Origin of the sequence: Chryseobacterium sp. WX (assembly GCF_029542485.1) — a bacterium.
In the GTDB taxonomy this organism is placed as follows: domain Bacteria; phylum Bacteroidota; class Bacteroidia; order Flavobacteriales; family Weeksellaceae; genus Chryseobacterium; species Chryseobacterium cucumeris.
Window position 1 is genome coordinate 4,150,593 of the sequence record NZ_CP120710.1, and the last position, 115,343, is coordinate 4,265,935.

The 115,343-nt window shown below is 35.9% G+C and carries 102 protein-coding genes, 3 tRNA genes and 3 rRNA genes (2 of these 108 cut by a window edge); 45 read left to right on the top strand and 63 right to left on the bottom strand.

What is annotated here, in order from left to right; all coding sequences use genetic code 11:
• From sprA to PZ898_RS18835, 9 genes are all read left to right on the top strand, one after another.
• Positions 1-2,372 carry the final stretch of a cell surface protein SprA gene (gene sprA / locus PZ898_RS18795; RefSeq protein ID WP_277695611.1) on the top strand. 4,663 nt of this gene lie to the left of the window's left edge, so 2,372 of the gene's 7,035 nt are visible here — the last part of the coding sequence; its start codon lies off the left edge, out of view; the stop codon is at positions 2,370-2,372.
• Positions 2,373-2,477: 105 nt separating this feature from the next.
• Positions 2,478-2,855 carry a glycine cleavage system protein GcvH gene (gcvH, locus tag PZ898_RS18800; protein WP_047098621.1) on the top strand — a complete coding sequence of 126 codons (378 nt, stop codon included), beginning with the start codon at positions 2,478-2,480 and terminating at the stop codon, positions 2,853-2,855.
• Entirely contained in the window at positions 2,830-3,207 is a 378-nt protein-coding gene (locus PZ898_RS18805; RefSeq protein WP_123279544.1) for a VanZ family protein, read from the top strand. The genes gcvH and PZ898_RS18805 overlap by 26 nt, the downstream gene beginning before the upstream one ends.
• A 1,296-nt stretch (positions 3,208-4,503) precedes the next feature.
• A 16S ribosomal RNA gene (locus PZ898_RS18810) occupies positions 4,504-6,020 on the top strand.
• 220 nt (positions 6,021-6,240) lie between these two features.
• Positions 6,241-6,314 (top strand) — tRNA-Ile (locus PZ898_RS18815).
• A gap of 87 nt (positions 6,315-6,401) precedes the next feature.
• Positions 6,402-6,475: transfer RNA gene (locus PZ898_RS18820), tRNA-Ala, on the top strand.
• Between the two features lie 153 nt (positions 6,476-6,628).
• Positions 6,629-9,383: ribosomal RNA gene (locus PZ898_RS18825) — 23S ribosomal RNA — on the top strand.
• 160 nt (positions 9,384-9,543) lie between these two features.
• A 5S ribosomal RNA gene (gene rrf, locus PZ898_RS18830) occupies positions 9,544-9,651 on the top strand.
• The 16S, 23S and 5S rRNA genes sit together here with 2 tRNA genes alongside, the layout of an rRNA operon.
• A 1,554-nt stretch (positions 9,652-11,205) precedes the next feature.
• Positions 11,206-11,403: a hypothetical protein gene (locus PZ898_RS18835; RefSeq protein WP_062675641.1), complete on the top strand. Its 198-nt coding sequence runs from the start codon at positions 11,206-11,208 to the stop codon at positions 11,401-11,403.
• An 81-nt stretch (positions 11,404-11,484) separates the two neighbouring features.
• On the opposite strand, the gene PZ898_RS18840 is transcribed toward PZ898_RS18835, so the two are convergent.
• Positions 11,485-13,113, bottom strand: a complete 1,629-nt coding sequence (locus tag PZ898_RS18840; protein ID WP_062675640.1) for a carboxyl transferase domain-containing protein — start codon at positions 13,111-13,113, stop codon at positions 11,485-11,487.
• Between the two features lie 383 nt (positions 13,114-13,496).
• Between PZ898_RS18840 and PZ898_RS18845 the strand changes: the two genes are divergently transcribed.
• From PZ898_RS18845 to PZ898_RS18855, 3 genes are read left to right on the top strand one after another with little or no spacing between them, the layout of a single operon-like run.
• The gene (locus PZ898_RS18845; RefSeq protein ID WP_062675639.1) at positions 13,497-14,375 is read left to right on the top strand and encodes an EamA family transporter; all 879 of its coding nucleotides are present in this window, start codon (positions 13,497-13,499) and stop codon (positions 14,373-14,375) included.
• A 13-nt stretch (positions 14,376-14,388) separates the two neighbouring features.
• The gene (locus PZ898_RS18850; protein ID WP_034693290.1) at positions 14,389-15,471 is read left to right on the top strand and encodes a PorV/PorQ family protein; all 1,083 of its coding nucleotides are present in this window, start codon (positions 14,389-14,391) and stop codon (positions 15,469-15,471) included.
• Between the two features lie 10 nt (positions 15,472-15,481).
• A complete protein-coding gene (locus tag PZ898_RS18855; protein WP_277693952.1) occupies positions 15,482-16,225 on the top strand; it encodes a hypothetical protein in 744 nt (247 codons plus the stop codon).
• Between the two features lie 394 nt (positions 16,226-16,619).
• Here the strand turns inward: PZ898_RS18855 and uvrC are convergent, their stop codons facing one another.
• Entirely contained in the window at positions 16,620-18,413 is a 1,794-nt protein-coding gene (gene uvrC / locus PZ898_RS18860) for an excinuclease ABC subunit UvrC (RefSeq protein ID WP_062675637.1), read from the bottom strand.
• An 86-nt stretch (positions 18,414-18,499) separates the two neighbouring features.
• Positions 18,500-19,261 carry a hypothetical protein gene (locus PZ898_RS18865; protein WP_117753117.1) on the bottom strand — a complete coding sequence of 254 codons (762 nt, stop codon included), beginning with the start codon at positions 19,259-19,261 and terminating at the stop codon, positions 18,500-18,502.
• 130 nt (positions 19,262-19,391) lie between these two features.
• Here PZ898_RS18865 and hutH point away from each other — a divergent pair, with 130 nt between their 5' ends.
• From hutH to PZ898_RS18885, 4 genes are all read left to right on the top strand, one after another.
• Complete coding sequence (gene hutH, locus PZ898_RS18870) at positions 19,392-20,885, top strand: histidine ammonia-lyase (protein ID WP_277693953.1); 1,494 nt, start codon at positions 19,392-19,394, stop codon at positions 20,883-20,885.
• A gap of 3 nt (positions 20,886-20,888) precedes the next feature.
• Complete coding sequence (locus PZ898_RS18875; RefSeq protein ID WP_277693954.1) at positions 20,889-21,338, top strand: DUF2059 domain-containing protein; 450 nt, start codon at positions 20,889-20,891, stop codon at positions 21,336-21,338.
• A gap of 125 nt (positions 21,339-21,463) precedes the next feature.
• Complete coding sequence (locus tag PZ898_RS18880; protein WP_277693955.1) at positions 21,464-21,910, top strand: GNAT family N-acetyltransferase; 447 nt, start codon at positions 21,464-21,466, stop codon at positions 21,908-21,910.
• A gap of 91 nt (positions 21,911-22,001) precedes the next feature.
• Positions 22,002-23,483, top strand: coding sequence for a S8 family serine peptidase (locus PZ898_RS18885; RefSeq protein WP_277693956.1), 1,482 nt, complete (start codon positions 22,002-22,004; stop codon positions 23,481-23,483).
• An 83-nt stretch (positions 23,484-23,566) separates the two neighbouring features.
• On the opposite strand, the gene PZ898_RS18890 is transcribed toward PZ898_RS18885, so the two are convergent.
• The 3 genes from PZ898_RS18890 to PZ898_RS18900 all read right to left on the bottom strand — a co-directional run bounded on the left by PZ898_RS18890 (position 23,567) and on the right by PZ898_RS18900 (position 26,198).
• Positions 23,567-24,730: a carboxypeptidase-like regulatory domain-containing protein gene (locus PZ898_RS18890; RefSeq protein ID WP_277693957.1), complete on the bottom strand. Its 1,164-nt coding sequence runs from the start codon at positions 24,728-24,730 to the stop codon at positions 23,567-23,569.
• Between the two features lie 45 nt (positions 24,731-24,775).
• The gene (ygiD, locus tag PZ898_RS18895; protein ID WP_277693958.1) at positions 24,776-25,603 is read right to left on the bottom strand and encodes a 4,5-DOPA dioxygenase extradiol; all 828 of its coding nucleotides are present in this window, start codon (positions 25,601-25,603) and stop codon (positions 24,776-24,778) included.
• A gap of 82 nt (positions 25,604-25,685) precedes the next feature.
• The gene (locus PZ898_RS18900) at positions 25,686-26,198 is read right to left on the bottom strand and encodes a YceI family protein (RefSeq protein WP_062675631.1); all 513 of its coding nucleotides are present in this window, start codon (positions 26,196-26,198) and stop codon (positions 25,686-25,688) included.
• A 331-nt stretch (positions 26,199-26,529) separates the two neighbouring features.
• Here PZ898_RS18900 and PZ898_RS18905 point away from each other — a divergent pair, with 331 nt between their 5' ends.
• Positions 26,530-28,668 (top strand): DPP IV N-terminal domain-containing protein, encoded by a 2,139-nt coding sequence (locus tag PZ898_RS18905; RefSeq protein ID WP_123280035.1) that lies wholly within the window; start codon positions 26,530-26,532, stop codon positions 28,666-28,668.
• 384 nt (positions 28,669-29,052) lie between these two features.
• Complete coding sequence (locus PZ898_RS18910) at positions 29,053-30,078, top strand: LLM class flavin-dependent oxidoreductase (RefSeq protein WP_277693959.1); 1,026 nt, start codon at positions 29,053-29,055, stop codon at positions 30,076-30,078.
• 75 nt (positions 30,079-30,153) lie between these two features.
• Here PZ898_RS18910 and PZ898_RS18915 read toward each other — a convergent pair whose 3' ends face one another.
• The 3 genes from PZ898_RS18915 to PZ898_RS18925 form a co-directional block, all read right to left on the bottom strand.
• On the bottom strand, positions 30,154-33,189 hold the full coding sequence (locus PZ898_RS18915) for an SMC family ATPase (protein ID WP_277693960.1): 3,036 nt from the start codon (positions 33,187-33,189) through the stop codon (positions 30,154-30,156).
• 3 nt (positions 33,190-33,192) lie between these two features.
• Positions 33,193-34,398: an exonuclease subunit SbcD gene (gene sbcD / locus PZ898_RS18920; protein WP_277693961.1), complete on the bottom strand. Its 1,206-nt coding sequence runs from the start codon at positions 34,396-34,398 to the stop codon at positions 33,193-33,195.
• Positions 34,399-34,542: 144 nt separating this feature from the next.
• Complete coding sequence (locus PZ898_RS18925) at positions 34,543-34,695, bottom strand: hypothetical protein (RefSeq protein ID WP_002983641.1); 153 nt, start codon at positions 34,693-34,695, stop codon at positions 34,543-34,545.
• Between the two features lie 120 nt (positions 34,696-34,815).
• On the opposite strand from PZ898_RS18925, the gene PZ898_RS18930 reads away from it, so the two are divergent.
• A complete protein-coding gene (locus PZ898_RS18930; RefSeq protein WP_062675625.1) occupies positions 34,816-35,061 on the top strand; it encodes a VF530 family protein in 246 nt (81 codons plus the stop codon).
• 171 nt (positions 35,062-35,232) lie between these two features.
• Positions 35,233-35,733, top strand: a complete 501-nt coding sequence (locus PZ898_RS18935; protein WP_277693962.1) for a peptidylprolyl isomerase — start codon at positions 35,233-35,235, stop codon at positions 35,731-35,733.
• A 207-nt stretch (positions 35,734-35,940) separates the two neighbouring features.
• Here the strand turns inward: PZ898_RS18935 and PZ898_RS18940 are convergent, their stop codons facing one another.
• On the bottom strand, positions 35,941-36,318 hold the full coding sequence (locus tag PZ898_RS18940; RefSeq protein WP_062675623.1) for a YchJ family protein: 378 nt from the start codon (positions 36,316-36,318) through the stop codon (positions 35,941-35,943).
• Between the two features lie 174 nt (positions 36,319-36,492).
• Positions 36,493-38,634, bottom strand: coding sequence for a M3 family metallopeptidase (locus PZ898_RS18945; protein WP_277693963.1), 2,142 nt, complete (start codon positions 38,632-38,634; stop codon positions 36,493-36,495).
• A gap of 185 nt (positions 38,635-38,819) precedes the next feature.
• On the opposite strand from PZ898_RS18945, the gene PZ898_RS18950 reads away from it, so the two are divergent.
• Positions 38,820-39,647, top strand: a complete 828-nt coding sequence (locus PZ898_RS18950) for a DUF2807 domain-containing protein (protein ID WP_062675621.1) — start codon at positions 38,820-38,822, stop codon at positions 39,645-39,647.
• A 1-nt stretch (position 39,648) separates the two neighbouring features.
• On the opposite strand, the gene PZ898_RS18955 is transcribed toward PZ898_RS18950, so the two are convergent.
• The 5 genes from PZ898_RS18955 to PZ898_RS18975 form a co-directional block, all read right to left on the bottom strand.
• Positions 39,649-41,538, bottom strand: coding sequence for a monovalent cation:proton antiporter-2 (CPA2) family protein (locus PZ898_RS18955; RefSeq protein ID WP_062675620.1), 1,890 nt, complete (start codon positions 41,536-41,538; stop codon positions 39,649-39,651).
• Between the two features lie 3 nt (positions 41,539-41,541).
• Positions 41,542-42,063 (bottom strand): NAD(P)H-dependent oxidoreductase, encoded by a 522-nt coding sequence (locus tag PZ898_RS18960; protein WP_110011719.1) that lies wholly within the window; start codon positions 42,061-42,063, stop codon positions 41,542-41,544.
• 194 nt (positions 42,064-42,257) lie between these two features.
• The gene (locus PZ898_RS18965; protein WP_277693964.1) at positions 42,258-43,070 is read right to left on the bottom strand and encodes a TPM domain-containing protein; all 813 of its coding nucleotides are present in this window, start codon (positions 43,068-43,070) and stop codon (positions 42,258-42,260) included.
• Positions 43,051-43,479 carry a TPM domain-containing protein gene (locus PZ898_RS18970; protein WP_227942397.1) on the bottom strand — a complete coding sequence of 143 codons (429 nt, stop codon included), beginning with the start codon at positions 43,477-43,479 and terminating at the stop codon, positions 43,051-43,053. Before PZ898_RS18970 ends, PZ898_RS18965 begins: the two co-directional genes overlap by 20 nt.
• A gap of 2 nt (positions 43,480-43,481) precedes the next feature.
• A complete protein-coding gene (locus tag PZ898_RS18975; protein WP_034693337.1) occupies positions 43,482-44,087 on the bottom strand; it encodes a LemA family protein in 606 nt (201 codons plus the stop codon).
• A 73-nt stretch (positions 44,088-44,160) separates the two neighbouring features.
• On the opposite strand from PZ898_RS18975, the gene PZ898_RS18980 reads away from it, so the two are divergent.
• Together PZ898_RS18980 and PZ898_RS18985 are read left to right on the top strand one after the other, a co-directional pair.
• Positions 44,161-44,658 carry a dihydrofolate reductase gene (locus PZ898_RS18980; protein ID WP_216445399.1) on the top strand — a complete coding sequence of 166 codons (498 nt, stop codon included), beginning with the start codon at positions 44,161-44,163 and terminating at the stop codon, positions 44,656-44,658.
• A 147-nt stretch (positions 44,659-44,805) separates the two neighbouring features.
• On the top strand, positions 44,806-45,375 hold the full coding sequence (locus PZ898_RS18985; RefSeq protein ID WP_034693340.1) for a membrane protein: 570 nt from the start codon (positions 44,806-44,808) through the stop codon (positions 45,373-45,375).
• A gap of 63 nt (positions 45,376-45,438) precedes the next feature.
• Here the strand turns inward: PZ898_RS18985 and PZ898_RS18990 are convergent, their stop codons facing one another.
• The 3 genes from PZ898_RS18990 to PZ898_RS19000 form a co-directional block, all read right to left on the bottom strand.
• Entirely contained in the window at positions 45,439-46,071 is a 633-nt protein-coding gene (locus tag PZ898_RS18990; protein ID WP_216445398.1) for a trimeric intracellular cation channel family protein, read from the bottom strand.
• A 110-nt stretch (positions 46,072-46,181) separates the two neighbouring features.
• Positions 46,182-46,646, bottom strand: coding sequence for a pantetheine-phosphate adenylyltransferase (gene coaD / locus PZ898_RS18995; protein WP_034693345.1), 465 nt, complete (start codon positions 46,644-46,646; stop codon positions 46,182-46,184).
• Between the two features lie 89 nt (positions 46,647-46,735).
• Complete coding sequence (locus PZ898_RS19000) at positions 46,736-47,719, bottom strand: D-alanine--D-alanine ligase (protein ID WP_062675673.1); 984 nt, start codon at positions 47,717-47,719, stop codon at positions 46,736-46,738.
• A gap of 156 nt (positions 47,720-47,875) precedes the next feature.
• Here PZ898_RS19000 and PZ898_RS19005 point away from each other — a divergent pair, with 156 nt between their 5' ends.
• The 5 genes from PZ898_RS19005 (at position 47,876) to murI (ending at position 53,186) form a co-directional block, all read left to right on the top strand.
• Positions 47,876-48,970, top strand: a complete 1,095-nt coding sequence (locus PZ898_RS19005) for a PASTA domain-containing protein (RefSeq protein ID WP_123278984.1) — start codon at positions 47,876-47,878, stop codon at positions 48,968-48,970.
• 73 nt (positions 48,971-49,043) lie between these two features.
• Positions 49,044-50,117: an RluA family pseudouridine synthase gene (locus PZ898_RS19010; RefSeq protein WP_174525208.1), complete on the top strand. Its 1,074-nt coding sequence runs from the start codon at positions 49,044-49,046 to the stop codon at positions 50,115-50,117.
• 51 nt (positions 50,118-50,168) lie between these two features.
• The gene (locus PZ898_RS19015) at positions 50,169-51,119 is read left to right on the top strand and encodes a PorP/SprF family type IX secretion system membrane protein (RefSeq protein WP_047428474.1); all 951 of its coding nucleotides are present in this window, start codon (positions 50,169-50,171) and stop codon (positions 51,117-51,119) included.
• Positions 51,120-51,170: 51 nt separating this feature from the next.
• Complete coding sequence (hemW, locus tag PZ898_RS19020; protein ID WP_082798833.1) at positions 51,171-52,295, top strand: radical SAM family heme chaperone HemW; 1,125 nt, start codon at positions 51,171-51,173, stop codon at positions 52,293-52,295.
• Positions 52,296-52,355: 60 nt separating this feature from the next.
• Positions 52,356-53,186, top strand: coding sequence for a glutamate racemase (gene murI / locus PZ898_RS19025; protein ID WP_062675613.1), 831 nt, complete (start codon positions 52,356-52,358; stop codon positions 53,184-53,186).
• Positions 53,187-53,263: 77 nt separating this feature from the next.
• On the opposite strand, the gene PZ898_RS19030 is transcribed toward murI, so the two are convergent.
• A complete protein-coding gene (locus tag PZ898_RS19030) occupies positions 53,264-53,863 on the bottom strand; it encodes a nitroreductase family protein (RefSeq protein WP_202843725.1) in 600 nt (199 codons plus the stop codon).
• Between the two features lie 84 nt (positions 53,864-53,947).
• On the opposite strand from PZ898_RS19030, the gene PZ898_RS19035 reads away from it, so the two are divergent.
• Complete coding sequence (locus PZ898_RS19035; RefSeq protein ID WP_034693356.1) at positions 53,948-54,295, top strand: helix-turn-helix domain-containing protein; 348 nt, start codon at positions 53,948-53,950, stop codon at positions 54,293-54,295.
• Here the strand turns inward: PZ898_RS19035 and PZ898_RS19040 are convergent.
• Positions 54,292-54,864 carry an RsmD family RNA methyltransferase gene (locus PZ898_RS19040; RefSeq protein WP_277693965.1) on the bottom strand — a complete coding sequence of 191 codons (573 nt, stop codon included), beginning with the start codon at positions 54,862-54,864 and terminating at the stop codon, positions 54,292-54,294. The two genes, PZ898_RS19035 and PZ898_RS19040, sit on opposite strands and share 4 nt — an antisense overlap.
• A 116-nt stretch (positions 54,865-54,980) precedes the next feature.
• On the opposite strand from PZ898_RS19040, the gene PZ898_RS19045 reads away from it, so the two are divergent.
• Entirely contained in the window at positions 54,981-56,213 is a 1,233-nt protein-coding gene (locus PZ898_RS19045) for a porin family protein (RefSeq protein WP_062675610.1), read from the top strand.
• Positions 56,214-56,265: 52 nt separating this feature from the next.
• Here PZ898_RS19045 and PZ898_RS19050 read toward each other — a convergent pair whose 3' ends face one another.
• From PZ898_RS19050 to PZ898_RS19065, 4 genes are all read right to left on the bottom strand, one after another.
• Complete coding sequence (locus tag PZ898_RS19050; protein ID WP_120233354.1) at positions 56,266-56,982, bottom strand: DUF3822 family protein; 717 nt, start codon at positions 56,980-56,982, stop codon at positions 56,266-56,268.
• A gap of 18 nt (positions 56,983-57,000) precedes the next feature.
• Complete coding sequence (locus PZ898_RS19055) at positions 57,001-57,495, bottom strand: Smr/MutS family protein (RefSeq protein WP_123278981.1); 495 nt, start codon at positions 57,493-57,495, stop codon at positions 57,001-57,003.
• Between the two features lie 125 nt (positions 57,496-57,620).
• Positions 57,621-58,118, bottom strand: a complete 498-nt coding sequence (locus PZ898_RS19060; RefSeq protein WP_120233356.1) for a metallophosphoesterase family protein — start codon at positions 58,116-58,118, stop codon at positions 57,621-57,623.
• Between the two features lie 58 nt (positions 58,119-58,176).
• Positions 58,177-58,644: a hypothetical protein gene (locus PZ898_RS19065; RefSeq protein ID WP_123278980.1), complete on the bottom strand. Its 468-nt coding sequence runs from the start codon at positions 58,642-58,644 to the stop codon at positions 58,177-58,179.
• Between the two features lie 89 nt (positions 58,645-58,733).
• Between PZ898_RS19065 and PZ898_RS19070 the strand changes: the two genes are divergently transcribed.
• Positions 58,734-60,278 carry a serine hydrolase gene (locus tag PZ898_RS19070; RefSeq protein WP_120233358.1) on the top strand — a complete coding sequence of 515 codons (1,545 nt, stop codon included), beginning with the start codon at positions 58,734-58,736 and terminating at the stop codon, positions 60,276-60,278.
• Positions 60,279-60,602: 324 nt separating this feature from the next.
• On the opposite strand, the gene PZ898_RS19075 is transcribed toward PZ898_RS19070, so the two are convergent.
• Positions 60,603-61,496, bottom strand: a complete 894-nt coding sequence (locus PZ898_RS19075; protein ID WP_277693966.1) for an archaemetzincin — start codon at positions 61,494-61,496, stop codon at positions 60,603-60,605.
• A complete protein-coding gene (locus PZ898_RS19080) occupies positions 61,477-61,953 on the bottom strand; it encodes a histidine phosphatase family protein (RefSeq protein WP_103234333.1) in 477 nt (158 codons plus the stop codon). The genes PZ898_RS19075 and PZ898_RS19080 overlap by 20 nt, the downstream gene beginning before the upstream one ends.
• A gap of 115 nt (positions 61,954-62,068) precedes the next feature.
• On the opposite strand from PZ898_RS19080, the gene ruvX reads away from it, so the two are divergent.
• From ruvX to PZ898_RS19105, 5 genes are all read left to right on the top strand, one after another.
• The gene (gene ruvX / locus PZ898_RS19085; RefSeq protein WP_062675601.1) at positions 62,069-62,485 is read left to right on the top strand and encodes a Holliday junction resolvase RuvX; all 417 of its coding nucleotides are present in this window, start codon (positions 62,069-62,071) and stop codon (positions 62,483-62,485) included.
• Positions 62,482-63,054, top strand: a complete 573-nt coding sequence (gene def / locus PZ898_RS19090) for a peptide deformylase (RefSeq protein WP_034693378.1) — start codon at positions 62,482-62,484, stop codon at positions 63,052-63,054. The genes ruvX and def overlap by 4 nt, the downstream gene beginning before the upstream one ends.
• Before the next feature lie 74 nt (positions 63,055-63,128).
• A complete protein-coding gene (locus PZ898_RS19095; protein ID WP_277693968.1) occupies positions 63,129-63,686 on the top strand; it encodes a DUF5606 domain-containing protein in 558 nt (185 codons plus the stop codon).
• Between the two features lie 236 nt (positions 63,687-63,922).
• Positions 63,923-64,690 (top strand): nucleoside triphosphate pyrophosphohydrolase, encoded by a 768-nt coding sequence (gene mazG, locus PZ898_RS19100; protein ID WP_277693969.1) that lies wholly within the window; start codon positions 63,923-63,925, stop codon positions 64,688-64,690.
• Positions 64,691-64,747: 57 nt separating this feature from the next.
• Positions 64,748-65,620, top strand: coding sequence for an SdiA-regulated domain-containing protein (locus tag PZ898_RS19105; RefSeq protein ID WP_277693970.1), 873 nt, complete (start codon positions 64,748-64,750; stop codon positions 65,618-65,620).
• 95 nt (positions 65,621-65,715) lie between these two features.
• Here the strand turns inward: PZ898_RS19105 and PZ898_RS19110 are convergent, their stop codons facing one another.
• Positions 65,716-66,438 carry a hypothetical protein gene (locus PZ898_RS19110; protein WP_277693971.1) on the bottom strand — a complete coding sequence of 241 codons (723 nt, stop codon included), beginning with the start codon at positions 66,436-66,438 and terminating at the stop codon, positions 65,716-65,718.
• A 314-nt stretch (positions 66,439-66,752) separates the two neighbouring features.
• The gene (locus PZ898_RS19115; protein ID WP_277693972.1) at positions 66,753-70,469 is read right to left on the bottom strand and encodes a metallophosphoesterase; all 3,717 of its coding nucleotides are present in this window, start codon (positions 70,467-70,469) and stop codon (positions 66,753-66,755) included.
• Between the two features lie 26 nt (positions 70,470-70,495).
• Between PZ898_RS19115 and PZ898_RS19120 the strand changes: the two genes are divergently transcribed.
• The 3 genes from PZ898_RS19120 to PZ898_RS19130 are packed head-to-tail and all read left to right on the top strand — an operon-like array spanning position 70,496 to position 73,158.
• Positions 70,496-71,671, top strand: coding sequence for a Pycsar system effector family protein (locus tag PZ898_RS19120; RefSeq protein WP_277693973.1), 1,176 nt, complete (start codon positions 70,496-70,498; stop codon positions 71,669-71,671).
• Positions 71,672-71,721: 50 nt separating this feature from the next.
• Complete coding sequence (locus PZ898_RS19125; RefSeq protein ID WP_277693974.1) at positions 71,722-72,612, top strand: bestrophin family ion channel; 891 nt, start codon at positions 71,722-71,724, stop codon at positions 72,610-72,612.
• Between the two features lie 27 nt (positions 72,613-72,639).
• Entirely contained in the window at positions 72,640-73,158 is a 519-nt protein-coding gene (locus PZ898_RS19130) for a hypothetical protein (protein ID WP_277693975.1), read from the top strand.
• A 26-nt stretch (positions 73,159-73,184) separates the two neighbouring features.
• Here the strand turns inward: PZ898_RS19130 and PZ898_RS19135 are convergent, their stop codons facing one another.
• The 18 genes from PZ898_RS19135 to PZ898_RS19220 form a co-directional block, all read right to left on the bottom strand.
• Positions 73,185-75,497 (bottom strand): GAF domain-containing protein, encoded by a 2,313-nt coding sequence (locus PZ898_RS19135; protein ID WP_277693976.1) that lies wholly within the window; start codon positions 75,495-75,497, stop codon positions 73,185-73,187.
• Positions 75,498-75,760: 263 nt separating this feature from the next.
• Positions 75,761-77,140 (bottom strand): NADH-quinone oxidoreductase subunit N, encoded by a 1,380-nt coding sequence (locus tag PZ898_RS19140; RefSeq protein ID WP_216445386.1) that lies wholly within the window; start codon positions 77,138-77,140, stop codon positions 75,761-75,763.
• Between the two features lie 16 nt (positions 77,141-77,156).
• Complete coding sequence (locus PZ898_RS19145) at positions 77,157-78,650, bottom strand: NADH-quinone oxidoreductase subunit M (RefSeq protein ID WP_277693977.1); 1,494 nt, start codon at positions 78,648-78,650, stop codon at positions 77,157-77,159.
• Between the two features lie 2 nt (positions 78,651-78,652).
• On the bottom strand, positions 78,653-80,566 hold the full coding sequence (gene nuoL, locus PZ898_RS19150) for an NADH-quinone oxidoreductase subunit L (RefSeq protein WP_120233372.1): 1,914 nt from the start codon (positions 80,564-80,566) through the stop codon (positions 78,653-78,655).
• Between the two features lie 2 nt (positions 80,567-80,568).
• Complete coding sequence (gene nuoK, locus PZ898_RS19155; protein WP_002983557.1) at positions 80,569-80,898, bottom strand: NADH-quinone oxidoreductase subunit NuoK; 330 nt, start codon at positions 80,896-80,898, stop codon at positions 80,569-80,571.
• 4 nt (positions 80,899-80,902) lie between these two features.
• Positions 80,903-81,400: an NADH-quinone oxidoreductase subunit J gene (locus PZ898_RS19160; protein ID WP_202843683.1), complete on the bottom strand. Its 498-nt coding sequence runs from the start codon at positions 81,398-81,400 to the stop codon at positions 80,903-80,905.
• Entirely contained in the window at positions 81,400-81,957 is a 558-nt protein-coding gene (locus PZ898_RS19165; RefSeq protein ID WP_040996950.1) for an NADH-quinone oxidoreductase subunit I, read from the bottom strand. The genes PZ898_RS19160 and PZ898_RS19165 overlap by 1 nt, the downstream gene beginning before the upstream one ends.
• 124 nt (positions 81,958-82,081) lie before the next feature.
• On the bottom strand, positions 82,082-83,146 hold the full coding sequence (gene nuoH / locus PZ898_RS19170) for an NADH-quinone oxidoreductase subunit NuoH (protein WP_062675588.1): 1,065 nt from the start codon (positions 83,144-83,146) through the stop codon (positions 82,082-82,084).
• Between the two features lie 89 nt (positions 83,147-83,235).
• Entirely contained in the window at positions 83,236-84,234 is a 999-nt protein-coding gene (locus tag PZ898_RS19175) for a 2Fe-2S iron-sulfur cluster-binding protein (protein WP_062675587.1), read from the bottom strand.
• Positions 84,235-84,275: 41 nt separating this feature from the next.
• Positions 84,276-85,187, bottom strand: a complete 912-nt coding sequence (locus PZ898_RS19180; protein ID WP_117753116.1) for a hypothetical protein — start codon at positions 85,185-85,187, stop codon at positions 84,276-84,278.
• A gap of 7 nt (positions 85,188-85,194) precedes the next feature.
• On the bottom strand, positions 85,195-86,553 hold the full coding sequence (nuoF, locus tag PZ898_RS19185; protein ID WP_277693978.1) for an NADH-quinone oxidoreductase subunit NuoF: 1,359 nt from the start codon (positions 86,551-86,553) through the stop codon (positions 85,195-85,197).
• A gap of 107 nt (positions 86,554-86,660) precedes the next feature.
• Positions 86,661-87,170, bottom strand: a complete 510-nt coding sequence (locus tag PZ898_RS19190; RefSeq protein WP_062675585.1) for an NAD(P)H-dependent oxidoreductase subunit E — start codon at positions 87,168-87,170, stop codon at positions 86,661-86,663.
• 104 nt (positions 87,171-87,274) lie between these two features.
• Positions 87,275-88,498, bottom strand: a complete 1,224-nt coding sequence (gene nuoD, locus PZ898_RS19195; RefSeq protein ID WP_002983543.1) for an NADH dehydrogenase (quinone) subunit D — start codon at positions 88,496-88,498, stop codon at positions 87,275-87,277.
• A 75-nt stretch (positions 88,499-88,573) separates the two neighbouring features.
• A complete protein-coding gene (locus PZ898_RS19200) occupies positions 88,574-89,068 on the bottom strand; it encodes an NADH-quinone oxidoreductase subunit C (protein WP_062675584.1) in 495 nt (164 codons plus the stop codon).
• A gap of 6 nt (positions 89,069-89,074) precedes the next feature.
• A complete protein-coding gene (locus PZ898_RS19205) occupies positions 89,075-89,635 on the bottom strand; it encodes an NADH-quinone oxidoreductase subunit B (protein ID WP_002983540.1) in 561 nt (186 codons plus the stop codon).
• Positions 89,636-89,729: 94 nt separating this feature from the next.
• Positions 89,730-90,101: an NADH-quinone oxidoreductase subunit A gene (locus PZ898_RS19210; protein ID WP_034693436.1), complete on the bottom strand. Its 372-nt coding sequence runs from the start codon at positions 90,099-90,101 to the stop codon at positions 89,730-89,732.
• Positions 90,102-90,374: 273 nt separating this feature from the next.
• A complete protein-coding gene (locus PZ898_RS19215) occupies positions 90,375-90,551 on the bottom strand; it encodes a hypothetical protein (RefSeq protein ID WP_167348785.1) in 177 nt (58 codons plus the stop codon).
• A gap of 51 nt (positions 90,552-90,602) precedes the next feature.
• Positions 90,603-91,730: a GNAT family N-acetyltransferase gene (locus tag PZ898_RS19220; RefSeq protein ID WP_277693979.1), complete on the bottom strand. Its 1,128-nt coding sequence runs from the start codon at positions 91,728-91,730 to the stop codon at positions 90,603-90,605.
• Positions 91,731-91,834: 104 nt separating this feature from the next.
• Here PZ898_RS19220 and PZ898_RS19225 point away from each other — a divergent pair, with 104 nt between their 5' ends.
• On the top strand, positions 91,835-92,545 hold the full coding sequence (locus PZ898_RS19225) for a zinc metallopeptidase (RefSeq protein WP_174525207.1): 711 nt from the start codon (positions 91,835-91,837) through the stop codon (positions 92,543-92,545).
• On the opposite strand, the gene PZ898_RS19230 is transcribed toward PZ898_RS19225, so the two are convergent.
• From PZ898_RS19230 to rbfA, 9 genes are all read right to left on the bottom strand, one after another.
• Complete coding sequence (locus PZ898_RS19230; protein ID WP_062675582.1) at positions 92,542-93,147, bottom strand: YigZ family protein; 606 nt, start codon at positions 93,145-93,147, stop codon at positions 92,542-92,544. The two genes, PZ898_RS19225 and PZ898_RS19230, sit on opposite strands and share 4 nt — an antisense overlap.
• A gap of 114 nt (positions 93,148-93,261) precedes the next feature.
• Positions 93,262-93,435: a hypothetical protein gene (locus PZ898_RS19235; protein ID WP_157885786.1), complete on the bottom strand. Its 174-nt coding sequence runs from the start codon at positions 93,433-93,435 to the stop codon at positions 93,262-93,264.
• 28 nt (positions 93,436-93,463) lie between these two features.
• Positions 93,464-93,628 carry a hypothetical protein gene (locus tag PZ898_RS19240; RefSeq protein WP_167348784.1) on the bottom strand — a complete coding sequence of 55 codons (165 nt, stop codon included), beginning with the start codon at positions 93,626-93,628 and terminating at the stop codon, positions 93,464-93,466.
• A 63-nt stretch (positions 93,629-93,691) separates the two neighbouring features.
• The gene (ribD, locus tag PZ898_RS19245; protein WP_277693980.1) at positions 93,692-94,717 is read right to left on the bottom strand and encodes a bifunctional diaminohydroxyphosphoribosylaminopyrimidine deaminase/5-amino-6-(5-phosphoribosylamino)uracil reductase RibD; all 1,026 of its coding nucleotides are present in this window, start codon (positions 94,715-94,717) and stop codon (positions 93,692-93,694) included.
• Between the two features lie 63 nt (positions 94,718-94,780).
• Positions 94,781-96,580 (bottom strand): DUF349 domain-containing protein, encoded by a 1,800-nt coding sequence (locus PZ898_RS19250; RefSeq protein WP_062675580.1) that lies wholly within the window; start codon positions 96,578-96,580, stop codon positions 94,781-94,783.
• A gap of 74 nt (positions 96,581-96,654) precedes the next feature.
• Positions 96,655-97,392, bottom strand: a complete 738-nt coding sequence (locus PZ898_RS19255) for a shikimate dehydrogenase (protein WP_123278971.1) — start codon at positions 97,390-97,392, stop codon at positions 96,655-96,657.
• A 61-nt stretch (positions 97,393-97,453) separates the two neighbouring features.
• Complete coding sequence (locus PZ898_RS19260; RefSeq protein WP_277693981.1) at positions 97,454-99,247, bottom strand: endonuclease; 1,794 nt, start codon at positions 99,245-99,247, stop codon at positions 97,454-97,456.
• A 79-nt stretch (positions 99,248-99,326) separates the two neighbouring features.
• A complete protein-coding gene (locus tag PZ898_RS19265) occupies positions 99,327-100,532 on the bottom strand; it encodes an ABC transporter permease (RefSeq protein ID WP_034693452.1) in 1,206 nt (401 codons plus the stop codon).
• A gap of 3 nt (positions 100,533-100,535) precedes the next feature.
• On the bottom strand, positions 100,536-100,895 hold the full coding sequence (gene rbfA, locus PZ898_RS19270; RefSeq protein ID WP_034693455.1) for a 30S ribosome-binding factor RbfA: 360 nt from the start codon (positions 100,893-100,895) through the stop codon (positions 100,536-100,538).
• A 93-nt stretch (positions 100,896-100,988) separates the two neighbouring features.
• Here rbfA and mce point away from each other — a divergent pair, with 93 nt between their 5' ends.
• From mce to PZ898_RS19285, 3 genes are all read left to right on the top strand, one after another.
• On the top strand, positions 100,989-101,387 hold the full coding sequence (gene mce, locus PZ898_RS19275) for a methylmalonyl-CoA epimerase (protein ID WP_110009625.1): 399 nt from the start codon (positions 100,989-100,991) through the stop codon (positions 101,385-101,387).
• 62 nt (positions 101,388-101,449) lie between these two features.
• Positions 101,450-101,523: transfer RNA gene (locus tag PZ898_RS19280), tRNA-Ile, on the top strand.
• A 196-nt stretch (positions 101,524-101,719) separates the two neighbouring features.
• Positions 101,720-102,943 carry a site-specific integrase gene (locus PZ898_RS19285; protein ID WP_089856736.1) on the top strand — a complete coding sequence of 408 codons (1,224 nt, stop codon included), beginning with the start codon at positions 101,720-101,722 and terminating at the stop codon, positions 102,941-102,943.
• A gap of 30 nt (positions 102,944-102,973) precedes the next feature.
• On the opposite strand, the gene PZ898_RS19290 is transcribed toward PZ898_RS19285, so the two are convergent.
• Positions 102,974-104,437 (bottom strand): hypothetical protein, encoded by a 1,464-nt coding sequence (locus tag PZ898_RS19290; RefSeq protein WP_139164607.1) that lies wholly within the window; start codon positions 104,435-104,437, stop codon positions 102,974-102,976.
• 127 nt (positions 104,438-104,564) lie between these two features.
• Between PZ898_RS19290 and PZ898_RS19295 the strand changes: the two genes are divergently transcribed.
• Positions 104,565-105,563 carry an AAA family ATPase gene (locus PZ898_RS19295; RefSeq protein WP_277693982.1) on the top strand — a complete coding sequence of 333 codons (999 nt, stop codon included), beginning with the start codon at positions 104,565-104,567 and terminating at the stop codon, positions 105,561-105,563.
• On the top strand, positions 105,541-106,740 hold the full coding sequence (locus tag PZ898_RS19300; protein ID WP_277693983.1) for a DUF3871 family protein: 1,200 nt from the start codon (positions 105,541-105,543) through the stop codon (positions 106,738-106,740). Before PZ898_RS19295 ends, PZ898_RS19300 begins: the two co-directional genes overlap by 23 nt.
• Before the next feature lie 36 nt (positions 106,741-106,776).
• Here PZ898_RS19300 and PZ898_RS19305 read toward each other — a convergent pair whose 3' ends face one another.
• The 6 genes from PZ898_RS19305 to PZ898_RS19330 form a co-directional block, all read right to left on the bottom strand.
• Positions 106,777-108,210 (bottom strand): hypothetical protein, encoded by a 1,434-nt coding sequence (locus PZ898_RS19305; RefSeq protein WP_277693984.1) that lies wholly within the window; start codon positions 108,208-108,210, stop codon positions 106,777-106,779.
• 109 nt (positions 108,211-108,319) lie between these two features.
• A complete protein-coding gene (locus PZ898_RS19310; protein WP_277693985.1) occupies positions 108,320-109,597 on the bottom strand; it encodes a hypothetical protein in 1,278 nt (425 codons plus the stop codon).
• A gap of 1 nt (position 109,598) precedes the next feature.
• Entirely contained in the window at positions 109,599-111,581 is a 1,983-nt protein-coding gene (locus PZ898_RS19315; protein WP_277693986.1) for a DUF3732 domain-containing protein, read from the bottom strand.
• On the bottom strand, positions 111,581-112,099 hold the full coding sequence (locus PZ898_RS19320) for a three component ABC system middle component (RefSeq protein ID WP_277693987.1): 519 nt from the start codon (positions 112,097-112,099) through the stop codon (positions 111,581-111,583). The genes PZ898_RS19315 and PZ898_RS19320 overlap by 1 nt, the downstream gene beginning before the upstream one ends.
• Complete coding sequence (locus PZ898_RS19325; protein ID WP_115982354.1) at positions 112,083-113,315, bottom strand: ABC-three component system protein; 1,233 nt, start codon at positions 113,313-113,315, stop codon at positions 112,083-112,085. Before PZ898_RS19325 ends, PZ898_RS19320 begins: the two co-directional genes overlap by 17 nt.
• 321 nt (positions 113,316-113,636) lie before the next feature.
• Positions 113,637-115,343 carry the 3' portion of an AAA family ATPase gene (locus PZ898_RS19330; RefSeq protein ID WP_277693988.1) on the bottom strand. It continues 366 nt past the right edge of the window, so the window shows 1,707 of its 2,073 coding nt (coding positions 367-2,073); the start codon falls outside the window, past its right edge — the gene reads right to left on this strand; its stop codon occupies positions 113,637-113,639.

Consider the following 115,343-nt stretch of genomic DNA (forward strand, 5'->3'; position numbering starts at 1 on the left):
AGTTGAAAAAAGTAGCGAGAACCTATACTCAACAGAGAAGTATAGGAGTCGTTAACATGCATAAAGAAAGAGTAAATCCAAATAAAAAGCCTAAGTTTTATGATATTGAAAACGTATCAGTAACTGCTGTTTATAACGATGACTATTTCAGAGATATCTATACCAAGAGAAATTACAGACAGTATCTGAGAGGGTATATTGATTATAACTACACCTTTAAACCGTGGGTACTTAAGCCTTTCAACAAAATGATCAGTGATACGGCGAAATCGACAAAGTATCTGAGATGGGTAAAAGAATTCAATATTAACCCTATTCCTACAAGAATCTCTTTCAGAACTGAAATCGACAGAAACTACAACGAGCTTGAGTTCAGAAATGTGGAAGCCATCCTGAACGGAGACATGAATAATAATTTTGATGCTATCAGAAACAGAAACTTTTTCTTTGGTTGGCAGTATGGATTAGGATTCAATTTCACAAAATCATTGAAACTGGAGATCAATTCTGCAACCAGAACGTTGAATGATAATCTGGATGTAAATTCAATGGACAGCAAATCGATTTTTGGAAATGTATTCAGAGCCGGAAGACCGGTATTGTATAATCACAGAGCACAGTTAAACTATAAGCTACCATTCCAATATTTGCCTTATCTGGATTTCATTGATGCGGAAGTAGGATATGGATTTACTTATAACTGGGCGGCAAGATCTACTTCATTGACTGGATTTGTTGATCCTAACAACGATAATAAAACAACAAGTTTAGGATCCGTTGGGCAAAATACCAATGTGATTCAGGCAACAGCTTCTGCGGATCTTCCGAAGTTCTTTGGCCAGTTTAATTATTTCAAAAATATTAATGCCAAACTTCAGAAACGCAGACAGGAGATGGACTCTCTGAATAATGTATATTCGAAACAATGGGAGAAAAACAGATACCGATATAAGAAATATAAATTTAAGAATAAGCTTACTCCACTTCAAAGCGCTGCATTCTTCTTAACTTCTTTCAAACAGCTAAACGTAAGTTATAACGAAACGAATGGAACAGTACTTCCGGGACTAATATCAGCTCCAAACTGGTATGGATCTGGACAGACACTGGGTGGCCCAACTCTAGGATTCCTTTTAGGATCACAGGCTGACATCAGAAGAACAGTAATGGAAAACGGATGGGTTAGTGATTCTAAATACATGACAGATCCTTATGTAAGAATGTCGACCAAAGAATTGAGAGCCGACCTACAGTTGATGCCAATGAACGATTTAAGAGTAGATCTTAATGTGTTGCATACCTTTAACAGTAACTTCTCCCATACAGGATTCAACTATACCAATGGTGGAGTTCCTGATACAGATTTTACATTTGCCAGCGAAATGACAACGTATTCCAATACAACAACGCTTCTCAGTACGTCATTTAAAGATGGACAGGCCGTTTACCAGGCAATCAGAGAAAATGCAAGAGCGCTTTCTCAACAGCTGGGAGGTCCCGGAGCAGTATTGGATAATAACGGCTTTGCCCAACACTATAGCATTGGAAATGCTTATGTATTGATCCCTGCATTTAGAGCAGCGATGGAAGGAAAATCTGTGACACCTATGGGTAATCCTAAAAAAGCAGGATTCCCATTGCCAAACTGGAGAATTACCTATTCCGGGTTAAAGAATATCCCGATGATCAGCGGACAGTTCTCGAAGTTTGATATCTTACATGCCTATACCGCCACTTATACAGCGACAGGTATTCAAAGCAATGTAGATTATCATGGCAACCCGAATGGATACTATCAGGTTGTAGATAACGCAGGTAATATAGACAAAAATGGTGGTGATAAAATTAACCCATATACATTCGCACAGGTGGGATATGTAGAATCTTTCTCACCACTTATCGGAGTAGATGTTACCATGAGAAACAATATGCAGTTCGGAATACAGTACAACAGAACCAGAATGATGGTACTGGGATTAGTCAACCAGACGCTTACCGAAGATGCCAATACAGAATATGTAGTAAGACTTGGTTATATTGTACGAAACTTCAGATTGGGAACAGCTAATATCAGAGGTCGAGGAACAAGAGGAAAAGGAAGTGACCTTAACATCAGAGGAGATATTTCATTAAGAGACAGTAAAACATCTATTATGAATATTCTGTTAAATGATGCCCAGGTTACAGGAGGACAGAGACTCATGAACATTAAACTTTCCGCAGATTACAATGTTTCCGAGAATCTGAATCTGAGAGTATTCTACGAACAGATGACCTCAAAATACAAGATCTCCACAGCATTCCCGCTGTCTACGATCAGAGCAGGTATTTCAGCCACATTTACATTCGGTGAATCCGGAGGTGGATTCTAAAAATAATACAAACATAAAAGTCCTTCATTTGAAGGACTTTTTTTATATCCAATATTTGAAGCTACTATATTTTTGAATACATTTGTACAAAATAAAAATTTAAAAATGAACACACCATCAGAATTAAAGTACACGAAAGATCACGAATGGATCAAGATCGAAGGTAACGTTGCTACAATCGGTATTACAGACTTCGCACAGGGAGAACTTGGAGACATCGTTTACGTTGATGTAGATACTGTAGATGATGATCTTAATGGAGGAGACGTTTTCGGAAGTGTAGAAGCAGTAAAAACTGTTTCAGACCTGTTCTTACCTATCTCAGGAAAGGTTATTGAGTTTAATTCAGAATTAGAAGATCAGCCTGAACTGTTAAATACAGATCCTTATGGAGACGGATGGATCATCAAATTGGAAATTGCTGATGGAGCAGATCAGTCAGAGTTACTTTCTGCAGATGATTACAAAGCGATCATTGGATAAGATTTCAAAAATATTTAGTAAGATACTGCCCATTTATTGGGCATTTCTTACTTATATGCTTCTCAAGCCGGGAGAAGAAAACCATGAATATTGGTTCATGTTCAGCGGTATCGACAAGGTTTTGCATGTAAGCATATTCGCAGCACTGGGTTTCTCTTTCATTGCTGCTTTTCCCAAAATAAAATTCTCATACTTTATCCAGATCATCCTTCTCTATGCTTTCCTTACAGAAATCCTGCAGGAAGAAATGGGATTGGGAAGATCGATGGAAACTTTGGATATCGTAGCAGATACGATCGGATGTCTGTTAGGATATTATACCTATAAGTTATTAATCAAGCGTTTCTTTTAACACGCCTTTCAAATCATCACGATTTTATATCTATTTTTTATTCTCTCTTCACCAGTACATTTAAGCTTTTCACTCTCCAACCCTCAAACCCTCCAACTCTCCAATTTTTTCAGGAGCTATTTCCTGCTATCCATTCCTACTCCTCGCGCCCGTGCACTCCAACGCTGTCACCCTGAGCGAAGCCGAAGGGCTCCACACCTAAAACCCACCCTCCAACCCAAGCTGCGGGGTAACCATTGCTATCAGGGCTAGGGTAGGAGTCGTTAATGATAAGTTAATAATGAATGGTGAATGATGAATGATGAGGTTCTGGTTATTGAGTTTCGAGGTTCGGGTTTCCAGATATAAAAGGAATATTGGTTTGAATTTTCATATTGCAGAATTCTATGTAAACATATTATTGAGTATAAATCCCTATTCCCATTGTATCATTCCGCAGGAATCCAAATTCTTTACAAGAGCGCTTGTAAGTTGGCAGGATAATATCTGAGGTCTTTTAGCAGTTAGTATTAGCCATGTCATGCTGAGCTGAGTCGAAGCATTATAATTAATTACGGGTACAGGAGTTAAATCTTATTGTTCTATATAATATATAAATATACTCTTTAGTCTTCGTCGAGGAAAGTCAGCTCTCTAGTCTAGTCTCTCTATTATATAATATATACTTTATTTGATCATAGCCACCCAAAACCCCGAATCTCACATTCCCTCTTCACACACAGATCCCCCCAACCTCCAACCCACTTACTCTCCAACCACTCCTCCAAACAAATGTTTAAAATTTTTCTCTCTGCCTTCCAGCTGATTAGGATAAAAACCTATCCGAATATGAAATTTATGTTAAATAAACTTGTTTTGCGTTGTATGAAGTTACTATCTTTGCCCCACTGAAAAACGAAAGACATTCAGTAGCGCAGAAGCGCCTTTAGATGGGCAGAAACGATATTACTTCCAAAAAGAGACGGACGAAAAAAACTTTAAAACTTTTTGAAAAAAAAGTTGTCAGTTTAAAAAGAGTTTGTATCTTTGCAGTCCCAATTAGAGGGAGCGCAGGAGTAGAGGGATTGAGGTTTTGAGAAGAGTTAAGGTTACTTAAAAAAACTTTAAAATTTTCTTCAAAAACATTTGGTCATTAAAAAATAAAGTTTTACTTTTGCACTCGCAAATACGGAGCGACACTGACAGAGAGATTGCTTCGTTGAAAAGCGAAAGATATAAAGATCATTGACATACAATATAACAACCAAGTAAGGAAAAACTAAAGCGTTAAAAACTTTGAGTGAGTCAGACAAACATACAATGGAGAGTTTGATCCTGGCTCAGGATGAACGCTAGCGGGAGGCCTAACACATGCAAGCCGAGCGGTAGAGATCTTTCGGGATCTTGAGAGCGGCGTACGGGTGCGGAACACGTGTGCAACCTGCCTTTATCTGGGGGATAGCCTTTCGAAAGGAAGATTAATACCCCATAATATACTGAATGGCATCATTCGGTATTGAAAACTCCGGTGGATAGAGATGGGCACGCGCAAGATTAGATAGTTGGTGAGGTAACGGCTCACCAAGTCTACGATCTTTAGGGGGCCTGAGAGGGTGATCCCCCACACTGGTACTGAGACACGGACCAGACTCCTACGGGAGGCAGCAGTGAGGAATATTGGACAATGGGTGAGAGCCTGATCCAGCCATCCCGCGTGAAGGACGACGGCCCTATGGGTTGTAAACTTCTTTTGTATAGGGATAAACCTACCCTCGTGAGGGTAGCTGAAGGTACTATACGAATAAGCACCGGCTAACTCCGTGCCAGCAGCCGCGGTAATACGGAGGGTGCAAGCGTTATCCGGATTTATTGGGTTTAAAGGGTCCGTAGGCGGATCTGTAAGTCAGTGGTGAAATCTCACAGCTTAACTGTGAAACTGCCATTGATACTGCAGGTCTTGAGTGTTGTTGAAGTAGCTGGAATAAGTAGTGTAGCGGTGAAATGCATAGATATTACTTAGAACACCAATTGCGAAGGCAGGTTACTAAGCAACAACTGACGCTGATGGACGAAAGCGTGGGGAGCGAACAGGATTAGATACCCTGGTAGTCCACGCCGTAAACGATGCTAACTCGTTTTTGGAATGTAAGTTTCAGAGACTAAGCGAAAGTGATAAGTTAGCCACCTGGGGAGTACGAACGCAAGTTTGAAACTCAAAGGAATTGACGGGGGCCCGCACAAGCGGTGGATTATGTGGTTTAATTCGATGATACGCGAGGAACCTTACCAAGGCTTAAATGGGAAATGACAGGTTTAGAAATAGACTTTTCTTCGGACATTTTTCAAGGTGCTGCATGGTTGTCGTCAGCTCGTGCCGTGAGGTGTTAGGTTAAGTCCTGCAACGAGCGCAACCCCTGTCACTAGTTGCCATCATTAAGTTGGGGACTCTAGTGAGACTGCCTACGCAAGTAGAGAGGAAGGTGGGGATGACGTCAAATCATCACGGCCCTTACGCCTTGGGCCACACACGTAATACAATGGCCGGTACAGAGGGCAGCTACACTGCGAAGTGATGCAAATCTCGAAAGCCGGTCTCAGTTCGGATTGGAGTCTGCAACTCGACTCTATGAAGCTGGAATCGCTAGTAATCGCGCATCAGCCATGGCGCGGTGAATACGTTCCCGGGCCTTGTACACACCGCCCGTCAAGCCATGGAAGTCTGGGGTACCTGAAGTCGGTGACCGTAACAGGAGCTGCCTAGGGTAAAACAGGTAACTAGGGCTAAGTCGTAACAAGGTAGCCGTACCGGAAGGTGCGGCTGGAACATCTCATTTTAGAGCGTCTTAGGACGTTAAACAAAATCAGTATCGTAAGATACAAAATACTTACTTAAAGCATAGCTTTAGTTTTTTGTTTGGTTGATATATAAAAATACAAAACCCACTAGAAATTAGTAAAGGGATTGAGAGAGGCAAAGAAGATAAAAGCAGAGAGAGAAAGACGAAGAAATTAGTCTGTTATCTATCAGTCTATCATCTTTTACGTCTAAAAGACAGTCTCGTAGCTCAGCTGGTTAGAGCGCTACACTGATAATGTAGAGGTCGGCAGTTCGAGCCTGCCCGAGACTACTAATTGAAAGACAGGAAGAGATCAGCTATTAGACATCAGACATTTAGGTCTGAGATCTGGAATCTGATATCTAAAGTCTACTAGAGGGGGAATTAGCTCAGCTGGCTAGAGCGCCTGCCTTGCACGCAGGAGGTCAAGGGTTCGACTCCCTTATTCTCCACAGTTTTGGAAGACTGATTTAAAAGTTACGAATGGAGCCAAAAACAACATTTGTTCATCAGTTTGAAAGAAAGAAATTAAGATCATTGACATTAACGGTAAAGACATCACAAAGAGAAAACCGAGCGCATAAAGCGCTTGAGTAACCAATAGGAAAGAAATCGTTAAGGGCGTATGGCGGATGCCTAGGCTTTCAGAGGCGACGAAGGACGTGGTAAGCTGCGAAAAGCTGCGGGGATTGGCACACACGAATTGATCCGCAGATATCCGAATGGGGCAACCCGGCATATTGAAGATATGTCACCTCGCAAGAGGAGCAAACCCGGAGAACTGAAACATCTAAGTACCCGGAGGAAAAGAAATCGAAGAGATTCCGTAAGTAGTGGCGAGCGAAAGCGGATTAGCCCAAAAGTCTTTTTATGTTTAGAGGAATGTTCTGGAAAGAACAATCATAGAAGGTGATAATCCTGTACTCGAAAGGCATATAGAGATGATAAATGAGTAGGGCGGGACACGTGAAATCCTGTCTGAATATGGGGGGACCATCCTCCAAGGCTAAATACTCCTGAAAGACCGATAGTGAACAAGTACTGTGAAGGAAAGGTGAAAAGCACTTCGAATAGAAGGGTGAAATAGAACCTGAAACCGTACGCCTACAAGCGGTCGGAGCAGCGTAATGCTGTGACGGCGTGCCTTTTGCATAATGAGCCTACGAGTTAATTTTACTAGCGAGGTTAAGGTATTAAGTACCGGAGCCGGAGCGAAAGCGAGTCTGAATAGGGCGCATAGTTAGTAGGATTAGACGCGAAACCTTGTGATCTACCCATGGGCAGGTTGAAGCTCTGGTAACACAGAGTGGAGGACCGAACCGGTTGACGTTGAAAAGTCTTCGGATGACCTGTGGGTAGGGGTGAAAGGCCAATCAAACTGGGAGATAGCTCGTACTCTCCGAAATGCATTTAGGTGCAGCGTCGTATATAAGTTTATTAGAGGTAGAGCTACTGATTGGATGCGGGGGTTTCATCGCCTACCAATTCCTGACAAACTCCGAATGCTAATAAATGTTCTACGGCAGTGAGGGCATGGGTGCTAAGGTCCATGTCCGAGAGGGAAAGAACCCAGACCAACAGCTAAGGTCCCAAAATATATGTTAAGTTGAAGCAACGCGGTTGGACTGCATTGACAGCTAGGATGTTGGCTTGGAAGCAGCCATTCATTTAAAGAGTGCGTAACAGCTCACTAGTCGAGCGGTCCGGCATGGATAATAATCGGGCATAAACATATTACCGAAGCTATGGATTTATATTTTAGATATATCTGGTAGGAGAGCATTCTATTTGCGCCGAAGCAGTACTGTGAGGTATTGTGGAGCGGATAGAAAAGAAAATGTAGGCATAAGTAACGATAAAGCAGGCGAGAAACCTGCTCACCGAAAGACCAAGGCTTCCTCAGCCATGCTAATCAGCTGAGGGTTAGTCGGGACCTAACGCGAACCCGAAAGGGGTAGTGGATGGACAATGGGTTAATATTCCCATACTTGCTCACAATAAAAGGGGACGGTTGGATGTAGCTGCTGGAGACTGACGGAATAGTCAAGGCCTAGCCTTCGGGCGAAGCTGCTGTAGTGTAATCTGATCCAAGAAAAGCCGAAGTGAAGCAACCCGTACCAAAACCGACACAGGTGGTCGAGGAGAGAATCCTAAGGTGCTCGAGTGAGTCGTGGCTAAGGAACTAGGCAAAATAGTCTCGTAACTTCGGAAGAAGAGACGCCAACAGCAATGTTGGCCGCAGTGAAGAGGCCCAGGCGACTGTTTATCAAAAACACAGGACTCTGCTAAATCGAAAGATGCTGTATAGGGTCTGACACCTGCCCGGTGCTGGAAGGTTAAGGAAGGTGCTTAGCGTAAGCGAAGGCATTAACTGAAGCCCCAGTAAACGGCGGCCGTAACTATAACGGTCCTAAGGTAGCGAAATTCCTTGTCGGGTAAGTTCCGACCTGCACGAATGGTGTAACGATCTGGGCACTGTCTCAGCCACGAGCTCGGTGAAATTGTAGTATCGGTGAAGATGCCGATTACCCGCAATGGGACGAAAAGACCCTGTGAACCTTTACTATAACTTCGTATTGACTTTGAGTAAGTAATGTGTAGGATAGGTGGGAGGCTTTGAAGCAGGCACGCTAGTGTTTGTGGAGCCGACGTTGAAATACCACCCTTTACTTACTTGGAGCCTAACTTCTTTTAGAAGGACATTGCGTGGTGGGTAGTTTGACTGGGGTGGTCGCCTCCAAAAGAGTAACGGAGGCTTTCAAAGGTACCCTCAGCACGCTTGGTAACCGTGCGTAGAGTGTAATGGCATAAGGGTGCTTGACTGTGAGACCTACAAGTCGATCAGGTGCGAAAGCAGGACATAGTGATCCGGTGGTTCCGTATGGAAGGGCCATCGCTCATAGGATAAAAGGTACTCCGGGGATAACAGGCTAGTCTCCCCCAAGAGCTCACATCGACGGGGAGGTTCGGCACCTCGATGTCGGCTCGTCACATCCTGGGGCTGGAGAAGGTCCCAAGGGTTGGGCTGTTCGCCCATTAAAGTGGCACGCGAGCTGGGTTCAGAACGTCGTGAGACAGTTCGGTCTCTATCTATTGCGGGCGTTAGATGTTTGAGAGGGCTTGATTCTAGTACGAGAGGACCGAATTGAACAAACCTCTGGTGTATCAGTTGTACCGCCAGGTGCACCGCTGAGTAGCTACGTTTGGAAGAGATAAGCACTGAAAGCATATAAGTGCGAAACTCGCCTCAAGATGAGACATCTTTTAAGGGTCGTTGTAGATGACGACGTTGATAGGCTATAGGTGTAAAGACAGTAATGTCATAGCCAAGTAGTACTAATTACCCGTAGATTTATAGTCTATGGTTACTAATATAAACCAGGTGCTTTATGCGCAGTGAAGGTTTTGTCTTTGTGAAAGTTTTTATCGCTTAAAACAGATGTCAGATATAAGACATCAGATACCAGACCTTGAAGTCTGAAATCTGAAATCTATCCTCTGATATCTTATATACCTTCTTTAGGGTGGTTTTAGCGGTGGGGCTCACCTGTTCCCATTCCGAACACAGAAGTTAAGCCCACCAGCGCCGATGGTACTGCTAACGCGGGAGAGTAGGCCGCCGCCAGTTTTTATTTTATTTTTAAAAACCTTTATCTTTACGATAAAGGTTTTTTTGTTATATACCTACACCTACACCAACACTAAACCCATTCAACATACTCCCCAAACTAACTAACACAAAATCCAAACAGAAATACAAGTAATGAGTAATAGGTAATGAGAAGTGGATAATAGATAATAGATGTTGGTAGTAAGTAGCCCATCTCATCTATCCGCTATTCTTCTTCCTCCAGCTTCAGGCTTCCTGCCTCCATCCCTCTGTTTTCGATTCTTTATCCGAGGATGGGGCTTTACCTTCAATACTGTTTATTCTTCCCAGGCTGTTACTACCAAGAAGTCTAAATAAGGTTTTCTTTATTAAAATGCTTCGACTCCGCTCAGCATGACAATGCTAATACTAACTGCTAAAAACGTAGACATTATCCTGTCATCTTGCATCCTTTAAACCTCTAATAAATAAGTCTGGATTCCTGAGGAATGAAATAATTGGAATAAACGTGCATCCTTACACTTGCAACTGTTAAGTTAATTTCAATAACTCGTAACCCTAATTTCTTGACACTGATTACCTATCCATTATCATTGTTCATTCACTAATCACATTTTAGTCCATTCATCACTGAACTAAGACATTATCGTCGTATAAGGATCCAAGAGCCTAAAAGTATGAAGATTGTGAGATATGGCGACTTAGACCCTTAATACGACAAGAACCTCTAGTGAAGGGGAATTTATTTCTTATCCCGCCAAATACGACCTTGTATGTCACTTTCACTGGTCCCAAATTCAGGATCCTGCTTCATCTGGTCAAGTGCATTCTTCTGATTTTGATAATTCAGATTATCTTTTGAAGGGTAGCTATTCTTCTTGGCATTATCAAAAAAACTCCAGCTTCGCTGAATGGATTTTCCAGCTTAAGAACAGTTGATACAACTTCATCGATTTCCTTATTCTTTGCTGAATCTTTCTGTATTTTTTGAGCGTTTATTTGATTTGTACTGAGTAGAAAAACAAAAAACACTGGCGGCCACGGGTAACCCTTTACTTAATTGTTTCATTTTGTTCATCATTTGCTTACTCCTGCAATATTAAAAAAAAATATGATACTTTATGATAAATAATACATGTAAAATGTTGATTTACAATTGTTAATAAATTTATTTTGTCGTTTAATCCGAGTTTTAGCGTATAATATTCTGTTAATGGTAATATTGAAAAGATAAAATATTGATTATAGGTTATCGTTCATGAATTTTATTTTTTTACTATTTTTTATTTGAGATATGCTTTTTTATCTGGTAAATCTAGGGTTGTAACGTGTCTTTATTAACAATTTATATTATCCATAAAAGATCCCTTCCAATGTGACAGTTTTTTTCTTGATACTTAACCAAGCACAATCTATAACATCACCATTAAGTAATCAGCAATAGCTACTAAGTAATGATTAATTATTAAAATTTTTATTTAAATTTCACTATGTGTAGAATAAATAGTATTTTAGAGAAGCGTTATCCGAAAAGCTTAAATAGAGTAGGACACAATTAAAACTAAAATAACTATGAAAAATCTAATGAAGATTTCAAGAGAGAGTTTAAAATCATTACAAGGAAGTGGAGGACCTACATGTCCTGATGATCCTGCATTTGGAATGTGCTATCCTCCAGGCTGGCCAAATGGAATTTGTATGACTAAGTATCAATGCTGTATGAAACTTGGTGGGCCCATTGAATTTTGTAAAGAAGAATATGGTAAGTAAAATACTTCCCATTTTAAAAGTATAAATAAAAAAGGGCTATCTCAAAATCCTGAGATAGCCCTTTTTTATTATAAATTGATATCAGACTTGTATTACACCTAAGTTGAATTTCTCAGTGATAGGGGCATGATTAGCTGCTTCAATTCCCATAGAAATCCATTTTCTGGTATCTGCAGGATTGATAATGGCATCTGTCCATAATCTTGCAGCTGCGTAAGTAGATTCTGTTTGTTTCTGATATTTCTTAGAAATGGTATTCAGAATTTCATTGTGTTCTTCTTCCGAAATTTCTTTTCCTTGTTTTTTCAATGTTGATTCCTGAATCTGAGCCAGTACTTTTGCAGCTTGTGCTCCTCCCATTACCGCTAAGTCAGCCCAAGGCCATGCAACAATTAATCTTGGATCATAAGCTTTTCCACACATTGCATAATTACCCGCCCCATAAGAGTTACCCGTAATAATCGTGAACTTAGGAACAACAGAATTGGAAACTGCATTTACCATTTTAGCTCCGTCTTTGATAATTCCTCCATGTTCTGATTTGGAGCCTACCATAAATCCTGTAACATCCTGTAAGAAAATTAAAGGTATCTTTCTTTGATTACAATTGGCAATAAATCGGGTCGCTTTATCAGCAGAATCAGAGTAGATTACTCCTCCAAACTGCATTTCTCCTTTCCCACTTTTAACGAGCTTTCGCTGATTGGCTACAATTCCTACAGACCAGCCATCAACTCTTGCCGTTGCACAGATAATACTTTTACCGTAGTCTGGTTTATATTCTTCATATTCGGAGTTATCCACAATACACTTGATAATTTCATAAGTATCATATTGTTCAGCTCTTGAAACCGGCATAATTCCGAAAATATTTTCCGGGTTTTCTTTTGGTGGAAAGCTTTCTATTCTGTCAAAGCCTGCTTTTTCACTACTTCCAATAGATTTCATGATATTTTTGATTCTATTCAAAGCATCTTTATCATCTTTCGCTTTATAATCTGTTACTCCTGAAATAGAGCAATGAGTGGTAGCTCCACCTAATGTTTCGTTATCAATACTTTCTCCGATAGCTGCTTTTACAAGATAGCTTCCGGCAAGGAAAATAGAACCTGTTTTATCCACAATCATCGCCTCGTCACTCATAATGGGAAGATAAGCTCCTCCAGCTACACAACTCCCCATAACGGCAGAGATCTGGATGATTCCCATAGAACTCATTTTAGCATTATTTCTGAAAATTCGTCCAAAATGTTCTTTATCCGGGAAGATCTCATCCTGCATAGGAAGGTAAACACCTGCAGAGTCTACCAGATAAATAATAGGAAGTTTGTTTTCCATAGCAATTTCCTGAGCTCTCAGGTTTTTCTTTCCTGTGATAGGAAACCATGCACCAGCTTTTACAGAGGCATCATTAGCAACTATAATACACTGTCTTCCGGAAACGTAGCCAATAACTACTACAACACCTCCACTAGGACATCCTCCATGCTCCTGATACATCTCGTATCCTGCAAATGCTCCTACTTCTATGGAATCTGAATTTTTATCGAGAAGATAATCTATTCTTTCTCTTGCTGTCATTTTTCCTTCATCACGAAGCTTTTGAAGCCTCTTCTCACCACCGCCTTTTTTAATTTCAGTGAGTAAGCGATTAATTTCAGATAATTTTAATCTGTTCTGATCTTCTCGTTTATTGAATTCGATGTCCATAAAATTTTCAATTTTTTACGCTTAAAGATACTATTTTTATGAGGAATACGAATTGGAAGTAAAACAGATGTTTAATTATTTGGTTTTTAGTAATTTGTGAAATTTTTAACTAAAAAATATTTTCAAATAATTTATATTTTTTCTAACTTTACATAAGAGTAATGGAGGGTGATAACCTCTGAAAATTACTCTGTTCCTAGTTTATTTTTTTAATAGTTTATTATTTGAAGGCCCTGAAAGTTTAATAAATTTTCAGGGTTTTTTTATGGTTTAACCTTTATTTTAAATTTTGTTAACTTTTTTTAGATTAAAGCCGTCTTTTTATCAATATTTGGGTTTGTGATTTGTAAATTTGCAGGGTTAAAATAAAAAGAGGATAGGTTATGCATAAATTGGCACTTTTTAGATTGCATTTAATAGTTTTTTTATGGGGGTTCACTGCAATTCTGGGAAAATTGATTCAGGCCAATGCACAGATTCTGGTTTTTTACAGAATGTTGTTTGCCTCTATTTTTTTGTATGTATTTATCAGGATTTTTAAAAAGGAGAGCATAAAGGTTTCCAGAAAAATATTTTTTCAGCTGGCAGCAATAGGTTTTGCCATGGCACTCCATTGGTATTGCTTTTTTTATTCTATTAAAGTTTCCAATGTTTCTATTGCGCTAAGTTGTCTTTCTTTATCTACTCTTTTTGCCTCAATTCTGGAGCCTATTATTTTCAAAAGGAAAATTGATGTATCCGAAGTGATCATGGGAACTGTTATTGTGGCCTGTATACTATTGATCTTTAAAACAGAATTTCATTTTAAAGAAGGTATTATTTATGGAATTCTGTGTGCCATATTCGGAACTGTTTTTTCTGTTTTTAATGGTAAAATGTTTGGGAAAACAAGTTCGGGGAACATTATTTTTTATGAAATCTTCTGTGGTTGGTTTATTTTAATGTTAATTTATTTGTTTTCAGGGCAAATTTTTCAAATGAATGAAATAAACTACAGGGATCTGGCGTTAATATGCTTGTTAGCCAGTGTTTTCACTGCTTTTCCAATGCTGGAATCGGTGAATTTAATGAAATATATATCACCTTTTACTTTAATTTTAACAGTTAATTTAGAACCTGTTTACGGAATTATACTAGCTTTTTTTATCTTTGGGGAATCAGAACATATGAGCCCTATATTTTATGTCGCTTCGGGTGTTATGATACTGGCAATCATTGCAAATGGATTAATAAAAGCCAGAAAAACTAAAAACTTAAACTAAGCATCAAATTTATATGATGAAAAAATATTTTTTACTTGCATTTTCACTGCTGTTTGGGCTTTCTCAATCTCAGATTATCAGGAAATATTCCAATGAATTCTTAAATATCGGTGCCGGAGCAAGAGGACTTGCTATGGGAGGAGCAGTAATTACCAACCAGGATGACGTATATTCCCCAATGTGGAACCCTGCAGGTCTAATGTCTGTTGAAAGAGATTGGCAAGGGGCAGCAATGCACGCAGAATACTTTGAATCCATCGCAAAATATGACTATCTGGCCTATGCAAAAGTACTTGAAGAAGGTGTTTTTGGCGTTTCGGTAGTAAGGCTTGGAGTAGACAATATTTTAAATACTACCCAAATGATCGATTCTGAAGGGAATATCGATTATGATAAAATTACCAAGTTTTCCCAATCCGATTATGCTGCTATTCTTTCTTACGCTTTCAGACCTGGAGGAAATCCAAAATTAGATGTGGGGGTGAATGCTAAAATTGTTTATAGAAATGTAGGTAAATTTGCAAATGGTTATGGTTTTGGTTTCGATGTGGGAGCAATTTATAAGGCAGATAACGGATGGAAATTCGGAGGAATGGTGAGAGATATTACGACTACGGTAAACTTCTGGACGATTAATCAGAAAGAACTTTCTACTGTTGTAAACGGGGAAGAATTTAACCCAGCTCCTAAGGATAAACTTGAACTTACAATGCCTAAGCTAAATGTAGGTGCCAGCAAATTATTCGAAATCAATAGCAGTGTGTATGTATTACCGGAAGCAGGTATTAATGTTGATTTTGCTAAAACAGCATCATTAATTTCAACAGATTTTGCCAGTATCAGTCCGTATGCGGGAGCTGAACTGGGATATCAGAAAATGATTTTTGTGAGATTGGGGATCAACAGATTCCAGTCTATTACAGATATAGAAGACCTTAAGAGAAAAGTTTCTTTCCAGCCGAGTGCAGGTCTTGGGATCAGATATAGAGGCCTTACACTGGATTATGCAATTACGAATTCAGGGATTGGCGGATCTAATTTCTATTCCAATTTCTTCTCATTAAAACTGGATATGGGAGCATTTAGAAACGATTAAAATTATAAAAATGAAAAAGTTATCAATATTGGCTATGGCTGTTTGTTCAACAATAGCTTTCGCACAAAAGGTTTCAGATTATAAATATGTTGCAGTTCCCGAAAAATTTCAGACTTTCAACGGAGATTACGGATTAAAAAACTCTTTTGTTAAAGCTCTGACAGAAAGAAAATATATAATTCTTCCTATCATTAAAGATAACTGGCCATCTGAAGCTAAAACCAATTATTGTAATGTGGTTATGGCAGATGTTCTCAATGATAAAAGTATATTTAAAAATAAACTGATATTACAATTTAAAGATTGTAATAACAATTTGATACTTGAATCTAAAGGGAGTTCAAATATTAAAGAATTTGAAGAAGGACTTGATGAAGCATTGAAGCAGGCTTTGATAAAAGTACCGGCTTCCAATCCCGTTGCGTTATTACCTGCATCTAATAATAGTACTCAGCATACATCTCCTGACTCTGTGGTATCTGTAGTCTCTACAACAACTCCGGAGGCGAGTAATTATTCGAACGGGAAACTGGATCTTCAGAAGATACAGATTGATCCTAGCCAGTTTATTTTAGCCAAGTCTGGTAGCTCTGTACCTTTTGCTGTTTTCAAAGCAACTTCAAAGAACTCTGTCTTCCTTGTAAAAATGTCTGATGGAAATACTACCATCGGATATTTTGAAAACGGAAATATTGTGATAGATATTCCACAGACGGATGGAAGATACTCCAAAGAAGTTTTTACAGCAAAGTAATTAATAAAATATAAGTACAAAAGGCTCTTGAAAAAGAGCCTTTTGTAATATATATGTTGATGTGTTTTTCACTTTTTTTAATACTATCTTATAAATATAGAAGGTAATCTAATCATACATAATGTAAAAAGATGGTGGAAGTATTTATAAAAATGAGTAAAATTTCATAACATTATTGTTATTAGTTGATAACTCTAATTTATGAAAAAAATACATATAATAGTATTTTTTAGTAAAATATTTATTTATTCGTGTATTTTGTTGTAGTGTTTATTTTGTATTAAAAGGAATTTTGGTTTTTGTCTCATTTTGATAAAATGATGATTCTGATGAAATTTTACCAATAAACGACCTTTTATTTATGGAAACTTAACCACTGCGCGATGTCAGAACATTAATTGGCATTAAAAAATTCCCAAATTACCTTGGCTTTACTCTTACCCAGAATTTCTTCCAGGGTTTCCAGATTAGCTTCTTTGATACGTTTTACAGACTTCAGTTTAGACAGGAGTAATTCAATAGTTTTTTCTCCTACACCAGAAATTTCTTCCAGTTCGGATTTTATAGTAGAATTTTTTCTTCTTGTTCTGTGATGTTTTACCCCAAATCGGTGGGCCTCATCACGGACACGCTGAAGGATTTTCAACGTTTCAGATTTTTTATCGAGATATAAAGGAATAGGATCTTCCGGGAAGAATATTTCTTCCAGCCTCTTGGCTATCCCTACAATGGTAATTTTTCCATAAAGTCCTAATAACCTCAGGCTTTTAACAGCAGAAGAAAGTTGTCCTTTTCCACCATCAATCAGAATTAATTGAGGAAGGCTTTCTCCTTCATCAAGCATTCTTTTGTAACGGCGGTAGATGACCTCTTCCATCGTTGCAAAGTCGTTTGGCCCTTCTACCGTTTTAGGATGAAAAATTCGGTAATCTGCTTTACTCGGTTTTCCATCTTTGAAAACAACACATGCAGACACAGGATTCGTTCCCTGAATGTTGGAGTTATCAAAACCTTCAATATGTCTTGGTTCTACAGGCATTCTCAGCAGTTTCTGCATTTCGGCCATAATTCTGTTGGTATGCCTTTCAGGATCTACAATCTGAACCTGCTTAAGCTTTTCAAGACGGTATTCTTTAGCATTCTTTTCAGAAAGCTCTACAATTCTTTTTTTATCTCCTACCTTGGGAACAATCAGTTTTACATTTGGGATTTCTACAGACAAATGAAACGGTAAAAGAACTTCCTTAGAATCTGAAGAAAACTTTTGACGGATCTCTATCAAAGCTTCTTCCATAATATCTTCATCAGTTTCTTCAAGAATCTTTTTAATCTCAGTAGTAAAACTCTGGATAATATTTCCGTTTCTTATCTTAAAGAAATTGACATAAGCAGCGGTCTCATCACTGGTCATTCCGAAAACATCTACATCATCAATATTAGGATTTACGACTGTGTTTTTAGCCTGATAATCTTCGAGAATATCCAGTCTTTCCTTAATGATCTGAGCTTCTTCAAACTTCAGGTTGGAAGCAAGCTTCATCATCTGATTCACCAGATAATCTTTTGCTTTACGGAAATCTCCTTTGATAATTCCGCGGATAGCATCTATTTTTTCGTCATAATCTTCCTTGCTTTCAAGATCTTCACAGGGCCCTTCGCAGTTTTTGATATGGTATTCCAGGCAGACTTTATATTTGCCTTCCGCAATTTTGGAGGGAGAAAGATTAAGATTACAGGTTCTAAGCTTATAAATGTGTTTTATAGTATCCAACAATATCTTTGCAGGACGTACTTTGGCATACGGACCGTAATATTCAGATCCGTCTTTAATCATATTTCTGGTCAGAAAAATTCTTGGAAAATCTTCATTTTTGATGCAGATCCAGGGATAAGTCTTATCATCCTTCAGCATAACATTATAAAACGGCTGGTACTCTTTAATCAGATTATTTTCCAATAAAAGTGCATCATACTCGCTGTTTACAATTGTCGTTTCCAATCGCTGGATTTTACTGACCATTATTTTGATCCTGTATCCTGAGAGGTTTTTGTTGAAATAGGAGAGTACCCTCTTTTTCAGATTTTTAGCTTTTCCCACATACAAAAGCTGTTCGTTTTTATCATAATAACGATAAACGCCGGGTTCGGATGGTAAGGTTTTGAGCTGTAGTTCTAAAGAAGGATTCATATAACAAAATTAAGGAAACTTTCGCTATCTAAAAAAGAAAAACCTGCAGATGGTTCTACAGGTTTTATTTTAGGGTTCAAAATATTTTATCCGTTGGTCATTGCAGTATATTCACTTACAAGAAAGCTGAAATAATCCCATTCCACAGAGTTCTTAGGATATTTTTTCATGAAATCCTGATTATCTCCAAAAAGAAAATCATAATTGTCTTCAAAATCATCTTTATGCAGCCACATTACCTTGTTGCCCTTTTTTACATAGTAAGATTTGATAACACCGCCTCCAAGCTGTGGAGATCCCATTACAGAAAAACCTGTTGTTTCTTTCGCCCTGGGATCGTGGTATACTGAAATAATATCATCAAAACCTGGATTGATAACCTGCATCAGAAATTCCTTATCATCTTTTTTGTTCTTTAGGGACACAGTCTGATTTATAAAATAAATTCTGTCATTATTGGTGTTTTTCGTCAACTTCTTAGTTCCGAAGTTTCTGATATTCCCCATGTATTTTGCCACTTTTGCAATCTTCTCTGCATTACTCGGATACACATACATCTCATTGATCTGATCAGCATTGAAAGTAGTATTCTTTTTGGTGATACTGTCTTTGATAGCAACTTCGTAGATCTGTCCTTTTTTGGTTTCAATCTTATTACAGAAACCTTTGTAGGTAGTTCCGTCTTTTAAGATAATGGTAGATGTTTTCTTAGGTGATGGCGTATTAAAACCTTCATTAAAAAGGTAAGTTTCCATTTTTTTGATATCCTCTTTAGAATATTTTACTTTCTGCGCGAAAGCTGTCGTGCTTGCTACACATACAGCAAGAAGTAGAGTTTTCAGTCTCATGTATTATTGTTTTTAATTTTCGGGGCTAAAAGTAGTAAATTATTTCGCTTGTTTTATAAAAATATAGAAGATTGAAATTTAGCTTTTCCAATTATTGTTAAATGCGTAATTTTAAGGAAATTTTTTAGAAATGATATACGGAGTAGATGTTTTTACTTTCCATGATGTTCTGGAAATATGTAAAAAACCTAATAAAGCCAAGCTAAACAAAGCGGCAAAAGAACAAATTTTAAAATCTCAGAAAAACGTACAGAAAATAGTAGAGTCAGACAGATGCGTATATGGAATCAATACAGGATTCGGACCATTGTGTGATACTAAAATTTCAGCGGATGAAACCGCTCAGTTACAATATAACCTTATCATTTCTCATGCGGTGGGCGTAGGGAAGCCAATTGATAAAGAGCTTTCCAAGATTATGATGATTGCCAAAGTACATGCTCTTTCGAAAGGATTTTCAGGAGTTTCCCTGGAAGTTATTGAAAGAATGATTCTGATGCTTGAGAAAGATATCATTCCGGTAGTTCCTGAACAAGGATCTGTAGGAGCTTCAGGAGACCTTGCTCCATTAGCACATCTTGTACTGCCTTTACTTGGTTTAGGACAGGTTTGGGAAGGGAATCAGGTTTCTGATACCATTGAGGTTTTAAAAAAACATGACCTTGAACCATTAGCTTTAGGTCCAAAAGAAGGATTAGGATTAATCAATGGTACGCAGTTTATCCTTGCTCATGCGATCAAAGGACTTGAAAAATTTGAATACTTATTAGATCTTGCTGATATGACAGCTGCAATGAGTCTTGAAGCATACAGAGGTTCAGCAAGCCCATTTAAAAAAGAACTTCACGAGATCAGACCTTTTGAAGGCAGTAAAAAAGTTGCGGCAAGAATGCTTAAGTTCTTAAAGGGATCAGAAAATATGAAAGCTCATGAAGATTGTGAGAGAGTTCAGGATCCTTATTCCATGAGATGTGTACCGCAGGTTCATGGAGCCAGCAGAAATGCTTTTGAGCACCTTAAAGGAATGGCTGAAACAGAATTGAACTCTGTAACAGATAACCCGATTGTCCTAAGCGCTGAAGAATCTATTTCAGGTGGAAACTTCCACGGACAGCTAATGGCATTGCCTTTAGATTATGCTACATTAGCAGCTGCAGAACTAGGGAATATTTCAGACAGAAGAAGCTACTTATTATTAGAAGGAAAATATGGACTTCCAAGATTATTAACGGAAAGCTCAGGTTTAAATTCCGGATTTATGATCCCTCAGTACACTTCAGCTGCCTTGGTTACAGAGAATAAAACATTATGCTTCCCGGCGTCGGCAGACTCTATTCCTACAAGTTTAGGACAGGAAGACCATGTTTCTATGGGAAGTATTTCAGGAAGAAAATTCAATCAGGTTCTGGGAAATCTTGTGAATATTCTGTCTGTTGAGCTGATGTTTGCCGCTCAGGGACTTGAATTCAGGAGACCTGCGAAATGCTCTAAAGTAATTGAAGAAAACTTTGCAATTCTTCGTTCTAAAGTTGCCAAGCTTGAAGATGACAGACTGATCGGTAAAGATATGCTGGCCATTGCAGAATTGATCAATGAGAGAAAGTTTATTGTTGATGTAAAATAGAAGATGAAGAAAGGTATTATTTTGTGCTTCTTTCTGATTGGGATAAATACTTTTTCTCAGTCAAATGAAGCAAAATTGAGAGAACTGATCACTTTAACAAGATCAGATCGGATGTTGTCGGCAGGTTTTCAACAGTTTATGGACCATTATAATAATATGTATAAAGATTTACCGGATAATTTTTGGGATGAGTTTAAAAAAGACATGTCTACTGATAAAATTTTCGCGTTGTATATTCCTGTCTATAAAAAGTATTTTACTGATGCAGATGTTGATGAACTCATTAAGTTTTATAAAACTCCAGCAGGTCAGAAAATGATTGAAAATATGCCAAACTTAATGAAAGATTCAATAGAACTTGGAACTAGTTATGCAGAAGCTTTAGATAAAAGGGTTAAAGATAAATTGAATAAACATTATAATTTTCAAAATCCACCTCCACCGGCTCCATAAAAACAAAGGCTTCCGAAAGGGAGCTTTTCGTTTTTCTAATCAATAATGCCGGGTTTAAACCTTATAGGTTTCAAAAACCTATAAGGTTTGATTTTATGCACATTCATCTTTTAATCAAATAAAAAATGCACATATACAGAACAGATTCCAGCCATAAAGATTTTCAAACACTGGTAAAATCCCTTGATGCCGCTTTAGCCGAACATAATGGAGAAAATGATGACTTCTTTGCTCAGTTCAATACAATAGATACTATCAAAAACTGTATCGTAGCCTATATAGATGATATTCCAGCAGCCTGCGGAGCATTCAAACCATTTTCAGAAGATACCATAGAAATAAAAAGAATGTTTACCCATCCTGATTTCAGAAAAAAAGGATTAGGTTCCGCTATTGTGAAAGAACTTCAAAGCTGGGCAACAGAATTGAACTTTACAAAAGCTGTATTGGAAACTTCAAGGGATCTTAAGAGTGCCATCTCGGTGTATGAAAAAAGTGGTTTTTACAAAATACCTAATTATGGTCAATACGTTGGAATAGAGCAAAGTGTGTGCTACGAGAAAGTATTGTAATTTAATATTCATGTAATGCTAAATTCATTTTTTTTCAATTTTTAATTCCCGTTAAAGTGTTATATTGTGGTCTCAACCAAAATTATAACATATGAAAAAAACTGTATTCCTACTGGCAATATTTTTTGCCTTAAACTCGTGCACCAGAGAAGATCTTCAGAACGAAAATGTAAAAACCGAAATGTCCCAGAAAGATCCGTTGACTGCAAAACAAATCAACGAAAGGATCAATCAGGCGATTAAAACGGACGGTACTTTCAATTGGAAGAATGAATCCGATCATTTTGTATGGAGTGCTATTTTCCGCGGAAATAAAATGGTTTCTATCGGTTTTGGAACTTCTAAAGATGATTTCGACAGAAGTAAATCTCCAAACAGCAATGATATCGAAAAAGAAGTTCTTTCTGTGATCAAAAAATATGAAGGAAAAGACGAAAGAAATTTCCTTCTTCTTTCAGATCAGTATCTTAATCAGATGGACGTTGTGATTGAAAATGAGGAAACTGTTTCCGCACTTCGCCAAATGAAAAACATCCGATATGTAGAACCTGCAGATTATCATTATTTTGAATTTGAAGCTCAATATAATGCAGCTGCAAAATCTTCAGGAAGTGGTTCATCAGGATGCGGATTTTCATCATCTACACTAAGTACAGCAGACTATACTTCAACGACACCAAGTGCAAAAATACCGTGGGCTTTCACTAAACACAGCATTCCTGAAGCCTGGGGCTATAGTACTGGAGCAGGCGTAACCATTGGACTTATTGATACAGGTGTTTCACCTGAACAGACTCTGTTGGGAGGAAGTTTTAATAATGGTGCTTCTTCAGGCAGAACAATCAGTAAATATGGAGTATATAATTCTGACGGATCAGGAGATCAATGCGGGCACGGAACGAAAATGGCTTCCGTAATGGCCGCTCCGAGAAATAATGCAGGATTACCTGTAGGAGTGGCTTATAATGCCAATCTGATCACTTACAGAGCTGCAGAAAATGTTGTTCTTGAAACTTCCAGTGAACAGACTGCTGTAAAGACCGCTTTCACAGAATTGGGTAACAATACGAATGTGAAGATCATTTCTATGTCAATGGGACATGTTTTCTCTGTCGGGAAAATTGAAGACGGTGTGAAATATGCTTATTCTAAAGGAAAACTGATCTTCTGTGCCGGAGGTACTTCTACCAGTTTCACTAGTTTTGTCGGAGTAATTTTCCCTGCATCCATGCCGGAAACTCAGGCTATAACGGGAGTGAAAGAAAATACTTCCAATCAGAAATGTGATGTGTGCCACTCGGGAAGTCAGATTGATTTTACTTTCCAGATGGAGAGACCTTCAGGAAATACTGTTCCTGTATTGAGCTATTACAATGGTCAGGCAGATTATGTGGGTGGTTCTTCAGTGGCTACAGCAGCTACAGCGGGAATTGCAGCGTTGGTTTGGGCTAAAAATCCATCATGGACGAGAGATCAGGTACTCAATAAAATGAGACAGGCAGCTACCTATTATCCTAATGTAAATTCAAGCTATGGCTATGGAAATATTAATGTTCTGAAGGCTGTACAGTAAATAATATCCTTATCAAAAGAAAAGGAAATATCTCACCTGAGGTATTTCCTTTTTATTTTTAATATAATAATCGGTTCCTGATACTAATCTCCTAATTGATAATCAAGAGGAAGCATATTTTCAATTTTATTTTTTGAGAAATCACCTTCATTAATAAGTTGATCAGGCATTGTAATATTACCTTCCTTTGAAACTTCGAATGATTCTCCATCAGAATGCAGAAATGATGATAATATACTTTTGTCTGTTCTTTTAACAAATTCTTTTCCTTTAAGTTCATAATAAAACTTAGGATAGTTGACCTGCAGGATATCTTTAAATTCAAGAAAAACATGTCCTTCTTGTCTTTTAACATAATCTGAATCAGGGATTTTAGTTTTTACAATAGCCAGCATGTACGGGCTCTGAGTATTTTTTCTACGGGCAATTTCTCTGATATTTTCAGGAATCGTATGTAAATCAGGTTGGGTTACGAGGTCCAGATAATTTTTTAAAATATTTAATTCTTCTTCTGAGGGATACTTTGGATTAGTAACTCTTACCACCTGATTCACTATAAAACCTGCCTCAGTAATTTTATTCTCATAGATACTTCTGAAAAAATGAAGCTGACTGCCTTCGTAAGCATTCATACGGTTTAATTTCACCTTATCCGTATTTTTTGTCTCTTTAAAAAAACTGGTCCCGGAATAATTAATCATTTTAGTATTGAAATCCGAAGAAAAGGCGATCAGATTATAATTGATTTCATAGCCAAGATTTTTATTTTCAATAATGAGTGTATTGGGGGCTTTTACTTTCAGAATCTTATTCTTTTTGTCGTAGGAGAACTTTAAAGATCTTTGATTTTTGATTTTCACATCATCACGATTATTACCTATAAAAGTGTCCAGAAAATAATTGATATAGTTCTGATAAGCTTCGGAAGTGTAGGGAACCAGTCTTATTTCTTCAATAGCATTGGTTTTGGTCAATACCACTTTTAAAGTCTTGTTGATGATATCCGGTAATCCGATGGTAAAGGTTTCATAATCTTCTTTTTGAAAAACAAGATTTCCATATTTCTGAGCAGAAACATGTAATGTGAAACTTCCGTCTTCTTCTGAAACGACTCCTGTTTTCGTACCGTCAAGATAAATGTTAGCCCCAGAGATCCTGTGGCCGGTATCATCCACCACAGTTCCTTTTACCACTTGTGTGGAAAAAAGGGAAGTGGTGAGTAAAAAAAATAGTAATACTGTTTTCATGGTAAACAATATTACTAAACTTTTAGTGATAAACAAAAGAAGAATTTATCCGATTCTTACACTTGTCATACTCAATGACCCACCAATAAGTTCATCATTGAATAAATTAAGCTTTTCAGACTGATCTTTCAGACCCAAAGTATATAATAAAGGGAGATAATGATCAGGCGTAGGAACGGCGTATTGTAAGAAAGTCCCTTGTTTCTGATAATCAATAATATTCTGAAAGTTACCGTCAAGTAGCCAGTTGTTGGTTTTTTCACGGGCTTCTATTGCCCAGTCCCAGCCGGCTCCCACTGTATTTATATTTTTCCAGTCGATGAGGCGGAGGTTATGAACAATATTTCCACTTCCGATAATAAGAATACCTTTTTCACGAAGTTTGTTCAGCCTTTTGGCAAGATCGTAATGATACTGCGGAGGTTTTGTATGATCAATACTCAGCTGTATCACCGGAATATCAGCATCGGGATACATATGTTTGATAACTGACCATGCTCCATGATCTAGTCCCCAGCTATGATCTTCTTCCACATCTACAGGTAGAAGAAGTTCTGCTGTTTCTCTTGCCAGTTCGGGATTTCCCGGAGCAGGATACTGCACATCAAAAAGGGCTTTGGGAAAACCGTAAAAATCATGAATGGTTTTCGGCATATCCATTGCGGTTACAAAAGTTCCGTCTGTATACCAGTGGGCAGAAATACAAAGAATTGCATTAGGTTTTGGAATTTCTGAGGCTGCTTTCCGGAAACCCTGTACAAATTGATTCTCTTCAATGGCATTCATTGGTGAACCATGTCCGAGAAATAAAACAGGCATTCTTTGTGTACTTTTAAAACCGTCACTTATGTTTTGGAGATCGCTGAGGTTCATAAATATTGAAGATTATAAAAAAAATAAAAGGTTCAAGGCTTTTAGAAAAATCCCCGAACCTTTTATGCTATATATTAATTTACTATGCCTGTTTTACAAACTGTAATTCACCAGCTACTTTTACATCATCGCTTACCATTACACCTCCTGCTTCAAGAGCGGCGTTCCAGTTTAAACCGAAGTCTTTTCTACTGATTTTTCCTTCAAAAGAGAAACCTGCTTTTGTATTTCCCCATGGGTCTACATTGATTCCTCCAAAGTCTACATCAAGATTTACAGGTTTTGTAATTCCATTGATGGTAAGATTTCCAACGATAGAGTTATTTAACGCCTGAGATTCAAAAGTGATGGTAGGGTGTACTTCAGCATTGAAGAACTCTGCAGACTTTAAGTGGTTATCTCTGTCTGTATTGTTAGTGAATACAGAATCTGTCTGGATAGTAGCAGTAGTTTTTGCATTTGCAAAGAATTCGTCTTCAGATTCAATTTCAGCAGTGAAAGTTCTGAAGCTTCCTTTTACGTTAGAGATCATCATGTGTTTTACTTTGAAAGTAATTTCACTATGCGTAGGGTCTAAAATCCATTTTGTTGCCATTGTATTTTGTATTTTTTGTTTGTTATTAATGATGCAAATTTAGGACAGCGTACCTATACAAGTCATTGATATAGGATAAGAAATGAGATTTTTTTGTCAATCGTCAATTTTTGCTCCGCAAGTGAATGGTGAATGTATTCCAACATCCAATTGACAAGCATAGCGGATTGACAGTTCACAATTCATTATCCAAGTTCCTTTTAAAAATTCTACTATTAAGTTAAGAAATAATTCCTTTGAATGCATGAGTTCCATTTTATGAATGTTTTAATTTAACATTTCTTAACGAATGGTTTTTATTTCTTATTTTTGGAGGATTCAATTTTATACAATGAAATTACATAAATTTTCTTTATTGATGCTGGTTTTAGGCAGTTCAGCATTTGCCCAGACCCAGAAGTTTACCATGGCGGAGGCTGTAAATGGAATGAGAACCAACCTTGCTGTGAAAAATATCTCCCAGTTTTCATGGGCTGCAGATGGAAAATCTTATATTCAGGCCGTAAAAGGCGGCTATCTGATTACAGATTTGAAGACTAACAAACAGGACACTCTGATCTCATTGAGCCAATTGAACAGAAATCTTTCCAATGATAGGTTTAAAACTGTTCCCCCTATCAAATTTACAGGGAATTCCAATGGATATTTTACGACAGAGGGCAAAATGTCTTGGATTGAAAAATCCGGAAACGATTGGAAAATAAAAAGCACAGCTGCTATTGATCAGGATGCCGCCAACGTTAAAATGTTTGGTGATAACCAGACTTTTGCCTTCACAGTAAAGAATAATTTGTTTGTAAGCAAGAGCGGAAAAACGATTGCTGTAACTAACGAAGCCAACGAAAATATAATCAGTGGTCAGGCAGTTCATAGAAATGAATTCGGTATTGATACAGGAATTTTCCCTGCGCCTAATTCCGAGAGTGTAGCATTCTATAAGATGGATCAGAGCATGGTAGCAGATTATCCGATCATTGACTGGTCTGTAACTCCGGCTGTAAATCATAATATTAAATACCCAATGGCTGGCCAGACTTCTCATCAGGTAACATTAGGTGTTTTCAATATTAAAACACAATCTACTACTTTCTTAAAAGTAGAGGGTGAAAAAGACCAATATCTAACAGCTGTTACCTGGAGTCCTGATTCAAAATACATCTTTGTAGGGGTTCTGAACAGAGGTCAGAATCATATGAAAATGAATCAATATGATGCTGCGACAGGAGAATTGGTGAAAACTTTATTTGAAGAAACAGATAGTAAATACGTTGAGCCACAGCATCCACTTACTTTCTTCCCGAACTCTAATACAGACTTTATCTGGCAGAGCCAGAGAACAGGATATAATCATTTGTTCCATTATAGTCTTGAAAAAGGACTGGTAGCTCAGATTACAAAAGGAGATTGGCTGGTAACTGATATTTTAGGATTCAATGAAAAGAAAAAGGAGATCTACTTTACATCAACAAAAGAGACTCCTTTGGAAAGACATTTATACAGAATCAACTGGACCAACTTCAAAATGCAAAAGCTTGATAATGCAGAAGGAATGCACATCGGAACTTTGAGCGGCGATGGGAATTATCTGTATGATGCTTACAGCAATGCGAATTCACCGAGAGTTGCCAACATTATCAATACAGCTAATTTAAAAACTACGAATATCCTTACTTCTGAAAATCCATTAAAAAATTATCAGAGACCGGAAATTAAAAACGTAACTTTAAAAGCAGATGACGGAACTCCTTTGTATGGAAAGATTATCCTTCCAACCAACTTTGATCCGAACAAAAAATATCCAACCATTGTTTATCTGTATAACGGACCACACTTACAGCTGATCACCAACAGCTTCCCGGCTTCAGGAAATCTTTGGTATGAATATATGGCTCAGAACGGATACATTATCTTTACAATGGACGGAAGAGGTTCTTCTAACCGTGGAATGAAGTTTGAGCAGGCTGTATTCAGAAACCTGGGAACTACAGAAATGAACGATCAGATGAAAGGAGTAGACTACTTAAAATCTCTTCCTTATGTAGATGGAGATAAAATGGGAATTCATGGATGGAGCTTCGGAGGATTTATGACGACAAGTTTCATGCTTCGTAAGCCGGATGTATTCAAAGTGGGTGTAGCAGGAGGACCTGTAATCGACTGGAGTATGTATGAGATCATGTACGGAGAAAGATATATGGATACTCCGCAGGAAAATCCACAAGGTTATGCAACAGCTAATCTTCTTGATAAAGTGCAGAACCTGAAAGGAAAATTACTGATGATCCATGGCGCTCAGGATGATGTAGTCGTATGGCAGCATTCTATTAAATTCATCAAATCTGCTGTTGATAACGGAGTTCAGCTGGATTACTTTACCTATCCGGGACATCCGCATAATGTGATCGGGAAAGACAGGGTTCATCTGATGCAGAAAATCACAGACTATTTTGATTTGTATCTGAAGAAATAATAATACAATCCAGTCGGAAAGGCTGGATTTTTTGTTTTTGCTAATCTTTTGGAAAACGCAAAGGCACAAGATTATTAATGGATTATGTCGTAAGGCGCAAAGATTTTATCTGCGATAAAATTTTATAATCCCTAATACTATAAGAACTAATCTTTGTTGAAAATCTTCGATTTTCTTGCGCCTTAAACAGAAAGATAAAGATCTTTTTGCGCCTTTGCGTTTTCCAACAAAAGCACAATTTGCTTTGTTCGCAATTACACTCTCGTGTTATTAGTGATACATTAGTGTTATTTGTGTTTTAAAAAAGTAACTTTTCGATCTTAACAAACATCAATGTTTTTGATTTTTCCATAGTGGTAACTTTGTATCTCTAAAATCAACAATATGGAATTAGGAATAGGAATGTTCGGTGATCTGGCTTTTGACCAGTCAACCGGGAAATATAGAGATGCAGGAATTAAGATCCGTGAGATACTGGATCAGGTAAAATTGATGGATGAGGTAGGAATTGATGTTTTTGCTATGGGAGAACATCACCGTCCGGATTATGCTGTTTCCTCCCCGGAGATTGTTTTGGCTGCAGCAGCAAGCATTACAAAAAATATAAAACTGGCGAGTGGAGTAACTGTTTTAAGTTCTTCAGAGCCGGTAAAAGTATATGAAGATTTTTCAACACTGGATTTAATTTCAGACGGAAGAGCAGAGATCTTTGTCGGACGTGGAAGTTTCATCGAGTCATTTCCTTTGTATGGCTATTCACTGAATGATTATGAACAGTTATTTGACGAAAAATTAGAATTATTATTAAAAATCAATTCTGAGGAAAACGTTAGCTGGTCAGGAAAACTTCGTGCTCCGATGCAGAATCAGACGGTATATCCAAGAGCAAAAAATGACGGAAAACTTTCCATCTGGAGAGCTGTTGGTGGAACTCCTCAGTCTGTTTTAAGTGCAGCCCGGCTTGGAATGCCTTTAGTGGTAGCCATCATTGGAGGTATGCCTATCCAGTTTAGAAATCTGATCGAATTCTATAAACAGGAGTACCAAAAAGCAGGACATGATGTTTCGAAAATGCAGATCGCAATCCACTCCCATACTTTTGTGAGTGATGACCAAAAAGTGGTGGATGGGTATTTCCATAATTATAAATCTCAGATGGATAGGATTGGAGCTTCCAGAGGATGGGCACCTTACACAAAAGCACAGTATGATGGAGGAAGAAGCAAAGACGGTGCGTTATTCATCGGCAGTCCGGCAGAAGTAGCAGATAAGATTGCTTATATGAAAGAGATTTTCGGAATTACAAGGTTTATCGGGCACATGGATGTGGGAGATCCTGCTCATGATGTGATGATGAAGTCTATAGAATTGTTTGGAAATGAAGTGAAACCTGTTATAAAAGGACTGTAACAGGGAAGTTTTTGAGGTGCAAAAGCCACAAAAGAACAAATCTTTTGTGGCTTTTGTTATTTACAATATATTGAACTAAATAATTTCAATGATACTTCCTCTTTCTTCATCTTTAATGATGTTGAGCGCCGTTGGGATTTTCTCTTTCAGCTCTTCAACGTGCGAAATAATTCCTACAATCCTGTTTTCTTTCATCAGGTTGGTGAGCGTTTCAAAAACGATATTCACAGATTCCGTATCCTGAGTTCCGAAACCTTCATCAATAAAGAAGAAGTTTTTATCGGCCTGCGCATTGGCCTGAACACTTTCTGCCAGTGCAAGAGCCAGACTCAGCGATACCTGAAAGGCCTGTCCTCCGGAAAGTGTTTTTACACTTCTGCTTTTTCCTTCGTTGAGGTAATCGATGATTTCAAAATCGTTATTTTCATTTAGCTGAAGACTCAGCTGGTTTCTCGTCATCCGGTGAAAACGTACATTGGCATGATCGCAAAGCTGTCTCAGATAAATAGATGAAACATATTGTACAAAGCCTGCTCCTTTAAACAAATTCATCATGATCTTCAGATTTTCCGAACGTTTCTGAAGCTTTGCCAGTTCTTTCAGAAGTTCCTCCTTTTTCAAAAATTCCTTTTCCAGACGGTCTATTTCAGCGGTTTTTGTAACTACAGAATCATTGATCTGTTTTTGTTCGGTTTGCGCTTCATTAAATTGCTTTTCAGTCAGAGAAAACTGTTCATTATCGAATGAAAGTCCCTTCAGCTTTAATTCAAGCTCTCCGATGAATTTCTTCAAAGCTTCAAATTCAACTTTGAAAAGCTGAACTTTAGTCCTCACCAGCTGAACATCAATTTCCTGAAGTAAAATATTCTCAACTTCTTTGAATGCTGTGAAATTCTGCTCTGCCAATGCTTTGATAATTGCTTCCTCATTTCCGGAAATCTCCTTCTCAAGTTCTGTAATTTGTTTTTCGAATTGGCTGACGATTGCTTTTTGTTCTGCAAGTTTTGGAGAAAGAATTTTTTCCTGTTCTACAGTTTTCAGGTAATTTTCTTCAATCTCTTTATTAGAATAAGCAAGCTTCTGATACGATTCTTCAATTTCTTTTATTTCCTTTTGAGCATACAGATCCCATTCGAGAATTTTAAGACCGGAACGGCTGATATTAATTTGCTCCTGCTTCGAAACTTCTTCCAGACGGAAAGCTTCCAGAGCACTCTTATATTTTTCCAGTGTTTTGGATTCTCTGTCAAAATTTTCCCTTGCTAAAGCGATATTCCGTTCCGTTTCTTCAATCTTTTTCTCCAGCGTAAACGAGTCTGAGCGTTTTTTCTCAAATTCCTCTTCCTGGTTGGAAGCAAATTGTTTCCAGGTAAAATTCAGCAGATGATTTTCAGTATCCTTCTGAATCTGCTGCAGTATTTTTTGTTCCGAAAGAAGCTGTTCCTCAAAGATCTTTTTACGGTCCAGAATCTTTTCAATTTCAGCCTCCTGTTTTTGAAGACCAATAGTTTCCTGTTCCACGGAAGTTATTTTCTCCTGAATTTCCTTCAACTCAGCATTCACATCATGAAATTCCACAATATGCGGATGCTCTTTAGAACCACAGAGCGGGCAGTTTTCTCCGTCATGAAGCTCACTGGCAAAACGGGAAAGCTCTTTTTGTATTTTGAGATGATCCAGTTTCTGGGAAAGTTCCTTTTTTTGAGTCTCTAAAGTTTCTTTTCTGATTGTGAAATCTTCTTTATAATTTTCGGTATAAGCAAAAGGCTTTAATTCTTCTTTAATTTCTCCAATCTGCTTTTGATGTTTCCCGATCTTTTCAGCTTGTTCCTGAAGCGATTTTTTAAAATTCTTTTGCTGAATAAACCAGCTGCCCACTTCAGAAAGCAGGGAAGAATCCAGTTTCTGTTCTTTTAAAGTTTTAATCTGTGCGGAAAGCTCATCAATGGTCTTTTGAATTTTCTCTTTATTAAGATCTACTTCTTTTACTTTTTCAGAGCCTTTTTGAGTTCTTTCATTAAGAACTTTGATTTCCTCAGAAAACGTAAGAATCTGAATGATAAGATTCAAATCATTTTCCTGAATTCTGGATTGCTCCAAAGCTTTAAATTGTGGTTCAAGAGCAGAAAGTTGTTCTTTGATGATAATAAAAGCCTTTTCTGTTTCCTGCTGGCTTTTGATCTGCTGTTCTTTCTCATTTCGCTTGTCCGAAATCTCTTTTGAAAGCTTATTTTTTTCAATAATCAACGGATTGAAAAGCCTGAAAATACGGTCGTATAATTCTGCCTGTGCTTCCAGAGCATCCATCTGGGGTTTTTCTTCTGAGAGTTTATTGAATTTTTCTTTATTCTGTTGTAAACTGTCAAAGTCACTTTTTAAGTTTTTCAGCTGTTGATAAGTCTGGGAAATTTTTTCCAGTTTTTCATTGGATTCAGAAAGCAGTTTCTGTTGTTCTGTCAGCTGCTCCTTCTGAATGTTGATTTTCTCTTCGTTGATTTCTTCAAAACCTTTCAATTGCCCTTCCAGCTGATCCAGTTCAGATCTGTTTTTTACATTAAGTGCTGAAACATTGTTCTGAAGGTCAAATTTTTGAAGATTAAAGATCTCCTTCATCATATTCGTTCTCTCTGCAGCACCTAATTCAAGGAATTCTTTGAACTGTCCCTGCGGAATAATGATGGTCCTTTTGAAGTTGGAATAGCTTAATCCGATAATAGCTTCCGCATTGGAATGATTTAAAGGAATCCATTTTCCATTGATGTTCTCATAAAAAGTAACAGCATTAGGTTTTACTTCTTCAAATTTTTTGGAATTTCGTTTAAAATCACGGGTGGCACGGAACAATTTATTCTCATAATTTACAAAATCAAATTCTATATAAGAACTGTTTGATTTTAAATTCATCATATTATAAGCCCTTTTATCGCGCATATTCAGACGTTCCGTTTCACCGTATAAAGCAAACGAAATAGCCTCAAGAACGGATGATTTACCTGAACCCACAGCCCCGAAAATCCCAAACAGTCCCGCCTCAGTAAGATTTCTGAAATCAATGGTCTGGCGTTCCTGATACGAGTAAAGTCCTTCGATAGTTAATTGAACAGGGATCATGGCTTATGCATTTAAAATTTCGTTAAACAAATTCATCAGTTCTTCATTGGCTTCCTGCCCGCCGTTTTTAGATTTAAAATAATCTTTGAATAAAATATCAATATCCTGACTCAAATTGATTTCATGGGTTTGACTTTCTCCCAATTCCAGATTTCTGACTTTTGGAATAAGGTGAACAATTCCGTTATGGGACTGATAAATTAATCTTCTTTCATCAGCTGTTAAAAAACTCTCGCTTTCCAGCGTAAGCTCAATAAATGTATTGGGATTTTCACTTAGCCATTGAACAGTATCTTCGATGGAACTAAATGTTTTTCGGACTAAAGCTCTGCCGCTTTTCAAGATTTTCTTTTCATAGGAAACTATTTTTCCCGGCTCTGCGTCAATGATGGAAATAAACTTCGTCTGTCCGGCTTCACTGAAACTGTAGCACAGAGGAGAGGATGAATAAATCACAGGCTTTTCCTTCGTTCCGATATTCTGAAAACCATGAAGGTGGCCTAATGCCGTATATTGAATCTGCTCGGGAATACTGTCCGAAAAAATCAAATCTGCGTTTCCTATCTTAATCGGCTTTTCTCCTTCCGGTTCTTCCAGAATTTCTGCCCCTCTTTTATTCATGTATAAATGAGCAGTCAGAAGATTCACTCCGGTATCATCGCAGAACTGATCTGCAAGATTTTTCCATTCCTGTGCAAGTACTCTGTTGATTTCTTCTTCTTTATTTTCACCAAAATATTCCTTTAAACGAACCTCATTCGCAAAAGGAGTATGAAGAATTCTTATCGGAAACGGTATGCTATCAATTTTCAGCTCTATAAAACCTTCTTTCGAGTTGATAATGCTAAAATGTTCCGTACCGAAAGGCAAAATTTCTGCTTTGGGATGGCCAATGAGAATAATTCCGCACTCTCTTGCCAGAGGATCGGGAGCATTGATTAAGCTGGGAGAATCATGATTACCGGAAATAGCAATCACAGGACGTTTTCCGTTCAGGGATAAACGTTTTAATGTTTTATAAAAAAGTTCAGCAGCCTCTACACCTGGATTGAAATTATCGAAAAGATCACCGGCAATTAAAACCATATCAACGTTTTGTTCATCAGCAATCTGAACAATTTCATTCATAACCAAAATCTGTTCTTCCAGTCTTGAAAAACGGTCGAGGCGCTTACCCAAATGCCAGTCGGCAGTGTGGAGGATTTTCATAATTTAAATTTGAGAATTAAAAAGACTATATGCAGCGTAATTTTCAAGTTGTTTCGCAGAGAATTATTTTGCAGCTATTACAATGTAAAGATAGAGAATACTTCATTTAAAAAATTAAGGTTTCCTTACTTCGGATCAAGACAATTATGGCTTATTGTCAGCTTCTCTTGCTTTGAAATCTTCCCGGATTTGTTTTAACCTTGCTTTTCTTTCAGCTTCTGCATTTTGTATTTTACGTTTTTTCTGATCAATTTTCTTTTTATTTTTCTTCCTGTTCGCTTCGTTGTTTTTGCTCATGTTTTGTAACGGATAATTTTTATTGGTGAGGAATAACTTCTTCAAAAATAAGAAACAAAAAAGGAAGAGTGGTGTGGATTTCCATATAAACTTATAATAAATTAATTTTGTAAAAAAAAGATGGAACAGTCCAAAGATCCTTTACACGGAAAAAGACTTGATGCTATCCTGGAAGAACTGGTAGAATACTATCAAGGTTTCGAAAGGCTGGGCGAACAGATCAATATTAAATGTTTTACAGATAACCCAAGCATCAACTCTTCCCTGAAGTTCCTGCGAAAAACACCTTGGGCCAGAACAAAAGTAGAGAGCCTGTATCTTTTTGTCCTGAGACAGAAAAAGAGGGAGGAGGACAGAAAAAAATAAAGCCGGGGAGTTATTATGTAAGTAATGTAAAGTAAAAAGGAAAATTATATTTCCTTATGCATTTCATAGCTTCATCTTCCATCTCCTATCTTTCAAGCTCATTGAATCATTTCAAAAAGAGTATATTTGTATGATTAATCGTGAGGCAAAATCACGAAAAAAAGAAAAAATATGACAATCGAAAACAATCACGTTGTAACTGTAAAGTATATACTTCACACGATCGAACCAGATGGAAGTAAGATTCTTGTAGAAGAAACAACAACAGAAAATCCACTTACATTTTTGTATGGTGTGGGAATGATGATTCCAAAATTTGAACAGAATATCTTAGGTTTAAAAGCTGGCGACAAAGCTGCTTTTGTGATTCAGCCTGAAGAAGCTTACGGTGAAAGACAGCCGGATGCTATTGCACAGTTACCAGTGGAAATGTTTAAAGAATCAGGACTTCCGCCTGTAGGAGCTATTCTTCCTTTATCAGACAATCAGGGGAATAACTTCCAGGCTTTTGTAGTAGAAATTACTCCGGAAGTTGTGGTAGCAGACCTTAACCACCCGATGGCTGGAAAAGTATTAGATTTCGACGTGGAAGTTTTAAGCACTCGTCCGGCAACTGAAGAAGAGCTGGCGCATGGTCATGCTCACGGAATTGACGGAAACGAAGCTCACTAAAAATATAAATGCCCGATTTTCGGACATGTTTAGATAAGAAAATGAGCCACAGATAATCCTGTGGCTCATTTTTATTGATAAGATTATAATAGTTATTGGTTGCTTGGCATTCCCCTCCGGTGGAGGGGCGGCGAAAATTCAAAGAATTTTTAACGGGGTGGTTCTATACGCAAAGCATCACTACATTATATTTTCTCAATCCGCTCTCTAATCCAAAAATTCCCCGGAAACATAATACCAACGTTCGTGCATCTTCTGAAAAACAGAAAACTCATGATGAACTTGCGGATGGCCGTCCTGATCGGTATAATAAGCCTTAAATTCTACATGATTTAAAGCGGGAGTTCTGATGATTTCCAATTTCGTCCATTGGTTGATCTCTCCCCATTCCTGCAGATCTTTTTTATTGTGGTATTTTCTTTTTCCCGGAAGGGTAGTCTCCATCAGGTATTCACCATTCGGAATGGCAAAAGCAGAAAATCTTGAGCGCATCAGAGCTTCAGCCGTAGGAGCATGTTTTTCTCCGGTATGATAAGGCTTGCAGCATTCTTCGTATGATTTTCCTGAACAGCATGGACAGTCCATATATTGTATTTTAAATTTTGAACTGTAAAAATAATGAAATTCAATAGGAATGGGCTTTAGCTCTCTCAAAATAAACAAAAAAATCCACCGGTTTCAGCCGAAACATAGAAAATTCTATTGGTCACAAATAGGTATAAAAAAGAAGCACTCTGATTAAAGAATGCTTCCATTGATTTATTTAATAAACCCTCTGTTTCTCAATAAAGGTTTGATATCCGGATCGTGTCCTGTGAAGTCTCTGAATGCCTGGTTAAGATCTACAGAATTTCCTACAGAAAGAATATATTTTCTGAAACGGTCACCATTTTCTCTGGTTAAACCACCATTCTTACTGATCCACTCCCATGCATCGTTATCCAAAGTTTCAGACCATAAATAAGCATAATATCCTGCAGAATATCCGCCTCCCCAGATGTGGGCAAAATAAGGGGTGTGATATCTTGGCGGAACCGTTGCCAAATTAAATCCATGGCTGGCTAGAGACTGCTTTTCAAAATCTAGAACAGGAATAAACTGGCTGTCATTGCTTACCGTATGCCAATCCATATCAAGTTCAGCGGCTGAAACCAATTCAGTAGTCATATAACCCTGATTGAAAGTAGATGCTTTTTTTATCTTGTCTACCAACGCCTGTGGAATAGACTGTTTTGTTTCATAATGTACAGCGTAATTCTTCAGAACAACAGGATCTAAAGCCCAGTGCTCATTGATCTGAGATGGGAATTCTACAAAATCTCTCGGTACATTCGTTCCTGAAAGTGAAGGATATTTCTGGCTGGCAAACATCCCGTGAATAGAGTGACCAAATTCATGGAAGATGGTTGAAACATCGTCATAGCTGATTAAGGAAGGTTTTCCCGGAGCAGGTTTCTGATAATTATAGCAATTAACAATGACAGGTTTTGTTCCTAATAAATAAGACTGCTCTACAAAATTACTCATCCAAGCTCCACCGTTTTTAGAATCTCTTGTATAAAAATCCAGATAGTAAATGGCGATAGATTTTCCATCATGATCGAAGACTTCATACGTTACTACATCCGGGTGATAAACCGGAAGATCTGTTCTCTTTTTGAAAGTCAGTCCGTAGAATTTCTCAGCAGCAAAGAAAACCCCTTTTTCAAGAACTGTTGTAATCTCAAAATAAGGTTTAATTTCACTTTCATCAAGGTCAAATTTGGCTTTTCTTACCTGTTCAGCATAGAAATTCCAGTCCCAGGGTTCTACTTTAAAGCCTCCTTTTTGCTGATCAATAAGATCCTGGATATCTTTTGCTTCACGTCTTGCTGTTTCCACTGCCGGAGTAGCAATCTGGTTCATCAGCTTAGTAGCTGCTTCAGGGGTTTTTGCCATCTGATCCTGAAGCTTCCATTCAGCAAAGTTTTTCTTACCTAAAATCTGTGCTTTCTTTAATCTTAATTTAGCAAGCTGTTCGATGGTTGATCTCGTATCGTTGGCATCTCCTTTCTCAGCTCTGGTCCAAGAAGCTTTAAATAGCTTTTCTCTGGTCGTTCTGTTTTTTAAATTTTGAAGAAGAGGTTGTTGTGTAGTGTTTTGTAACGCCAGAAGATATTTTCCAGGTTGTCCTGCCGTTTTAGCATCAGAGGCTGCAGCTGCAATTTCATCGGCAGAAAGTCCGTCCAGTTCTTTCGCATCGGAGAAAAATACACCTCCTTGTTTTCTAGCTTCCAATAATTTGTTGGCATATTGGGTAGAAAGAGAAGCCAGCTCCTGATTGAGCTGCTTTAGTTTTTCTTTATCAGCAGCAGAAAGGTTAGCACCTGCAATTTCAAAATTCTGCTTATAATATTGTACCAGTCTTTTACTTTCAGAATCCAGACCATCTTCTTTGATGGATTGTATTCTTTTATAAAGGTTTTCATTCAGGTACAGTTTGTCAGAATGTGCTGCAAAAATAGGAGCATATTCTTCATCTAAAGCCTGTAATGTAGGATTCGTATTAGCACTGGTAAGATTTGAAAATACAATTTGTGCTCTTCTCAGCACTTCACCACTTTTTTCCAAGGCAACGATGGTATTTTCAAAAGTAGGGGCAGCCGGATTGTTGGCAATTTTTATAATTTCAGCTTCATGTTGCTTTAAACCGTAGTTAAAAGCAGGTTTGAAGTGTTCGTTTTTGATTTTGTCAAACTCCGGTGCTTCGTATTGAAGCTTGCTCTTCTTCATAAAAGGATTTGAAGATAAAGAGGGATCAGGTGCAGGAAGCTCCTGTTGAATATCGGTCTGTTTCATTGTAGTACAAGATTGATTGAACGCCAAGGCAGAAATTAATAATACCGATGAAATATTCTTCATAAATATAGTTGTTATTAAAGCATAAAGATATTAAAAACTTGTATCATAGAACATATTTCGGCGAATGTATTTCTTTAAGCCCTTTGTTGTATTTACAGTATTTTCAAATGTAATGTAATATTTTTTATAAATTAGTTGTTATTTAAATAAAGAAATCAATAAAAAAATTAACAAAAGGAATAAGCATGAAAACAAGTACTTTATTTATTTTTTCAGCCTTTGTGGCTTTAGCCTCATGTAACGATAAACATGAGAACCGAAATAGAGACAGAGACGGAGACCGAAGTAATTGGGTAGAGAAGGTAGTGAGCAAAGAAAGCGGTCCGATACAGCATAAGGAATTTAATGGAGATTTTGACGAAATTCAGGTTTCACAAGCCATTGAAGCAGAAGTTATAAAATCTGAAACTGAGAAAGTTGAAATCTCAGCGCCACAAAGTATCATTGATGAAATTCTGGTGGAAAATGATGGCGGAAAACTGCATATTCATTATAAGCCGGGGATCAGAGTGATGAACATCAGCAAAGTGACAGCTAAAATTTATACAAAAGATTTTAGTAAGCTTATTGCGGATTCGGCTGCGAGAATTATTGTAAAAGATAAATTTACTCAGGAAAAAACAGACATCGAAGCATCAAGTGCAGGAAGTATTTCCGGAGATCTTGAAGCGAATGACATGGATATCAATATAAGCAGCAGCAGTAGTTTCGATGGGAAAATATGGGCAGTAAACCTTGATATTGAATCTTCATCAGGATCAACTCTGGACCTCTCCGGTAAAGCAAAAAAGGTAGACGTGAGTGCTTCTTCAGGGAGCAGCGTTTCTGCAAAAGGAGTTATTGCTGATGATGTAGAAGCAGATGCTTCCAGTGGCGCAAGTGTACACATAAGTGCTGTTTCCAGTGTGAAAGCAGGTGCTTCATCCGGTGGAAGTGTGGATATCTCGAAAAAAGGAGAGCTTAAGAGTGTGATAAAAGACGAAAGCAGCGGTGGAAGCGTAAACATCCAGTAAATTAATCCTGAGACTCTTCCTCATCTTCTTCATCAGCTGATGAGGATCCTTCCCAGTTTTTATTATCGAAATTAAGATTATCATAAGCCAATAAATCCTCCTCACGCTGGAGGATTTCTTTTGTGGTAAACAGAGTAATATCTTCATCATTTTCCTTCATTTTTGCCAGCTTTCTGACTGATGCTTTGTCAATGGCCATAAACCTTTGGCCAAGACGTCTTGCAGCATATTTTCTCATTCCCGTTTCATGAAGTACATCTACAGCCATATCCACGGCTGTTCCCAGTGTTTCACGGTAAATATGATTGACGCCATTGTTCAGATAATCATAAGCATCAATCCTGTTTTTGGCTCTTACAAAAATTTTGACGTTAGGATAATGTTCACGGACAAGTTCTGCAATGAACTTGTTATCGTCAGGATCATCCAGACATAAAACCAGAATTTCAGCATCTTCAATTCCTGCCGCTCTTAAAATAGGAATCCTCGTTGCGTCACCATAATACACTTTAAAACCATAGCTTCTAAGCAGTTTCACACGGTCAGAATCACGATCCAGAACGGTAGCTGGTATTTTATTGGCTTTTAAAAGACGTCCCACCGTACTTCCAAAATGCCCGAAACCTACAATGATGATTTTCTTTTGAGTAACATTGCTGTCAAGAATATTATAGTCATGTTCCTCTTCAGGAATTTCTTTGATAAATTTCGGAGTAATAAATTTGTCATTGATGATGAGAAGAATAGGAGTGATACACATGGTAATTGCCGTAACAGCCATCATCTGTGCATTCATTTCGGGACCTAAAAGATAAAGATCTGATGCGTAATTCAGCAGTACAAAAGCAAACTCTCCTACCTGAGAAAGGGCAAAGGCATAAAAAAGACTTTGGGGAGTATCTATCCTGAAAAATTTTCCAATAGTATATAAAACCACAAACTTTACACCCAGTACCGCAAAAACAGTACTGAAGATAAATAAGGGATCTTTCTGAATGATATTAAAATTAATGGTTGATCCTACACTCACGAAGAAAACAGCTAAAAGCAGCCCTTTGAAAGGATCGATCTGTGCTTCCAGCTCATGACGGAATTCACTGTTGGCAAGCATTACTCCTGCAAGGAAGGCTCCTAATGCAGGAGAAAGACCAATCACAACCATCAGCTCCGAAACTCCAATAACCAGAAATAACGAAGACGCGGTCAATAGTTCTGACATTCCTGATTTTGAAACATAGCGCAGAAAGGGAACAAATACATATCTGCCGAGTAAAATCAATAATGCTACCCCGAAAATTACGGTTCCGGCCTGAAGCCATTCGGGTAGTTTTTGAATCAGAATCTGAATTTCATTGTCATGATGCTTGGCTTTATAATTGGCCAGAATAGGCAATATGGCCAGAATAGGAATTACCGAAATATCCTGAAACAGCAGGGTAGAAAATGAAGCTTCTCCGGCGGTAGTCTTGAGGTTGTTTTTTTCCTGTAAAGTCTGCAGAACAATAGCTGTAGAAGATAGGGCAAAGCACATGGCAATAGCAATCGCTTTGTCTACTCTCCAGCCTACGCTTGTGAATACAAGAAAAAGCAGAAGAATGGTAAGAGCCATCTGAGATAGTCCAAGACCCATTATTTTCTTTCGCATTTCCCAGAACTTCCGGGGCTCCAGTTCCAGACCTACCAAAAACAAAAGCATGATCACTCCAAACTCGCTGGCATGCATAATGTCATTGACATTGTTTCCTGTAAGTTTAAGGACATAAGGGCCTATGATAATTCCTCCTAAAATATAACCGATGACAGAACTTAACCCTAATTTCCTTGCCAATGGAACCATAATAATGGCTACACCCAGGAAAATTAATGTGTTCATCGCTAAGCTGGATTCCATATGCTATTGATTGAGTAGTTCTGTAAATTCTTTTTTATGTAAAATAATTTCTTTTTTAGAGAGCTTGTTGGCTTCGTATACGATTTTGATATGTTTGATATCTGCTTTAAAAACTTTTAATGAAACAATAAGCCCGCTGATGAGTTCATCTATGGTATATTGGTAAGTGCCGGTTTTGCTGAAAGACCTCTCTTTTCCGCCTGTGGTTACCAGAATATAGACTTCTTTTCCTTCCAGGGGATTATGTTCACCTTCTTTCAGCCAGTCTCTGTCGAAAACTTCATCAATCCATAATCTGAGGAGTGGCGGCATGCCGAACCATATCAGGGGAAACTGGAAGATAAAACGCTCATAGTTTTTAAGGCGTTTTCTTTCCCGGAAAGCTGCAATATGAAAGTCAGGATATTCTTCGTAAAGATCTCTCAGGGTATAATGCTGGTGGCGAACGTAGAAATTGATGAGCTCTACATTCGAATTGGAGTGCTCCAGATAAGGGTGTGCAAATACTACCAGCGTCTTCTTCATAATCCTGTTTTCCGTAAATATAGTGAAAAAATATTGAATAAAAGGTGGTTTTTATGATGTTTTATTAACTTTTTAACAGCTAAATATCAATTTAACATTAATAAAAGTTAATAAATCAGCATTATTTTGGTTTTTAAATAAAAAAAATCAGATCGTGATGATCTGATTCTATATCATTTTTGAATATTTCTTGATTACCATCCACCGGATGCACCGCCTCCTCCGAAACTTCCACCACCGCCGAAGCCTCCGAATCCGCCTCCGCCACCTGAACTTCCACCGCCAAAGCCACCTCCTCCGAAGCTGCCAGGGAACGGGAAGAAACCACCAGGATAATTTCTGCGTCCTCTTCTGGTGATAATCACATCATCATCGTCGTCATTATTTCCGCCACGTCCGCCACCTCTGTTTCCAAAAAGGATAGCAATGATGATGAAAATAATAAAAGCAATAATAAGAACTTTAAATGCACTTCCATTGCCGAAAGGAGCTGTTGTGGCTACAGGTTTGAATTTTCCCTCAACAGCCTCCATAATCGCTGAGGTTCCACCATTGATCCCTTCATACCAAAGTCCTTTCTTGAAATTTGGGGTGACGATGTAATCTAAGATCTGTCCAGCTACAGAAGCAGTAAGGTATTGCTCTACGGCACGTCCCTGCTGGATAGACATGGTTCTGTCTTCTGTGGCAATAAGAAAGACAACTCCGTTATCTACTCCCTTTTTTCCGATTTTCCATTTCTCACCAAACATGGTTGCCAGAAAATTCACATCTTCTCCTTTGGTAGAGCGGATGATGACTACTTCAATTTCCGTTGAGGTAGAATCTGCAAACTTGATCAGTTTATGATTAAGTGCATCTTTTTCCTGTTGGGAAAGCAATCCGGCTTCATCAAAAACAGGATACAGCACCGCAGGTTTTTCAGGAATGGTATATTGTGCTGATACAAAAGTGTAAAAGCAGAGTAGTAAAAATGAAAATACTATTTTAAGAGAACGTAATTTCATTTGGAAGTTGGTTTGGGTTTTCTCCTTCTACAGGAAAATGTTTTTTGAGTTCAAGTCCTGTTTCCAGGATGGCACTTTTTAGGGCCTGATAATAATTTCCTTTGGCAAATTCAGCGGTGATATAATCGTGAAGATGATCCCAGTAAGATTGTTTTACTTTTTCATGAATGCCGGTATCTCCAATGATGGTAAGATATTTCTGTTCAAAATTGACATGGAAGAGTACCGCATTTCTGTCTGCTGTTTTATCCATAGCCAGTTTTTTGAAAACTTCAAATGCAGTCTTGGCATCCCGGTTTTCCGTATTGGAATCAATATGCACTCTGATCTCTCCCGTAGAATGATCTTCCGCAGACTGAATCGCTTCCACAAGGGAAGCGATCTGTTGATTTGTTAGGAAATTACCCATTATTATTTGAATACTTCAGGAGCTTTTTGAGCGCCTGCATCAGCTTTGAAATAAGGTTTTTCTTTGAAGTTGGTGAAATTCGCCAGAATATTATTCGGGAAAGTCTTGATGGAAGTATTATAATCCTTTGCAGCATCATTATAGTAAACCGTTTCAGTTCTGATACTATTTTCAATAGCAGTGTATTCTCTCTGGAAGTTGATATACTGCTGGTCTGCTTTTAAGTTAGGATAAGATTCCACCACGGCCATCAATCTGCTTAATGCACCCGATAATTCTCCTTGTGCAGCCTGGAATTTAGCCAGATCAGCTTCGGTCATATTCGTAGGATCAATATTGATGGAAGTAGCTTTGGAACGGGCTTCCACAACTTGTGTTAAAGTTTCCTGCTCAAATTTTGAATACGATTTTACGGTTCTTTCCAGGTTAGGAATAAGGTTCGCTCTTTTCTGATACACAGTCTCTACATTAGACCATTTTGCGTTCACAGTCTGTTCTTTGTTGACAAAGCTGTTATATCCGCTTTTCCCCCAGAAGAATAGAATTGCAACAATAATAAGAAGGGCAATACCAATGGTTCCTGCACCCAGACATCCTTTATTTTTCATAGTTTATTTTTTTAAATTTTTTGTGCTAACCAAATATACAAATTATGTGCTAATTTTGTAAAAAATTATTTGAATGACAACAATAGTGGTGGCAATGGGAGAGAAAAATGAAATTGGTTTTGAAAACCAGTTGCTTTGGCATCTTCCTAAAGATTTGAAACATTTTAAAGATATTACTTCCGGACATCCGGTTATTATGGGGAGAAAGACCTATGAAAGTATTGGAAAAGCTCTTCCGAACCGTACCAATATTGTTGTGTCAAGAAAAAAAGACTGGTTTGAGGAAGGAATTCTTATTGTAGGAAGCATCAAGGAAGCATTGAAATTTGCTAAGAAGATTGATGAGGAAGTTTTCGTTATCGGTGGCGGAAATATCTATGAGCAGACTATGGATGTAGTGGACAAACTTGAAGTTACTTTGGTGAAAGCAGATCTTCAGGCTGATACATACTTTCCGGAAATAGATCCTAAAATCTGGAAAATGACTAACGAAATCTGCCATGAGAAAGATGAAAAGAACGGCTATGATTTCTGTTTCCAGACATTTGAAAAAATCAAAAAAGAAGATTAGATATCAATAGTCAATTTTGCTTCGCAAAGTGAATCGTGAATTTTCCGCAGTTACAAAATTAACAAACGCAGCGAATTGACCATTCACCATTGACTTTTTGAACTTTAAGCTCTAAATTTATTATCTTTGCACTTCTAAAATTTAATAATGAATAAATACATAAAAATTGCAGTAGCAGCAGTTCTTATCCTGTTAGGACTTTATATGATGATTTTCACAAGAAATCTTGGTTGGGGTATTGTTGTTTTTCTTTTGGCTGCATTTCCCATCTTGCTATTCTTTAAAAACGAATATATCCTATTGGCATTCTGGCAATTGAGAAAACAAAATATGGAGAAAGCCGGAGAATGGTTATCCAAAATAACAGATTATAAAGGACAGCTTCATAAAACTCAATACGGATATTTTCACTATTTATCAGGACTGACGCAAGCTCAGGATCATCCTGCGAAAGTAGAGCCTTTCATGAAGAAAGCGTTGGAGTACGGTTTGAATATGAAACACGACAGAGCAATGGCTACTTTAAATCTTGCTGCAGCAGCTATTTCTAAAGGAAGAAAGCAGGAAGGTCAGAAGTTGCTGGAAGAAGCAAAAAGACTGGACAGTGCCGGAATGATGACCGATCAGATCAAAATGATGAAAGATCAGTTGAAAATGCCAACCATGCAGAAGCATATGCATAACCCGAATATGAGAAACAGAGGGAAATTCTTCTAATCAAAAAAAATAAAAATAAAAAGCACCTTTTTGAGGTGCTTTTTTATGTGTTAAATATCAAATTTACATTTCTGAGTTTTGATCATAGCCATAAAATTTAGGCATCTGCCAATGGTATTTTACAGCAAATGTTCGAATCGCAACGATCAGTAAAATAGTGAAGATTTGTATAAAAGTATAGGAAAGTACTGTATATCTGGTCATCAATAGAAATGCTGCTCCGCCCACAATACATGCTGTGGCATAAATTTCCTTTCTGAAAATTAATGGAATTCTATTGAGTAATATATCCCGGATAATCCCTCCAAAACAACCTGTAATAGTTCCTAATGCAATACAGATCATTGGATGAATACCTGCATTTAAACCTTTTTGTACACCGATTATGGTAAATAATCCAAGTCCGAAGCTGTCGAAGATAAATAAAGTTACTTTAAAGTTTTTCTCAAGAGATTTGAAAATCATTGAAAAAATACTGGTCGCCAGAATCAGGGTACACATCAGAATATCATGCATCCAGAATACAGGGATATCCAGTAACAGGTCTCTTACAGTTCCTCCTCCTACAGAAGTTACAAATGCAATAATAAGCACTCCGAACGGATCAAGCCGTTTCTGCATCGCTGCAAAACTTCCGGACATGGAAAAGGCAATGGTCCCCAGGACTTCTATTGCAAAATTGAACTGTTCGTGCATATATAATTATAAATGATTGTTGATAAATGATAATTGATGAATGATTTCTGCTTAAGCAAATTCTTGGCCATTATATCAATTATCATTTATCGCTCATCAATTATATTTTTTTATCTCTCCACTCTCACAGAGTCCGGAACCATCAGTTCATATTCGCCGCCGTGGTTAATAACTTCCCTTACAATGCTGCTACTGATGAATGATTTTCCTGAGGAAGTCAGTAAGAATACGGTTTCCAGTTTTTTATGAGCTAATGTTCTGTTGGTATGAGCAATCGCTTTTTCAAATTCAAAATCTGCCGGGTTTCTTAATCCTCTGATGATGTACTGAGCATTTTTTTCAAAACAGTAATCTACTGTTAGACCTTCAAATGAATCTACTTCCACATTGGGAAATTCTGCTACAGAGTTTTGAATAAATTCCATTCTTTTTTCAAGAGGGAACATATATTTTTTCTGAGAGTTCTGTCCGATAGCGATGATTAATTTATCAAATAGCGGTGCCGCTCTTTCTATAATGTCGTAATGTCCTAGTGTAATAGGGTCAAAAGACCCTGGAAAAACAGCAATTTTCATGTTGTATGAGTTATGACGTTGAATGGTAAATTATCAGTTAAAAGCTATGTATTTATTATTTTCTAACCTCTAATTTCTAACTTCTATATTTACTTATTAAGTGCTTTTTCTACTTCATTTCCACAAAGATCCATAATGGAAATTCCATAATGTCTTGCCTGCTGAGGGAGAATACTTGCAGGAGAGAATCCTGGGTTGGTATTCATTTCAAGCATATAAGGAATTCCGTTCATCAGAATGTATTCACTTCTTGAAAAACCACTCATGCCTAATGAATCGTAAGCTCTTTTGGCGATTTCTTCCACTCTTTTAGTGGTCTCTTCGTCAATTCTTGCAGGGGTAATTTCTTCAGAAGCACCTTCATATTTTGCTTCATAATCAAAGAACTCATTGGTAGGAACAATTTCTGTAATTCCTAAAACAATAGTTTCTCCTTTAAAATCAATAACTCCTACAGAAACTTCCATCCCGTCCAGGAAACTTTCAATCAGGATTTCGTCATCTTCCTTGAAAGCAATTTCAGTAGCGGCAATCAGTTCCGATTTTTCTTTTACCTTAGAAATTCCCAGAGAAGATCCGGATTGGTTAGGTTTTACAAATAAAGGAAGGTTAAGTTCAGACACAATCTCGTCTACATTGATATCTTCTCCTTTTCTTAAATAAATACTTTTTGCAGAAGGAATTCCGTATTTTGATAATACGGCAAGAGTGTCTTTTTTATTGAAAGTAAGGGCGCTCTGGTAAAAATCACAACCTGTATATTTTTGACCGATGGCATCCCAGTAGGCCTGAAGAATTCCGTTTTCTCCCGGAGTTCCGTGGATGATATTGAAACAAACATCAAATTTTAAAGTTTCCCCATTATCTAAAGTCACAGAAAAATCCCCTCTGTTGATGGCATATTTTTTATCATTTTCACCTAAAAAATACCATTCATCTTTAAGGACTACTACTTTATATACGTCATAGAGATTTCTGTCTAAAGAATCATAAATCAATTGTCCGCTTTTTAAGGAAACAACATATTCATCGGAATAGCCTCCCATTACTACGGCAACACTTTTTTTATTCATAACCATATAGTATCAATTAAGGCAAATTTAATCATTTTATGCAATGCAATATGGGAAATCGGCAAATTTTAAAATCAAAAATGAATTGTGTTAAATAAAAAGTCCATTCTAAAATTATTAGCTATATTTGCGGTTATAATTAAAGTATTTTTAAGTATGCTTAAATCACTTTTCAATTGGAAAGTTTTACTGAATTTAGTAGTAGCCATCGGTGTTTTCGTTGGGCTGGTATGGCTCACATTTCGCTGGTTGGAGTACCATACTAACCACGGTCAGGAAATTCCTGTTCCCAATATTGTAAATAAATCGGTACATGATGCCGTAAAAATATTAGATGATACAGGGCTGGAATATGAAGTAGACAGTGCCAATTACGACCCGAAATACAGACCATTCCAGGTATTGCAGGTATATCCTGCACCAGGTTCCCGTGTAAAAGACGGAAGAACTGTAACGCTTAAAGTAAATCCGAGAACATGGGCTCCTATTGCGGTGCCGAATGTTATTAATAAATATTCCGGACTGGCCTTTCAGAGATTGGATCAGGTAGGTCTTAAAATCGGTGATACGATTTATGAGCCTAGTATTCAGAAAGATGCCCTTCTAAGAATATTATATAAAGGAAATGCTGTAAACCCAGGTACGCGTTTACCAAGATTCTCTACCATTGATGTTGTGGTAGGATCGGGGCCAATGAGAAATATTTCTATACCTAATGTAGTAGGACTTACGGTAAAAGAAGCAAGAGCTGTCATTACCAAGAGTATGTTTGAAGTAGGGCTGGTAGAGCATGAAGATGGAAGTAAAGATGAATCTGATATTATTTATTATCAGGATCCTGCCTCCGGAGATGTTCGTGATCAGGGAATGCAAATCGATCTTTGGGCAAGTAAAAAGACTCCGGCAGAATTAAGAGCGAAAGTAGAGCAGTTGAATTCTATCTATCGTATGAAAGTGGATACTTCACTTCCTCCGGTACGATATGAAGAAGTGCATACTGAGCCAAGTTATGATGCTCCGGTTGTACCCGCTCCTGCTCCAAAAAGAGAAACTCCAAAGCCGGAAGTTCCGAAGACAGAGGCCTCTAAAAATCAGACTACAGCAGCTAAACCAGCTGCTGCAACTGTTGAAAAACCTAAAACACCTGTAGGGAACGGTACTCACACTGCTGGAGGTACAACAAAACCTGCAGCAACAACAACACAACAGCCTGCTCAAAAGCCAAAAGCTAAGAAGGTTGTCGTAGAATAAGATCAGATTAATATCAAAAATACAGGCTTCAACTATAAAATGTTGAAGCCTTTTGTGTAAAAAATATAAAACAATGTCAGAAGATAACGACGATTTTTTAGATGAAGAATTATTAGATTCCAACAGTATCGAAAACATCGATATTGATGAGGAAAATAAAGGATTGTATGAACATCTTAATATCACTGTCGACAGCAAACAGGAACCATTAAGAATAGATAAGTTCCTTTTAATATACAGACAGAATTCTTCAAGGAATAAAATTTCACAGACCTGCAGAGCCGGAAATGTTATAGTGAACGGAACAGCGGTGAAACAGAATTACCGTGTAAAACCGGGAGATCAGATCTCAGTTTTGCTTACCCATCCTCCAAGAGAAAATGTCATTATTCCCCAGGATATTCCTGTGAACATCGTTTATGAAGATGATGACTTGGTTGTTGTGGATAAGGAAGCGGGAATGGTGGTACACCCAGGATTTGGAAACTGGGACGGAACATTGGTGAACGCATTGGCCTTCCACTTTGAAAAGAATGGTGAAAAATCCGATCTTGACAGGGTAGGGCTTGTTCACAGAATTGATAAAGATACCTCAGGACTATTGGTGATTGCCAAGAATGAATATGCATTAAGTTTCCTGGCAAAACAATTCTTTAACCGAACCACCAAAAGGCTGTATTGGGCTTTTGTATGGGGAAATATGCAGGATGAAGAAGGTACCATCAGAGGCCATATCGGAAGGCATCCTAAAAACAGAATGCAGATGTCTGTTTATGAAGATGGCAGCCAGGGAAAACACGCGGTGACCCATTATAAAGTGCTGGAAAGATTCAAATATATGACCTGGGTGGAATGTAAACTGGAGACCGGAAGAACGCATCAGATCAGGGCGCATTTCAGACATATCGGGCATACTTTATTTAATGATGAAAGATATGAAGGACATACACCTTTAAGAGGGGTAAATCTTCCAAAATACAAGCAATTTATTAAAAATGTTTTTGAAATTTTGCCAAGACATGCCCTTCATGCCCATACCCTAGGATTTATACACCCAACAACAAAAAAGGAATTATATTTTGAGAGCCCAATGCCCAAAGATATGGCGGATGCCGTAAAAAAATGGAGAAATTATTTAGAAAACTAAAAATATATTGAGAATTTTTTTATATTTGTTGAATTGAAATCAAGATTTGTTATGAGAAAACTATATGCTATCGTATGTTTAGCTCTTTTGTCAAATGCATACAAAGCACAAGAATCACTACCATACTATCAGCAATATCTTTTGGATGGTGAGTTCCTGTTCAACCCAGCTCAATACGGAAAAACAGATTACGTACAGCTCAACGCCAATTATCAACAACAATTTTCAAAATTCAGTAATTCTCCGAATGTTCAGTCAATCGGGATTAATGCGAATATATTTGATAGAGTAGGTGCTGGTATTTCCGTGTTTAGAGACAGTAACGGACCGATCTCTGCTGGTGGTATCACGGCTGGTGCTTCATATTTTATTCCGCTAAGTAGTGAAGGAGACAGAAAAGACCAATTCTCTTTCGGTACAAGTGTTAACTTCTATAACATGAATTTTGATTATTCAAAAATCAATACTGAAGAAGGTGGTGACCCACTATTGAGAGGTGAAGAAAGTAACATCTTTATGGTATATGCAAACTTCGGTTTGGCAGCTACCTACAGAGGTTTATTCGGGGGTGTTTCCGTAAATGATATCGCATTAAGTAATGATGCTTCTATTGTAAACAACTACGAGCCTTCTCCAATTAAATTCTTCTTAAACTTAGGATACAACTGGAATATTGCTGATAATATTACATTAGCACCTTCAGCGTTAATCAATCTTAATACAAATTCAACGAGAATGATAGACTGGAACCTAATGGCTACATTCTCTAATGATATTAACGCATTCTCTTTCGGGGTAAGTTACAGAACGGTTCAGAACAGATTTGATAATCAGAACCTAAGTATCTCTCCAATTGTAAAAGTAAGATTCAACAAATTCATGATCGGAGCTACTTATAACCTTGGATTGTCTGACATCCAGAGTTATGGAGGAAACAGCTTCATGATTGGTCTGGGGTATAACTTCGACAACTTCATTAATGCTAGAGGATTTAGATATTAATTAATTTAATTTAAATAAATTTGAGCTCTGAAATTTTTCAGAGCTTTTTTTATGATTTATATTCACATTCCGTTCTGTAAACAAAAATGCAGTTACTGTAACTTTCATTTTTCAACATCCCTGAATTTCAAGGATGATATGCTTCGTGCTATGAAAACTGAAATACTATTGAGAAAAGATGAGCTACAGAATAAAAATCTGAAATCCCTGTATTTTGGAGGGGGAACTCCTTCTATTCTTTCTGTGGATGAGATCAGTTCTTTAATAGATGATGTTCTGAAGTACTTCAGTTTTGAAAACGATATAGAAGTCACTCTGGAAGCCAATCCCGATGATCTGGATAAAGACTTTTTAAAACAGCTTGCGGGAACACCGGTGAACAGACTGTCTATTGGTACTCAAAGTTTTTTTGAAGAAGATCTTAAACTGATGAACAGAGCTCACAATGCTTCCGAAGCAGAAAGTTCCATCAAACGGGCACAGGATTTCGGCTTTGAAAACCTGAGTATTGACCTGATCTATGGTTCACCCACATCCAATCTTGAAATCTGGAAAGAAAATCTGAATAAGACAATTGCTTTAGAAGTTCCTCATATTTCATCTTATGCATTAACTGTTGAGCCCAAAACAGCTTTAGAAAGCTGGATTTCAAAAGGGAAAATAAAAAGTCCCAAAGAAGAAGAGCAAAACAGTGAATTCTATTATCTATCAGACTTTTTAAAAGACAATGGTTTTGAACATTATGAAGTGTCTAATTTTGCAAAACCTGGTTTTTACTCACGACACAATTCTGCTTACTGGAAATACAATGAATATCTTGGAATAGGCCCCTCAGCACATTCCTATAACGGATTTGATGTAAGAAGCTGGAATGTAGCCAATAATCAGCAATACATCAAAAAACTGAATGATAAACTTCTGGCTAAAGAAGAAGAAATTCTTTCCCATGAAGATCAGTTTAACGAAATGATTATGATTGGTTTACGTACCATTTGGGGTGTAGATCTGGAAAGTTTAAAAAATAAATTTTCAGACAGAATGCTGGAACATTTTCAGAGAGAGAGCAAGTTCAAAATTGAGGAAGGTATTTTAATCATTGAGAATGAACATTTAAAAATTCCTGAAAAACATTGGTTTATGGCAGACGGAATTGCGTCGGATTTGTTTATTGTATAATGTTTGTATGTATACAGCATGCCATAAAATTCACTATTTTTGTATAAAATTTCAACTCATTTGAAAACGAAAAAACAAGATTATTCACATCTTTCACCCAACCAGCCTATCGGAATTTTTGATAGTGGAGTAGGAGGTCTTACCGTTGCCAAAGAAATTAAAAGACTTCTGCCTCACGAAGACCTTATTTACTTTGGAGATACAAAGCACCTTCCTTACGGAGAAAAATCCAAGGAAGCGATTATTGAATATTCTACAAAGATCACCAATTTTCTGCTGGAGCAGAACTGTAAAGCCATTGTCATTGCCTGTAATACGGCAACAGCTAATGCTTTAAATGAAGTGATGCAGTCTGTTGCGGGAAAAGTACCTGTAATAGACGTTATTAACCCTGTTGCTGAAAAAGTATCATACGAAATCCATAATAATGTAGGCGTCATTGCTACCAAAGCAACCGTGAATTCAGGATTATATAAAAAGAGCATCAGAAAACATAATAAATGGATCAAAGTGGATGAACTGGCAACACCATTACTGGTTCCTGCCATTGAAGAAGGATTTAAAAACCATCCGATCACCCATGCTATAATCTACAATTACTTGAGTAACAGCAAACTGAAGAATATTGAGACCTTGATTCTGGGCTGTACCCATTATCCTCTTTTAATAGATGAAATCAAGCAGTATTATGGAAACAGAGTCCGTGTAATAGATTCTCCGAATATTGTGGCTAACCATTTGAAGATTATTCTGGATAAGTATAGTCTTTTAAATGATAACAATCACCAGCCGAATTATCACTTCTACCTTTCCGATCTTACCAAGAATTTTGAAAAGATCTCCAAGAAGTTCTTTGGAAAAACCATCGATTTAGAATTGAAAGTATTATAAATAAAAAGTCTGCCTCATATTGAAGCAGACTTTTTTATTAGGCCTTTGTGAAAGAGATTGTGAAATTTGTGTTTATGTTACGCCTCTATAATTACTTTTTCAGCATTCAGCCTTTTCTTCGGATTGAATTTCGGCTGATTAGCATCTGCTTCATCTCTCTGTCCGATGGCTACGGCAAATAAGGTTTCATATTTTTCATTATTCAGAACAGCATCATAACCTTCCGGTTCAATTCCTTCCATTGGAGTAGAATCTATTCCCATTGCTGCGCATGCAGACAAAAGAACTCCTAATGATAAATATACCTGATGACCAAGCCATGATTTTATTGCTTCTTCTCCCTTAGGTTTTACCATCGTTCGGTAATAATTAACAGAACCTTCAGGAAGGTTTTCTTCAATTTGCTTTTCAAAGTTTTCTATGTTTCTGATCACTTGAAAAACAATTACATGACTACTATCCAGTACTTTTTCTTTATTAAAATAAGACTTGTCACCCAATTCCTTTTTCAGTTGCGGATCATTAACGAAAATAAAATTCCATGGCTGGCTGTTAATGGAGGAAGGACTTAAGTTTAAAATCTCCTGAAGCATTGCAATTTGTTCTTCACTGATTTTTCCCTGTGGATTATACTTTTTTACAGTATACCTGTTTTTCATTTGGTCTAAAAAGTTCATAATTTTATACTATCATTTTTATAGTTACAAAATTAATTTAAGTTTCCTAACTTTGCAATAACGGTAAAAAATGATAGTATAAAAATGTATACAATAGATAATAAATCCTATCCCTGCTGTACCAGCGTTACGATGAAATTTATCGGAGGGAAATGGAAAGCAGTAATTTTACACCACCTTATTGGAGGAGCGAAGCGTTATAATGAAATAAGAAAATCCATTCCTACTATTACGGAAAGAACATTGAGTTTACAGCTAAAACAACTGGAAGAAGACGGAATTGTGGACAGAAAAGTTTTTACAGAAAAACCTCCTTTAGTGGTAGAATATGAATTAACGGACTTTGGAAAGACGCTTTTACCTGTTTTAGAAGCTATAACAAAATGGGGCGAAGAATCTCCGGTCATCTCAAAAAAAATAATCAGGAATTAAAGTTCCTGATTATCTTCTTTATTGGGTTCAAAAAAACTGAAACTTACATTTCCGTATTTTCGGGTATCTATTAAATTGGGATGGTCAAGTTTCATACGACTTTGGTGCTCTACAATAAGAACTCCGTTTTCCTTAAGGTATTTATTGTTTAAAACAAGAGAAATCAGCTCGTGGTATTTTTTCTCTTCCATTTCAAAAGGAGCATCAGAAAAAACAATCTCAAAAGACTTTTTATTTCTGAATTTTTTTAGCCAGTCGAAAACATCTCCTCGCTGTACATTGATCTGAAGTGCCATGTCAAGCTCAGATGCAGTGGTATTTATAAAGGCGGTATGCTTCGGATTCAATTCTACAGACGTTATATTTTGACATCCTCTGGAAGCAAATTCAAAGGTGATAGAGCCAATTCCTGCAAAAAGATCAAGCACGGAAATCGACTGCATATCGTATTTATTTTCCAGAATGCTGAATAAAGCCTCTTTCGCAAAATCGGTGGTAGGTCTTACTTCAAAGTTTTTAGGAGCTGCAATTTTTTTGGCTTTCCATTTGCCTGATATTATTCTGAACATACTGAAATTATTATAGACAGCGAAATTACTAAATGTTGACAAATAAAAAAGAAACAAGGAAGTATTTATTTTTATTTCGATAGAATGTTTACTTTTGCGCCTTGAAAATAATAATCATGAATAAATCATTTTACACATTTTTGTTCAGTGTTGTTCTAAGTTTAACATTATCTGCACAAAATAACTTTGAAAAAGGCTATGTAATCAATAGCAATGGAGAGAAAATTGAAGGGTTGATAAAGAATCTTGATTGGAAAGACTCTCCCTCTCAGATTAGCTTTAGACAAGAAAATAACCCTTCCGTTAAAACATATACTATTGATAACATTAAAAGTTTTGAGATAGAAGGCAAAGTGAAATATGTAAAAGCAGAAGTGAATGTTGATATGTCCAGTGATGATATCAATGCTTTAACGGAGGATGAAAAACCTCATTTTACTAAAAAGACAGTGCTACTTAAAACGGTTATCGAAGGGAAATATACTCTGTATAAATATGCCAGTGAGTATCTGGAGCGTTTTTTTTATCAAAAAGAAAATGAAATAGAACCTTTAATATTTAAAAGATACCAGATATCAAGTTCCCAGGTGGGCAAAAATAATACGTACCAAAATCAATTAAAAACTTTATCGGACTGTGGTAATATTACAGCATCACAATTTTCAAAGTTGGAATACAGAGAGAGTAGCCTGAAAACTGTCTTTATTAAGTTGAATACTTGTGGAAATGAAGACTATAAAAGTTTTGATGAAAAAAAAGCAAATAAAAAAATATTTCATTTATCTGTAAGACCAGGAATTAATTTTTCATCTTTAGATATTAAGAATAATTCGCTTAATAATGTTTTCGATTCTGATTACGGAAGTAAAACTAATTTTAGAATGGGCATTGAAGCAGAGTTTGTACTACCGTTCAATAATAACAAATGGTCAATTATTGCAGAACCTACCTATCAATATTTTAAAGCTGATAAAGAAGTATTTACAAGTACTATTTTAGGCGAAAAAGTATCAAATAAATCTTCGGTAAAGTACTCATCTATTGAGATTCCTGTAGGAGTAAGATATTATGCGTTTTTGAATGAAAAATCAAAATTGTTTTTCAATGCGTCGGCGATATTTGATATTCCAATGGGAGATTCAGAAGTGACCTATGAAATATATAACTATGCTAAGGAAAAATATAAAATTGAATCCGGAATGAATTTAGGACTTGGAATAGGTTATAAATACAATGACAAATATAGTGTTGAGTTGAATGTACATACAAAAAGAGATCTGCTTAAGCTGGATCAACAAGATACATCTTATCAAAACTTTTCAATTATCCTGGGATACACATTATTCTAGATATAATAATGATGAAGATTAAAAAAGGTACTGCGTTCTGGCAGTACCTTTTTTAATTTAATATAAAATTTTTATTGGGAATATTGTCAAAGACAATTTTCAGATTTTTAACAAATTTCTGAAGTTCGGAAATAAACGTTTCATTTTCCGTCGTTTCTCCATAAGCATAAAAGCTGGTTTCATTGATTCCAAAACCGATCTTGCTCAATGTAAACATAATGAAGTAAAGGAAATCTACTTCAGAATTGACATCCAGATTATTATAAAGGATGATTTTCTTATTATCAATCGCAAAAAACTCACATTGATTGTGATACAGATTGATATGAATTTCCTTATTCGTTTTATTATTGATTGAACTTAAAAACTTTTCCCCGGAGAAATTAAAATGAACCGGTATTGCCAGTTCTTTTATTTTCTTATAGTAGTTTTTCGGGAACGTATAATAAAACTGAATATTGAATTTTTTGTTGATAGAAAGCATCAGTTCTTCTTTCTCTCTGTCGGTAGGAGCATTGAAGGCAATTAAATCAAATCCTGCATCATGCTCAGAAAAACCTTCGGGCATCAGGGTAAAGTGGTTCAATGCTGAAATCACATGGATTTCGTCATAGCGCTGCTTTATAAGAACTTCATCCAGCTTTTGGTCAATAAGACTGGCTGGTGTCTCTTCAGTAACGAAATAAGACTTTTCTTCCAGAATGTTTTTGTTTTTAACAATCTGATAGATTAATCCGTCTTTGGTAAAAAGTAAATTAAGTACGTTCATATTTCAATTCCTGCAAATTTAGTGAAATTCTACCATTACCGCACCCGATTGATGGTGAAGTATTTCCTTATTATAAAAATCAATATTAACCTGGCTTTCCAATACATCCCGAACCATCCTCTGTAAAGTTCCGTCGCCAATGCCGTGAACAATTTCAAGTCTCTTCAGATTGTTTTTTCTGCAAAACTCAATCACTTCAATCAGTTTTTCCTTTTGAATAAACAATCTTTCAAAACTGTCATAATCATTGGGATTCTTTACCAAATTATGAAAATGCAGGTCTAAAACCAAATGATTTTTCTGATGTTTTTTAGAAATGATTTTTCTAGGCTCCTCTTTTCTTACGACTCTGATATTTTCATAAAGATCAGCATCTTTAGGAACCAGTTTTTCTTTGGGATACTGATGAGTAAAACCATATTCGTCTTTAAAAACGACAATATTACCCTTCACGGAAGTAACTACTCCGCTTAAATCTTCATCTACTACCGAAACCTTATCGCCAATTTTCATATTTTTCAAGACTTCTGTGAGCCATTATTTGTGCAAAGGTAAAAAGTAAAACGGATGAACACAAACTCCTCTACCTTCGAACTCTTCAACACTCAAACCCTCCAACTTTCACACACTCTTCCTCATCACACTCTTGGTCCCAGTTCTATGACCTCCAGATCTTTGATTTCCTCACCATCCACCACAAAGCGCATCATTGTTCTCACTTTATGCCAACCCTGTTTTCCGCAAGCTCCCGGGTTGAGATGAAGAAGACTGTTTTTCTGGTCATACATTGCTTTTAAAATATGGGAATGACCTGAAATAAATAATTTCGGAGCTTTTTCTGCAATTTCCTTTTTCGTAAGTGGAGTATATTTTCCTGGATAACCTCCGATATGGATCATCAGAACTTCCAGTTTTTCACAGAAGAAACGGTTCACTTCCGGAAATTCTGCCTGGATTTTAGCATTATCAATATTTCCGTAAACACCCCTCAATGGTTTTATTTTTTCCAGCTGTTCAATGACATCCAGACTTCCGAAATCTCCACAATGCCATACTTCGTCAGCCTGAGAAGCATATTCAAGGATACGGTCATCAATATAAGAATGGGAATCGGAAAGAAGAAGAACTTTTGTCATGTACTGCCATTTTTAAGACTGCAAATATAAAGAAGCTTTTATCAATTCACAGGAGAAGCTAATCAGTAATATTTTTTGTTTTCCTTATAGAATCAAGTTTCTTTTCAATATCTGCACTGAAGACCTTTTTAAGTTTCAGTTGATTCTCTGTAAGCTTTGAAATAACAAAAGTACCGGTCATATTGGTATTAGAAGGGAAAACCAACGTTACTGTAGAATCTGAAGCTTTTTTCCAGCTCCCGATATAACGGTCTGGCTTTTCGTTTTTCTTATTTACAGGTTCTTCCAGGGTATCATATCTTAAGGTAGATTTAATTAGATTTCCTGTGATTTTTCCATTTTTCTGAAATCTGATTCCTTCTCTTCTTGCCTCAAAACCATCCTGTTTTTCGTAAGTATAGATATAAGTGTCCATTTTACTTAGATTCCAGGTCTGCAAAAGTAAAGGGTTTGAAGTTCTGTCCTGGGCTTTGATACCGCTGACTGCGAAAAGAGAGAAAATACAGATACAAATAGGCTTTTTCATGAATACAACTGATTTATCGTAAAGTTTTAGCATGGGCTAAAATGAGCATCGTTTAATATTTAGTAAATTTGGGAAAATTAAAATAAACAATGAAACAGAAACTTTCTTTTTTCATTTTTCTTTTGACCGTAGGATTGGCCAATGCGCAGGTTGAAGAAAAAAAGCTGGACGAACTGATCCAAAATACCCTGAAAACCTTTGATGTACCGGGAATGTCGGTAGGAATTGTGAAAGATGGCAAAATGATCTATTCCAAAGGGTTTGGGGTACGTTCTCTTACAACAAAGCAGCCAATGGATGACAATACGCTGGTAGGCATTGCTTCCAACTCAAAAGGCTTTACCTGTACAGCATTAGCCATCTTAGCAGATGAAGGAAAACTGAACTGGGATGATAAAGTTTCAAAATATATTCCTGAGTTTCAAATGTATGATCCCTACGTTTCTCAAAATGTAACGATCAAAGATCTTATTACTCACAGAGCGGGATTAGGACTTGGCCAGGGAGATCTTATGTTCTTTCCTGAAGGAGGAAACTTGACTGTTAATGATATTGTTCATAATGTGAGATACCTGAAACCGGAAAATCCTTTCAGAACAAAATTGGATTATAACAATATCATGTTTATTGTAGCCGGAGAGGTCATTCACAGAGTTTCCGGATTAAGCTGGGCAGAATTTATTGAGCAAAGAATTATGAAGCCTGTAGGTATGACTTCAAGTTTCGGAAGCTATAACAGAGCAAAAGCTATAGCTAATAAAATTGATGCACACGCTCCTGTAGACGGAAAAGCAATTGCTGTTCCTCACGACTGGAATGAGACGGGCAATGCAGCAGGAGGAATTATGAGTAACATTAAAGACATGACCACGTGGGCGGAATGTCTGTTGAATAACTTCACCACAAAAGATGGTAAAAAACTGGTTTCGGATAAGAATGTTCAACAACTTTGGAGTCTGCAGATTCCGGATAGAGTGGCTGCAAAAAATCCTTATGATACAAGTTTCTATGGATACGGTTTAGGATGGTTTTTAAGTGATGTTAAAGGACACAAGCAGGTACAGCATACCGGTGGATTGATCGGAACGGTAACACAGTTTACATTAATTCCGGATATGAAACTGGGAATTGTAGTATTGACGAACCAACAGTCAGGAGCCGCTTTCAACACAATTACCAATACCGTGAAAGATTCTTATCTTGGGGTAGCCGACAGAAACTGGCTGAAAACCTATGGCGAAAGAATGGCTAAAATGGAAGCCGAATTCAGCAAACAAAAGAAAGATGCTTTTGCAAAATCCGAAGCCTTCAAAAAAGAAAAAGCGCTGCAGCCAAAAGCAGAACAGTTCACAGGGACATATAATGATATTTGGTTTGGTGATGTAGAGATTGCTCAGCAGGGAAATAGCTACAGAATTTCGTGCAAAAACTCTCCAAGATTAAAAGGAGAATTACTTCCATACTCTAATAATTCTTTTATTATTAAATGGGACGACAGAAGCTATGATGCAGATGCCTATATTATTTTCAGCTATGACGAAAACGGAAAAGCAGAATCTGCAAAATTGAAAGCGATCTCTGATGTGACGGATTTTAGTTTTGATTTTGATGATCTGGATTTGAAGAAGAAATAAAATCGAAATTACATAAGATATTTTATAGAGAACGGGCTTTGATCCGTTCTTTTTTTTGTTTGTTAACCACGAATGCCACAAATTTATTCACAGATAACACTCATTTTAATGATCATTGAAAATGAGAACTGAAATAATTCAATAGAAACGGGCTATCATCCTGAGCATAAGCTGAAAGGTTACGAATACCAGTTCAAGAACGAACACCGTTTTTTCATGTTTACAACGATAATGGCTTTAGGCGAAGCTAATCACCCCTTCAAAAAATAAATTTTTTGCCACCTCTAGAGGAGGGGAATAGGCAGTCGGTAAAAGGATGTTGGTTTATTGTACAAGATTCAGGTCTTGCTGTGATAGGGAAAGTTCTGTGTTAAGATGTTGCTTTTCAAAGAAATTTTTCAATTCACGAAGTCTTTTCTTAGGATCATAATGGATACTTGAATTGAGTTTTCTCTGGCAGAGTGAACATGCTCTTGCGAGGTGATAATCTGTTTCAATAAGCGTATTGGTTCCATTCATCACGCAGTTGGCATTCAGACAATGGCTTATTCCAAACATATGCCCGATCTCATGAGAACTGATCTTTATTAATCTCAGAAAACTCTCATTAAAGTTGGAATCGCTTAAATGACCGCTTGCAAATCTATACATTGACGTTACCCCTACACCTTTTTCATAAGATGCCAGTCCGAAAACATAGTTCCATTCCGGTCTTGGAAAAAGATCTTTTTCTGTAATTCCCATCAGTACTACAGCATCTTTAGGTTTTCTTTTGATCAGAATGCTATCCAGTACATATTCTGCAAGAATCTGTTCATTCCCTTCCTTCGAAATTCTTCTTACATTTTCAGGAAATATCGTGTTAGGCAGTGCTGGTACTATTTTGGTCTCCAGTTGGTAATATGTTTTTAAATATTCCTTTGTGAGGATTATTTCTTTTTTCTGAAGTTCATCGAATGTTCCTACAGGCTGAAGATAAATGATATTTTTTCCGGGCTGTGGTTTTATCTTTTTTAATTTTTGAAAATCTTCAAATGTCTGGAAATGTTCATCATGATTATACCGCCAGCTTCCGGGTTTGGGAGAAGAGGAAAGTTTGATGTCATTGAATGCAATAGATTCATAGTAATTTTTCTTCTGTTTCTGACAAGAGAAAAGAAGGGTAATTATTGTGACATAAAAAAATAGAAAAGTGAAATTATATTTTCCCTGGTTCATAAAAGAAAAGAAGTTTCTTTTTAGCACCATCGAATTCTGACCAGGATTCACAGTCTACTTCAAAACCTGCAACTCCGCAAGTGGGAAAATGGAAAATATCTTCAGAAATGGAATTGGCAAAATTGGAAATTCCATTATTGTGAGAGAAGAACGCAACTGAATTCAGGTTGTCATCCAGATCATAAATTACAGATTCAAAGCTTCTTTCCGAAGGGTTATATAGTTTTTCATCAGTAGAACAGTTCAGCTGATAGGCCTGATTAAAGATTTTACAGGTATTCAGTGCACGAACCGCGGGGCTGGACACAAAATGATCAATGGAAATATTATTGCTTTTCAGGAATCTGGACATGTGCATAGCATCCTCCAAACCTTTGTCTGCCAAAGGTCTGTCAAAGTCCTCCGTTTCCTCCGGCCAGTCGCTTTTTGCATGTCTAACGAGGATGAGTTTCTTCATATAATTGTTTTTTGGAAGATTAAAATTATAAAAAAAATAATGGAATAAAACATGATTTATATAAAAAAACTGCGTTATGAATAAAATCAGTAAATTTTACTAAATTTGCAAACTTATGGGACAAATCCTTGCAATAGACTACGGAAAGGCTCGTTGTGGTATCGCTGCAACTGATGATATGCAGATTATAGCCAGTGGGCTGGAGACTGTAGAGAACCGTTTTTTAATGGAATTTTTGAAAAAATATTTCAATGAAAATAAGGTGGATGAAGTAGTAGTTGGGCTTCCCATAGATTTGAAAGGGAATGTTTCAGAAGTGGAAACCGATATTTTAAAATTCATAGAAGAATTTAAAAAAGAATTTTCGGATATTGCAGTTCACCGTTTTGATGAAAGATTTACCTCCAAAATGGCTTCTTTTTTTATTTCCCAAAGTGGAAAAAACAAGAAAAAGAGGCAGGAAAAAGGATTAATAGATAAAGTAAGTGCAACAATTATATTGCAGAATTTTTTAGAACAAAGATTAAGATGATATTACCGATAAGAGCTTTTGGGGATCCTGTTTTGAGAAAAGTGGGAAAAGATATAGACAAAGATTATCCCGAATTACAGGAACTGATAGATAACATGTTCGAAACCATGTACAGTGCAAATGGCATAGGTCTTGCAGCGCCACAGATTGGTTTGGATATCCGTCTGTTTGTAATAGATGTGACGCCTCTTGCAGAAGATGAGGATTATGAAGATATTAAAGATGAGTTGGCGGAGTTCAAAAAAGTATTCATTAATGCGCAGATTCTTGAAGAGTCAGGGGAAGAATGGAAGTTCAATGAGGGCTGTCTTTCTATTCCGGATGTAAGAGAAGATGTGAAAAGAAAAGGAACAATCGTTATTGAATATTATGACGAAAATTTTGTGAAACATACAGAAACTTTTTCCGATATTAGAGCCCGCGTAATTCAGCATGAATATGACCACATTGAAGGAGTTCTGTTTACCGACCACCTGAGCGCTTTGAAGAAGAAACTCGTAAAAGGTAAGCTGACCAAAATCTCTCAGGGTGACGTGAACATCGGTTACAAAATGAGATTTCCAAAATAATTAAATAAGGATTAAAACGAATAATAAAAAGCAAAAAGCTAGTGCTGATTGCAGAATTTACAAAAAATAAAATTATGCTGTTAGAAAAAATAATTTCAATTTCTGGAAAACCAGGACTTTTCAAATTAGTTTCTCAATTAAGAAACGGATTCATCATTGAAGATGTTACCTCAAAGAAAAAAGTAAGCATTGGAAACTCAAGCCAGGTAAGTTTATTGGATAATATTGCCATGTTTACATTTGAGAAAGAAGTTCCTTTGTTTGAAGTATTTGAAAATATTGCTAAAAACAACGATTATAAGGAAACAATCTCTCACAAATCTTCTGATGCAGATCTGAAAGATTTTATGCTGGAATCACTTCCTAACTATGATACAGAAAGAGTATATTCTTCTGATATCAAGAAATTGGCTCAATGGTATAACATTCTTCAGAAAGCAGGATATATTACCCCTGATAGCTTTGTAAAAGCAGAGCCTGAAACTTTGGAAGGAGAACCAGCTGAAGAAGTAAGCATTGAAAAAGAAGCTAAGAAAGCGGCTCCAAAAGCAGAAAAGCCAGCTGCTCCAAAAGTAAAAGTTACTTCAGCTGCAAAATCAGCTCCGAAAAGTACACACAGAAAACAAGGATAATTCATTTTTGAATTAAAAATACAAAACCTTGTCTGGAATTTCCGGACAAGGTTTTTTGTTTTTTCAAGACAAAAAATAATTGATGCTAATATTCCAAACCTAGCAGGTTTTGAGAACCTGTTAGGTTTACATATTGAATCTATCCGGATTCTGCACTTCGCAACTTTTACTTCCAACGTTTGTAATGATGTCCGAATATCCCTTACATTTGTATAAGATTGAATTTCCCATTATTTATGAATACGAAACAAGAGAAACTGGAGGCCTTCGGAAGATTACTGAATATTATGGATGATTTGCGTGAAAAATGTCCATGGGATCAGAAACAGACATTCCAATCACTTCGCCATCTTACCCTTGAAGAAACCTACGAACTTTCAGATGCTATTTTACAGGAAGATTTACAGGAAATAAAAAAAGAATTGGGTGATGTTTTGCTTCATTTGGTTTTTTATGCTAAAATCGGTTCTGAAAAAGAAAGTTTTGACATTGCAGATGTTATCAATTCCCTTAATGAAAAGCTGATTTTCCGTCATCCTCATATCTATGGAGATGTTGATGTGAAAGATGAGGAAGAAGTGAAACAGAACTGGGAAAAATTAAAATTGAAAGAAGGAAACAAATCTATTTTAGGTGGAGTTCCGAAAAGTCTTCCAAGTTTGGTAAAAGCTTACAGAATTCAGGATAAGGTGAAAGGAATAGGTTTTGAGTTTCATGATGCAGAAGATGCCTGGAAAAAGGTAGATGAAGAAATTCAGGAGTTTCATGCTGAAACGGATTTGGATAAAAAAGAACAGGAGTTGGGGGATGTTTTCTTCTCACTTATCAATTATGCAAGAATTTCAGGAATCAATCCGGATTCTGCATTGGAAAGAACCAATCTGAAGTTTATTTCAAGATTTCAAAAGATGGAAGACCTTGCCGGGGAACGGGATTTAAAACTGGCAGATATGTCTCTGGAAGAAATGGATGTTCTTTGGGAAAAGGCAAAAAAACTTTCATAGTTGCCGATTGGAACAATTAATGCTTCTTATATTCAGTTAAAAAAATAAAATATAAATATGTTACGCTTTCTTATTTTACCCGCCTTGCTTTTGTTAAGCTGCAATCCAAAAGCTCAGAATTCTCCTGCTAAGGAAGACGAATTGAAAGTACAGTTTTCCTTACCCAAGAAGTTGAAGGAAGTTTCCGGAATTACTTTGTCAAAGGATAAGAAAACAATCTGGGCGATAGAAGACAGAGGAAATAAAAATGCAATATACGGGCTAAGTGATAAAGGCGATTTGCTGGCAAAAATACCGGTAGAAAATGCTGAAAATACAGACTGGGAAGATATCATATCTGATCCCCAGGGAAATATTTATATCGGAGATTTTGGGAATAATGACAATAACCGACAGGATCTGGCCATCTTAAAAACAGATTTGAAAGATACCAAACAAATTGCGGCCAAGGTTGTTCAGACTACAAAATTCCATTATCAGGGACAGACGGAGTTTCCTCCCAAAAAATCAAATCTTTTGTACGATTGTGAAGGTTTTGTGGAAATGGACGGAAATTTTTACTTATTCACCAAAAACAGAAGCAAAGGTTTTGATGGAACTTTCCTTGTATTTCAGGTACCCAATAAAGAAGGCGATTTTGAAGCAAAGTTAATAGGAAGGTTAAAACTTGATGGAGGGTATAACGATGCTGCTATTACCTCTGCCAGTATCAACGGTACAAAAGATAAGATTGTATTGCTTACCCATAAAAATGTTCACGTTCTTACCGGATTTACAGCAGACAATTTCAGTACTGCAAAAATCCAGAAAATCCCTTTACATCATAATTCTCAGAAGGAAGCAGTTGTATTCTTTGATGATAAAACATTAATGATCGCAGATGAGAAAGGGAAAGATGAAGGTGGAAATGTGTATACTTTTTCTTTGTAATAAACAAACCTCTATAAAAATTCAAACCCCACAGAGAAATCTGTGGGGTTTTTAAATATATGAAATGTTAATGAAGTGATTGACGTTTGTAGTGCTTAGGGAGTAAGGTAAGAGATATGAATATTTCCGCTGGATAATCTGAAGTTCTGAGTATAACGGCAGCGTATTCTGAATGTTTCTCCTGCATTGAAAAAGTTAATGGAGGAAAGATTATGATTCAATCCCGTTGTACGCTCTCCATGGCCCGTAGATATGCCTGCTAACGTTGTGAGTGCAGGAGAAACTTTTTGTATGTATGAGTTAGCTGTTCCTGCAGTTTGTCCTGATGGATTTAAATTAAGATCATAAGTAGCATAAGGAACAATATTGTAAAATCCAGGTTTTACTACTGTGAAAAGCCCTGTTGTAGAATTATAAGTTAAATAAGCCGTATCGATCTTATTACTCACATTAAAAACATAGGTCTGTGAATAACTTTCATGGGTATTGACTGGTGTAGAATGCGTACCTGTATAACTTCCACTGGCTGGGCTGATGTCTGTTTTGTTTCCGACATAAACCACCTTTAGAAAGTTTTCTGACTCAATTGTTTTCCAAACAGGTGCATTACCTGCTCCATTTGACATTAAAACTTCACCTTTGTTTCCGGAATTTCCCTTTGTTCTGTCATCTCCACCCACATTAAGATCTTTAACCACCTGCAGTGAACCGTTGACATGCAATGTATGTTGGGGAGTCGCTGTCTTAATCCCTATCTGTGCATTTAACTGAATAAACATGACAAATAAAGCCATATACAATAGTTTTTTTTTCATCATTTGTTGATTTTTTGTTGCCACAAATATAAAATGTTTTTAAAATGTCTATTTTTTAAGGAATTGATAATCATATTGAACTATGTCTGGTTTTGACTTATATAGCTGAAAATATGGCCTTTAATTAAAGGCCATATTTATTTTATCAGTAAAAAATGTGAGTTGAAAATTTGAATTATTAAATTTTATTAAAATTGAAATTTTTTCAAATTTTTTATTTTAAATAGTTTAATATGTTGTTAAACAGTGTTTTATGTTGAGTGTTGGATTGCAGTACCTGTTAGAAAATGAGAATTGTTTTTTTTAAATTTATCAGATTAAAATTTCATTCCCACTCCGGCAGAAATTCTTCCACCATCTGAGCCATAGAAATAATTCAACCTCGCAGACATCATTTCCACAATACTCAGCCATACTCCGGCACCGGCAGACTGATGCCATTTTCTAGAGTTTTCATTGTCATTCCATACACGGCCAATATCATATCCGATAAGAATTCCCATGTTCGCAGGAACAATATTATTTCTTACCCGTCCAAAATCCCATCGGATTTCTGAGTTATTGGTAAAATAGGATCTTCCTGAGAATCTTTCATTTCTGAAGGCTCTCATTCCATTATTACCTCCGATAGCTGCAGCCTGATAAAATTCAAAATTATTATTATTAATCCACATCACATTACTGGAATTAGCGAACACAAATGTTCCCTTTTTATCAATCCTGTGGTCAATGGCAAGCTTTCCTTTTACGGTTACGAAATTCTTATTAAAATCAGAAAGTGTTGCTTTCCAGTCTGCATTCAGCATAAATTCCAGTCCAAGAGTAGGGAAGGCTCCATTATCTGCATTTTTATAGCCAAAGGTATAATTGGCTCCCACAAACTGCTGGCTGTTAAATACACCAGGTCTGACATCCGGTGACTGATTGATGAAACGGTCAGCTTTTCTCTGTACTTTATTATCTTCAAAAGTCAGTTGAAACTGATGGCTGAGGTTCATCCAGCTCTTTTGAGAAATAGAGGGAGCGAAGTTAAACTTAGATATTCTGGCTCTGTTGTATTCTCGTTCTGTATCCTCCTTATCATATTCGCTTTCATTGGAAAGTCCAAAGAAGTTTTGAGAGAACCTCGGAGTTGTATAAAATGCATCAAGATTGATATCCCAACCTGAGATTGCCTTTTTAAATACCCCTTTGTAAGTCAGGCTAAATCCTGCAGTTGCTGTATAAAAATTAGCTTTTAAACTGTGTCTTTGAGTAAATGGATCACGGATAAAATTATTCACCGTATAATTAGCTAAAACTCCTACAATGACACCATCATCCGGGTTGTAATCCAGGTTTGGGTATCCTGCAACGGAATTATATTTGGGGTGCTTATAATTATAGCTGTTGATGTCATAATCATCCGTAATGTTTTTGGTTGCATTTCCGGAATTGTAAGTGTTTTTCTGAGATTTAAAATCATAGATTTTCACTTTTCTTCCATCCGCAACGTTATAGGTATCATGGTTATATCCGCCAATCAGTCTGATATTCATTTTAGGACTTCCGCTTCCTGTTACTACATAAGTATCATCATCTTCAAGTCCGTAGATCCATAATTCTTTTGTTTTCGAATCATGATACGTCTTTTCAAAAACAAGTTCATTCTGGTCTTTATTTTTACCAAGCTTGTATTGCTGTACCATCACAGAATGTCCGTTTTTGGTGATGACAAACTTATCAGGGTTTACCGTTCCTGCCAAAGGAACTTTTTTCAGCAATACATCATAGTATTGAGCTGCATAGCTTTGTAGTTTTGTTTTTCTTATTTTCAGTTTTCTCTGGATTTCAGCAATGGTGTCATCCTGCACTTCTTTCGGGAGGTTATGGAAAGCATCATCAATATCCGCATCCGTAAGATGTTCCTGAATATATTTTGCCTGGGTTTCCCATTCATTCTGATCTGAACCTTTTAAGAATACAAGATCCATCGGATAAGGTTCCATAGCAAGCCACTTTACACTGCTGATGTCTTCTGTAAAGGTTTTCATATGACGGATAGCAGGAACATTCATAATGATTTTAAAGGCTGCTCCATCATATTTACTGAATGCCTGATCTCTGTCTTTTGGAATGGGTTTATAAATCACTTTATCACCCTCTTCATATTGTGCCCATTTCCATTGGTCTGAATGTCTGTCCCAGTCTCCGATAAGCATATCAAATAACCTTGCTCTGATATAAGATTCTCTGTCAACAGAATATTTATTACTCTTGCTGAGGTTTTTTAATACATCATCGGTAGAAACAATATCTTTTGCATTATCAAGATAAGCCAATGTTTTAGGATCTGAAGAAAAACGTTCTTCAATCATATACATTTCATCCCCGTAATTTTCGTTATATCTATCCAAAGCGCGTTGTTTAGGAATGTAGTACAGTTTTGGATTACTGTGGAAAATACCCAGTTTTTCAGACATATTCCCAATGGTAAACGGTGTAAATGGATGATTGGTGGTATAAAAGTCAAGTAAGAATTTTTCAGGATACGTATCTGCAAGTTCTTCTCCCAGTGTACTTTTCTGGAAAGCCATATTATTTAAGAAACGGATCGCACTTTTTTTCACGCCGCGCATCACGAATTCCTGTCCGTCTGCAGACTTCAATCGCAAACTGTTGGACTGGTTTCCTCCACCTTCTCTGAAAGGAATGTATCCTCCGTTCAATTCTGAAAGATTAGCCGTCGGAGCTTCAATGGGAATTCCGTAATATCTTCTGTAATGATCCCCCCAAAGCCAACGGTAAAACTTTCTTTTTTCGGTAAGCGGTACCGGGTAAATAGTTGAAGAGAATGTTGCAGGAAAAGAATTTGGGAAATTATTGACAAACACATCCGGTTTGGAAATCACGGAAATATGAGTCAGTTTTTGAAGCTGAGCATCTTTAGTAGAAAAATACTCTACATCTGTGCTTTCATCTTTTCTGAAATTTAAAACCGCAAAGCCACTGCCCCCGTAGGAAAAGTCTGTTTTTTCTACAATGGTAGAAGGATCTGTTTTAGAACCTGCTCCACTAATGATCTGTCTTAAATTTCCATCTTCGTGATATTGCAGATTATGGTCATGACCGGATACGAAAATAATGTTTTCCTTATCCTGAACAATACTTTTCAATCGGTTGGCCAGATCTGCATAATGTTGATTATTAATGTCTTCAGGACTTGCGCCTGAGGAACTCCTTAATATATTGACGACACTTGCCACTACAGGAACAGGAACTTTACTCTTTAAAGGAAAGAGATGAGATTTTGCAGAGTTAAATCCTGCATGTGTTCCGCTGCTGATAATGGGATGGTGTAGGGCAACAATGATTTTTTTTCCCTGATTTTTAATGATCAGATCTTTAAACTCTGTGAAAAAATCTTCACGGGTTTTGATATTACAGTTTTTGTTGATTCCAGGATAATTGTCCCAGTTGGCGATCACCCATTCCGAATCAATAGCAATAAGTTTGATATCTTTAGAAATGTTGATGTCATCAATAGGACAGCCATTTTTAGGAAGGAATGCTTTTTTATCATCAAGATATTTTTTAACCAGCCCTTCCTGGGTATTCAATCCTTCCAGTCCACTGTACCAGTCATGATTTCCCGGAATCACAAGAGTTTTTCCTTTAAAATCTTTGGTAATGGAGAGTTGGTTTTCCAGTTTTTGTTTCGCTGTGGCGTAATCTTTATCTGTTTCTTTAGGCATCCCATTGGGGTAGATATTATCGCCCAGAAAGACCAGCATAGAGTTACTGTTGGCAGAATCCAGCTTACTTTTCAGTAAATTAAGTGTTTTTTGTGCCTGAGGTTCATCTGAGTTTCCTGCATCTCCAATCAGAAAGAGTTTAAAATCATTTTCTGATTTTATTTCGGAATCTTTTACTTCAAATAAGTTTTTGCCCTTTTGCACGTTATAGGTAGCACAGGAATAAAGGGCTCCTGCGGACATTACCGTTCGAAGAACAATAGAAGTATTTTTTAGATGAGTTTTAAAGGATAAATTCATAAATTTACATTAACAAAATTTCAGGGATGAGCATTTTACAAAAAGCTAAAAATTATGTTGAAATCTTATTCAAAGATAAGTTATCTTCAGTATATTTTTATCATAATTTTATCCATACTGCCTATACAGTTAATAAGGCTGAGGAAATCATGAAAAACACTCCTGTTTCTGAAGAGGATCAGGAGAAGGTACTCGTTGCATTATGGTTTCATGATACAGGGTATATAGAATGTGCGCTGAACCATGAGGAAAGAAGTGTAGAGGTCATGAAAGCCTTTTTACACGGGCAAAACTATCCTGAAAACTATATTGCAGATGTTGAAAAACTGATTCTGGCAACGAAAATACATTACGAACCTCAGAATTTACTTGAAAAAATTGTAAAGGATGCAGATTTCAGCCATTTTGCAGGGCATGATTACAGTGATATTTCTGATGCTTTGAGAAAAGAATGGGAACTTACCAATGTAAGATGTTTTTCCAATGAAGAATGGAATGCCGGAAATCTGGACATGCTGAAAAATAAGCATACTTTTTATACGGATTATGCTAAAGAAAACTGGGAACCGCTGAAAAAGAAAAATATTAAAAAAATCGAGAAGAAGCTGGAAAAAGAAGAGGAGAAAAAAGAAAATAAAAAGGAGGTTTCGGAAGGTAAAAAAGAAAAGGAAAAATCAGACAGAAGTGTAGATACCCTATTCAGAGTTACACTGAACAATCATACAAGATTAAGTGATATTGCAGACAGTAAAGCCAATATTCTTTTATCGGTAAATGCCATTATTATTTCAGTTTGTCTTTCTGTATTGGTACCGAAGCTGGATGCTCCTAAAAATTCACATCTGATTCTTCCAAGTTTCATATTATTGTTATCAAGCGTATTGACGATCATATTTGCGATTCTGTCCACAAAACCGAATGTCACAAAATCAACTTTTACCTCTGAGGATATCGCCAACAGAAAAGTAAACCTGCTGTTCTTTGGGAACTTTCAGCAGATGTTGTTTGACGATTATAACAATGCCATGAAAGACCTCATTAAGGATAGGGATTATATCTATGATTCTATGGTGAAAGATCTGTATTACCTGGGGAAAGTTCTTAACAGGAAATACAAGCTTTTATCCATTACCTATAAGATCTTTATGGCAGGAATTATTATTTCCGTTTTGTCTTTCGGGGCGGCTTTTCTTAGTCTTTAATTAATAAACATACACAAATGATCGTCAGACAGCGTACGAATTGGCTGAAAATGTTATTTATATGGAGAGGCTCCGTATTAAAGAAAATTATTGTTCAGCTTTTCATCATCACGCTGTTTTCTTTGGCGATCTATTTTTTCAAAGGGAGAATCTTTGATTATAAAGTGCATCTTAATCCTACTATTTTTACATTGATAGGACTGGCACTTGCCATATTTATGGGTTTCTGTAACTCTGCAAGCTATGACCGTTTCTGGGAAGGCCGGAAACTTTGGGGATTACTTGTGATTGAAACAAGATCATTAACAAGGCAGATTTTATTCTTAGTAAATGATTCTTCTCCAGAAGCTAAAGAGGAAAAAGAGAGAATGATCAAACTGATTTCTGCATTTTCCTGGTCACTGAACTTTCAGTTGAGAGATAAATCCGGGACAGAGCATCTTGAGAGATTGCTTTCGCCCGAACAACTGCAACAGGTGAAGAATAAAAAATTCATTCCCAATATTATTTTAGGCTTTATTGCAGATTGGCTCAACGAACAGAATAAAAAAGGAAATATAGACACTATTGTCATGACTTCCATGGACCATCAGCTGAACCAGTTTTCTACTATTTCCGGTGGATGTGAGAGAATTTATAATACTCCATTACCTTTTGCTTACAGTGTTTTGCTGCATCGTACCGTGTATCTATATTGTTTCTGGCTTCCTTTCGGGCTGGTAGATACTTTGGGATGGATGATGCCTTTAATCGTTTTATTGATCAGCTACACCTTTATTGCTCTTGATGCTATTATTCAGGAGATTGGAGAACCTTTTGGTGAAGAGGAAAATGATCTTGCTTTAAACAGCATCTGCCGTACGATTGAGTTTTCTATTTTTGAGCAGGCAGGAATTCCTCAAGGGGAATTGAAGAAGCCGGATACTTATTTTGTGGATTAAAATAGACCATCAATTGGTTGATTGCTAATGAAGAAAATTATTTTGATGCTGATTTTATTATCTTTCCTTTTGGGTTGTGGATCAAGGAAGGTTTCATTAGTTCATTATATATCGACATTAGAGCATATAAAAATACTTCCACCTACCCCAGAAGAAAGAAAAACAATTGATTCATTAAAATCTGTGGCTTTGGCAACATTGGAAAAGTGTCAGCAAGAAAATGGTAATTGTATTGATGATATAGAAAGATTTGGACCTACTGAGGCTGCTTTTAAAGGGGGAATAAACAATTTCCGAAAAATTTTATTTGAAAATTTTAAGGTGCAGACGAATGCAGAGAAAGGAGAAAACAGGCTTCGCGTAACAGTAGGAAAAGAAAATACGATTGAAAAAATTGATTTTCTAAGCTATACCGATGATGCTTCCAGGAAAGAAATTGAACGTTTATTTCAGTCAAACGAACTCAATAACTGGTATTCTGCTAAAATCTATAGATATCCAGTAAAGCAAGAGTTTGAAATCAGTATTTCTATTGAAGAAAATTGATAAGTCAGATGTCTATTCCGGAATTTTTATTCCTGCGGAAGTGTAAATGATACTCTCAATGCCAGTAATCCCGTAATTCCCTGAAGGTCTTCTACTCTTAAAAATTCTATATCATTTTGTAAAACTCCTTTTTTCTGCAGTTTGGAAATGTAGTCAAGGTATTCTTTCTGGTTTTCCATGCCGAAATAAACGATGGTGATCTTTCCGGGAGCAGTGATGCGTTCTGAAGAATCTTTCACATGGGCTTTGTCCAGACGTTTTTTGATAATCTCATAATAGGAGTTGTAAGCTCCATCTACATCAAAGCGTTTTTCATCCATTCTGAAACGGATGTCTATTTTTTCATTATAGACGAAAATCAGTGAAGCAATATCAAGTGGTACCGGAAGATACTTTTTGAACGACTGAAATTCAAGCTCCATTTTACAGATGGTTTTCAGCTGCCAGTATCTCAGTTTGTGAACTACTTTCGAAGTATAGTGCAGCTCAGGAGCGATGGTAGAACCAATATATAGATTATGCTCTACGCCATCAGACTTAAATCTTTCATAATAATGCGGGAAAATTTCCTGTGCTTTTACTTGGCTTTCGTCCAGCATATCTGCCAGTTTTCGGTTGACCAGCGTGATAGAGTCATCAAGGTTTTTCCTGTGGTGATAAAACAGATCCGTAGAAGTAAAGATGTGTGAAAAATAGTCTTTGATTTTTGTTTTTATTTCTCTGGAGGTTCTTACTTCCAGTTTTCCCTGTAAAAAAGGATGAATTTCTTCCCTTAATAATCTCTGAAAACGTTGTTCCGTATCAGCTTTGATCTCATTGTTGATCTCATTCTCAAAAACATCCAGTGCCAGTACAAATTTTTCCGAATCGGAATTGGTGAGTGTCAAAACTTCATTCAGCCATTCAATTTGTTGATTAAGATCCTGCAGCATCAGATTAAAACGTTTTTCAGAAGAAGAACGGATATCTGAAACCCCAAACAAAGGTGTCAGATTTTTGAATGCAATCTGTTTTAAAGTATAAATTTTCTTTCCAAGCGATGCTGTAAAATATTTCTCAGCTTCATTTCTGAACTTCCATACCACACTGTCATGGATGGTTGTATACTCGCGCTGAATAATGGCTTCTATCTGATAGTTTTTCTCAAAGTAAAACCTGTTCAGAGAGAAGAGAACCATATCAGTGAAAAACTCCAGTTTTTTAAGCTTTAAGCCATTGAAACTTCCGGCAATAGGAGAGGTGAATTCCATGATTGCAAGAAGCTCACCATCTTTCATGATAGGAATTACCATGAAGCTGTTCACATTATTATCCTTTAAAATACTGAAGGAAGGAAGCAGCTTGACATTTTCGTCCAGGTTGTTTACATTGGAGACAACTACAGGCTTTGAATTATGATTTAAATTATTGAAGGTACTCTTACGGGTTTCTTCATCAAATGCATTGATCCAGAAATCCAGGATATGATTCGTAAGAAGACTCTCATAAATCGGGAGTTTATCCAGCTTCTGTTCCTTTTTATTGAAAGTCATCAGTCCGAAGCTCAATTCCGGAACATCAAAGTAAGATTTGAAAATTTCCGTAAGATTTTCGTTGGGATTCATATTTTCCGGATCAATTTCAATCATGCTTGATTTCAGATCGGAAAGGGCGACTTCAGAGGTACAGTCTACCAGTGAAATAATCGTAAATCCTTTTAATACCCACGATTGAGAAGGGAAATACTTTTTCCAGAGTTTAAAATCATCCAGATTTTCCAAAAGCATATCCAGAATATCATCAGATGGAATTTTGGCATCTTCTGTAGGAGTAATTTCCGTAAAGTCAGAATTGACCGTAATTTTATAATGTTTCATGATTCCCTGCTTATTGGGAATATCATAATAAAACGGAAGCGTACTTTTAATATCTTTTTTAAAGTAGCTTTGAAGAATCAGACAACAGCAGAACACATAAAATTCATTATCTGAAATATTTCTGAGTTCTATTTCGAAGTCTTTTCCGGCATCTTTCAGAATATCCTTAAACCTTTCGGTATAGTTGAAGGTGATATTGGAAAGCGGAATGCTTGCCGCCTTTATTTCGTTTTTGGTAAGGCCTGTTGGGAAAAGATCCGCAAGAAGCAGTCTGATCAGGTCTTCGTATTTTTCAAGAAGGGCAGTATCCTGGAAGCCTTCTCTGAGCTCTTTAAAGTTTCGTGTGCTTTCAATCAAAGACTCTGCGTAGTTCACTCTGTATTCCAGTCTGTCATTATAGCGGATATGTTCCAGAACATCCAAATATTTTTTGAATGATATATAAACCTGAAAGGGAGAGTCTTTTTTATAGAGATTAGCCAAGAGCTGAAAAATTTAAAGTAAAGTTATGAAAAAAGCAGAATATTGATCGTGTGGAATTTTTATTTTATTGTATATAATTTGCATGTGCTTTGGGAAATTCTGCAACATATTTTATAATTCCTTATTGGTTTTTTGAAAGACAGATTATAGATTTAATGATACATAAAAATTGTAACATTTTAGATGAGATATTCATTACCTTGTTAGGATAATAAAAAAGCACAACTGAAGAGTTGTGCTTTTTATATTCTAAAATTCAGATTTTATAATCCGAACATTCTTGCAAACATATCCGGGAATATACCAAGGATAACAATCAGGGCAATAACCACTACTGCAATAATGTTGTAAGTAAGGGTTACTTTTTCTGATGATTTGAATGTTGATTCTTTAAAGAAGAACATCGCAATGATCAGTCTTAGATAGTAAGCAATGGATAGGGCAGAACCTAACACAGCTACCAGTACTAAGAATGCAGCACCATTCATCGCCTGGGAGAATAAAGCAAATTTCCCCATGAAACCAGCTGTTAACGGAACTCCTGCCATTGAAAGCATTGAGATCGTTGCTGCTGTTGCCAATAAAGGTTCTGTTTTTGCCAATCCTTTGAAAGCTCCGAAAGACGTTTCTCTTTTTAATTTCTCTACCCAGATCAGACACATGAAAACTCCTACTGTAGATAAAGAGTAAGCAAACAGATAGAAGGCAAGATTATAAGTAGAAAGACTTGTCATTCCGAAGAATACCAATCCGATATATCCTGCGTGAGATACTGAAGAGTATGCCAGCATTCTTTTTGCATTCGTCTGAGCAAGACCCATAACGTTTGCCAAAAGTAATGTAATTATTAAGAATACCCCTAAAACATTAATCCATTCGTGAGTAACCCCAGCGAAACCAAGCGTCATTAATCTGAACAGGGCAAAGAATCCTGAGATTTTTACCACACTCGCCATGAAAGCTGTGATTAATGAAGGAGAACCTGCATATACATCAGGGCTCCACATATGGAAAGGTGCTAAAGCTACCTTGAATGCCAATGCGCAAAGAATCAGTAATACACCTAAGATGAACATTACATTTCCAGCATTTGCTACTCCAAAGTCGTGGATTTTGTACAGATCAAAACTTCCTGCACTTCCATAGATGAACGCAATCCCGAACAGTAAGAAACCTGTTGCGAATGCACCCATAAGGAAATATTTAATAGAAGCTTCGTTGGATCTCAGATCAGTTTTGTTAGCTCCCGCCATTACATATAACGGAATAGAAAGGATCTCAACTCCCAGGAACATGGTCACAAGGTTCTGATATCCGAAAAGGATGATCCCTCCACATAATGCAAATAGCATCAATGCATATAATTCTGACTGGTGGCTTCTGTGGTTGCTGAAAGCAAAACCGCCCAGGAAGAATAACAATAATGTTGTTACGATTGATATTTTAGTGAATAATGCGGTATTGTCACTGTACTCATACATATGCTTGTAATGGTCGAAAAACGAACATTCCGGCATAAAACTTACGTACAATGCGATGATTAATCCCAAAATCCCAATGTATCTTGCGAATTTTCCTTGTTCAAAAACTCCTGAAAATAACGCAATAACTGCCGTTAGGAAAACAATAATTAAAACACTCATTTCTTAAAATATCAAATTAACTTACCATTGATTGGTAGATAAACTTCACCGAACTACTCACCATGTCGATTACCGGTTGTGGGAAAATACCTAGTAAAATCACAAAAACCGCTAAACTTGCCAATACAGAAAATTCTACGCCTGATAAATCTTTTGCTGTACTTAAAACGGCTTCATCTCCTTCTCCAAACATTGCTTTTCCGTAGAATCTTAATAAATACACCGCACAAAGAATTACCGTAAGACCAGCAATTACTGCTGCTGTTCCGTTAAAATCATAAACCGATTTCAACAAAATAAATTCCCCGATGAATCCATTGGTTAATGGAACTCCCATTGAACCTAATATAATGATCAGGAACAATACAGCAAACTTAGGTGCTACTTTAGCTAAACCTCCCATTTGTCTGATGTCTCTTGATTTAAATCTCTTGTATAAAATATCACAACAGTAGAATAATCCTACCACGTTGATACCGTGAGCAAATGTCTGTACCAAAGCTCCTTCAGCTCCTTCTACATTGAAAGTTCCTCTTAAAGTAACTACTGCTGAAGCGAAGATTCCCGCTACCATCAATCCTACGTGAGAGAAAGATGAATACGCAATGATTCTCTTCATATCCGTCTGGATGATCGCAATCAATGCACCATGAACAATTCCCACGATGGCAAGAATAATTACAATCTGTCCTGAAATTCCGGCAATCGGAAGCGGAGTGATTGGAAGTAAGTATCGCATTACACCATATATTGCCATCTTCAGCATGATCCCTGATAATAACATAGATCCCTGAGTAGGAGAGTAGGTATAAGTGTCAGGCTGCCATGTATGGAAAGGGAATACCGGTAATTTCACTGCAAAAGCAAAGAAAATAAACCAGAATACCACAGTCTGCTGTACTTCATTCAGCTGAGCATTATATAAATCTGTTAAAGCGAATGATGCAGAGTGGTTGTACACATAAATCAATCCGGCTAACATAAATAATGATCCCACGAAAGTATATACGAAGAATTTCGTAGTGAATTCAAACCTTTTATTCTCTTGTCCCCAAAGTCCGGCAATGAACCAAATTGGAATCAAAGTTACTTCCCAGAAAATGTAGAATAACAATCCGTCTAAAGAAGTGAATACTCCTACAAGACCAAACTGCATCAATAGAATCAGTCCGTAGAATGTATTTCTATAGTTTACATTTTCGTTGAAAGATGATAAAATAATGATTGGAGCCAGAATATTGGTCAGTAATAAAAGAAGCATGCTCATTCCATCGATACCGAAGTGAAGAGAGCTCTTCATAAATTGTGACCATGGATAATTGATCTCATGCTGCAATACGCTGTCTACTGTCGGAGTAAAATCAAAATCCGAAAGTACGTAAAACGTAAGGAGCATTTGTACCAATGCAATTCCAAGCGCCAAATATTTGCTGGAATTATTCTTCCAGGCAAAAACTAATCCCGAACCTACTAGAGGTAATAGTAATAATGTTAATAACAAACAAGACATTATTATTGTAATAAAAAGTTAACAATTAATATAATTCCCACCGCTAAAGACATGATAAGGATATATGTCTCTACATTTCCGTTCTGTACACGCTTCATAGCTTTTCCGCTGTCTTCAGCACCATCACCTACAAAGTTTACAAAACGGTCTAAGATACCCTTATCAAACATTTTTCCTCCGCGTCCTAATCCTTCAACAGTTTTTACAATCAATGCGTTGTAAAGTTCGTCAACGTATAATTTCTTAGCAGAAAGCTTTTCCCATCCGGTATAGTTTTCCTCTGCAACAGCCATCTTTTTCTTACTTACATAAGTATTTCTAACAATGAACCATACAGTGAAGAACATCAAGACTGTAGCTGCTAATAAGATCATTTCAGTATTGAAAGGTACTCCTGAAAGAGTAGCTTCCATCTGGCTGTAGCTTTGTTCCGTAAGAACCGGCTTTAACCATTCCATCAGTTTGGCATAATGCCCGTGACCGATAAAGTGTGGCAGGTTGATAAAACCTCCGATTACAGAAAGAATAGCCAATACGATCAATGGTAATGTCATATTAGACGGGCTTTCATGTAAGTGGTGTTTCTGTTCTTCAGTACCTCTGAATTCTCCGTGGAATGTCAGGTAGTATAGTCTGAACATATACGTTGCAGTCATTGCCGCTAAAACAAATAAGATTACCCAGTAAACAGGGTTTTTAGCGAAAGCTGCTACTAAAATTTCGTCTTTGGAGATCATCCCTGATAATAAAGGAAAACCTGAGATAGCTAATGTTCCGATAAGGAATGTAGCGTGGGTAAGAGGAATATATTTTTTAAGACCTCCCATGAAACGCATATCCTGTTCGTTGCTCATCGCGTGGATTACAGAACCTGCACCTAAGAATAATAACGCTTTAAAGAATGCGTGTGTCATTACGTGGAACATTGCTGTTGTATAGGCACCAAGACCTAAAGCGATGAACATAAATCCAAGCTGTGAAACAGTAGAATAAGCCAACACTTTTTTGATATCGTTTTGACGAAGTGCATAGAACCCTGCCAAAGCAGCGGTTAAGAATCCGATGAACAAAATTCCTCCCTGTACAGTTGGTGCTAAAGTAAATAAGAAGTTGGATCTTACTACCAAATAGATACCTGCTGTTACCATCGTTGCCGCGTGGATCAACGCTGATACAGGAGTTGGTCCCGCCATCGCATCCGGTAACCATGTATATAATGGAACCTGAGCTGATTTACCGGTAGCACCGATGAATAAACTCGCTGTGATAAAGATAATCACTGTTCCGTCTAATTCAAATTTTGAAGCGTTTTCTGCTACAGAAAGATAATCTACAGCATTGGTTTGAGAAGCGATCATGAAGATACCGATCAATAACGCAAGGTCACCAATTCTGTTCATGATGAAGGCTTTTCTTGCTGCTTTACCATATTCTTCGTTGGTATACCAGAATCCGATCAACAGGTAAGAACAAAGACCTACACCTTCCCATCCAATGAACAGGATAAGGTAGTTGCTTCCCATTACTAAAAGTAACATTGAGAAGATGAAAAGATTCAGGTAAGTAAAAAACTTGTAGAATCCTTTATCATGACTCATATATCCGATAGAGTATAAGTGGATCAGTGAACCGATACCCGTAATGATCATCACCATCATTAAAGAAAGCTGATCAATCTGGAATCCAAAATTAATCTGAACTCCGTTGACTCTAAACCATTCAAAAGCTTTTACAATGACAGGCTGGCTTTCAGAATTGAAATTCATGAAAAGGCTTACTGCAATACAGAAAGATCCAAAAACTACAGCAGTAGCCAGAGATCCTACCAATATTTTTGGAAGATTTTTCCCGAACAGCCCGTTAATAAGAAACCCTAAAAGTGGTAAAAGTACTATTGCATATACTAGATTCTCCATTCTTATCCTCTTAATTTATTAAATATACTCACATCTACAGAACGGGTGTTTCTATATAGCATCGCAATAATTGCCAGACCTACTGCTACTTCAGCCGCTGCTACCACCATAATGAAGAAAACTAAAAGTTGTCCGTCGCCGTTGCCTTTATATGCTGAAAAAGCTGCCAATAAAAGGTTTACAGAATTCAGCATAAGCTCTACACAGCCCAGAATCACAATAGCATTTTTTCTAAGCAATACTCCCATTACTCCCAGACAGAACAATACTGATGAAAGAATGATGAAGTAGTCCAAAGGGATGCTTTGTATAAATGTATTTACTTCTCCCATAATTTTATAAATCTTTTTTACCGATTAATACCGCGCCTACAATACCTGCCAGAATTAGGATGGAAGCAAGCTCAAACGGTAAAACATATTCATTAAACAAAAGTCTACCCAGATTTTTGGTAAGACCAACCCCTCTGTCTACATTTTCAACAACAATGTGGTGGTCCTGAATTCCTCTGAATACCCCCAAAACTCCAATTAATAAAAGACATGCCGTAAAAACTCCAACAAATTTTAAAGTATTGTTCTTCTTACTTTCGTCTTGTTTATTAAGATTAAGCATCATTAAGATATAAAGGAAAAGTACCATAATAGCACCTGCGTACACTATAATCTGGATAATTGCAAGGAACTGCGCATTGAGAAGAATGTACATCCCGGCAATTGAAAACATCGTAACAATTAATGACAAAATAGCATAAAGAGGATTTCTTGCAAATACAAAGTAAACAGCACTTGCCACTGCTAAAAACGCCACCAAGAAAAATAAAAACTGATCCATTATTTTACCGCATTTTTTTGTTTCTCGGATTGTCTTGTTGTGATATCAATCCTTTCATTTATTTTTTCAACTAATTTATCTTTTCCGTAAATGAAAGAACCTCTGTTGGTTTCCACGTCTACCAATCTGTCAGTAAGATAGATGGCAGATTTAGGACAAGCTTCTTCACACATACCGCAGAAAATACATCTTAGCATATTGATTTCATATACTGAAGCGTATTTCTCTTCTCTGTAAAGACCTTTTTCCTCTTTAGTTCTTTCAGCAGCAGTCATCGTAATGGCTTCTGCAGGACAAGCTACCGCACAAAGTCCGCAAGCTGTACATCTTTCTCTGCCTTCTTCGTCTCTTTTCAAAACGTGCTGACCTCTCCAGATAGTCGTTCTTGGTTTCTGTACTTCCGGATATGAATATACTGCGGGAGCACCCTTTATCACGGTTCTTACAGCATGCTTAAATGTAATCCCCATCCCTGTAAAGATCGCAGGAAGGTAGATTTTTTCAGCAAGGGTCATTTCTTTATTGGAAACAACTTTTGATCTGTTTGTAAGTTTCATTTAATTATAGATATTAGATGTTAGACACCAGATTTTAGACTAATCTTGTCTGTTATCTTAATTTTTAATATTCAATATTCACACAAACTTAACAAGTTTCAAAAACCTGTTAGGTTTAGATAATTTAATTTCCAAACGCTAAAATTACAGCTCCTGTAATTAATAGGTTTACCAATGCCATAGGGATTAGTGTTTTCCATCCTAAGTGCATTAGCTGGTCATATCTGAATCTTGGAAGTGTCCATCTGATCCACATGAAGATCAGAATTCCAATTACTGTTTTCGTAAGGAATGCTACGATACTTAAAATCCCTGCAGTGTTTTCACCCCAGTTCTGAGTTACCCATTCAATACCAGGATAGTTATAACCTCCGAAGAAAAGGACAACCATAAAAGCATTAGAGATAAACATGTTCACATATTCTCCGAACATATATAAACCTAACTTCATGGATGAGTACTCTGTAGAGTATCCTGTTACCAATTCAGATTCACACTCAGGTAAATCGAACGGGTGTCTGTTGGTTTCTGCCAGAGCAGCTACAAAGAAAACAAGGAATGCAATCGGCTGGTAGAAAATGTTCCAGTTCAATCCTGAAACCCAAGGAATAACGCCCCATAATTTTCCGGTTGTCTGACTTTCAGTGATTTCTTTTAAATCCAAACTTCCAGACATCATAATGATAGAAAGAAGTGCTAATCCCATCGCCAATTCATAAGAAATCATCTGAGAAGAAGCACGGATAGCACCTAGTAATGAATATTTGTTGTTCGAAGCCCAACCTCCGATCATAATTCCGTAAACCCCGATGGAAGCCATACCGATGATGAAAAGTACACCAACATCGATGTTTGCTACCTGAAGATCAAAAGAAGTACCTGCAATATTTAAACTTTTACCCCAAGGAATAACAGCTCCTGTAATCAATGAAATAAACATTACCAGCGCTGGTCCTAATACGAAAAGGAATTTTTCTGCATTGGCAGGCGTAAAGTCTTCTTTGAAGAAAAACTTTCCACCGTCAGCAAGAGGCTGCAGCAATCCAAATGGTCCGGCTCTGTTAGGACCAATTCTATCCTGCATGATAGAGGCAACTTTTCTTTCTGCCCAGGTAGAGTAGGCTGCAATCGTCAGCGATAGCAGGAAAAGTGCTAGTACAAGTATAAGTTTAAATGTAAGTAAATCCATTTTTATTTAGATATTAAGATGTCAGATGCTAGATGTCAGATTTAATTTGCTGTCTGAAGTCTGGTATCTGAAATCTGATGTCTTATTAATTATTTTTCGTCTTTTTCACTGATTTCTTTAGCCATCGGATTGTCTAAAACTCTTAGTTCGTCTTTTGGCTTTTCGTAGTGGTTCAATGAAATTACAGAATGTCTGTCGATATGTCTAGGACCTTCGATATTCCAGTCTGATAAAGATTTTCTTTCGAAACGGCATGTATCGCAGATGAATTCTTCCACTTCTCCCCACTGGTCTTTTCTGGCAGTAACTCTTACAATTTCGTCACCTTTCATCCATACTACAGCTTTTCCTGAACACTTATCACATTTGCAGGAAGCGTTCATTGGTTTTGTAAACCAAACTCTGCTGGCAAAACGGGCTGTTCTGTCTGTTAATGCCCCTACAGGACAAACATCGATAACGTTTCCGATGAAGTCATTGTCTAAAGCTTTATTTAAATACGTTGAAATCTCAGCGTGATCTCCTCTGAAAAGGATACCGTGTTCTCTTGTTTCTGTAAGCTGGTTAGCAGTCAGTACACATCTTGCGCAAAGAATACAACGGTTCATATTTAGTTTGATGTTTGGTCCAAGATCATCAGCTTCGTAAGTATTTCTTTCGAATTCTGTTCTTGTGTTTTCCACACCATGCTCATATCCTAAGTCCTGAAGATGACATTCTCCTGCCTGATCGCAGATAGGGCAGTCCAGCGGGTGGTTTACCAATAGGAATTCGGTAACCGCTTTTCTTCCTTCCTGAGCTTTCTCAGAAGTAAGATTTTTTACTTCCATACCATCCATTACATTAGTTCTACAGCTTGCTACTAATTTTGGCATAGGACGTGGGTCTGCTTCAGATCCTTTAGAAACTTCTACGAGACAAGTTCTACATCTTCCTCCACTGGTTTCCAACTTGCTGTAGTAGCACATTGCAGGAGGTACAGATTTACCACCAATTTGTCTTGCAGCTTCCAGAATAGAAGTACCAGGCAAAACTTCGGTAGTCTGTCCGTCTATAGTTATTTTGAATTTTTTAACTTCTTCGCTCATATGATATGCTTTAAGCTTTATGCGTTAAGCAATAGGCTTTGTTATTTATATTTCTTTGTATTAAATGTATATCCAATTCCTCCAAGGACCTGTCCGAAAACAAAATCCTGGCGTGCTTTGTCCGGTTTGTTATTTAATGTAGTTTTAATATCCCACATGTTGATATAACCGGCTTTTCCTTCTAATCTCAGCATCCAGTTTTTCCAGAATACAAGGTTAAGACTGGATCTGATATCGGTTCCCATCCCTGCAACGTGGAAACGGTCACTTCTTTCGTTACCAAAAAGTTTTACATTACTTTTCGGAAACATAAATCCGATTCCGGCTCCATAAGACCATACTAAATCTATATTTTTCTTATGAACAAGATTTTTGTATTTCTCAAGACCTAAGTTTTCATAGTTAAGCCCGTCTGTATGTTCGAAAGTAAGGAACTTCTCATCTGCAAGATTAACCTGCCCGTTCTGAACCATTGCTGCATATTCAGGATCTGAAATATGACCTTTGAAACCTACAGTCTGGTTCTGATCCATTACATATTTCATATGGTCTATCCCTAATACCAATGCTAAATTATCTTTAATAAAGTATCCTATTCTGAAATTATACTGTGTTACAGTAAACCAGCTCGGATCAAAATAGACAATTCCAAATTTTGTAGGTCTGTCCTGTGCTTTTACATTATTCAGTTGAAAATCGTATCCGTTTCCGGTAAAGTGGATGTCAGAATTGCTGTAAGCTGCTCTGTTCCAACCATAAAATACGAAAACCTGACCTTTTTTGCTCAATGGTAAAGGTTTTTCCTTTCTCTCAGCTTTAATCTGCTCTTTCTCACTCACTAAATATGACAAATCCTCTTCAACAGATCTGTTATAATTTGCAGTATCAGTTTTCTTATTTTGTGCAAATACAAAATTCGACATCATTAAGCCGACCACCAATAATTTTTTCATCTTTTACTTATGCGTTCTTTTCAACAGCCGGGATAGGGTCAGCATAATGTGCCAATCCATAATTTTGTGTCTGAGACAACTCTGGGTTTTTTACGTGCCACTCAAATTCATCTCTGAAGTGACGGATCGCTGCTGCAACCGGCCAAGCTGCGGCATCACCCAACGGACAAATCGTATTTCCTTCGATTTTTCTCTGGATATCCCAAAGCAGATCGATATCTTCCATTTTTCCTTCTCCTTTCTCGATTTTCTTTAAAATCTTGTACATCCATCCCGTTCCTTCACGGCAAGGCGTACATTGTCCACAGCTTTCGTGATTGTAGAATCTCGCCAATGTCATGGTGTGTTCTACAATACACTGGTCTTCATCCAAAACGATGAAACCTCCTGAACCCATCATGGTTCCGGTAGCGAAACCACCATCTGCCAATGATTCATAGTTCATATATCTGGGCTCTCCATTCACGGTTCTCAGCAATAGGTTTGCAGGAACAATCGGAACAGAACTTCCTCCAGGAATACAAGCCTTTAATTTTTTACCATCCTTAATACCACCGCAATATTCCTCAGAATAGATGAATTCCTCTACGGTGATCGTCATATCGATTTCGTATACACCCGGTTTGTTGATGTTTCCACAAGCAGAAATCAGTTTCGTACCTGTAGATCTTCCCACCCCGATTTTAGCATACTCAGCACCTGTAATATCAATGATCGGAACTACTGCCGCAATGGATTCAACGTTGTTTACCACTGTTGGTCTTTCCCAAAGACCTTTTACAGCCGGGAATGGTGGTTTTAATCTCGGGTTACCTCTTTTTCCTTCAAGGGACTCAAGCAATGCTGTTTCTTCACCGCAGATGTATGCTCCACCACCTCTCTGTACATAGATTTCAAGATCGAAACCGGTTCCTAAAATATTTTTACCTAAAAATCCTGCTGCTTTAGCTTCTTCAATAGCTTCTTCAAGGATATCCGGAATCCACGAATATTCTCCACGGATGTAGATATAAGAAGTATTGGATCCTAAACAGTAAGAAGAAATTAGCATTCCCTCAATCAATAAATGAGGAAGGAACTCCATCAGATATCTGTCCTTGAATGTTCCAGGTTCAGATTCATCCGCATTCACAACAAGGTGTCTTGGAATACCTTCAGGCTTGGCCAGAAAGCTCCATTTCATTCCTGTTGGGAATCCAGCTCCACCACGACCTCTTAGTCCTGAAGCTTTTACTTCTTCAAGAATTTCGTCCGGAGTCATCTTCAAGGCTTTTTCAGCTGCTGTATAACCTCCCTGTTTACGGTAAGTCTCAAAGTAGCGGATACCTTCTATATGTGCGTCTTTAAGTAAAAGTTTTTTACTCATTGTTTATTATGCTTTTCGCTATTGGCCATTGGCTTCTAGCTTTTTATAATTATTAAAGAAAATAACTGAATAATTTAAAATCTAAAATGTAGAATTTAAAATTTCTATTAGTCTAAAGCAACTTGTCCCTGTCTGCAAAGATCAAGGATTTCATCTACTTTTTCTATCGTTAAATTTTCATGAAAGAATTTCCCTAGCTGCATCATGGGTGCGTATCCGCATGCTCCAAGACATTCAGCTGGTTTTAAAGTAAACATACCGTCTTCAGTAGTTTCTCCATCCTTAATGTTCAGTTTGGTTCTGATATGATCCAGAATTTTTTCGCTTCCACAAACCATACAAGGTCCTGTTCTGCAAACTTCCAGCACATATTTACCTACTGGCTTCATATTAAACATGGTATAGAAAGTAGCCACTTCATATACTTCGATCGGTTGGATACTTAATAGTCCGGCAACATAATCCATCACAGGAACATCTAACCATCCTCCGAATTCTTTCTGTGCCAAGTGAAGTACAGGAAGAAGAGCAGATTTTTGTCTTCCTTCAGGATATCTTGCGATAATTTTGTGTACCTGTGCTAAACTTTCCGGTTTAAAAGCTATTGTTTCGCTCATTTTTTATCTAAGATTTCAGATGCCAGATTTCAGACATCAGATTTTAAATTTATATATAAAGCGAAGAGTCTAACATCTGAAATCTGATGTCTGACATCTTCTTTTTATGCGTCTAATTCTCCCGCAATAATATTCATACTACACATCGTTACAATGGCATCTGAAATTACAGAACCTGTAATCATTTCAGGGTATGCCTGATAGTAGATGAAGCATGGTCTTCTGAAGTGAAGTCTGTAAGGGCTTCTTCCTCCGTCACTCACAAGATAGAAACCTAATTCTCCGTTTCCACCTTCTACAGCATGGTAAACTTCTCCTTTTGGTACATCGGTTTCTCCCATTACGATTTTGAAATGGTAGATCAATGCTTCCATTTTCTGATATACATCTGCCTTTTCAGGAAGATAGAAATCAGGGACATCCGCATGGAATGGCCCTTCCGGAAGATTTTCGTATGCTTGTTTGATAATTTTGATTGATTCCCAGACTTCCTGTTGACGAACCATGAAACGGTCGTAAGTATCTCCTGAAGTTCCTACCGGAATAATGAAGTCGAAATCCTGATATGAAGAATAAGGCTGCGCAACTCGTACATCGTAATCTACACCTGCTGCACGTAAGTTAGGACCTGTGAAACCGTAGCTTAAAGCTCTTTCGGCAGAAATAGCTCCTGTACCGATGGTTCTGTCCATGAAAATTCTGTTTCTTTCTAATAAAGTACAGAATTCTTTGAATCTTGGTGGGAAAGTTTTTAAGAAATCCTTGATCAGCTCATGGAATTTAGGAGTGAAATCTCTTTCAAAACCTCCGATTCTTCCCATATTGGTTGTCATTCTGGCTCCGCAGATTTGCTCATACATATCATAAATACGTTCTCTTTCGATGAACATATAAGTAAGACCTGTAATAGCTCCTGAGTCCATTCCGGTTACCCCGTTACAGATCAGGTGGTCACCGATTCTGGCAAGCTCCATCAGGATAACACGCATATAGTCTACACGTTTTGGAACTTCTACGCCAATCAGTTTTTCTACTGTCATGTGCCAGCCTAAGTTATTGATGGGTGCAGAACAGTAATTCATACGGTCCGTAAGGGTAGTGATCTGAGAATAGTTTCTTCTTTCAGAAATTTTCTCAAATGCTCTGTGGATATATCCTACGGTTTGCTCTGCGTGAAGGATTCTTTCTCCGTCCATCGTTAAGATATTCTGGAAAATCCCGTGCGTAGCAGGGTGGGTAGGTCCCAGATTCAGGGTGTATAATTGTCCGTCAATCTGTTCCTTACTTTCGTACTGGTTTAGTATATTAGATAATGAGTTATCTTTCATAATTTAAATGCTTTAGGCTATAGGCTCTAGGCTTTAAGCTTATTGCTTGCTGCTTACTGCTTATTGCATTATTTTTTATCTTCCGAACATGCTATCGTTCTTGTCGGTTCTTGTACCGTCTTCAAGGCGATATTCCTTCAACATTGGGTGGTATCCAAGATCTTCCATATTTAAAATAGGTCTGAGATCCGGGTGTCCTTTAAATTTAATCCCATAGAAATCATACGTTTCTCTTTCCATCCAGTTAGCTCCTGCAAATAGCTCTACAAGAGAGTCTACTTCAATATTTTCTCTGGACATAAAGATTTTCAGACGTAATCTGAAATTGGCCATCATATTGTGCAAATGGTATACAACACCAATTTCCTTTTCAGGGAATTCAGGATAATGAATACCACAGATATCCGTAAGGAAATTAAATTCCAGTGATGAATCTTTCAGATAGTGAATGATTTTCTTAATATCTTCTTTCTTCACTTCAATAGTCAACATTCCATAAGGTTCTGAGCTTGAAATGACAGATTCCGGAAATTCTCTTGTGATTGCTTCTAATACAAATTCGTTTGTCATTTCCGTTTAGTTGCTTATGTTGTAAGAATCTAATAATTTCTGATATTCAGGCATGTCTCTTCTTCTGATGCTTTCGCTTTCTGCAAGAGCCTGTACCTGCATTACACCTTCAATGATCTGTTCAGGTCTTGGAGGACATCCGGGAACGTAAACGTCTACCGGAATAATCTTGTCAATTCCCTGAAGTACAGAATACGTATCAAAAATACCACCGCTGGAAGCACAAGCTCCAACTGCTACCACCCATTTCGGCTCAGCCATCTGAGTGTACACTTCTTTCAGGACAGGTCCTAATTTCTTTGATATAGTTCCGCAAACCATCAGCATATCTGCCTGTCTTGGAGAGAAAGAGTTTCTTTCCATACCAAATCTTGAAGCATCATATGTCGGGTTCAGGGTAGCCATAAACTCGATACCACAACAAGAGGTTGCAAAGGGTAACGGCCAAAGTGAAAACTTTCTTGCCATCCCGATTACACTGCTCAGTTTTGTTGCGAAAAACCCTTCTCCTTCATAGCCTTCGGGAGCAGGTGCATCTGTTCTTATTACTGGTTTTTTATCTGACATTTTCTTTTGTTGATATTTAAAGATTAAAACGTTTATAAATTTAATCATCTCTGTTTTTAAATGATTAAATTATTCAATCTTTTAATGTTAAAATTTATTTATCCCAATCCAGTGCGCCTCGTTTCCAGACATAGAAAAACGCTACGAAGAAGATCGCAACGAATGTAAGCACGGCAAGGAAACCTTCCATACCGAATTCTCTGAAGTTTACAGCGTAAGGATAAAAGAATACGATTTCAATATCGAATAGTACGAACAATACCGCAGTCAGGAAGTACTTGATAGAAAACGGTGTTCTGGCGTTTCCTTCTACAGGAACCCCACATTCCCAGCTTTGGTTTTTTACAGAGTTTCCTTTTTTCTGCTGTGGACCTAAGAAATGTGCTCCAAGCAAAGAAACCGCTACAAATCCTACTGCTACACCAGCCTGGATAAGGATTGGAATATAACTTTCAGGTAAATTCATTTTTGCATTATTATCTCAATTTGCAAATTTAGCGAATAAACAAGAAAGCATGAAATTTATCAGCTTAAAAGTCGGATTAAAATGAGTTAAACCGGTAATTTAGAATCAATAAAAATTAGCTTTTTGTGATTATTTTTTTGTGGTGTTTTTCCCCTTTTTTTGTAGTAACTCTGGAAAAATTGCATCCCATCATGTATATCGTGGATATTTTGAATTTATTTATTGAGGAATAAAAACAAGTGATTAAATGACCCATTGGGCTATGGTTATCGTTTATTTTTTCATTTTTTTCAAAAGAGTATAGGCCATAAAGGAAATATATCCAAAAAGAATACTGGCAAAAAGAATATTGATTACCGTATTGGTTTTGTCATCGGGTGACTGAAAAAAAATGTTATAACCGATAAATCCGGCAATTAAAATAGCAAATATGATAAGCTGTGGTTTCATAAAGTTCAAAATTTGGGTAGTGAGTTTACGTTTTACAAAATGCAGTATCAATTAGTTGACTTCCATTGAATATGTTCTCCTTCTTTTGTGATTCACCGGATTGTAATCCTGCCACAACAGCTGAATACTTTTGTTTTCTTCGAGTTCCGGGTTGGTTTCAAGGTACTTTACTCCTTTTTTTCTGAAAATATCCCAGATTTCTTTAAAAATAATAGAAGTTACTCCTCTTCTCTGATAATCCGGATGAATTCCGATCAGGTAGAAGTTCGCTCTGTCATTTTTCTTTCCTGCTTGTAAGAAATGCCACCAGCCAAAAGGAAGTAGTTTTCCACCGGACTTCTGCAGAGCTTTGGAATAAGAAGGCATTGTAATAGCAAAGGAGATCAGATTATTGTGTTCATCAGCAATACAAACAATGAAATCTTTATCAATAAGTTTGAAATATTTCTCTTTATAGGTTTTACGCTGTTCATCAGAAATCGGAGTGTATGTAGAAAGATGTTTGTAAGTCTCATCCAGAAGATCAAACATAGGATCTACATACTGAATAATCTCTTCTTTTGTTTTGAATTTTAAAACTTTTAGCTTGTATTTTTCAGAAATAAGCTGATTGAATTTATGAATTTTGTCCGGTAATGTTTCGGGGAAGATTATTTCAAACTCTACCCATTCCTTTTCTTTAGTCAATCCCAGGTTCTCAAGATGCCTTGGATAGTACTCGTTATTATAAATTCCGATCATCGTCGCCAGCTGGTCAAAACCTTTGATCAGCATTCCTGCTTTATCAAGATTGGTGAAGCCCATTGGGCCTTCAATTTTGTCAATATTTTTTTCTTTGGCATAATCAACCGCTTTTTGAATCAATGCTTTTGAAACTTCAGCATCATCAATAAAGTCGATCCATCCAAAGCGTACTTTTTTAATGCCTAACTCTCTCTCTTCTTTGTGATTGATCAAAACAGCAATTCTTCCTACAATCTTATTATTCTTATAAGCCAGAAACTGTTTGGCTTCTGAATATTGAAGCGCAGGATTTTCATTTGCATTCCAAATGTTGATTTCGTCATTGATAAAGGACGGAACATAGTAGGGATTGTTTTTATACAAATCCATTGGAAACCTTACGAATTGCTTGAGCTGACCCGCTGTTTTTACTTCAATAATTGAAACTGTAGACATGTTTTTTGAGAGGAATTAAAGGACAAATATAAATAATAATATCGTATACTTTGGCACAGTTTTTATATGATTATGGGTAAAATTAAACACAAAATTTATATAAAATGGTGGGTTATTATATCATTATTGGTATTTCAATGTTGGTGAGCTGGTGGGTTTCGTCCAGATTGAAATCGAAATTTGAATATTATTCCAATGTGCACCTTCGAAATGGCCTTTCGGGGAAAGAAGTAGCGGAAAAGATGTTGAGAGATAACGGGATAAATGATGTTCAGGTCATATCAGTACCCGGGCAGTTGACGGACCACTATAATCCGGCAGATAAAACAGTGAACCTTTCTGAGGGTGTTTATATGCAGAGAAACGCAGCGGCCGCAGCAGTGGCAGCTCACGAGTGTGGGCATGCAGTGCAGCATGCAGTAGGGTATTCTATGCTGAATTTACGTTCAAAACTGGTTCCTATTGTGAATATAAGTTCCAATCTGATGCAATTTGTCCTTATTGCGGGTATCGCAGTAATGGCTGCGTCCAGAACAATTGAAAACCCTAATGGGAACACTACTGTGCTGGCAATCGGCGTTGCGATGTTTGCCATGACAACACTTTTTGCTTTTGTAACACTTCCTGTGGAATACGATGCAAGTAACAGAGCGATGAAGTGGCTTAAAGATACGGGAACTGTAACTGCAGAAGAATTTGTTGGAGTACAGGATAGCTTGAAATGGGCGGCAAGAACTTATGTGGTAGCCGCATTAGGTTCTCTGGCACAACTTCTTTACTGGGGATCTTTGCTTCTTGGTGGGAGAAGGGATTAATTATTAAATTCAAATGAAACATATTGCATCTCAGAAAGCTTTTCTGAGATGCTTTCTTTTTGTGCCAGTTTCAATGACGCGGTGAGAATACAGTTTTCATTCGCATCGAAGTTCAAAACTTTAGCATCAAATTTAGAAAGCAAGGTAAAAATTGTATTCTGCTGATTGAAGTTAAATTGAATCTCTACTTCTGTTTCTAATTCTCTGGTGATAATACTGGCTGCCTCTAATGTAATCTTCGCAGATTCTTTATAAGTTTTTACAAGGCCGGAAACTCCCAGTTTGGTTCCTCCGTAATAACGGACAACAATGACAAGGACATTGGTGATTTCATTCGCTAATAATTGATTGTAAATAGGCAATCCTGCACTTCCGGAAGGTTCGCCATCATCATTGGCGCGATAGTTTTCCCCATTCAATCCCATTCTGAAAGCATAACAGTGGTGAGTTGCTTTCGGATGTTCTTCTCTTATTTTCTCCAGTGCACTCTTTAATTCTTTTTCATTAGTCACAGGATAAGCAAATCCGATAAACTTGCTTCCTTTTTCTTTTAAAAGAGTATTTTCTATGGGGCTTTCTATGGTTTTGTATTCGAACGTCATCGGAATTGCTGCTTTGTTATGCAAAAATATTAAATAAATCCTAGTACTTAATGAAAGAAGCCGCCAGATTTCTGACAGCTTCCCAATTTTTATGTATTGCAACTTTTGTTATTTCTATCCGCAATAATCCAGCGGAAGTAAACAAATATAGTTTGTAGGACCACAAAAGTCTGTAGGGCAGAAATCTCTACATCTGGTAAGGTCTCCATTAGGCAAAGTACAGTTTACAAAAGCTCCGCCTTGAATAGATTTTAAACCGATTCTTGATACTTTTTTCAAATTTTTCATGATATTAGTTTTTGTTTTACATTAAAATTTAACAAGGGAATGTTCCATCTGCCCAAGGTGGTGGGCAACTCATACTGGAAGGTGTTGCGCAGCAATGTTGTAATGAAGGAGGATAGAATGAGCAACATTCAGGAGCAATTCCTCCGTTTACTTTTTTTAAACTCTGTCTCGAAACTTTCTTTAAATTTTTCATAGTAATTTTAATTTGTAAGACTAATGTAAAGAAATTATTTCATTTGATGGTGATACAAAAGTATTATTTTGCTTTAAAAAATGAAATGGTATTATCTCTGAAATTTTCAATTGTATCAGGAACTTGACTGAATTCCGGGGCTTTTGTCCCATTTTCTAATGTCAAATTCTCGTTTTTAATTACAATGGCTTCGTCCCAAAGATTAGCATTAATAAATTCCTGCAGAGTAAAGCGGCCCCCTTCGATAATCACAGATTGTATTTGTTCTTTATACAATGCCTCCATGAGCTCAATCAGAAAATGAGCCTTGTTGATTTGAATGAATTGAATATGTCCTTCAGTACCTTCTTTCACGGAATTTAAAACCAATGTTCTTGCTTTATTGTTATAAATATTGAAACTGGCAGGAACTTTTAAATCAAAATCAATCAGAATTCTTACAGGATTTACGCCTTCAACATTTCTTACGGTAAGACTGGGGTTATCGTTCAATGCAGTTTGAGTTCCTACTAAAATGGCATGCTCGTCAGCTCTTAACTGATGAACAAACTGGTTTACTAATGTATTGGAAACGGCTGTCGGTGTAAAATCCTTATCCAAAAAGCCATCACCGGATTCTGCCCATTTTAAAATGATATATGGTCTTTTCTTTTCGTGATAGGTGAAAAATCTTTTGTTCAGTTCAATGCATTCTTTTTCAAGAATTCCTGATACGGCTTCAATTCCAGCATCCTGAATGATTTTCTTTCCTTTTCCATTCACTTTATCATGGGAGTCCATTGCGCCAATCACTACTTTTTTAAATCCTAATTCTTTAATCTTCAAAGCGCATGGCGGAGTTTTTCCATAATGTGCGCAGGGTTCCAGAGATACATAGATTGTAGATTCCGGAATCAGATCTTTATTTTTAACGGAATTGATGGCATTGATTTCTGCATGAGGTTCTCCTGCTTTGTGATGATACCCTTCACCAATGATTTTTCCGTTGTGTATGATCACACTTCCAACAAGAGGGTTAGGGTAGGTGTTGCCAAGAGCTTTTTGAGCCAGCTCGATACATCTTTTGATATAAAATTCGTCGTTGTTCATATGTATAAAAAGAAAAAGCGAAGACAAATTGCTTTGCTCCGCCTTTATTTATTTTGTTATGTATTAATCTCCGCTGATAATGCTGTGAAGATTTTGTTTTAACGTTTCAAGATGAGCTTTTTTCTCATCAATCGTGTTATAGGTATCTTTTAAAAGAGGGTTTTCTCTGGACGGTTTGTTGAAGAAAGAAAGGTTGTTTTCCAGTTTAACAATTTCTGCCTCAAGATCAGAGATTTGATTTTTGATCTTTCTTGCTTTGTCGGTAAGCTGGTTTTCAGATAGACCTTCTTCTTTCAGTTCAAGTTCGTTGATCTTATTTATTTTCAATTTCTCTCTCAATGTTTTGTTGAATTCAGAGTTGATTGAAATTTTATCTCTCGGAACTTTTCCGATATTATTCCATGAAGTTTTGATCTGCTCGATTCTTTCAATGCTTCCTTCTTCATTGGAAACTTCTTTCAGTTCATCAAGAAGAGCTTTTTTGTTCTTATAATTTTCTTTCCAGTTGTCGGTAGAAGTATTGCTCTTCTCTCTGTAATTGTTGAAGAATGCATTACATGCGTCACGGAATTCATCCCAGATTTTATTGGTCATGCTCTTTGGAACGTGGCCGATTTTTTTCCAGTCTTCCTGGAGTTTTTTGAATAACGGAACAGCAATATCCCATTCCTCGTTATTCATATTGTCCTGTGCAGTCTGGATCAGTTTAAGTTTTTCTTCAAGATTTGCCTGTTGAGAACCTTTCAACGATTTGTAGTAATTATTTTTCGTTGTATTAAAGCCTCTAAGTGTCGTTTTGAAATCATTCCAGTTTTGATTGGAAAGTTTTCTTGGAACACTTCCTGTTTTTAAGAATTCAGAACGCAGATCTTCCACTCTTTTAATGGCATTCTGCCAGTAGTTGTGGTTGGGCGTTTCCGAAGGTTCAGACAGTTTCTTGATTTCTGCAATAATCTGATTTTTCTTTTCAAGATTTTCACTTTGTTCTTTTTCAATAGAAGCTGAAAGTTCAGATTTTCTTTCGTGAATTTTATTCGAAATTTCTTTAAACTCTTCCCATGTTTTCTCACGGAACTCTTCAGCGACAGGCTCGGCTTCTTCTTTCCAAAGTTTATGAAGATACTGAAGTTCGTTTAGAGCTTTCTGGATAACGGGTTCATTTTCCAGCTCTTTAGCGCGGGCAATAATATGTTCTCTCTTTTCCAGATTGTGGCTGTATTCCTGCTCCAGAAATTCTTTATTAAGATCCAGCATCTGATAAAACTGATTCAGGTGGTGGAAATAATTATTGTTGAGAATTTTGAATTCAGACTTTGCAACCTGTCCTGCTTTTGACCAGTCTTCTTTAATCTCACGAATAGATCTGAAAAGATTGATTCCTGGTTCTGAGCTGGTGTATAGATTTTTAAGTCTTTCGATTATGCTTTGACGGTGGTCAAGGTTTTTCTTTTGCTCTTCTTCCTGTCCTTTCTGGAAGTCGTCATGTTTTTCCTTGAAAATATTAACCAATGCAGAATACTTAGCCTGAGAAGGGTGTTCGTAGCTGAAATTTTCAGCTGGATTTCCCGCTTCTACATATTCATGCTTTTTATCTTCCACTTCATCATGGATATAATGACTTGCTTTCTCTTTCAGCTGGTTGAATCTTTTGAAGTTCTCACCGGCATTGGGAGTGTTGATGATTTTTTCCATTTCCTTTAAAGCATCGGCAAGGGAAATTTCTTCCTCATGTTCATCCAGGTGCTCTGCATCATCTTCATGTTGGTTTGCATCATGAGAAACTGTGTTTTCTGATGGGTCCTGAGATACTTCGTTAGGATTTTTCTTTTCTTCGTTTTCAGAAAGATTGTTTTCTGTAGTCATAGCAAATCTTTTATGTGAGTGGCGTTAATATCCTTTAAATATAGCTTTAAGGCCAATTAAAGTACTAATTTATGTTATTTTTTTTGAAAATTCCAAATTTCCCAAGCTTTTTCTGCTTGCTGTTCAAGCATATAGTACCCATTCACTGTTTTTGCTCCTTTTTCTGAGGCATTGATGATGAATTGGGTATAGTTTGGATTGTAAATCAGATCAATAACGAGATGATCTGAAGAAAGCCCGTCAAAAGGAAAGTTCAGACAGTCTTTCACATTCGGGAAAGTGCCTACCGGTGTACATTGGATAATAATTTTATGCTCTGCAACAGTTTCCTGATCAAGATTTTCATAATTGATTTCTGTACTCCTTGAAATAGTTACAGAAGGAATATTGTGCTTGTCCAATGCATATTTGACGGCTTTTGCTGCCCCTCCGTTTCCTAAGATCAGTGCTTTATCCTGAGAAGGTTTTTTGTGCAAAAGAAGCGTCTTTTCAAAACCGAACGCATCTGTATTATACCCTGTTTTTTTGCCATCCTGAATAAGAACGCAATTGACAGCACCTATTTTCTCGGCTTCATCACTTAGTTCATCGAGATAATCGATTATTTTTTCCTTATAAGGGATGGTCACATTGAATCCTAACAAGTCCGGAGAAGCAAAAAGGTTTTCTACTTCATTGATTTCGTTGAGATCAAAAATATCGTAGGAGAAATTCTTCAGCATGAGCTTTTGGAACTTGTTTTCGAAGAATTTTTTAGAAAAAGAATAAGAAATATTTCGTCCTATCAATCCTAATTTTTTATTGGAATCCATACATCAAAAATAAAAAAAAGACCGGATAAATCCGGCCTTGGTTTGAAATATTTTTTAATAATTAATCTACGATAAATTTAGTAGAGAAATTATCTGTTTTAAGGAGATAAGTTCCTTTTACTATACCTTTAAGATTAATTTTGTTTGAATGTTTGAAAGGATTTGCAATTGTTTCAATTCGTTTTCCTGAAAGATCATAGATCTCAGCTTTTGAAATTTTGCTAAGGTTTTCTCCTTTTACAAATAATTCATTATTTCTTACCGGGTTAGGGTAGATAGTGAAGTCTGATTTGTCCTTTTGGTTTTCAGCGGTAGCTAACGTAGTTCCGAAACATGTCCAGCTAAGATCATCCAGAGCAACTCTGTTGGACGTAGACGAATTTGTCAGTTTAATCACCGCATTTCCGTTTACATTTATATTATTAATGGTAGTTGTAGTAACAACATTACTGTAAGGAATGGTTCCTACATTGACGTCGTTTACAAGAACATTGAAGTATCCTGCGCTTCCGGAGAATTTCAATTGAGTTGTTAAAGTTAAGCTTTGAACTCCACCTGAGAAAGTTGAACTTGTTAAAGTTCCATTTTTTATGGTAATGGCTTTATTATTGATGGTCTGGTCAACTCTTGCGTCTGTAGCAGTCCATGAAATTCCGTTGTTGGTCCAGTTTACTGTCATGTATGTATTTACAGGACCGGTGATCATTTCGAAATTTTCAGTTCCACAGTTTCCTCCTCCGGCAGGTACATCAAGGGTTGTTTCTGTAGCTGTTGTACTTTGTGGGGAAGAGTTTGCGAAAGCATCTTTAGCAATAATGTAGAATGTGTATTGAGTCAATGGTGATAATCCAGAAACAATAGTAGATGTTGTTGTACCTGAAACAGTAGCTTTTAAGGTTCCGTTGGCATAAATATCATACGAAGTTACTCCCACATTATCTGTAGCAGCTGTCCAGCTTAAAGCAATAGAGTTTGAAGTTGGGTTGCTGGCAACAAGGTTGGTTGCAGCTGTAGGGGCTTGGTTATCAACAACCGGAGCTCCCCAGATCTGAGTAACATATTCGGGGTGATCAATGAAAGGGTTTCTGTTTCCCTGGTAAGTATAAGAAGCATTGTTTCTTGCAATTTCTTCCGGAGATACGGGATCCATTGCATTCCATGCTAAATATTGATTAAGTGCCCAAGGCTGTAGTCCCGGGAATGCTGTGTTACCAAGCATGTCACCAGTAGTGAAATTAGGAAGTTTGTCTTCATATCTTGTTACGAAATAAAGGATCATTCTGGCAATGTCTCCTTTGAAAGCATCAATGGGTTCAAATACAGTACCTGCATATCCTGCAGAAACCGAATTTCCTAGTTTTGATCCATTTTTAGAAGTAAAAGAAGGTGTTCCTACAATTCCGAAAGGGTAGTTGGATCTCATTCCGTTTACTTTTCCGTCTGTAGCACGGATAAAATGAATGTCAGCTACCATTGGGGAAGCATTGTTGAACAAACTTTGAGGAACAACGTGTTCTCTGTTGTAGCAGTCACCTTCATTAGAATATCCGGCAGATCCGCACTGACTGGCTCCCAGGGTGAAATTATACTGATCCGGTCCATTGGGGTTTTCAGAATAAATATCCAGAATTGTTCCATCATTTTCATAGAAATAATCGCGGTCTGTGGTAGCATAACCTGTCCACAGGCCACCGTAACCATTGTCGATATGTCCATTACTGATAATGGTTTTAAGAGCTGTTTTAAGAGCTGCACCTGTTAAGGTCGGCGATTGGTTATAATATCCAGCCGGAGCCTGTGCCAAAGCGCTTATAAATGTAATGCTTAAAAGAAAAAAAGATAAAATTTGTTTCATTTTTTAAAATTGGGGCGTAAAGGTACGAAAAAATGAAACCGAAGTATATTAATTGTATGTAATATATAAAGTTGAAATGTTAGCCTTTAGTAATATATTCTTTACTGATTTTTGAAAAGAACCATGAAATAGTTATTCCAAACAAGGAAGCTGTAAGGGCTACAATAAGATAATTTTTTCCGACAATTTTTACCGGGAATGGCAGAACCTCATTAGCTCTGAAGAACTCTGTATAAAGCTGGAAGTAGCAAAGTGCTGTTCCAAGAATTAATCCGGTAATCACACCTGAAATCACAATCAGGAGGCCAGTGTAGAAATAGGTCATTCTTAAATGGCTTAAAGGAAAGCCTAAAGATATCAATGATTTTGCCTGTTCTTTTTTGTCAAGCTGAAGGATAATAATGGCTCCGGCAAGGTTAAAAGTCGTAATAAAGATCACCAAGGCAAAGATCAGGTAAATGAATAACTTTTCTGTATTAATCATTTTCCAGAAAGCAGCATTTTCCTCTTCTTTGGTTTTGATCTCAATATTTTTTCCGAGAGAAGAAAGCAGGCTTTGTTTTACAGCATCGGCATTTTCCGGATTTTTCAGTTTAATAACAATCTGGTAAGCAGACTTTTTAGGAAGAGTGAGTAATTCTTCTGTAAGCTCAATAGGAGAAACGATATAATTGTCCAGCTGGTCTTTTCCCGGGAAGACACCTGTTACCAGAATATCTCTTTTATTATAAATGTCTTCTTCCTTACTGATAATCCCTGTTCCCGGTTTGGGCATAAAGACGGTTGCATAATGATTGGAAGAATCCACAGGAATTGAAAGTCTGTTATCCAGACTGTTTTCCATCAACACCTCATTCGAGTATTTGAAACTTGGATAAGTTCCGTAAAACACTTCTTTATTAATAGGATTTACCTTAACATAAGCAGAATCTACCCCTCTTAGGTAAGCAATATCACCCTTTCCGTTGAAACTGATATATACTTTTTCTTCTATAACGCGGGAAAAACTGCTGATTTCCTTATTGTTGCTCAAAACTTTACTGACGTTATCCAGATTTTTGATGGTTTTTCCGGAGGTGCTTTTTAACGTAAGATCAGCGTGAAGATTGGAAATAAGGTCTTTGTTCAGGTCTTCAAGTCCTGAAAAAACAGAAATAATGACGAACATTGCAGCCACAGCAACCGTCATGGCACCTACAGCCAGCCACGTAATGAACGTAACGGCAGTACTTCCCTTTTTAGCCAAAAGGTATCTGGATGCTATGTAAAATGCAATATTCTTCAAGATCTATAAAACAGGATTGTCGCCTTCACCTCTTAATTCTCTTTCCAGTCTTTCAACATCATCAAGAGCGGTATCCAGGTAAAAGTTAAGTTGTGGAATAATACGCACCTGTTTTGCCATTTTCTGGCCAATGAAGTTTCTGTATTGAGGTTTGTTTTCTTCAATCTCCTTCATCACAGCGGTACGGAATTCCTGTGGGAAAATGCTTAAATAAATCTTAGCAATTCCTAAGTCAGCAGTTACTTTTACATCTGAAACAGATACCAATATGCTCTGTTTGCTTTCTGAAGCCTGTTTGCGGAAAAGCTCTGCGAAGTCTTCCTGAATGATCTGTGCTACTTTTCTTTGTCTGTTACTTTCCATAATTTCTGCAAATTTAGTACTTTTGTTTGAATTGATACTTTGAAATTCAACTACAGTATCAAATTTACGATTTAATTATATTGATTAGTATTTATGAAACTAGAACATATTGGCATTGCCGTAAAATCTTTAGGGGTTTCTGATGAACTTTTTGCCAAATTATTAGGAAAAGAATCCTATAAAAAAGAAACAGTGGAAAGGGAAGGGGTAGTAACTTCTTTCTATGAAACGGGAGAAAGTAAAATTGAGCTTTTAGAAGCCAGTAATCCAGAGAGCCCGATTTCGAAATTTATAGATAAAAAGGGAGAAGGCATCCATCATCTGGCATTTGGCGTTGAAAATATACTGGAAGAAGTGAAAAGACTGAAAAAAGAGGGGTTTCAGTTTATCTCCGAAGAACCGAAAGAAGGTGCTGATAACAAATTAGTTGTATTCCTTCATCCCAAGTCTACAAACGGAGTGCTGGTAGAACTTTGCCAAGAAAAGCAATAAAAAATTTTGTAGTGAAAGAAATTTTACTATTTTTGCAAACACAAAATTTAACCAAGTTTTGAGGTCCTATAGCTCAGTTGGTTAGAGCACCTGACTCATAATCAGGTGGTCCCTGGTTCGAGCCCAGGTGGGACCACAATTAAAATCAAGCACTTACAGAAATGTAGGTGCTTTTTTGTTACTAAGGCTGTTTTTCAATAGTTTACTATACTGTTGGGTTTTTAAATACTCAACATTTTATCAATTTTCAAATTAATTTGATTGTCTAAAAGGCATTCTATTAGGTGTACCATTTTTCTATTTTGGTGTACCATATTCTAAATTATAAATCAATGAATAACAATAAATTATCAATACTTTTTCTTTTGCAAAAAGTTAAAATAAATCAACAAGGAAAATGCCCTATAAGATGTAGGATTACATTCCAACAAGATAGGAAAGAGTTTTCTTTAGGGTTATTCATAAGCCCTAATTATTGGAATAACAAACAGCAGAAAGCTAAGCCACCTAATGAAGAGAATACTTTTATCAATTCTCAATTAAGCCTGATTAAGAACGAAATTAATCAGGCTTTTTTATTTTTACAGGTTAATGAAGAAGAGTTTGATGTGGAAGATATTTTCTTGCAGTACAAAGGAGATGCTCCTAAAAGGAATAAAACTATATTACAGCTCTTTCAAGAACATAATGATAGAATTGAAAAGCTGATTGATAAGGAATATTCTATAGCAACCTTATGGAAGTTTAAACAAGCAAGACAACTATTAAAAGACTTTATTAAGTACTCTTTTAATAAGGGAGACTATCATTTTAAAGATTTGGATTTAAAATTTATTCAAGATTATGAATTCTTCCTAAAGGCAGAGAGGTCTTTAGCTCTTGCAACTACTAACAAGATGATACAGAGGTTCAGAAAGATAGTCAAGCTTGCTATATCTCAAGATATTATAAATAAAGAACCATTTATTAGCTACAAAGTAAAGCATGTCAAAAAAGAGATAGTTTATTTAACTACAGAAGAATTGAGTAAACTTGAGAAGTACAAGTTTAAAGCAGAGAGATTACAAATAGTAGCAGATATGTTTGTATTATGTTGCTATACTGGATTAGCTTATAATGAGATGACTAATCTGGAAAAATCTCATATTGTAATTGGTTTTGATGGTAATGAATGGATTAATATGAAGAGAGCTAAAACTCAACAAATCTTGTCAATTCCTTTGCTTAATAAAAGTAAGATGATTATTGAGAAATATAATAATGCAGATGAGATAAAAGTATTACCAAGTTTAAGTAATCAAAAGTTCAATGTCTACTTGAAAGAAATAGCTGATATAGTTGGAATAGATAAAAGACTTACTCATCATCTTGCAAGGAGAACTTTCGCCACTACTGTATTACTTTATAATGATGTGCCAATGGAAATTGTAAGTGAGCTTTTAGGTCATTCTAAAATTTCCATTACTCAGGAATCGTATGCTAAGATTGTAAATAAGAAAGTGAGTGAGCAGATGGGTAGGTTAAATTCCAAATTAAATAAAATGGGCTACTCCTAAAAGTAGCCCACAAAAGAAGTTCAGTAATAATTATTCCCATATTTCAATCTTAAGCACAGGACTAGCTCCCACATTAATCCTCATAATCTTCTTCATGAAATTTTCCACTATTGGAACATATTTTTCAATAGTTACAATGGAATCATGAATTGTGAAAATTGGGATTTGAGGATAAGCATGACTAATCCTTTTACAGATTTTATCAAGAATTAATTCAGCCTCCAATCTTTGCAATAAAATTGAATAAGCCCTATGATTTCCATGACCAAGCTTTATTAGTTTAATCATTTCATAAACATTAGGGAAAACATTTGAAAATACTCTTACTTCTGAATTATAAGCCATAGCAGTGTTCGGACTGTAGAGAGTTGCAAAAGTAATTTCTTTAACAGTATCTCTAACAGAAGTATTCTGAATGTCTCCATCAAATAATTCATTTTGAACTAATATTTCACCAAATTTTTCATAGAACTCACCATTTGTTACCATTTCAAGATAATTTATTACATCTTGTTGATTTGTTACCCTTTCAATTTTTTCTACTAACATAATAGGGTAATTTGCTTGGGTTGTTAATCTTTGATTTAATATCTTATCGTAAATTTTATTTCTATTAAAGTAATTTAATTGGAATAATGGTCTTGCTAAAAAAGGCTGAGAATTTACTATGTCAATTGAGTGAAGTTTGTTTCCATCATATTTGATGTACTTTCTTAATTCCTTCATTGTTCTTGTAAGATTTGTATGAAGCCTAAAGCCTGTGTTATCTACACCAAAAGAATATTCTCCTTGAATAAGTTCCAGTAAAGGAAGTATTCTTGAATTATATGCTTGCTGTGCATGTAAACTACCAGACTCAATTTCTTGCTCTTTTAATTGAGTAAGAAATATCTGTGCACCTTCCAAATCAACTTGAATTTTGCAGTTGAACCATTTTTTCAAAAAGTGAATTTCTTCAGTTTTCTCAATGTTAACATTAGAGTGATAGCCAGTAATACTTTTTATGAGTGTCCATTTAGTAATTTGAATAGGTATTAATTCAGATTGATACCTACTATTAAATTTCAAACCCATAGATTTCTTGCCAGGAACATAATGCCTGTTTTCTTCTAAAATACCATTTGAGACTAAATAAGAAATGTAAAGTTTATATTCATGAATTCTTCTCTGCAATATTACTTTATTTATTGCAGTGAATCCATTTCTGTCAATTAAATCCCAATCCCTCGTGGGAATGGAGGAAATTATATGCATTATATAAACAAAGCAGTCCTTATGGTAATTGAAATTAGGAGGATTGAAACTTAAAATTCTATCAATATTAACATTTCTGGGAATAAATAATGTTAATGAGCTTCTTCTCTCACAACCTGAATTATTTAGTGCTACATCTTCACTAAGGTTGTTTAATCTGTTTGAGTGCAGTACTGATGTAGAATGCACTGTATAAGCTGTGTTTATCACTGCCCCTCCAATGAAGGTCAGCTTTCCCAATGGGTGCTTTAATAAAAAGCAAGTGACTTTAAAAAGCTTGTACTAAACAAACAGATAAATAAAATTACAAAATTTCACAAAAATTGATTCACTTTTTTATTAACCTTTTTTAATCTCAAAATTAATTATGCAATTAAAACAATCACAAAGACAACAAGTAAGGCTAAAATTAGGACTTTCAGGTGCAAGTGGATTTGGAAAAACCTACTCTGCCTTGCAATTAGCTTATGGAATGACACAGGATTGGAGTAAAATAGCTGTTATAGATACAGAAAACTCCTCTGCTTCCTTATATTCAGACTTAGGGAATTACAATGTACTGGATTTACAGGCTCCTTATTCTCCTGAAAGGTACATACAAGCCATAGAACTATGTGAAAACTCTGGAATAGAAGTAATTATCATAGATTCTATTACCCATGAGTGGAATGGTACAGGAGGGTGTCTTGACATTCATGAGAAGTTGGGAGGAAGATTCCAAGACTGGGCTAATGTTACTCCCAGACATCAGGCTTTTATTAATAAGATACTACAGTCAACATGCCATGTCATAACCACTACAAGAAGAAAGATAGACTATTCTCTAGATGTAGCAAGTAATGGTAAAACTCAGGTAGTAAAGCATGGCACTAAGGAAATTACCAGAGATGGCTTTGAGTATGAATTAACCATCAATTTTGAATTGGTGAATGAGAATCATTTAGCTAAGGCAAGTAAAGACAGGACAGGACTATTCATGAACAGACCTGAATTTATTATCACCTCTGAAACTGGAAAGATGATTTTAGATTGGTGTAATTCAGGCTCGAAAAACAATTCTTCTGAAAATTTTACACAAAGCTCAGGCGGAAGAAATAATATGCCTAAAATAGACCCTAAAGAAGCATTTGAGGGTATTTCTCCTTATGAGAATAATCCAAGTCTAAATCTTTCCCATGTAACAGAGAAAGAAGTATATGAAGCTATTCAAAGCTGTAAATCTGTTACAGAGCTTTTAGCATTATACAGACAGTTTCCACAATTTCAGGAAAGCTTAAAGCCTGATTTTGAGGCTAAGAAATCTTTACTAATCAATTTAAATAATCCAAATAATTTCAGTACAAATGGACACTCAAAATTTCAATAATTCTACTACCATAATAGGGAAAGACCAGGGTGATATTTCTAATATACATCTGGTTCTTCAGAATGTAAATAAGAATAAAATAGTTAGTGATAATTTCTTTAATGATAATATTGATGAGGTTGAAGTATTTTACCCAAATAAAATGAATGAGGTAATTAAGCCTGAACCACCAAATCAAGTTCAGGCTTTTTTAATGCCTATTTCTAAAGAACATAATTTTGATGATACCTCTGCTAATCTAGGAAAAGGAGAAGACATTCAGCACAAGCCTTTTATTGTAGCCAATACATCTGAAGCTACATTGCATCATCTACAGAATGATTGTATTATTCCTGTATTCAGTAAGGATAATGAGAAAACTATTGCACATCAAGAATTCATTGAAGTTGTATTAAGTGCTGTTCAGAAAATATTCCCAAATCATAACATTACAAAACCAGAAATAAGAGTATCTCATCAAATCAAAGGCAGAATACCTTCAGCTATTCATAAGCCTGTAAAAGAGCTTTTGGAGCATGAAAAAACCATTTATTATGAAAGGATGGCATTCATTATAAAAGTCCCAACTATTACAGATATTGTGAATGGAAATGAGCTTTCTCTTACCATTGGAGGAGTACGAAGTTATAACTTGGAAAACCTTTACAATAAAAAATCTCTTGAAAAGTTCAAGTTTTTTATAGGCTTCCAAAATCAGGTTTGTATGAATCTTTGTGTGAGTAGTGATGGCTTTGTTGAAGATATGAGAGTAGGGAGTGCAAATGATTTGTATTCAAAGGTATTAGAAACAATGCAAAATTATAATGCAGAGCTTAATCTTATGGAAATGAAAGAACTTTCGCAGGATTTTCTTTCAGAGCATCAGTTTGCTCAATTAATTGGGAGAAGTAGATTATATCAACATTTACCTAAGTCTGAGAAGCAGAATATTCCTTTATTGAATTTTAATGACAGCCATATTAACACAATGGCAAAGGATTATTATGAAGACCAAAATTTCTGTAGAAATCAGGATGGAAATATTAATCTTTGGGATGTTTATAATCTCTTTACACAAGCAAATAAAAGTAGTTATATAGATACTTTTCTTGATAGAAATTTGAATGCTTTTGAATTTTCAAAGGGTATTCAGAAAATACTCAATGGTAGTTTTGATTATCATTGGTTTTTGAGTTGAATTTTCCACCTTGCTTTTGGTAAGGTGGATTTATATTTAATCTTTTATAAAATATTCTCTCATTATTTCAACAATCTTTTGTGCTTTAGATTTCTGCGCTCTTGCTATAATTTCATTTTCACTTAAAAAATCTATTTTATATTTTCTTGACTTTTCTTTTCTATCTTGAAGTAAGTTTTGAGCTTCTGTAGTAAAGCCAGAAGTTGACCAAAATTCAAATATGATGTCTTTATCATTTTCAAAGCTCCTAATCCAGTCATATATAACCGGAACTTTTTGGGTTAGCCACTTATTAGTTTGGTCTAAGTCTACACTTCTTTTGTATGCTTTACATTCGCAAATTGTTAAACTTCCTTGTGAACTTGCATATACATCAATTTCTCTTTGAAATCCTGTATAATTTATTTTTCTACCAATATCAATATTTTGAGATATATTACTATAATAATACCCTACAGCAAGTTCAAATAAATCCCCTTTTAAGTTATTAGTTTTACCATCTACTAATTTATTTAAATTAATTATTAAATCTATATAAGCCTGAGGGTTTTGCTTTAGAATTGCTCCTGCATTTGCTACAGTATTTATTAAAGATCTTAAGAGTTCTTCATATTCTGATCCGAATAACTTATTTACGAAACCAATAATAATTCCATTACTTTTTAAAAGTTTAAAAGCATCCTGATTAACATTGTCTAAAATTAAATAAGGTAAAAAATTATTTTTACTCGTATTTTTGATAACATCAATTTTTGCCAAATATGTGTTAACATCTTCAATGGTAACTTTATTACCAATAAGAACATCTGTAAGTACAAATGCCGGATTTAAGATATTCTTTGAGAAACTCGTAATACCACAAACATAGCTTGGTGCAACGAATCCAAACTGAAATTTTGCAAACTCGCTGTGAAATTTGCCACTATCATAAGAAACCAAACCAATACTTTTAGAATAATTGTAAAATTGTGAAAGAATAGTTTCTTTTGCAAGCTCAACACCTTTATATAATTGAAAATTAGCTTTTTTTGAAGTAATTAAATCATTTAGCATGTAATAATCTCCATCATCAATTATGACTTCTAAACTCTTTAATTGAGTAATAACATCACTGATATTTCTATGGGATGTAAGGTTTTGTATTGGACTAAAAGTAAATGATGACAGATGATCCTTTTTAATATAACCATAGTGATATTCTATTGCTCTTATAACTGAAAAATACTTTTTAGCATCACTCTTTAAACATGCCCTTAAATTTTCAAAATATATTTGAGTTTGAAATTGTTCATCTAAAAAATAAAAGCCTTGATTATCTTTAAAGAAACCTATTATTTTATTTACTGGAGATTTTAATCTTGAAATCCTTTTTCTAATAGCTTCTTGTGAAAGACCATCATCTGAAAGCTTTTTTATTAATACTGAAGAAAGAGTAGGTCCATTCTTTTTTAAATACTGTTCAACTGTCACACCTCGCTATTTATAATAATTACTATATTTTATCGTTTCTATTTTTTTTGTAAAATATTGAAAATCAATATAAAGAAAAATAAATTTGTAAAAATTCATGTCCAGAATCCTAGTTTAGTTGGAAATAATCATAAAATGACTGCTCACAATTTAATGTTGCTGCAATTTCTAATATTTTATTTTTTTTATTTTCATTTTCATTGAATAATGTTGTCAAAGAGTCCTGTAACCAATAAGGTCTAATACCATTTTCTACCATTTTCTTTAAACCTTCTACCATAGCCTCATTTATATCTCCATAAAAAAATAATAAAGTAATTAATTCTTCTTTAGAATTTATGTATAAATATTCTGACGTGTGAATTTTTTCATCTATAAATAATTCTTTCTCAACTACTTCTTGAAAATAAATGTTATTAAACAATGTATCCTTTGATTGATCATCAAGATACAAATTGTTATATCCAATCTGGTTGAAATGTTGGAAAATTTCTGAAAAGAATTCTTTTCTTTCATCAACTGGAATTTTTCCATTTCTAAATAAGGTTACTAATAGATTATATTTTTTATGATTCAATAACCAAACACGTGTTTTCCATATATTTCTAATTTGCTCTGCATTGTAATTTAAAAAATTTAATGAAGTAGGAAATTCTAATATGAATTTTAAATCATAATGTTGAGGTTTCATTTTAATGAAGCTAACTAGCTCACTTTTAATTCTGGCATTATTTATTATTGAAAAAATTCTGTAAAAAATTTGCTGTTTCTCATTATCATCAACAAAAGACTCTCCTACAATAGTGATATTATTCAACTGATCATAAAATATTTGAAGATCAGCATATTCTACAGCTTCCTCAATTTCGTAGATTAAATAATCAGGATTTCTATTTGGAGGAGTTTTTGTTTTATCAAAAAAAGCTTTAAATTTTTCCAATAAATTTTCTTTGCTTCCTTGAATGCTTATTTTAGTAATATTAGATTTTAGAAAGAACCAAAACATTTCAACATGATGATGGTTAATCTCGTTATCTCTAAAATGCGCACAGTCATTTCTTCTATCTTTCCAATATTTAATTTGTTGCCTAATAGAATCATTAAAATTAAAAATAGATGAAGTGGAATTTACTAACTCATCATAAACTCTTTGTTCCCAATAATCATCTTTATTTAATTTAGATATTATATCATCCCATCTGCTTTGAGCTATGGGGGTAGGTTTATTACTAGAAATTATCATTTCTTTTATATATGTGAAAAAACCTAAATAAGAAAATAACAGGGATGCTCTAAATGCCTCAATTTTATAACATTTAACTGATTCTTCAAATAAAAATTTAGGATCTATAGAATTTTTAAATTTATCACTTAGCCAATTAATCATATTAGTACCAATTTTCAGGAATTAATGCTTCTAAGTCTTGATCCCAATTTTCCACAAGATTAAAGGACTCAGTATTTATGTTTTCCCACATTGATGTAGGCACATGTTCTAAAATAATTACTTGTATTTTATTATTTGTTCTTTTCATAAATTCATATGTAGTTTCGAATATTTTTTTTGTGTCTTCAATATCTTTTGATTCTTCAGTAAATTCTTTAGGATAATATACTTGACTGGGTTGATCAAGAACTAAAAAAGTAGGGACATAGTTAACTTTACCTACTCCTTTAAGCTGATTAAGATATTCATGCAAACCAAATAATGTTGCTAAATGATATCCCATATAATTGGCACCACTGCCAATCCTTGAAAGAAAATATTTATTTTTAGTTTTTATATCTTCAATCTTAATATTTAAACTTTCTGTAGGATCAAAATGTACTATTCTGTTATACTTGTCTTCAATAGGTAAGAGTTTTGAGTATTCTGAAATAATATTACCTAATTTTTTAAGAGATGCTTTTTTATTAAATTTCTTATACAGACCATCTAACTTTAATTTTTCTGTTGCAATATGTTCTTCTAATTTTTTAATTTCTAAAAAAAGTTCGCTTGAAGGTGATATTTTATTTAGATTATCAATAACGTGTTCTATCTTTCCCGAAAATTCATAGATTTTTTGAAGTGAATCATTTTCTTCTTTTTCCTTAGATAATAGTAGGTGTAAGTTCTCATCAATATCTGAAATAGCAATTTCATTTTGGTTAATTTCTAGTTTTAAAACAGCCTTTTCCTTCTCAAAACTAAGTTCATTTGATTTTGCTTTTTTAAGAACTTCTAAATTCTTTTGCTTTTCTTCATTTAAATAAATTAATTCATTAACAGCCTTTTTTGAATTCTCACCACAAAATGGGCAAGTATCATTTCCTTTCCTTTGTAAAAACCATTCTATTGGTTGTAATCTTTGTTCCTTCTCTCTTGCTACATCATCTACATAAGAGGCTCTTGAGTTGTCTAGTTGGATTATTTTGTTATATTTAAATTTTAAATCTTCCAGTACCCTTACTTTTGAATTTCTATCATTATTAAGCTCAGTTACTTTTTCAGAAAATCTATTTATACTACCATTTTTATATAATTCCCCAGAATTTACTCTCTTAACAATGCTGACTAACTCATTTTTAATCTCATCTACAGTGGAGTTTTGAATATTAATATCAGAAATTGTTAAACCTAAAGAAATAGCCTGTGTGTAGTATTTGTAAACATTTGCTTGCCAATTTTCATACTGAGCTTTGATCTGTTCGAAAGTTATTACTTTTCTATTTTTTACTCTTTCCAACTCATTTATTTCTCTTTCTAAATCAATTATTTCATATGACTTATATCCTAATATTAATGGGAAAATTGTTTTCAACTTTTGCAAATGTTCCCAAGAATCAGTTTTATAGAACATTGTTGTTGGATTTGCAATAATATTTTGGGTCTGAAACTGAAATGCTGCTGTATCTCTAAAGCTTGCAGCATGGTCAAAAGAACTTTGATTGTCTCCAGTTTCAATATTTTTAAACCCAGCAATATCATTCATAAAAGATTTAAAGTAAGAAGTATTAATTGAGTAATCTTCTTTATTTCTTAACCATTTATTACTTCTAAGCTCAATTTTTTTATCACTATTCGATTCTTCTTTGTAGAAGTACATTTTAGATTTATGGTCATCAAAATTTTCTCTTCCAAAGAAAAAAAACTCATTATTGATTTTTACGTAGATTGCAAAAACTTCTGTAGTGTCTCTAATAAGTCCAATAGGTATGTTGCATTCACCACTACCCAAGCAATAATCAATTATATTTATTATTGCTGATTTTCCTTTTTGACTGGTGCCTGTTATAATATTAATTTTTCCCTCTTTAAAAGTTAAAAATCTAGGTTTTAGATCTTTATTTTTAGGGTATAGAATGATATTAAGTATTTGAAAATTCATTAAAATCTTATATTTAATTCTAATTGTATGTTTTTATCATCAGTTTTTGCAAACATATTACCCAGCCTCCTTGCTGTATCTTGTATATTTCTGATTGTATTTTCTCTACCAGAAAATGAGGGTATAGAAATTTTATTTCTTAGGTCTTCAGGTTTAATAGTGATTTCATTATTCTCATTAATTGATAATAATTCTCTATTGAATGCAAGGTTTAAGGCATCAAATGTTTGAGGAGACATTTTATTTGCTCTTTCTTGTAACCCTAAAAGAATAGATTTATTTTTTATTAGAACAGTATATAATTCTGTTGATGACTTAAATGTTCTCATAGTATCTTGATGGTATACTATTGGTAAAACATAGAATAAATATTCAAGTTTGGGGAAATTATTCTTATTCTTTTTATTTACAGCTAAAACACAATAACCTTGTACAAAACTATAGCATGCCAAAGCTCCTATTCCAACATTTTGGATAATATCGTAAAGGTTAAATTCTTGTTTAAGATTTTTTATCATCTTCTAATAATTTTTCCCAATTTGGATGCCATCCAATTTCAGGGATATTTGACAATTTTAAAAAACTACCATTTTTTACATACATATTTTCAATATTGAAACCTATATCAAACTTAAATTTCATCTTTAAATCCTTAATTATGTAAGTATATATTTGGAATCCTAATTGACCTAGTTCATCATCACTATACTCATGTATCTCTTTGCTTATAGTTGAATAGAAATGATTTTCCCATTCAATTTTACAATTTTGTAAAAAATCAATAAAATCCTCTCTGGTTAGGTTTCCTGTACTTATAATGTGAGTATGCTCAATTTCATATCTAATAAAGTCTTCTATAGAATTTGTAATAAAATGTTCTTTTGATTTACTATTTATATTCAACAAATTAATTTGCTGTACAAAAATCTCATCTTTTTTGGATTCAATATCTATAGGTAATATATTGATATCCTTTTTTGCTCTAAAAATTGCATTGACAATGGAAGATGATCCTAAACAAAGTTTTAATCTTTCACTAAATTGAAGTTTTGTAAATTCTGCGTGTTGACTACTTTTCCAATTATAAAAACAGGTAGTTGTCAACCAGCCAAACAACTCTTCATATATTTTATCTTGCTGTTGCTCAGTATAAGAATCAATATGTAATTTAGTAATTATTGATTTTTTTATATTAGTACTTTCCTTGGTTTCAACATTCTTACAAATTATTTCCAACTCTTTTTCATTTGCTAGAGCAAAATCTATTAAATTCAGTATTTGAGATATAGTGTTACCCTTCTTACCACTCTTTGTTTTGTACCCATCCAATTTTTTTTGTTGAGAGTTTCTTAAATCTTGAATTATCTTTTTTACATCTTCAAAATTATTCTTTACAATAAACTTTAATAATGAAGTATCAGAAATTTCTTTATTAGTTGAGCAATATAATTTTGTATTAGAAGTTATTACCCCTGTTTGAAGTTTCTGAATCCATAGTTGAATTGTCCTCCATAAGGCATATTCTGTATCTTTGAAAGTTGACCCACTTTCTAATATTGAATGTTTATCCTGTTCTAAAAGTAGTATAGAACCTTCTTCAGAATGAGCAGCAATATCATCTATTTTTTCTATTGAAATGGATTGTGTTTTTTCCTCTAAATTACAAAGAAGAAAAAGTGCTCTTTCAAATTGAAATAAATAGCCTGATATAGAACCTACTGCAGAGTCTGTCATTTTGAAATTTCATGGTAATACCAAATATACAATTTATAATAATACAAGTAATAAGCAGGTGTAAAATAAGTCACTATTCAATGCGATATATCTTGCTAAAATCATATAATTAAATATTTATTGTTTTGCATAAAAAATAAAAACACTTGTCTTTGTATTTTCTAAGTTTTAATAATAATATCTGAATTCTTTTTTACTAATAACTTATATTGTACTTTTTCTATTGTTCCATTAGTACATTGTTTATATTTTAAAATTAAAAACTCAAATTATGAATTTTTTTAATAATAACATTACGGGTTTCCGTATTTAAAGTAAATACTACTCCAACCAAGATATTATTTCTTCATTTTCTTTATATATGTTTTTCATAACATCATAAATAAAAGAATTTTTATTTTTTAATGTGATAACAAGTGTGTCAATTGGTCTAGTTAGAGGTATCAATGACCATAAATATATAAATCTGTCTCTTTTTTGTTCAAATGTTTCTAAAGCCAGTTCATTTTCATTTTTTTCTTCTTTATATGTCTCCAATTTGTAACGAATAAATTCATCAAAATCTAAACAGATGACTGACCATCCTTCTAAACCTCTACAAGAATCATATTGAAATATTCTGTGCTGATTTGTATCAATTGGATATTGAGATTTACTTCTAAATTGATATGATGTACCATCCCATAATTTAGCTCCAAGCATATTAAATTCTTCTAATTTATTAAAATGAGAATAGGTATATCCTTTGTCATTCTTATGCTTTGTCACATTATTTGGTGGTGTAAAAAAGAGCATATCATAAGGAACATTATTATTTTTGTATAAATCAGTTAAGAGTTCATTATGTAGCTCATTTGTGTAATCTCCTATTTTTATAATTATTCTACCTCCATTCATTTCTTCTTTAGGTTCTAAAAGCCAATTTAGTCCAACCTTTTCCGCATACTTATTAATAAACCATACAATGCTTTTTTTCTGTCTTAAGCTCTTATTCTCATATGTTTTATTAAAGTCTCTTCTAGGTCTCATACCATAAGTCCAATTACAGTTTAGTTTTGTTCTAATTAGCTGGTCTGAGCCTTCTGCTAAAATTATGTTATGCTGTCCAAATAGTTTGTACAAAACAACCTTTTCTCTTTCATCCCAATCTTGACATTCATCAACAAGTAAATACTCAAAGTCAATTGTATCATAATTACTCTTCATCAAATTTGTTATTTCCTCTTCATCAATAAGACCTTCATCTATAAAGTCAACTAATTCATTTAAAAGTTTATAATAAATTTCATCATCTAAATAATTGTCCAATTCAACATCTCCTACCTCATTTGGCTTTGTCCCAATATTGAACCCTTCTAATACATCTTTGAAAAACTTATGTAAAGTAGATATTTTAACAGTATGTGAATCAATTCCATCAGGTATCCCTTGCAGAGCTATTATTCTTCTGATATCACTTACTAATGCATGGTTATAAGTTAAAATAAGACATCTTTTTTGATGATTTAGTGCTAAGTCAAATGCAGCATTAAGTAATTTAGTAGTCTTACCTGTGCCTGCCTTTCCAGAGAAGATTATTAATTTTTTACCTAAGTCTTCTGCATAATTTTGATTTTTGAATAACTTCCTATTAAGTCTCTCTATCTTATCTCTGGTTAAAGAACCCATCCCTTTCTTGTTTTCCAAAAAAATGTCAAAAACTTTCGCTTGATTTTCTAAGTCTATATCATCATTTTTTAAAAAATAACTATCATAAGATGCAAAATGTTTATACATTCCATTCTCATCTTTTGCACATCTTGGAAAGTTTTGTAAAAAAGCTTTTTTAAATAAGTCAATTATTTTAAAATTAGAAGATAAGTAATTATTTAGGTTATTTTCTGTCAAATAATCTAATGATTCTGAACTAACATTTTTAAACCATATGAAATTTGAAATAAAAGGACTTTTTCCAGTATTTTCCTCTAAATAACTTTTTAGAGAATATTTTTGTTTTTCACTTTGAGAAGTTACATCCTTTTTTTTATT

Excerpts from the sequence above, each read along its gene's own strand:
- rbfA (WP_034693455.1), bottom strand. The coding sequence starts at position 100,895 with ATGGAAAGTAACAGACAAAGAAAAGTAGCACAGATCATTCAGGAAGAC.
- ribD (WP_277693980.1), bottom strand. The coding sequence starts at position 94,717 with ATGAACAACGACGAATTTTATATCAAAAGATGTATCGAGCTGGCTCAA.
- PZ898_RS19120 (WP_277693973.1), top strand. The coding sequence starts at position 70,496 with ATGAGCATTTTACAAAAAGCTAAAAATTATGTTGAAATCTTATTCAAA.
- PZ898_RS19205 (WP_002983540.1), bottom strand. The coding sequence starts at position 89,635 with ATGTCAGATAAAAAACCAGTAATAAGAACAGATGCACCTGCTCCCGAA.
- PZ898_RS19175 (WP_062675587.1), bottom strand. The coding sequence starts at position 84,234 with ATGAGCGAAGAAGTTAAAAAATTCAAAATAACTATAGACGGACAGACT.
- sbcD (WP_277693961.1), bottom strand. The coding sequence starts at position 34,398 with ATGAAAATCCTCCACACTGCCGACTGGCATTTGGGTAAGCGCCTCGAC.
- PZ898_RS18950 (WP_062675621.1), top strand. The coding sequence starts at position 38,820 with ATGAAAACAAGTACTTTATTTATTTTTTCAGCCTTTGTGGCTTTAGCC.
- PZ898_RS19010 (WP_174525208.1), top strand. The coding sequence starts at position 49,044 with ATGTCAGAAGATAACGACGATTTTTTAGATGAAGAATTATTAGATTCC.
- PZ898_RS19035 (WP_034693356.1), top strand. The coding sequence starts at position 53,948 with ATGTATACAATAGATAATAAATCCTATCCCTGCTGTACCAGCGTTACG.
- PZ898_RS18855 (WP_277693952.1), top strand. The coding sequence starts at position 15,482 with ATGAAAAAGTTATCAATATTGGCTATGGCTGTTTGTTCAACAATAGCT.
- nuoD (WP_002983543.1), bottom strand. The coding sequence starts at position 88,498 with ATGAAAGATAACTCATTATCTAATATACTAAACCAGTACGAAAGTAAG.
- nuoH (WP_062675588.1), bottom strand. The coding sequence starts at position 83,146 with ATGGATTTACTTACATTTAAACTTATACTTGTACTAGCACTTTTCCTG.
- PZ898_RS19215 (WP_167348785.1), bottom strand. The coding sequence starts at position 90,551 with ATGAAACCACAGCTTATCATATTTGCTATTTTAATTGCCGGATTTATC.
- PZ898_RS18970 (WP_227942397.1), bottom strand. The coding sequence starts at position 43,479 with ATGGGTAATTTCCTAACAAATCAACAGATCGCTTCCCTTGTGGAAGCG.
- PZ898_RS19105 (WP_277693970.1), top strand. The coding sequence starts at position 64,748 with ATGTTACGCTTTCTTATTTTACCCGCCTTGCTTTTGTTAAGCTGCAAT.
- PZ898_RS18940 (WP_062675623.1), bottom strand. The coding sequence starts at position 36,318 with ATGGACTGTCCATGCTGTTCAGGAAAATCATACGAAGAATGCTGCAAG.
- PZ898_RS19230 (WP_062675582.1), bottom strand. The coding sequence starts at position 93,147 with ATGACGTTCGAATACAAAACCATAGAAAGCCCCATAGAAAATACTCTT.
- PZ898_RS19260 (WP_277693981.1), bottom strand. The coding sequence starts at position 99,247 with ATGAAACAAATTTTATCTTTTTTTCTTTTAAGCATTACATTTATAAGC.
- uvrC (WP_062675637.1), bottom strand. The coding sequence starts at position 18,413 with ATGAATCCTTCTTTAGAACTACAGCTCAAAACCTTACCATCCGAACCC.
- PZ898_RS18975 (WP_034693337.1), bottom strand. The coding sequence starts at position 44,087 with ATGAAAAATAAAGGATGTCTGGGTGCAGGAACCATTGGTATTGCCCTT.
- PZ898_RS19180 (WP_117753116.1), bottom strand. The coding sequence starts at position 85,187 with ATGAAAAAATTATTGGTGGTCGGCTTAATGATGTCGAATTTTGTATTT.
- PZ898_RS19095 (WP_277693968.1), top strand. The coding sequence starts at position 63,129 with ATGCTGTTAGAAAAAATAATTTCAATTTCTGGAAAACCAGGACTTTTC.
- PZ898_RS18980 (WP_216445399.1), top strand. The coding sequence starts at position 44,161 with ATGACAACAATAGTGGTGGCAATGGGAGAGAAAAATGAAATTGGTTTT.
- PZ898_RS19310 (WP_277693985.1), bottom strand. The coding sequence starts at position 109,597 with ATGATTAATTGGCTAAGTGATAAATTTAAAAATTCTATAGATCCTAAA.
- ygiD (WP_277693958.1), bottom strand. The coding sequence starts at position 25,603 with ATGAACCTCAGCGATCTCCAAAACATAAGTGACGGTTTTAAAAGTACA.
- nuoK (WP_002983557.1), bottom strand. The coding sequence starts at position 80,898 with ATGGGAGAAGTAAATACATTTATACAAAGCATCCCTTTGGACTACTTC.
- PZ898_RS19255 (WP_123278971.1), bottom strand. The coding sequence starts at position 97,392 with ATGGATTCCAATAAAAAATTAGGATTGATAGGACGAAATATTTCTTAT.
- PZ898_RS19115 (WP_277693972.1), bottom strand. The coding sequence starts at position 70,469 with ATGAATTTATCCTTTAAAACTCATCTAAAAAATACTTCTATTGTTCTT.
- PZ898_RS19220 (WP_277693979.1), bottom strand. The coding sequence starts at position 91,730 with ATGTCTACAGTTTCAATTATTGAAGTAAAAACAGCGGGTCAGCTCAAG.
- PZ898_RS18915 (WP_277693960.1), bottom strand. The coding sequence starts at position 33,189 with ATGATCCCTGTTCAATTAACTATCGAAGGACTTTACTCGTATCAGGAA.
- PZ898_RS18930 (WP_062675625.1), top strand. The coding sequence starts at position 34,816 with ATGGAACAGTCCAAAGATCCTTTACACGGAAAAAGACTTGATGCTATC.
- PZ898_RS19240 (WP_167348784.1), bottom strand. The coding sequence starts at position 93,628 with ATGAAAAATTTAAAGAAAGTTTCGAGACAGAGTTTAAAAAAAGTAAAC.
- PZ898_RS19190 (WP_062675585.1), bottom strand. The coding sequence starts at position 87,170 with ATGAGCGAAACAATAGCTTTTAAACCGGAAAGTTTAGCACAGGTACAC.
- hutH (WP_277693953.1), top strand. The coding sequence starts at position 19,392 with ATGATATACGGAGTAGATGTTTTTACTTTCCATGATGTTCTGGAAATA.
- mce (WP_110009625.1), top strand. The coding sequence starts at position 100,989 with ATGAAACTAGAACATATTGGCATTGCCGTAAAATCTTTAGGGGTTTCT.
- PZ898_RS18985 (WP_034693340.1), top strand. The coding sequence starts at position 44,806 with ATGAATAAATACATAAAAATTGCAGTAGCAGCAGTTCTTATCCTGTTA.
- PZ898_RS19050 (WP_120233354.1), bottom strand. The coding sequence starts at position 56,982 with ATGAACGTACTTAATTTACTTTTTACCAAAGACGGATTAATCTATCAG.
- PZ898_RS18905 (WP_123280035.1), top strand. The coding sequence starts at position 26,530 with ATGAAATTACATAAATTTTCTTTATTGATGCTGGTTTTAGGCAGTTCA.
- PZ898_RS18865 (WP_117753117.1), bottom strand. The coding sequence starts at position 19,261 with ATGAGACTGAAAACTCTACTTCTTGCTGTATGTGTAGCAAGCACGACA.
- PZ898_RS19225 (WP_174525207.1), top strand. The coding sequence starts at position 91,835 with ATGGTGGGTTATTATATCATTATTGGTATTTCAATGTTGGTGAGCTGG.
- PZ898_RS19200 (WP_062675584.1), bottom strand. The coding sequence starts at position 89,068 with ATGACAAACGAATTTGTATTAGAAGCAATCACAAGAGAATTTCCGGAA.
- nuoL (WP_120233372.1), bottom strand. The coding sequence starts at position 80,566 with ATGGAGAATCTAGTATATGCAATAGTACTTTTACCACTTTTAGGGTTT.
- PZ898_RS18835 (WP_062675641.1), top strand. The coding sequence starts at position 11,206 with ATGAAAAATCTAATGAAGATTTCAAGAGAGAGTTTAAAATCATTACAA.
- PZ898_RS18990 (WP_216445398.1), bottom strand. The coding sequence starts at position 46,071 with ATGCACGAACAGTTCAATTTTGCAATAGAAGTCCTGGGGACCATTGCC.
- hemW (WP_082798833.1), top strand. The coding sequence starts at position 51,171 with ATGATTTATATTCACATTCCGTTCTGTAAACAAAAATGCAGTTACTGT.
- PZ898_RS19110 (WP_277693971.1), bottom strand. The coding sequence starts at position 66,438 with ATGATGAAAAAAAAACTATTGTATATGGCTTTATTTGTCATGTTTATT.
- PZ898_RS19250 (WP_062675580.1), bottom strand. The coding sequence starts at position 96,580 with ATGACTACAGAAAACAATCTTTCTGAAAACGAAGAAAAGAAAAATCCT.
- PZ898_RS19055 (WP_123278981.1), bottom strand. The coding sequence starts at position 57,495 with ATGAAAATTGGCGATAAGGTTTCGGTAGTAGATGAAGATTTAAGCGGA.
- PZ898_RS19315 (WP_277693986.1), bottom strand. The coding sequence starts at position 111,581 with ATGAATTTTCAAATACTTAATATCATTCTATACCCTAAAAATAAAGAT.
- PZ898_RS19040 (WP_277693965.1), bottom strand. The coding sequence starts at position 54,864 with ATGTTCAGAATAATATCAGGCAAATGGAAAGCCAAAAAAATTGCAGCT.
- PZ898_RS18910 (WP_277693959.1), top strand. The coding sequence starts at position 29,053 with ATGGAATTAGGAATAGGAATGTTCGGTGATCTGGCTTTTGACCAGTCA.
- PZ898_RS19165 (WP_040996950.1), bottom strand. The coding sequence starts at position 81,957 with ATGAAACTTACAAACAGATCAAAAGTTGTTTCCAATAAAGAAATGACC.
- ruvX (WP_062675601.1), top strand. The coding sequence starts at position 62,069 with ATGGGACAAATCCTTGCAATAGACTACGGAAAGGCTCGTTGTGGTATC.
- PZ898_RS19000 (WP_062675673.1), bottom strand. The coding sequence starts at position 47,719 with ATGAATAAAAAAAGTGTTGCCGTAGTAATGGGAGGCTATTCCGATGAA.
- PZ898_RS19070 (WP_120233358.1), top strand. The coding sequence starts at position 58,734 with ATGAAACAGAAACTTTCTTTTTTCATTTTTCTTTTGACCGTAGGATTG.
- PZ898_RS19320 (WP_277693987.1), bottom strand. The coding sequence starts at position 112,099 with ATGATAAAAAATCTTAAACAAGAATTTAACCTTTACGATATTATCCAA.
- PZ898_RS18965 (WP_277693964.1), bottom strand. The coding sequence starts at position 43,070 with ATGAAATTACGTTCTCTTAAAATAGTATTTTCATTTTTACTACTCTGC.
- PZ898_RS18850 (WP_034693290.1), top strand. The coding sequence starts at position 14,389 with ATGATGAAAAAATATTTTTTACTTGCATTTTCACTGCTGTTTGGGCTT.
- PZ898_RS19140 (WP_216445386.1), bottom strand. The coding sequence starts at position 77,140 with ATGAGTGTTTTAATTATTGTTTTCCTAACGGCAGTTATTGCGTTATTT.
- PZ898_RS19080 (WP_103234333.1), bottom strand. The coding sequence starts at position 61,953 with ATGAAGAAACTCATCCTCGTTAGACATGCAAAAAGCGACTGGCCGGAG.
- nuoF (WP_277693978.1), bottom strand. The coding sequence starts at position 86,553 with ATGAGTAAAAAACTTTTACTTAAAGACGCACATATAGAAGGTATCCGC.
- PZ898_RS18880 (WP_277693955.1), top strand. The coding sequence starts at position 21,464 with ATGCACATATACAGAACAGATTCCAGCCATAAAGATTTTCAAACACTG.
- PZ898_RS18875 (WP_277693954.1), top strand. The coding sequence starts at position 20,889 with ATGAAGAAAGGTATTATTTTGTGCTTCTTTCTGATTGGGATAAATACT.
- PZ898_RS19065 (WP_123278980.1), bottom strand. The coding sequence starts at position 58,644 with ATGAAAAAGCCTATTTGTATCTGTATTTTCTCTCTTTTCGCAGTCAGC.
- PZ898_RS19030 (WP_202843725.1), bottom strand. The coding sequence starts at position 53,863 with ATGAACTTTTTAGACCAAATGAAAAACAGGTATACTGTAAAAAAGTAT.
- PZ898_RS19130 (WP_277693975.1), top strand. The coding sequence starts at position 72,640 with ATGAAGAAAATTATTTTGATGCTGATTTTATTATCTTTCCTTTTGGGT.
- PZ898_RS19060 (WP_120233356.1), bottom strand. The coding sequence starts at position 58,118 with ATGACAAAAGTTCTTCTTCTTTCCGATTCCCATTCTTATATTGATGAC.
- PZ898_RS19160 (WP_202843683.1), bottom strand. The coding sequence starts at position 81,400 with ATGGATCAGTTTTTATTTTTCTTGGTGGCGTTTTTAGCAGTGGCAAGT.
- PZ898_RS19145 (WP_277693977.1), bottom strand. The coding sequence starts at position 78,650 with ATGTCTTGTTTGTTATTAACATTATTACTATTACCTCTAGTAGGTTCG.
- PZ898_RS18840 (WP_062675640.1), bottom strand. The coding sequence starts at position 13,113 with ATGGACATCGAATTCAATAAACGAGAAGATCAGAACAGATTAAAATTA.
- PZ898_RS18955 (WP_062675620.1), bottom strand. The coding sequence starts at position 41,538 with ATGGAATCCAGCTTAGCGATGAACACATTAATTTTCCTGGGTGTAGCC.
- PZ898_RS18805 (WP_123279544.1), top strand. The coding sequence starts at position 2,830 with ATGATTACAAAGCGATCATTGGATAAGATTTCAAAAATATTTAGTAAG.
- PZ898_RS19325 (WP_115982354.1), bottom strand. The coding sequence starts at position 113,315 with ATGACAGACTCTGCAGTAGGTTCTATATCAGGCTATTTATTTCAATTT.
- PZ898_RS19015 (WP_047428474.1), top strand. The coding sequence starts at position 50,169 with ATGAGAAAACTATATGCTATCGTATGTTTAGCTCTTTTGTCAAATGCA.
- PZ898_RS18900 (WP_062675631.1), bottom strand. The coding sequence starts at position 26,198 with ATGGCAACAAAATGGATTTTAGACCCTACGCATAGTGAAATTACTTTC.
- PZ898_RS18925 (WP_002983641.1), bottom strand. The coding sequence starts at position 34,695 with ATGAGCAAAAACAACGAAGCGAACAGGAAGAAAAATAAAAAGAAAATT.
- PZ898_RS19295 (WP_277693982.1), top strand. The coding sequence starts at position 104,565 with ATGCAATTAAAACAATCACAAAGACAACAAGTAAGGCTAAAATTAGGA.
- PZ898_RS18960 (WP_110011719.1), bottom strand. The coding sequence starts at position 42,063 with ATGAAGAAGACGCTGGTAGTATTTGCACACCCTTATCTGGAGCACTCC.
- coaD (WP_034693345.1), bottom strand. The coding sequence starts at position 46,646 with ATGAAAATTGCTGTTTTTCCAGGGTCTTTTGACCCTATTACACTAGGA.
- PZ898_RS19045 (WP_062675610.1), top strand. The coding sequence starts at position 54,981 with ATGAATAAATCATTTTACACATTTTTGTTCAGTGTTGTTCTAAGTTTA.
- PZ898_RS18945 (WP_277693963.1), bottom strand. The coding sequence starts at position 38,634 with ATGAAGAATATTTCATCGGTATTATTAATTTCTGCCTTGGCGTTCAAT.
- PZ898_RS18845 (WP_062675639.1), top strand. The coding sequence starts at position 13,497 with ATGCATAAATTGGCACTTTTTAGATTGCATTTAATAGTTTTTTTATGG.
- PZ898_RS19300 (WP_277693983.1), top strand. The coding sequence starts at position 105,541 with ATGGACACTCAAAATTTCAATAATTCTACTACCATAATAGGGAAAGAC.
- PZ898_RS19125 (WP_277693974.1), top strand. The coding sequence starts at position 71,722 with ATGTTATTTATATGGAGAGGCTCCGTATTAAAGAAAATTATTGTTCAG.
- PZ898_RS19075 (WP_277693966.1), bottom strand. The coding sequence starts at position 61,496 with ATGAACCAGGGAAAATATAATTTCACTTTTCTATTTTTTTATGTCACA.
- gcvH (WP_047098621.1), top strand. The coding sequence starts at position 2,478 with ATGAACACACCATCAGAATTAAAGTACACGAAAGATCACGAATGGATC.
- PZ898_RS19005 (WP_123278984.1), top strand. The coding sequence starts at position 47,876 with ATGCTTAAATCACTTTTCAATTGGAAAGTTTTACTGAATTTAGTAGTA.
- PZ898_RS18935 (WP_277693962.1), top strand. The coding sequence starts at position 35,233 with ATGACAATCGAAAACAATCACGTTGTAACTGTAAAGTATATACTTCAC.
- mazG (WP_277693969.1), top strand. The coding sequence starts at position 63,923 with ATGAATACGAAACAAGAGAAACTGGAGGCCTTCGGAAGATTACTGAAT.
- PZ898_RS19210 (WP_034693436.1), bottom strand. The coding sequence starts at position 90,101 with ATGAATTTACCTGAAAGTTATATTCCAATCCTTATCCAGGCTGGTGTA.
- PZ898_RS18885 (WP_277693956.1), top strand. The coding sequence starts at position 22,002 with ATGAAAAAAACTGTATTCCTACTGGCAATATTTTTTGCCTTAAACTCG.
- def (WP_034693378.1), top strand. The coding sequence starts at position 62,482 with ATGATATTACCGATAAGAGCTTTTGGGGATCCTGTTTTGAGAAAAGTG.
- PZ898_RS18890 (WP_277693957.1), bottom strand. The coding sequence starts at position 24,730 with ATGAAAACAGTATTACTATTTTTTTTACTCACCACTTCCCTTTTTTCC.
- PZ898_RS19285 (WP_089856736.1), top strand. The coding sequence starts at position 101,720 with ATGAATAACAATAAATTATCAATACTTTTTCTTTTGCAAAAAGTTAAA.
- PZ898_RS19235 (WP_157885786.1), bottom strand. The coding sequence starts at position 93,435 with ATGAAAAATTTGAAAAAAGTATCAAGAATCGGTTTAAAATCTATTCAA.